Origin of the sequence: Aeromicrobium marinum DSM 15272 (assembly GCF_000160775.2) — a bacterium.
In the GTDB taxonomy this organism is placed as follows: Bacteria; Actinomycetota; Actinomycetes; order Propionibacteriales; family Nocardioidaceae; genus Aeromicrobium; species Aeromicrobium marinum.
This window is the reverse complement of the sequence record NZ_CM001024.1, coordinates 2091163-2202862: the sequence shown is the minus strand read 5'-3', so window position 1 is coordinate 2202862 and position 111700 is coordinate 2091163. Positions and strand designations below refer to the sequence as shown.

General features: G+C 71.3%; 106 protein-coding genes and 2 tRNA genes (1 of these 108 cut by a window edge). 65 read left to right on the top strand and 43 right to left on the bottom strand.

Features of this window, described 5'->3' with window-relative positions:
• Positions 1 to 1014, top strand: partial view of an NAD(P)H-dependent amine dehydrogenase family protein gene (locus HMPREF0063_RS11170; protein WP_007078783.1) — the 3' portion only. The gene continues 78 nt to the left of window position 1, outside the view; the window shows 1014 of its 1092 coding nt (coding positions 79-1092); its start codon lies off the left edge, out of view; the stop codon is at positions 1012 to 1014.
• A complete protein-coding gene (locus tag HMPREF0063_RS11165; RefSeq protein ID WP_040320245.1) occupies positions 1011 to 1499 on the top strand; it encodes a hypothetical protein in 489 nt (162 codons plus the stop codon). Before HMPREF0063_RS11170 ends, HMPREF0063_RS11165 begins: the two co-directional genes overlap by 4 nt.
• A 17-nt stretch (positions 1500 to 1516) precedes the next feature.
• On the opposite strand, the gene HMPREF0063_RS11160 is transcribed toward HMPREF0063_RS11165, so the two are convergent.
• Positions 1517 to 2107, bottom strand: a complete 591-nt coding sequence (locus HMPREF0063_RS11160) for a TetR family transcriptional regulator (protein WP_007078782.1) — start codon at positions 2105 to 2107, stop codon at positions 1517 to 1519.
• Positions 2108 to 2198: 91 nt separating this feature from the next.
• Here HMPREF0063_RS11160 and HMPREF0063_RS11155 point away from each other — a divergent pair, with 91 nt between their 5' ends.
• Complete coding sequence (locus tag HMPREF0063_RS11155; protein ID WP_007078781.1) at positions 2199 to 4373, top strand: acyl-CoA dehydrogenase family protein; 2175 nt, start codon at positions 2199 to 2201, stop codon at positions 4371 to 4373.
• Here HMPREF0063_RS11155 and HMPREF0063_RS11150 read toward each other — a convergent pair.
• Positions 4359 to 5606 carry an alpha/beta hydrolase gene (locus tag HMPREF0063_RS11150; protein ID WP_007078780.1) on the bottom strand — a complete coding sequence of 416 codons (1248 nt, stop codon included), beginning with the start codon at positions 5604 to 5606 and terminating at the stop codon, positions 4359 to 4361. The two genes, HMPREF0063_RS11155 and HMPREF0063_RS11150, sit on opposite strands and share 15 nt — an antisense overlap.
• 52 nt (positions 5607 to 5658) lie before the next feature.
• Between HMPREF0063_RS11150 and HMPREF0063_RS11145 the strand changes: the two genes are divergently transcribed.
• A complete protein-coding gene (locus HMPREF0063_RS11145; protein WP_007078779.1) occupies positions 5659 to 7062 on the top strand; it encodes a WS/DGAT/MGAT family O-acyltransferase in 1404 nt (467 codons plus the stop codon).
• A gap of 20 nt (positions 7063 to 7082) precedes the next feature.
• Here HMPREF0063_RS11145 and HMPREF0063_RS11140 read toward each other — a convergent pair whose 3' ends face one another.
• Positions 7083 to 8030 (bottom strand): alpha/beta fold hydrolase, encoded by a 948-nt coding sequence (locus tag HMPREF0063_RS11140; RefSeq protein WP_211208728.1) that lies wholly within the window; start codon positions 8028 to 8030, stop codon positions 7083 to 7085.
• Between the two features lie 62 nt (positions 8031 to 8092).
• Between HMPREF0063_RS11140 and HMPREF0063_RS11135 the strand changes: the two genes are divergently transcribed.
• Genes HMPREF0063_RS11135 through HMPREF0063_RS11125 form a run of 3 tightly spaced genes read left to right on the top strand, consistent with a single transcriptional unit; the run spans position 8093 to position 12749 of the window.
• The gene (locus HMPREF0063_RS11135; protein ID WP_007078777.1) at positions 8093 to 10294 is read left to right on the top strand and encodes an acyl-CoA dehydrogenase family protein; all 2202 of its coding nucleotides are present in this window, start codon (positions 8093 to 8095) and stop codon (positions 10292 to 10294) included.
• The gene (locus HMPREF0063_RS17215) at positions 10291 to 11586 is read left to right on the top strand and encodes an OB-fold domain-containing protein (RefSeq protein WP_007078776.1); all 1296 of its coding nucleotides are present in this window, start codon (positions 10291 to 10293) and stop codon (positions 11584 to 11586) included. The genes HMPREF0063_RS11135 and HMPREF0063_RS17215 overlap by 4 nt, the downstream gene beginning before the upstream one ends.
• Complete coding sequence (locus tag HMPREF0063_RS11125) at positions 11583 to 12749, top strand: lipid-transfer protein (RefSeq protein WP_007078775.1); 1167 nt, start codon at positions 11583 to 11585, stop codon at positions 12747 to 12749. The genes HMPREF0063_RS17215 and HMPREF0063_RS11125 overlap by 4 nt, the downstream gene beginning before the upstream one ends.
• Positions 12750 to 12865: 116 nt before the next feature.
• Here the strand turns inward: HMPREF0063_RS11125 and HMPREF0063_RS11120 are convergent, their stop codons facing one another.
• Positions 12866 to 13750, bottom strand: a complete 885-nt coding sequence (locus tag HMPREF0063_RS11120; protein WP_007078774.1) for a MaoC/PaaZ C-terminal domain-containing protein — start codon at positions 13748 to 13750, stop codon at positions 12866 to 12868.
• Positions 13750 to 15411 carry a 3-oxosteroid 1-dehydrogenase gene (gene kstD, locus HMPREF0063_RS11115; RefSeq protein ID WP_007078773.1) on the bottom strand — a complete coding sequence of 554 codons (1662 nt, stop codon included), beginning with the start codon at positions 15409 to 15411 and terminating at the stop codon, positions 13750 to 13752. The genes HMPREF0063_RS11120 and kstD overlap by 1 nt, the downstream gene beginning before the upstream one ends.
• A 57-nt stretch (positions 15412 to 15468) precedes the next feature.
• Here kstD and HMPREF0063_RS11110 point away from each other — a divergent pair, with 57 nt between their 5' ends.
• The 4 genes from HMPREF0063_RS11110 to HMPREF0063_RS11095 are packed head-to-tail and all read left to right on the top strand — an operon-like array spanning position 15469 to position 18967.
• The gene (locus tag HMPREF0063_RS11110) at positions 15469 to 16284 is read left to right on the top strand and encodes a 2-keto-4-pentenoate hydratase (protein WP_007078772.1); all 816 of its coding nucleotides are present in this window, start codon (positions 15469 to 15471) and stop codon (positions 16282 to 16284) included.
• A 7-nt stretch (positions 16285 to 16291) separates the two neighbouring features.
• Positions 16292 to 17188, top strand: coding sequence for an acetaldehyde dehydrogenase (acetylating) (locus HMPREF0063_RS11105; protein ID WP_007078771.1), 897 nt, complete (start codon positions 16292 to 16294; stop codon positions 17186 to 17188).
• Positions 17185 to 18282, top strand: a complete 1098-nt coding sequence (gene dmpG / locus HMPREF0063_RS11100) for a 4-hydroxy-2-oxovalerate aldolase (protein WP_083788909.1) — start codon at positions 17185 to 17187, stop codon at positions 18280 to 18282. The genes HMPREF0063_RS11105 and dmpG overlap by 4 nt, the downstream gene beginning before the upstream one ends.
• Before the next feature lie 7 nt (positions 18283 to 18289).
• Entirely contained in the window at positions 18290 to 18967 is a 678-nt protein-coding gene (locus HMPREF0063_RS11095) for an EthD domain-containing protein (protein ID WP_007078769.1), read from the top strand.
• Positions 18968 to 19012: 45 nt separating this feature from the next.
• Here HMPREF0063_RS11095 and HMPREF0063_RS11090 read toward each other — a convergent pair whose 3' ends face one another.
• Positions 19013 to 20179, bottom strand: coding sequence for an FAD-dependent oxidoreductase (locus tag HMPREF0063_RS11090; RefSeq protein WP_007078768.1), 1167 nt, complete (start codon positions 20177 to 20179; stop codon positions 19013 to 19015).
• A complete protein-coding gene (locus HMPREF0063_RS11085; RefSeq protein ID WP_007078767.1) occupies positions 20176 to 21078 on the bottom strand; it encodes a DUF1295 domain-containing protein in 903 nt (300 codons plus the stop codon). Before HMPREF0063_RS11085 ends, HMPREF0063_RS11090 begins: the two co-directional genes overlap by 4 nt.
• A 107-nt stretch (positions 21079 to 21185) precedes the next feature.
• Between HMPREF0063_RS11085 and hsaA the strand changes: the two genes are divergently transcribed.
• The 4 genes from hsaA to HMPREF0063_RS11065 are packed head-to-tail and all read left to right on the top strand — an operon-like array spanning position 21186 to position 24821.
• Entirely contained in the window at positions 21186 to 22352 is a 1167-nt protein-coding gene (hsaA, locus tag HMPREF0063_RS11080; RefSeq protein WP_007078766.1) for a 3-hydroxy-9,10-secoandrosta-1,3,5(10)-triene-9,17-dione monooxygenase oxygenase subunit, read from the top strand.
• Positions 22352 to 23284 carry a 4,5:9,10-diseco-3-hydroxy-5,9,17-trioxoandrosta-1(10),2-diene-4-oate hydrolase gene (hsaD, locus tag HMPREF0063_RS11075; RefSeq protein WP_007078765.1) on the top strand — a complete coding sequence of 311 codons (933 nt, stop codon included), beginning with the start codon at positions 22352 to 22354 and terminating at the stop codon, positions 23282 to 23284. The genes hsaA and hsaD overlap by 1 nt, the downstream gene beginning before the upstream one ends.
• Positions 23281 to 24177 (top strand): iron-dependent extradiol dioxygenase HsaC, encoded by an 897-nt coding sequence (gene hsaC / locus HMPREF0063_RS11070; RefSeq protein WP_007078764.1) that lies wholly within the window; start codon positions 23281 to 23283, stop codon positions 24175 to 24177. Before hsaD ends, hsaC begins: the two co-directional genes overlap by 4 nt.
• Positions 24178 to 24185: 8 nt before the next feature.
• A complete protein-coding gene (locus tag HMPREF0063_RS11065) occupies positions 24186 to 24821 on the top strand; it encodes a flavin reductase family protein (RefSeq protein WP_245527707.1) in 636 nt (211 codons plus the stop codon).
• A gap of 10 nt (positions 24822 to 24831) precedes the next feature.
• Here the strand turns inward: HMPREF0063_RS11065 and HMPREF0063_RS11060 are convergent, their stop codons facing one another.
• On the bottom strand, positions 24832 to 26001 hold the full coding sequence (locus HMPREF0063_RS11060) for an oxidoreductase (RefSeq protein ID WP_007078762.1): 1170 nt from the start codon (positions 25999 to 26001) through the stop codon (positions 24832 to 24834).
• Positions 26002 to 26054: 53 nt separating this feature from the next.
• Here HMPREF0063_RS11060 and HMPREF0063_RS11055 point away from each other — a divergent pair, with 53 nt between their 5' ends.
• Together HMPREF0063_RS11055 and HMPREF0063_RS11050 are read left to right on the top strand one after the other, a co-directional pair.
• Complete coding sequence (locus tag HMPREF0063_RS11055; RefSeq protein ID WP_007078761.1) at positions 26055 to 26909, top strand: LLM class F420-dependent oxidoreductase; 855 nt, start codon at positions 26055 to 26057, stop codon at positions 26907 to 26909.
• Positions 26906 to 27577 (top strand): PaaI family thioesterase, encoded by a 672-nt coding sequence (locus HMPREF0063_RS11050; RefSeq protein WP_007078760.1) that lies wholly within the window; start codon positions 26906 to 26908, stop codon positions 27575 to 27577. The genes HMPREF0063_RS11055 and HMPREF0063_RS11050 overlap by 4 nt, the downstream gene beginning before the upstream one ends.
• Positions 27578 to 27583: 6 nt before the next feature.
• Here HMPREF0063_RS11050 and HMPREF0063_RS11045 read toward each other — a convergent pair whose 3' ends face one another.
• The 5 genes from HMPREF0063_RS11045 to HMPREF0063_RS11025 all read right to left on the bottom strand — a co-directional run bounded on the left by HMPREF0063_RS11045 (position 27584) and on the right by HMPREF0063_RS11025 (position 33274).
• A complete protein-coding gene (locus HMPREF0063_RS11045) occupies positions 27584 to 28651 on the bottom strand; it encodes an acyl-CoA dehydrogenase family protein (protein ID WP_007078759.1) in 1068 nt (355 codons plus the stop codon).
• Positions 28652 to 28801: 150 nt separating this feature from the next.
• Positions 28802 to 29719 (bottom strand): acyl-CoA dehydrogenase family protein, encoded by a 918-nt coding sequence (locus tag HMPREF0063_RS11040; protein WP_007078757.1) that lies wholly within the window; start codon positions 29717 to 29719, stop codon positions 28802 to 28804.
• Positions 29716 to 30861 carry an acyl-CoA dehydrogenase family protein gene (locus HMPREF0063_RS11035; RefSeq protein WP_007078756.1) on the bottom strand — a complete coding sequence of 382 codons (1146 nt, stop codon included), beginning with the start codon at positions 30859 to 30861 and terminating at the stop codon, positions 29716 to 29718. Before HMPREF0063_RS11035 ends, HMPREF0063_RS11040 begins: the two co-directional genes overlap by 4 nt.
• Entirely contained in the window at positions 30858 to 31745 is an 888-nt protein-coding gene (locus HMPREF0063_RS11030) for an enoyl-CoA hydratase (RefSeq protein ID WP_007078755.1), read from the bottom strand. The genes HMPREF0063_RS11035 and HMPREF0063_RS11030 overlap by 4 nt, the downstream gene beginning before the upstream one ends.
• Positions 31742 to 33274, bottom strand: a complete 1533-nt coding sequence (locus tag HMPREF0063_RS11025) for an AMP-binding protein (RefSeq protein ID WP_156794101.1) — start codon at positions 33272 to 33274, stop codon at positions 31742 to 31744. Before HMPREF0063_RS11025 ends, HMPREF0063_RS11030 begins: the two co-directional genes overlap by 4 nt.
• 80 nt (positions 33275 to 33354) lie before the next feature.
• On the opposite strand from HMPREF0063_RS11025, the gene HMPREF0063_RS11020 reads away from it, so the two are divergent.
• The 7 genes from HMPREF0063_RS11020 to HMPREF0063_RS10985 all read left to right on the top strand — a co-directional run bounded on the left by HMPREF0063_RS11020 (position 33355) and on the right by HMPREF0063_RS10985 (position 40881).
• Positions 33355 to 34548: an acyl-CoA dehydrogenase family protein gene (locus HMPREF0063_RS11020; RefSeq protein ID WP_007078753.1), complete on the top strand. Its 1194-nt coding sequence runs from the start codon at positions 33355 to 33357 to the stop codon at positions 34546 to 34548.
• Positions 34545 to 35363, top strand: coding sequence for an SDR family oxidoreductase (locus HMPREF0063_RS11015; protein WP_007078752.1), 819 nt, complete (start codon positions 34545 to 34547; stop codon positions 35361 to 35363). Before HMPREF0063_RS11020 ends, HMPREF0063_RS11015 begins: the two co-directional genes overlap by 4 nt.
• A gap of 16 nt (positions 35364 to 35379) precedes the next feature.
• Entirely contained in the window at positions 35380 to 35964 is a 585-nt protein-coding gene (locus HMPREF0063_RS11010; RefSeq protein WP_245527706.1) for a TetR/AcrR family transcriptional regulator, read from the top strand.
• A 109-nt stretch (positions 35965 to 36073) separates the two neighbouring features.
• Positions 36074 to 37243: an acetyl-CoA C-acetyltransferase gene (locus tag HMPREF0063_RS11005; RefSeq protein WP_007078750.1), complete on the top strand. Its 1170-nt coding sequence runs from the start codon at positions 36074 to 36076 to the stop codon at positions 37241 to 37243.
• A 1-nt stretch (position 37244) separates the two neighbouring features.
• Positions 37245 to 37679, top strand: a complete 435-nt coding sequence (locus HMPREF0063_RS11000; RefSeq protein WP_007078749.1) for an SRPBCC family protein — start codon at positions 37245 to 37247, stop codon at positions 37677 to 37679.
• Between the two features lie 516 nt (positions 37680 to 38195).
• Positions 38196 to 39419 (top strand): HNH endonuclease signature motif containing protein, encoded by a 1224-nt coding sequence (locus HMPREF0063_RS10990; protein ID WP_007078746.1) that lies wholly within the window; start codon positions 38196 to 38198, stop codon positions 39417 to 39419.
• A gap of 61 nt (positions 39420 to 39480) precedes the next feature.
• Positions 39481 to 40881 carry a recombinase family protein gene (locus HMPREF0063_RS10985; protein ID WP_050760944.1) on the top strand — a complete coding sequence of 467 codons (1401 nt, stop codon included), beginning with the start codon at positions 39481 to 39483 and terminating at the stop codon, positions 40879 to 40881.
• 397 nt (positions 40882 to 41278) lie between these two features.
• Here HMPREF0063_RS10985 and HMPREF0063_RS16260 read toward each other — a convergent pair whose 3' ends face one another.
• From HMPREF0063_RS16260 to HMPREF0063_RS10955, 6 genes are all read right to left on the bottom strand, one after another.
• On the bottom strand, positions 41279 to 42031 hold the full coding sequence (locus HMPREF0063_RS16260) for a rolling circle replication-associated protein (RefSeq protein ID WP_083788908.1): 753 nt from the start codon (positions 42029 to 42031) through the stop codon (positions 41279 to 41281).
• Positions 42032 to 42434: 403 nt separating this feature from the next.
• Positions 42435 to 43028, bottom strand: coding sequence for a cadmium resistance transporter (locus tag HMPREF0063_RS10975; protein WP_040320243.1), 594 nt, complete (start codon positions 43026 to 43028; stop codon positions 42435 to 42437).
• Positions 43025 to 43384: a Cd(II)/Pb(II)-sensing metalloregulatory transcriptional regulator CmtR gene (gene cmtR, locus HMPREF0063_RS10970; RefSeq protein WP_040320242.1), complete on the bottom strand. Its 360-nt coding sequence runs from the start codon at positions 43382 to 43384 to the stop codon at positions 43025 to 43027. The genes HMPREF0063_RS10975 and cmtR overlap by 4 nt, the downstream gene beginning before the upstream one ends.
• Before the next feature lie 303 nt (positions 43385 to 43687).
• Positions 43688 to 43978, bottom strand: coding sequence for a hypothetical protein (locus HMPREF0063_RS10965; RefSeq protein WP_007078740.1), 291 nt, complete (start codon positions 43976 to 43978; stop codon positions 43688 to 43690).
• Between the two features lie 43 nt (positions 43979 to 44021).
• Positions 44022 to 44807, bottom strand: a complete 786-nt coding sequence (locus HMPREF0063_RS10960; protein WP_007078739.1) for an SDR family oxidoreductase — start codon at positions 44805 to 44807, stop codon at positions 44022 to 44024.
• Complete coding sequence (locus HMPREF0063_RS10955; protein WP_007078738.1) at positions 44804 to 46339, bottom strand: NHL repeat-containing protein; 1536 nt, start codon at positions 46337 to 46339, stop codon at positions 44804 to 44806. Before HMPREF0063_RS10955 ends, HMPREF0063_RS10960 begins: the two co-directional genes overlap by 4 nt.
• A 46-nt stretch (positions 46340 to 46385) precedes the next feature.
• Between HMPREF0063_RS10955 and HMPREF0063_RS15835 the strand changes: the two genes are divergently transcribed.
• The 4 genes from HMPREF0063_RS15835 (at position 46386) to HMPREF0063_RS10935 (ending at position 50539) form a co-directional block, all read left to right on the top strand.
• Positions 46386 to 46961 carry a TetR/AcrR family transcriptional regulator gene (locus HMPREF0063_RS15835; protein WP_007078737.1) on the top strand — a complete coding sequence of 192 codons (576 nt, stop codon included), beginning with the start codon at positions 46386 to 46388 and terminating at the stop codon, positions 46959 to 46961.
• Positions 46962 to 47040: 79 nt separating this feature from the next.
• The gene (cysD, locus tag HMPREF0063_RS10945) at positions 47041 to 47955 is read left to right on the top strand and encodes a sulfate adenylyltransferase subunit CysD (RefSeq protein WP_007078736.1); all 915 of its coding nucleotides are present in this window, start codon (positions 47041 to 47043) and stop codon (positions 47953 to 47955) included.
• The gene (cysC, locus tag HMPREF0063_RS10940; protein WP_007078735.1) at positions 47955 to 49793 is read left to right on the top strand and encodes an adenylyl-sulfate kinase; all 1839 of its coding nucleotides are present in this window, start codon (positions 47955 to 47957) and stop codon (positions 49791 to 49793) included. The genes cysD and cysC overlap by 1 nt, the downstream gene beginning before the upstream one ends.
• Entirely contained in the window at positions 49790 to 50539 is a 750-nt protein-coding gene (locus HMPREF0063_RS10935; RefSeq protein ID WP_007078734.1) for a 3'(2'),5'-bisphosphate nucleotidase CysQ, read from the top strand. The genes cysC and HMPREF0063_RS10935 overlap by 4 nt, the downstream gene beginning before the upstream one ends.
• A gap of 226 nt (positions 50540 to 50765) precedes the next feature.
• Here the strand turns inward: HMPREF0063_RS10935 and HMPREF0063_RS10930 are convergent, their stop codons facing one another.
• From HMPREF0063_RS10930 to HMPREF0063_RS10915, 4 genes are read right to left on the bottom strand one after another with little or no spacing between them, the layout of a single operon-like run.
• A complete protein-coding gene (locus tag HMPREF0063_RS10930; RefSeq protein WP_007078732.1) occupies positions 50766 to 51833 on the bottom strand; it encodes an NAD(P)H-dependent flavin oxidoreductase in 1068 nt (355 codons plus the stop codon).
• Complete coding sequence (locus tag HMPREF0063_RS10925) at positions 51830 to 52588, bottom strand: CoA-transferase subunit beta (RefSeq protein ID WP_007078731.1); 759 nt, start codon at positions 52586 to 52588, stop codon at positions 51830 to 51832. The genes HMPREF0063_RS10930 and HMPREF0063_RS10925 overlap by 4 nt, the downstream gene beginning before the upstream one ends.
• Positions 52585 to 53457: a CoA transferase subunit A gene (locus HMPREF0063_RS10920; protein WP_007078730.1), complete on the bottom strand. Its 873-nt coding sequence runs from the start codon at positions 53455 to 53457 to the stop codon at positions 52585 to 52587. The genes HMPREF0063_RS10925 and HMPREF0063_RS10920 overlap by 4 nt, the downstream gene beginning before the upstream one ends.
• The gene (locus HMPREF0063_RS10915) at positions 53454 to 54215 is read right to left on the bottom strand and encodes an enoyl-CoA hydratase family protein (protein WP_007078729.1); all 762 of its coding nucleotides are present in this window, start codon (positions 54213 to 54215) and stop codon (positions 53454 to 53456) included. The genes HMPREF0063_RS10920 and HMPREF0063_RS10915 overlap by 4 nt, the downstream gene beginning before the upstream one ends.
• A gap of 37 nt (positions 54216 to 54252) precedes the next feature.
• Between HMPREF0063_RS10915 and HMPREF0063_RS10910 the strand changes: the two genes are divergently transcribed.
• Together HMPREF0063_RS10910 and HMPREF0063_RS10905 are read left to right on the top strand one after the other, a co-directional pair.
• Positions 54253 to 55023 (top strand): SDR family oxidoreductase, encoded by a 771-nt coding sequence (locus HMPREF0063_RS10910; RefSeq protein ID WP_007078728.1) that lies wholly within the window; start codon positions 54253 to 54255, stop codon positions 55021 to 55023.
• Entirely contained in the window at positions 55020 to 55898 is an 879-nt protein-coding gene (locus tag HMPREF0063_RS10905) for an SDR family oxidoreductase (protein WP_007078727.1), read from the top strand. The genes HMPREF0063_RS10910 and HMPREF0063_RS10905 overlap by 4 nt, the downstream gene beginning before the upstream one ends.
• Positions 55899 to 55967: 69 nt before the next feature.
• Here HMPREF0063_RS10905 and HMPREF0063_RS10900 read toward each other — a convergent pair whose 3' ends face one another.
• On the bottom strand, positions 55968 to 57083 hold the full coding sequence (locus HMPREF0063_RS10900; protein WP_007078726.1) for an NAD(P)H-dependent amine dehydrogenase family protein: 1116 nt from the start codon (positions 57081 to 57083) through the stop codon (positions 55968 to 55970).
• Positions 57080 to 57865 carry an SDR family NAD(P)-dependent oxidoreductase gene (locus HMPREF0063_RS10895; RefSeq protein ID WP_007078725.1) on the bottom strand — a complete coding sequence of 262 codons (786 nt, stop codon included), beginning with the start codon at positions 57863 to 57865 and terminating at the stop codon, positions 57080 to 57082. Before HMPREF0063_RS10895 ends, HMPREF0063_RS10900 begins: the two co-directional genes overlap by 4 nt.
• 82 nt (positions 57866 to 57947) lie before the next feature.
• Here HMPREF0063_RS10895 and HMPREF0063_RS10890 point away from each other — a divergent pair, with 82 nt between their 5' ends.
• The 5 genes from HMPREF0063_RS10890 to HMPREF0063_RS10870 all read left to right on the top strand — a co-directional run bounded on the left by HMPREF0063_RS10890 (position 57948) and on the right by HMPREF0063_RS10870 (position 62808).
• The gene (locus HMPREF0063_RS10890) at positions 57948 to 59036 is read left to right on the top strand and encodes a DUF1214 domain-containing protein (protein ID WP_007078724.1); all 1089 of its coding nucleotides are present in this window, start codon (positions 57948 to 57950) and stop codon (positions 59034 to 59036) included.
• Positions 59033 to 60208 carry a sulfotransferase family protein gene (locus HMPREF0063_RS10885; protein WP_007078723.1) on the top strand — a complete coding sequence of 392 codons (1176 nt, stop codon included), beginning with the start codon at positions 59033 to 59035 and terminating at the stop codon, positions 60206 to 60208. Before HMPREF0063_RS10890 ends, HMPREF0063_RS10885 begins: the two co-directional genes overlap by 4 nt.
• Positions 60205 to 60981, top strand: coding sequence for an SDR family oxidoreductase (locus tag HMPREF0063_RS10880; RefSeq protein ID WP_007078722.1), 777 nt, complete (start codon positions 60205 to 60207; stop codon positions 60979 to 60981). Before HMPREF0063_RS10885 ends, HMPREF0063_RS10880 begins: the two co-directional genes overlap by 4 nt.
• Before the next feature lie 343 nt (positions 60982 to 61324).
• The gene (locus HMPREF0063_RS10875; protein ID WP_007078721.1) at positions 61325 to 61798 is read left to right on the top strand and encodes an SRPBCC domain-containing protein; all 474 of its coding nucleotides are present in this window, start codon (positions 61325 to 61327) and stop codon (positions 61796 to 61798) included.
• Positions 61795 to 62808, top strand: coding sequence for an alcohol dehydrogenase catalytic domain-containing protein (locus HMPREF0063_RS10870; RefSeq protein ID WP_007078720.1), 1014 nt, complete (start codon positions 61795 to 61797; stop codon positions 62806 to 62808). The genes HMPREF0063_RS10875 and HMPREF0063_RS10870 overlap by 4 nt, the downstream gene beginning before the upstream one ends.
• A 119-nt stretch (positions 62809 to 62927) precedes the next feature.
• Here the strand turns inward: HMPREF0063_RS10870 and HMPREF0063_RS10865 are convergent, their stop codons facing one another.
• Positions 62928 to 63518, bottom strand: a complete 591-nt coding sequence (locus HMPREF0063_RS10865; RefSeq protein WP_007078718.1) for a hypothetical protein — start codon at positions 63516 to 63518, stop codon at positions 62928 to 62930.
• Positions 63519 to 63974: 456 nt separating this feature from the next.
• Here HMPREF0063_RS10865 and HMPREF0063_RS10860 point away from each other — a divergent pair, with 456 nt between their 5' ends.
• The gene (locus tag HMPREF0063_RS10860) at positions 63975 to 65051 is read left to right on the top strand and encodes an HNH endonuclease signature motif containing protein (protein ID WP_156794100.1); all 1077 of its coding nucleotides are present in this window, start codon (positions 63975 to 63977) and stop codon (positions 65049 to 65051) included.
• A gap of 26 nt (positions 65052 to 65077) precedes the next feature.
• Here the strand turns inward: HMPREF0063_RS10860 and HMPREF0063_RS10855 are convergent, their stop codons facing one another.
• The 5 genes from HMPREF0063_RS10855 to HMPREF0063_RS10835 are packed head-to-tail and all read right to left on the bottom strand — an operon-like array spanning position 65078 to position 71260.
• Positions 65078 to 65437 (bottom strand): hypothetical protein, encoded by a 360-nt coding sequence (locus tag HMPREF0063_RS10855; protein ID WP_007078715.1) that lies wholly within the window; start codon positions 65435 to 65437, stop codon positions 65078 to 65080.
• A 53-nt stretch (positions 65438 to 65490) separates the two neighbouring features.
• A complete protein-coding gene (locus HMPREF0063_RS10850) occupies positions 65491 to 66894 on the bottom strand; it encodes a glycoside hydrolase family 1 protein (RefSeq protein WP_007078714.1) in 1404 nt (467 codons plus the stop codon).
• Positions 66894 to 68456 carry a succinic semialdehyde dehydrogenase gene (locus HMPREF0063_RS10845; RefSeq protein ID WP_245527705.1) on the bottom strand — a complete coding sequence of 521 codons (1563 nt, stop codon included), beginning with the start codon at positions 68454 to 68456 and terminating at the stop codon, positions 66894 to 66896. The genes HMPREF0063_RS10850 and HMPREF0063_RS10845 overlap by 1 nt, the downstream gene beginning before the upstream one ends.
• Before the next feature lie 8 nt (positions 68457 to 68464).
• Positions 68465 to 70084, bottom strand: coding sequence for a GMC family oxidoreductase (locus HMPREF0063_RS10840; protein WP_007078712.1), 1620 nt, complete (start codon positions 70082 to 70084; stop codon positions 68465 to 68467).
• Between the two features lie 12 nt (positions 70085 to 70096).
• Positions 70097 to 71260 (bottom strand): steroid 3-ketoacyl-CoA thiolase, encoded by a 1164-nt coding sequence (locus tag HMPREF0063_RS10835; protein ID WP_007078711.1) that lies wholly within the window; start codon positions 71258 to 71260, stop codon positions 70097 to 70099.
• Positions 71261 to 71363: 103 nt separating this feature from the next.
• On the opposite strand from HMPREF0063_RS10835, the gene HMPREF0063_RS10830 reads away from it, so the two are divergent.
• Entirely contained in the window at positions 71364 to 72608 is a 1245-nt protein-coding gene (locus HMPREF0063_RS10830; RefSeq protein ID WP_007078710.1) for a cytochrome P450, read from the top strand.
• A gap of 782 nt (positions 72609 to 73390) precedes the next feature.
• On the opposite strand, the gene HMPREF0063_RS10825 is transcribed toward HMPREF0063_RS10830, so the two are convergent.
• From HMPREF0063_RS10825 to HMPREF0063_RS10805, 5 genes are all read right to left on the bottom strand, one after another.
• On the bottom strand, positions 73391 to 74560 hold the full coding sequence (locus HMPREF0063_RS10825) for a thiolase domain-containing protein (RefSeq protein WP_007078708.1): 1170 nt from the start codon (positions 74558 to 74560) through the stop codon (positions 73391 to 73393).
• Entirely contained in the window at positions 74557 to 75609 is a 1053-nt protein-coding gene (locus HMPREF0063_RS10820) for a thiolase domain-containing protein (protein WP_007078707.1), read from the bottom strand. Before HMPREF0063_RS10820 ends, HMPREF0063_RS10825 begins: the two co-directional genes overlap by 4 nt.
• 8 nt (positions 75610 to 75617) lie before the next feature.
• Positions 75618 to 76577, bottom strand: coding sequence for a Zn-ribbon domain-containing OB-fold protein (locus HMPREF0063_RS10815; protein WP_007078706.1), 960 nt, complete (start codon positions 76575 to 76577; stop codon positions 75618 to 75620).
• Between the two features lie 64 nt (positions 76578 to 76641).
• The gene (locus HMPREF0063_RS10810; protein WP_007078705.1) at positions 76642 to 77097 is read right to left on the bottom strand and encodes a nuclear transport factor 2 family protein; all 456 of its coding nucleotides are present in this window, start codon (positions 77095 to 77097) and stop codon (positions 76642 to 76644) included.
• Positions 77094 to 78599, bottom strand: coding sequence for an FAD-dependent oxidoreductase (locus tag HMPREF0063_RS10805; RefSeq protein ID WP_007078704.1), 1506 nt, complete (start codon positions 78597 to 78599; stop codon positions 77094 to 77096). The genes HMPREF0063_RS10810 and HMPREF0063_RS10805 overlap by 4 nt, the downstream gene beginning before the upstream one ends.
• Before the next feature lie 132 nt (positions 78600 to 78731).
• Between HMPREF0063_RS10805 and HMPREF0063_RS10800 the strand changes: the two genes are divergently transcribed.
• The 3 genes from HMPREF0063_RS10800 (at position 78732) to HMPREF0063_RS10790 (ending at position 82226) form a co-directional block, all read left to right on the top strand.
• Positions 78732 to 79580 (top strand): SDR family oxidoreductase, encoded by an 849-nt coding sequence (locus tag HMPREF0063_RS10800; RefSeq protein WP_007078703.1) that lies wholly within the window; start codon positions 78732 to 78734, stop codon positions 79578 to 79580.
• The gene (fadD8, locus tag HMPREF0063_RS10795) at positions 79580 to 81136 is read left to right on the top strand and encodes a fatty-acid--CoA ligase FadD8 (protein WP_007078702.1); all 1557 of its coding nucleotides are present in this window, start codon (positions 79580 to 79582) and stop codon (positions 81134 to 81136) included. The genes HMPREF0063_RS10800 and fadD8 overlap by 1 nt, the downstream gene beginning before the upstream one ends.
• Positions 81137 to 81203: 67 nt before the next feature.
• Positions 81204 to 82226: a TIGR03617 family F420-dependent LLM class oxidoreductase gene (locus HMPREF0063_RS10790; protein WP_007078701.1), complete on the top strand. Its 1023-nt coding sequence runs from the start codon at positions 81204 to 81206 to the stop codon at positions 82224 to 82226.
• A 7-nt stretch (positions 82227 to 82233) separates the two neighbouring features.
• Here the strand turns inward: HMPREF0063_RS10790 and HMPREF0063_RS10785 are convergent, their stop codons facing one another.
• Complete coding sequence (locus HMPREF0063_RS10785) at positions 82234 to 83034, bottom strand: crotonase/enoyl-CoA hydratase family protein (protein ID WP_007078700.1); 801 nt, start codon at positions 83032 to 83034, stop codon at positions 82234 to 82236.
• 47 nt (positions 83035 to 83081) lie between these two features.
• On the opposite strand from HMPREF0063_RS10785, the gene HMPREF0063_RS10780 reads away from it, so the two are divergent.
• Both HMPREF0063_RS10780 and HMPREF0063_RS10775 read left to right on the top strand, forming a co-directional pair.
• A complete protein-coding gene (locus tag HMPREF0063_RS10780) occupies positions 83082 to 84722 on the top strand; it encodes an acyl-CoA synthetase (protein WP_007078699.1) in 1641 nt (546 codons plus the stop codon).
• A complete protein-coding gene (locus HMPREF0063_RS10775) occupies positions 84712 to 85827 on the top strand; it encodes an NAD(P)H-dependent flavin oxidoreductase (protein WP_007078698.1) in 1116 nt (371 codons plus the stop codon). Before HMPREF0063_RS10780 ends, HMPREF0063_RS10775 begins: the two co-directional genes overlap by 11 nt.
• Here HMPREF0063_RS10775 and HMPREF0063_RS10770 read toward each other — a convergent pair.
• Genes HMPREF0063_RS10770 through HMPREF0063_RS10755 form a run of 4 tightly spaced genes read right to left on the bottom strand, consistent with a single transcriptional unit; the run spans position 85796 to position 90746 of the window.
• Positions 85796 to 86773, bottom strand: a complete 978-nt coding sequence (locus HMPREF0063_RS10770; RefSeq protein ID WP_007078697.1) for a YihY/virulence factor BrkB family protein — start codon at positions 86771 to 86773, stop codon at positions 85796 to 85798. The genes HMPREF0063_RS10775 and HMPREF0063_RS10770 overlap by 32 nt on opposite strands.
• A 57-nt stretch (positions 86774 to 86830) precedes the next feature.
• Positions 86831 to 88438 carry an AMP-binding protein gene (locus HMPREF0063_RS10765; protein WP_007078696.1) on the bottom strand — a complete coding sequence of 536 codons (1608 nt, stop codon included), beginning with the start codon at positions 88436 to 88438 and terminating at the stop codon, positions 86831 to 86833.
• The gene (locus HMPREF0063_RS10760) at positions 88435 to 89532 is read right to left on the bottom strand and encodes an acyl-CoA dehydrogenase family protein (RefSeq protein WP_007078695.1); all 1098 of its coding nucleotides are present in this window, start codon (positions 89530 to 89532) and stop codon (positions 88435 to 88437) included. The genes HMPREF0063_RS10765 and HMPREF0063_RS10760 overlap by 4 nt, the downstream gene beginning before the upstream one ends.
• 29 nt (positions 89533 to 89561) lie before the next feature.
• Positions 89562 to 90746: an acyl-CoA dehydrogenase family protein gene (locus HMPREF0063_RS10755; protein ID WP_007078694.1), complete on the bottom strand. Its 1185-nt coding sequence runs from the start codon at positions 90744 to 90746 to the stop codon at positions 89562 to 89564.
• Between the two features lie 62 nt (positions 90747 to 90808).
• Between HMPREF0063_RS10755 and HMPREF0063_RS10750 the strand changes: the two genes are divergently transcribed.
• From HMPREF0063_RS10750 to HMPREF0063_RS10640, 23 genes are all read left to right on the top strand, one after another.
• A complete protein-coding gene (locus tag HMPREF0063_RS10750; RefSeq protein WP_007078693.1) occupies positions 90809 to 91969 on the top strand; it encodes a 3-ketosteroid-9-alpha-monooxygenase, oxygenase component in 1161 nt (386 codons plus the stop codon).
• Positions 91969 to 92268, top strand: coding sequence for a hypothetical protein (locus HMPREF0063_RS10745; RefSeq protein ID WP_007078692.1), 300 nt, complete (start codon positions 91969 to 91971; stop codon positions 92266 to 92268). The genes HMPREF0063_RS10750 and HMPREF0063_RS10745 overlap by 1 nt, the downstream gene beginning before the upstream one ends.
• Positions 92261 to 93310 carry a ferredoxin--NADP reductase gene (locus HMPREF0063_RS10740; protein WP_007078691.1) on the top strand — a complete coding sequence of 350 codons (1050 nt, stop codon included), beginning with the start codon at positions 92261 to 92263 and terminating at the stop codon, positions 93308 to 93310. The genes HMPREF0063_RS10745 and HMPREF0063_RS10740 overlap by 8 nt, the downstream gene beginning before the upstream one ends.
• On the top strand, positions 93307 to 94839 hold the full coding sequence (locus tag HMPREF0063_RS10735; RefSeq protein WP_007078690.1) for an FAD-binding protein: 1533 nt from the start codon (positions 93307 to 93309) through the stop codon (positions 94837 to 94839). The genes HMPREF0063_RS10740 and HMPREF0063_RS10735 overlap by 4 nt, the downstream gene beginning before the upstream one ends.
• Before the next feature lie 58 nt (positions 94840 to 94897).
• Positions 94898 to 95671 (top strand): MlaE family ABC transporter permease, encoded by a 774-nt coding sequence (locus HMPREF0063_RS10730; RefSeq protein WP_007078689.1) that lies wholly within the window; start codon positions 94898 to 94900, stop codon positions 95669 to 95671.
• Entirely contained in the window at positions 95671 to 96510 is an 840-nt protein-coding gene (locus tag HMPREF0063_RS10725; protein WP_007078688.1) for an MlaE family ABC transporter permease, read from the top strand. The genes HMPREF0063_RS10730 and HMPREF0063_RS10725 overlap by 1 nt, the downstream gene beginning before the upstream one ends.
• 4 nt (positions 96511 to 96514) lie before the next feature.
• Positions 96515 to 97651 (top strand): MCE family protein, encoded by a 1137-nt coding sequence (locus HMPREF0063_RS10720; RefSeq protein ID WP_007078687.1) that lies wholly within the window; start codon positions 96515 to 96517, stop codon positions 97649 to 97651.
• Positions 97648 to 98778 carry an MCE family protein gene (locus tag HMPREF0063_RS10715; protein ID WP_007078686.1) on the top strand — a complete coding sequence of 377 codons (1131 nt, stop codon included), beginning with the start codon at positions 97648 to 97650 and terminating at the stop codon, positions 98776 to 98778. Before HMPREF0063_RS10720 ends, HMPREF0063_RS10715 begins: the two co-directional genes overlap by 4 nt.
• Complete coding sequence (locus HMPREF0063_RS10710) at positions 98778 to 99764, top strand: MCE family protein (protein WP_007078685.1); 987 nt, start codon at positions 98778 to 98780, stop codon at positions 99762 to 99764. Before HMPREF0063_RS10715 ends, HMPREF0063_RS10710 begins: the two co-directional genes overlap by 1 nt.
• Positions 99761 to 100990 (top strand): MCE family protein, encoded by a 1230-nt coding sequence (locus tag HMPREF0063_RS10705; RefSeq protein ID WP_007078684.1) that lies wholly within the window; start codon positions 99761 to 99763, stop codon positions 100988 to 100990. Before HMPREF0063_RS10710 ends, HMPREF0063_RS10705 begins: the two co-directional genes overlap by 4 nt.
• A complete protein-coding gene (locus HMPREF0063_RS10700; RefSeq protein ID WP_007078683.1) occupies positions 100987 to 102327 on the top strand; it encodes an MCE family protein in 1341 nt (446 codons plus the stop codon). The genes HMPREF0063_RS10705 and HMPREF0063_RS10700 overlap by 4 nt, the downstream gene beginning before the upstream one ends.
• Positions 102324 to 103451: an MCE family protein gene (locus HMPREF0063_RS10695; protein WP_007078682.1), complete on the top strand. Its 1128-nt coding sequence runs from the start codon at positions 102324 to 102326 to the stop codon at positions 103449 to 103451. The genes HMPREF0063_RS10700 and HMPREF0063_RS10695 overlap by 4 nt, the downstream gene beginning before the upstream one ends.
• Positions 103448 to 103954, top strand: coding sequence for a hypothetical protein (locus HMPREF0063_RS10690; protein WP_007078681.1), 507 nt, complete (start codon positions 103448 to 103450; stop codon positions 103952 to 103954). The genes HMPREF0063_RS10695 and HMPREF0063_RS10690 overlap by 4 nt, the downstream gene beginning before the upstream one ends.
• Before the next feature lies 1 nt (position 103955).
• Complete coding sequence (locus HMPREF0063_RS10685; protein ID WP_007078680.1) at positions 103956 to 104762, top strand: hypothetical protein; 807 nt, start codon at positions 103956 to 103958, stop codon at positions 104760 to 104762.
• Between the two features lie 42 nt (positions 104763 to 104804).
• A complete protein-coding gene (locus HMPREF0063_RS10680; protein ID WP_007078679.1) occupies positions 104805 to 105005 on the top strand; it encodes a ferredoxin in 201 nt (66 codons plus the stop codon).
• On the top strand, positions 105002 to 105889 hold the full coding sequence (locus HMPREF0063_RS10675; RefSeq protein ID WP_007078678.1) for a 3-oxoacyl-ACP reductase: 888 nt from the start codon (positions 105002 to 105004) through the stop codon (positions 105887 to 105889). The genes HMPREF0063_RS10680 and HMPREF0063_RS10675 overlap by 4 nt, the downstream gene beginning before the upstream one ends.
• Before the next feature lie 47 nt (positions 105890 to 105936).
• Positions 105937 to 106719: a glucose 1-dehydrogenase gene (locus tag HMPREF0063_RS10670; RefSeq protein WP_007078677.1), complete on the top strand. Its 783-nt coding sequence runs from the start codon at positions 105937 to 105939 to the stop codon at positions 106717 to 106719.
• A 7-nt stretch (positions 106720 to 106726) separates the two neighbouring features.
• Positions 106727 to 108202, top strand: a complete 1476-nt coding sequence (locus HMPREF0063_RS10665) for a glycosyltransferase family 4 protein (RefSeq protein ID WP_007078676.1) — start codon at positions 106727 to 106729, stop codon at positions 108200 to 108202.
• 31 nt (positions 108203 to 108233) lie between these two features.
• Positions 108234 to 109295, top strand: coding sequence for a quinone-dependent dihydroorotate dehydrogenase (locus tag HMPREF0063_RS10660; protein ID WP_007078675.1), 1062 nt, complete (start codon positions 108234 to 108236; stop codon positions 109293 to 109295).
• Between the two features lie 33 nt (positions 109296 to 109328).
• Positions 109329 to 109401 (top strand) — tRNA-Thr (locus HMPREF0063_RS10655).
• A 53-nt stretch (positions 109402 to 109454) separates the two neighbouring features.
• Positions 109455 to 109528: transfer RNA gene (locus HMPREF0063_RS10650), tRNA-Met, on the top strand.
• Positions 109529 to 109577: 49 nt separating this feature from the next.
• Positions 109578 to 109748 carry a 50S ribosomal protein L33 gene (gene rpmG / locus HMPREF0063_RS10645; protein WP_007078674.1) on the top strand — a complete coding sequence of 57 codons (171 nt, stop codon included), beginning with the start codon at positions 109578 to 109580 and terminating at the stop codon, positions 109746 to 109748.
• A gap of 116 nt (positions 109749 to 109864) precedes the next feature.
• Positions 109865 to 110884 carry a UDP-N-acetylmuramate dehydrogenase gene (locus HMPREF0063_RS10640; RefSeq protein ID WP_007078673.1) on the top strand — a complete coding sequence of 340 codons (1020 nt, stop codon included), beginning with the start codon at positions 109865 to 109867 and terminating at the stop codon, positions 110882 to 110884.
• Positions 110885 to 110891: 7 nt separating this feature from the next.
• On the opposite strand, the gene HMPREF0063_RS10635 is transcribed toward HMPREF0063_RS10640, so the two are convergent.
• The gene (locus HMPREF0063_RS10635; protein ID WP_007078672.1) at positions 110892 to 111347 is read right to left on the bottom strand and encodes a DUF4190 domain-containing protein; all 456 of its coding nucleotides are present in this window, start codon (positions 111345 to 111347) and stop codon (positions 110892 to 110894) included.
• Between the two features lie 35 nt (positions 111348 to 111382).
• The coding region (locus tag HMPREF0063_RS10630; RefSeq protein ID WP_007078671.1) for a hypothetical protein at positions 111383 to 111700 on the bottom strand (318 nt) is incomplete at its 5' end.

The window sequence follows — 111700 nt, the reverse complement described above, 5'->3', positions numbered from 1 at the left end:
GTCGGCATCGACGCCCGGCCCGACCTCGAGCTGGTCGGTCTGTGGGTGTCCAACCCCGACAAGGTCGGTCACGACGCCGGCCGGCTCGCCGGGCTGGACCGCGACCTCGGGGTGCTCGCCACGAACGACGTCGACGAGATCATCGCGCTCGCACCCGACTGCGTCGTCAACTGCGCCATGGCCGACGACCGGCTGTTCGAGGCCATCGCCGACCTGGAGCGGCTGCTGGCGGCCGGGATCAACGTGGTCTCGAGCGGGCCGGTGTTCCTGCAGTTCCCGTCCGGCGCCGCGGCGGGCATGGCCGAAGGGGTCGAGAAGGCGGCCGCCGACGGCGGGGTGTCGCTCTTCGTCAACGGCATCGATCCCGGGTTCGCGAACGACTGGCTGCCGTTGTCGCTGACGAGCATCAGCGAGCGCATCGACCAGGTCCGCTGCTCGGAGGTGCTCAACTACAACACCTACGACCAGAAGATGATCGTGTTCGACACGATGGGCTTCGGCCTGCCGATGGACCACGTGCCGATGCTGCTCCAGCCGGGGATCCTGTCGTTGGCCTGGGGCAGCGTCGTGCACCAGATCGCTGCCGGGCTGGGCGTCGAGCTCGACGACGTCGAGGAGTTCTACGAGCGGCTCCCCGCCACCGAGTCGTTCGACATCGACTGCGGGCGGATCGAGGAGGGCACCGTGGCCGGTCTGCACTTCGAGGTGCGCGGCATGGTCGGTGGCAAGGCGGTCGTGGTGCTCGAGCACGTCACCCGGGTGCACGACGACATCGGCCCCGACTGGCCGCAGCCCGCCGGTCTCGGCTGCTACCGGGTCGAGGTCAGGGGCGAGCCGAACTACACCCTCGACCTGCAGCTGCTGGGCACCGACGGCGACCACAACACCGCCGGTCTGAAGGCCACCGCGATGCGCCTGGTGAACTCGGTGCCGGCGGTCGTCGCCGCGGAGCCCGGGCTCGTCACGGCGCTCGACCTGCCGCTCGTGACCGGCAAGGGCCTGGTCGTCCGGTGAGGCGGTCCGTCCGCCTGGGCGTCGTGGCCCTCGCCTCCGTGGCGCTGGCCGCGGCCGTGACGGTCGCCGGCCCGCGGTCCGCCCCGGCGGCCGCCGCCACCACCGGCTGCTCGGAGGCCGACGCGCGGGCGGCCTCGCAGAAGTACCTCGACGCCCTGCTCGACCGGCACGCCGCCTGGTCGGTGCCGGCCGAGCGCTTCGTGCTGCGGGTCGAGAACGGCGTCCCGACGGCGTTCACGGCCTTCGACCTCAAGCTGGGGCTGTACCTGCACCTGCAGTACTCCCTGTTCTCCTCGATCGAGAACCTGGTGTGGACCTGGCAGCCGGACGGCCGGGCCCACGTGATCCGGGCCGTGTACGACCTGCCGATCGAGGTGGCCGGCCGCGCCGTGGCGAGCTCGACCGTGGTCGAGGACTTCACGCTGACGCCCGCCTGCCTGATCAAGCGCATCGACGCGACCTTCACGGTCGACCCGCCCGGGTGACGTCCGGCGCAGGCTCCTCAGCGCAGGAGCAGGCGGACGGCCACGTCCATCGACCGCATGACCTCGGCCGCGGAGGTCCGGCCGGTGACCCAGCCCATCAGGGCCGACAGCCACACGTCACCGATGACCCGCACGATGGCGGTGTCCTCCTCGGTGGGCTCGCGGGTCTCGTCGGTGCCGTCGATCGCGTGGGTGATGATCGAGGTCATCCGCATGCCGACCTCGTGGATCTCGGCCGCGACCGAGGCGTCGGCGAACATGAAGGCCCGGGTCAGCGCCTCGGTGAGCTGTGGCTGCTTCTGCAGCGCCCGGGTGGTCACCCCGAGCACGTGCATGACCCGCTCGTGGGGGGTCTCGCCGGGCACCTGGCGCTTGCTCGACTGCTCCTGCACCCGCTCGAACTGGCGGCTCAGCGCGGTCACCAGCAGGTGGATCTTGGAGGGGAAGTAGCGGTAGAGCGTCCCCAGGGCCACGTCGGCGTCGTCGGCGACCGCGCGCATCTGCACGGCGTCGAACCCACCCTGGTCGGCCAGGGCGATGGTCGCGTCGAGGATGCGGCGGCGGCGCTCGCGCTGGGCGGTGGAGCCGGGAGTCACCGTGGTCGTCATCGCCGATCTCTCCTCTCCGGGTCCGGCGCACCTGGGGCCGGTCCCGACATCGATATGATTGAAACACGTTCTAGTCACGGAGGCGACACAGATGCCGGTCGGCGTGAAACAGGACCACCTCGAGCTGGGTTCGAGCCTACGGGCCTGGGCTGCCGGGCTCGCCGGGACCGCCGCGGTCCGCGAGGCCGAGACCGACGCGGCCGCCTCGTTCGCCACGGTGTGGAAGTCGGTCGTCGAGGCCGGCCTCACCAGCATCGCCGTCCCTGAGAACGCAGGCGGGGGAGGCGGTGACCTGCTCGACCAGCTGGTCGCGGTCGAGGCCGCTGCCCAGGCGTTGGTGCCCGGCCCGGTGCTGGCCACCACCCTCGTCGGACTGGCCGTGACCCGGGCCGCAGGCCCCGGAGCCGCCGACCCGGCCTGTGACGAGGTTCTCACGGGGATCGTCGGGGGCGACGGCGCCGCCGTGGCCGTCGCCGGTGCACTGTCGGTCGACGACTCCGGGGCCCGGGGGGAGCTCTCCCACGTCCTCGACGTGGTCGACGCGCGCTGGTTGCTGGCGCCCACCGACGCCGGTCGATGGGTCCTCGTCCGTTCCACCGGGTGGACCGCCGAGCCCGGAGCCGGCATCGACCTGTCGCGCCGCAGCGGCCGGGTCCGGGTGGCCGCGAAGGGCGACGACATCGTCCACCTGCCGGCGCTCGACGACGGGACGGTCCGACGGCTGCTGGTCGCGCTCGCCGCGGCGGAGGCAGCGGGGGTCGCCCAGTGGTGCCTGGACACCGCCGTCGCGTACGCCAAGGTCCGCGAGCAGTTCGGCGCCCCGATCGGGTCGTTCCAGGCCGTCAAGCACCTCTGCGCCCAGATGCTCGAGACGACCGAGTCGGTCGCGGCGGTGGCCTGGGACCTGGGCTGCGCCGCGGACGCCGGCCTCCCGGCCGAGGAGGCGGACTACGCCGCCGACGTCGCCGCGACGGTCGCCTTCGACGGCGCGGTCTCGGTGGCCCAGGACTGCATCCAGGTGCTGGGGGGCATCGGGTTCACCTTCGAGCACGACGCCCACCTGTACCTGCGCCGGGCGATCGCGCTGCGCGCCGTGGTCACGACGGTCACCGGGGCCTCCGGCGAGGCGGCCGTGCGTCTCGCGGGCCGCGCCTCGGGTGGTCGTCGGCGGGCCCCCGAGGTCGACCTGGACGGGGCCGACGCCGAGCACCGGCCCGCAGCCAGGGCCGCCGCCGATGCCGTCGCCGCGCTGCCGCCGGACCAGCAGCGCGCGGCCCTCGTGCGCAGTGGCCACCTGATGCCGCACTGGCCGGAGCCGTACGGGCTGGCCGCCGGCGCGGTGCAGCAGCTCGTCGTCGACGAGGAGCTCGCCCGCGCGGGCGTCACCCGACCGGACCTCAAGATCGGCGGCTGGGCCGCGCCGACGATCATCGAGCACGGCACCGACGAGCAGCGGGAGCGGTTCGTGCGACCGACGCTGCTGGGCGACCTCACCTGGTGCCAGCTGTTCAGCGAACCGGGCGCCGGCTCCGACCTCGCCTCGCTCAGCACGCGGGCCGACCGCGTCGAGGGCGGATGGACGCTCACGGGGCAGAAGGTGTGGACGTCGCTGGCCCACCGGGCGGACTGGGCGATCTGCCTGGCCCGCACGGACCGCGAGGTGGCCCGACACCGGGGCATCACCTACTTCCTGCTGGACATGACCTCGCCCGGCATCGACATCCGCCCCCTGCGCGAGATCACCGGCGACGCCATGTTCAACGAGGTCTTCCTCGACGAGGTGTTCGTGCCCGACGACTGCGTGGTGGGTGCCCCCGGCGACGGTTGGAAGCTGGCCCGGACCACCTTGGCCAACGAGCGGGTGGCGATGGCCGGCACCAAGCTCGGACTCAGCACCGAACGCGCGGTTGAGCTGCTGGCCGGGCTCGACTCGCCGCCCGCGGCCGAGCTGGTCGGTCGGCAGGTGGCGCTGGCCACCGTGTGCCAGCAGCTGGGGGTCCGGTCCGTCCTGCGGTCGATCGGCGGCCGGGGCCCAGGGCCGGAGTCGAGCGTGGCCAAGCTGCTCGGCGTGCGGAACCGGCAGGAGGCCTCCGAGCTGGTGGTCGACCTGCACGGTCCCGCCGCGCTGCTGACCACCGACGACCCGCAGCTGGGCGCGGACGTGCACGAGATGCTGCTGACGCGCTGCCTGTCCATCGCCGGCGGCACCACCCAGGTGCTGCGCAACGTCGTGGCCGAGCGGGTGCTGGGCCTACCCCGCGGCTGAGGCTGCCACGTGGGTGGCGCGGTGCCACTGCAACCAGCGCTGGACCGCACCGGTGGTGTGCTGGCTGCGGATCGACGAGAACACGTCGAAGGCGTGCTGCGTGCCGGGCAGCTCGGCATACGTGACGGAGGCGTCCGACCGCTCGCGCAGTGCCGCGACGAGGGCCCGGGCGTGCAGCACCGGCGCGAGCGTGTCGTTGGCCCCGTGCACCACGAAGAAGTCCGGCGTGTGGTCGGTGACCTGCGCCAGCGGGGAGGCGCGGACGAAGTCCTCGAGGTCGGTGCGGGGGTCCTTCTTGAAGACCCACGGTGCGAGGAACCGGTCCCGGAGGGCGACCGCCGACCGCTCGCCGGTGAGGCCGGCCAGGTCGTAGATGCCGTAGAACGGCACGCAGGCGGACACCGAGGTGTCGGCGTCCTCGAAGCCCGGTTGGTACTCCGCCAGCCCGGGCGTCAGCGCCGCGAGGGCCGACAGGTGGCCGCCGGCCGACCCGCCGGTGATCGCCAGGTAGGTCGGGTCGCCGCCGAAGTCCGCGATGTTCTCGTGCACCCACGCGATGGCGCGCTTGACGTCGATGATCTGGGTGGGGAACCGGTGCTTCGGAGCGAGGCGGTAGTTGGCGGCGACGCACACCCAGCCCTGCTGGGCCATGCGGTTCATGAGGATCAGCCCCTGCTGCTCCTTGGTGCCGATCGTCCAGCCGCCGCCGTGGATCTGCAGCAGGACGGGTGCCCCGGACAGGTCGGTGTCGCGCGGCCGGTAGATGTCGAGGTGGGCCCGTCGGCCGCCCTCGGTGTAGGGCACGTCGCGCAGGACCTCGACGTCGTGCTGCCGCAGGCGGAAGGGGCGGCTCACCGATCCGCGGGGCAGTCGCAGGTCGAGCGGGCCGGGCAGGTCGAGCGTCGTCAGGTAGTCCTCGCCGATGCTCTCCCGCAGGGCGTCGTCGAGCTCGGTGCCGACCCGCCGGGCCGACGCGACGGCCTGACCGAGAAGGACCGCCGTCGCCGCCGCTGCGGCCAGTCCGACGGCCGACGGCCTCGAGCGGCGGCGGCGGACCGTGAGCTCGGCGGCGACGTCGAGGGCGGTCGCGCCGAGCAGGTGGGGAGCCAGCTCGCTGACCGGCCACCCCAGCGCGAAGCTCGGGATACCACCACGGTCCCCGCGCCATGGACGCACCGCGTTGAGCGACAGGGCAGCCAGCGCGACGTGTCGGCGGGAGAAGCCCGATGACATGTGTACTCCTCCACTGATAGAACAGGTTCTACTCGTCAGGAGACTACCGGCCATGGATCAACTCAGCGGGCTCGACGCCAGCTTCCTCTACCTCGAGAGCGGCGCGCAGCTGATGCACGTCTGCGCGGTGATCGTCGTCGACCCGACCACCATCCCGGGCGGGTACGACTTCGAGAGCTTCAAGGCCGAGCTGTCGTCGAGGGTGTCGGACATCGCGATGTTCAACCGCAAGCTCAAGTTCGTGCCCGGTCGCATCGACTTCCCGGTCTGGGTCACCGACGACGAGTTCGACATCGACCGGCACGTGCACCGGCTGGCCGTCCCGTCACCCGGCGGCGACCGCGAGCTCACCGAGGTGGCCGGCCACCTCGCCGGCATCCCGCTCGACCGCTCCCGTCCGCTGTGGGAGATGTTCGTCATCGAGGGCCTCGCCAGCGGCAAGATCGCGGTGTTCTCCAAGATGCACCACGCGTCGGTCGACGGCGTCTCGGGGTCCAACATGATCTCGTACCTGTGCAGCCTCGAGGCCGATGCGCCGCCGCTGGACACCGGCGGCGGCAGTGCGGCGACGTACCAACGCACCCCGTCGGACCTCGAGCTGGTCGGACGCGGTCTGGCGGCGATCGGCACCAAGCCGGTGCATCTGGCCAGGCTGCTCGTGCCGACGGCTCGCACGGTCGTGGAGACGGTCGGCCGCGCCCGCAGGGGCACGGCGATGGCCGCGCCGCTCACCGCTCCGCGGACGTCGTTCAACGGCACGATCACCGGGCACCGCTCGATCGCCTACACCGACGTGCCGCTGGATGCCATCAAGGAGATCCGGCGGGCCGTGCCGGGAGCGACGGTCAACGACGTCGTGCTGGCGCTGAGCGGGGGAGCGCTGCGGCGCTACCTGCTGGACCGCGACGAGCTGCCCGAGTCATCCCTGCTGGCCAGCGTCCCGGTGTCGGTGCACGGCGAGTCCAAGCGGCTGGGCGGTCGCAACAAGGTCTCGTCGATCTTCTGCCGACTGGGCACCGACGTGGACGACCCGCGGGAGCGGATCACCCAGATGTCGGTCGGCAACGCGAACGCCAAGGACCACCACAAGGCCGTCCCGGCCGACACGCTGCAGGAGTGGGCGGAGTTCGCCGCGCCGCGCACCTTCGGACTGGCCGTGCGCATGGTCAGCGACCTGAAGCTCGCCGAACGGGGGCCGGTGATCCACAATCTGGTGATCTCCAACGTCCCCGGACCTCCGGTGCCGCTGTACTTCATGGGGTCGCGGATCGACGCGCTGTACCCCCTCGGGCCGGTCTTCCACGGCGCGGGCCTCAACATCACGGTGATGAGCAACCACGGTCAGATGCACATCGGGGCGATCGCGTGCCGCGAGCTGGTGCCCCAGCTGTGGGACCTCGTCGACCAGTTCCCGGTCGAGCTCGACGCGATGCGGTCGGCCCTGCTCGACGGCTGACCCCGGGGGCGGTCCCGCACCTACCGCCCGGCGGGGGCGGTGTCACGCATGCGCGCGACGGTGACGTGGGTGGCCTCGAGGAAGGCCGGCACGAAGGTCGCGTGCTCCAGCACGCAGCCGGCGTGGCCGCAGTCGGCCTCGTGCACCGTCGCGCCGGGGATCCCGGCCGCCAGGTCGCGCTGACGGTCCGGGGGGATCACGTGGTCCTTCGTCGTGACGACGACGGCGGTCGGCACGTCGACGTGCGACAGCCACGGGGTGGAGTGGTGCCGCCCCAGCGAGGCGACCGCCTGGCCCACGGCCCAGGGGCTGGTCGCTCGCCACTGGTGCAGTCCCCAGCGTGCGGTGTCGGAGCTGTCGTCGTCGAGCGCGTCGACCGCCGCGGCACCCGCACGCCGCAGGACCTGCGAGCGGGACAGGGCCGCGCTCAGTCCCATGCCGATCTCCATACCGGCGTGGAAGATGCGCTCGCGGCCGTTGGTGCGGAAGTGCGCGGTGCTCGCTGCGAGGATCAGGCCACCCACGGCGTCGGGGTGCTGCCGCCACACCCGCTGCGCGACGATCGACCCCATCGAGTAGCCGGCGACGATCGGCCGGTCCAGGCCGAGCGCGTCGACCACGGCGGCCACGTCGTCGGCGCAGTCGGAGATCAGGAACCTCTCCGAGGTGATGCCGTTGCCGTGCCACCGCTGGTCGAACGCGATGACCCGGTAGCGCTCGGCGAGGCGCGGGATGGTGGGGAACCACGTCAGCTGTCCGGTGCAGCCGACCGCGTGCAGCAGCACGATCACGGGGGCGTCGGGCGTCGGCCCGGGCACATCGGTGAGCCAGGTGCGGCCGCGGCGGGGCAGGTCGAGCCAGCGGCCCTCGGGAAGCTCGACCGGGGGGAGGTCGAACAGGTCCCACGTGGTGGGGTCGGGGAGCAGGTGCTGGAGGGCGCCGAGCGAGGACTTGACCGAGTGGGGCACGTGGGACTCCTTCGGGGCCGACACCGTACGACTAGAACACGTTATAGTTTCTGGGAGCAAGCATGCCACCCCCGCAGGAGGAGATCTGCATGGACTCGGTGCTCGACGACGTGCGTGAGGTCATCGGCCACGTGCTGGACCGCGATGAAGGATGGCCCGGCCTCCAACAGGCCGGGCTGCTGGCGCTCGCGGCCCCGGCGTCGTTCGGCGGCGAGGACCTCGGCATGGCAGAGGTCGCCGCGCTCCTGCACGAGGTCGGCCGACGGTCGTCGGACCTCCCGGTGTGGGAGACCGTCGCGTGCGGACTGCTGCCGCTGGTGCGGTCGGGGTCCCCGGACCTGCAGGCCGATCTGCTCCCGCGGGTGCTCGCGGGTGACCTGACCTTCGCGCCGGCCCTGGCCGAGGTCGGTGCCGCCCTGCCCACGCGTCCGCGCACGAGCCTCGCCGGCGGTGGGGTCACCGGCTCCAAGGTGGGGGTGCCGGTCCCGACGGGCCCCGCCCTGCTGCTCGTGTCGGTCACGGGACCTGACGGACCCGTCGTCGCGCTCGTCGATCCCGACGGTCCGGGCGTCAGTCGCACCGACACCGGCTCCTCGCGGGGGGCCGGTGAGGCCACCTACACGTTCACCTCCGCCCCGGTCGTCGGCGAGCTCGACGCCGAGGTCGTGCGGCGGCACGCCGTCGCCGGGCTGGTCGCGCTCGGCGCGGGCGCTGTCGAGGGTGCCCGCGACCTGACCGCCGGCTACATCCGCGACCGCCGGCAGTTCGGCCGTGCCCTCGCGGAGTTCCAGGCGGTCGCGCTGCAGATCGCCGACGTCTACGTCGCGTCGCGCACGTTCACCCTGACGGCGACCGAGGTCGCCCGTCGGTTGGACGCGGGCGATCCCGCCGCCGACGACCTCGCGGTCGCCGCCCACTGGTTCGCGGACCGCGCGGGCCCCGCCATGCAGACCTGCCACCACCTGCACGGCGGCATGGGCGTCGACATCACCTATGCGATGTCGGGCTACTTCTCCCTGGTCCGCGACATCAGCCGCCACCTGGGGGGCCCGGGTGCCCTGGCCGACGTGCCGGTCACGGAGTCGGCGGGCAAGAACGCCGAGCTCACCGAGGCCGAGCGGACGTTCAAGGCCGAGGCACGCCGGTACCTCTCGGGGCTGGTGAGCGACGCCGACCGCGAGGAGATGCGCGCCAACCGCCACGGCCCGGCCTACCACCGCATCATCAAGCAGATGGGCGCCGACGGCTGGATGGGCGTCGGCTGGCCCGAGGAGTACGGCGGGCAGGGCCGCGGTGTCATCGAGCAGCAGGTGTTCGTCAACGAGGCCGCCCGAGCCGACGTGCACCTGCCGTCGGTCACGCTGCAGACCGTCGGCCCGACGCTGCAGGCGTTCGGCACGGACGTGCAGAAGAAGATGTTCCTCTCCGACATCATCGCCGGCGACGTGCACTTCGCGATCGGCTACAGCGAGCCGGACGCCGGGACCGACCTGGCGTCGATGCGCACCTCGGCCCGCCGCGACGGCGACCACTACGTCGTCAACGGACAGAAGATGTGGACCACCGGCGGGCACGCGGCCGACTACGTGTGGCTGGCCGTGCGCACCGATCCCGAGGCACCGCCCCACCGGGGCATCTCGGTGCTCATCGTCGACACGCGCGACCCGGGGTTCTCGTGGACCCCGATCGTCACCAGCGACGGCTCCCACCACACCAACGCCACCTACTACAACGACGTGCGGGTGCCGGTCGACATGCTCGTCGGCGAGGAGAACCGCGGCTGGCAGCTGATCACGGCCCAGCTCAACCACGAACGCATCATGCTCGGTCCGGCCGGCCGGGTCGAGGGGTTGCGCGACCTGGTCCGGGACTGGGCCGACGGACGCACCGCTCCTGACGGCACTCCTGTGCTGGAGGTCCCGTGGGTCCGCGACACCCTGGCCCGTGCCACCGCGTCGCTGCGCGTCAACGAGCTGCTCAACTGGGCGGTCGCCCGCGCGTCGTCGACCGAGCGGACGACCGTGGCCGACGCGTCCACCTCCAAGGTGTTCGCCAGCGACGAGGTGCAGCGGCTCGGCCTCGCGCTGGCCGACGTGGTCACGGCGTACGGCGACCCGGCGGACCCGGCGACCGGCCGGCTCGCCGAGTACCTGGACTCCACCAGCAAGCGCAACCTGGTCCTCAGCTTCGGCGGCGGGGTCAACGAGGTGCAGCGCGAGCTGATCGCGATGTTCGGGCTCGACCTGCCCCGGGTGCCGCGATGAGCGACCCGGCTGTCGAGACCATGCTCGCGCGGGTCGAGGAGATCAAGGCGCGCGGCAGGAGCAGACCCCGTCAGGGTCCTGATCCGGTCAACGCCCCGATGATCCGGCACTGGGCCGAGGCGATCGGCGACACCAACCCCCGGTGGGCTCCCGGGCCCGACACCGAGGCACCGCCGGCGATGGCGCAGGTGTGGACCATGTACGGGCTCAACCCCGAGCGCATGCCCGGGGACCCGCTGCCCGACACGATGGCGGCGCTCGACGAGGCCGGGTTCACCGCCGTCCTCGGCACCAACTGCGACCAGACCTACGCCCGCACCCTCCGGCCCGGCGAGGTCGTCAGCATCAGCACGCGTCTGGCCGACGTGGTCGGCCCGAAGATGACCGGCGTCGGCGAGGGCTGGTTCATCACGACCGAGAGCGTGTGGACGGTCGGCGAGGAGCAGGTCGCGACGATGAGGTTCCGGGTTCTGAAGTTCAAGCCCGGCACCGGTCGTCCGACGGTCGACCGGTCCCGCACCACCCGGCCGATGGTCAACCGCGACACCGCTTTCTTCTGGGAGGGCACCGCTGCGGGTGAGCTGCGCATCCAGACCTGCACCGCGTGCGGAGCCCTGCGCCACCCGCCGGGGCCGGTGTGTCCGTCGTGCCACGCGATGGACCGCGGCCACGTGGTGGCCTCCGGCCGAGGACACGTGCACTCCTTCCTGGTCCACCACGCGCCGGTCGTCCCGGGCAAGGCGTTGCCGCTCACCCTCGCGCTGGTTGACCTCGACGAGGGCGTCCGCATGGTCGGCGAGGTGGCCGGCGAGGTGGCGATCGGCGACGCCGTCGAGGTCTGGTTCGACCGGATCGACGACGACCTCACACTCGCGAAGTGGCGGCCGGCAGGCACCGCGCCTGCAGAGCCGGAGCCCGAGCCGCCGTCCGACCTGCCGATCTGGGAGCTGCCGATCACGCCCACCCTGGTGGTGTCGACCGCGCTCGCCACCCGGGACTTCCAGGACGTGCACCACGACCGCGACCGCTCGATGGGCCACGGCAGCAAGGACATCTTCGTGAACATCCTCACCACGACCGGGCTGGTGCAGCGGTACGTCACCGACTGGGCCGGGCCGCAGACGCAGGTGCTGTCGTGCGCGCTGCGGCTGGGGGCACCGGCCCACCCGTACGACACCTTCCGGTTCACCGGTCGCATCGTGTCGGAGACGGACGGGGTGACGACGCTCGACGTCACCGCCGGTGTATCCCTCGGGGCCCACGCCACCGCACGGCTGGAGATCCGCCGGTGACCGGGTTCAGCGGCTCGGCGTCGATCGCCGGCATCGGTGCCACCGAGTTCTCCAAGGAGTCGGGGCGCTCGGAGCTGCAGCTCTCGGCCGAGGCCACCCTGGCCGCCCTCGCCGACGCCGGGCTGTCGCCGTCGGACGTCGACGGACTGACGACCTTCACGATGGACACCAGCTCGGAGATCGCCCTGGCCCGCGAGCTCGGCATGGGCGACCTGCGGTTCTTCAGCCGGATCAACTACGGCGGCGGGGCCGCGTGCGCCACGGTGCAGCAGGCCGCGATGGCCGTCGCGACGGGGATGGCCGACGTCGTGGTCGCCTACCGCGGGTTCAACGAGCGGTCGGGCCAGCGGTTCGGCCAGGTCCAGACGTGGGCGGCCGCCCAGGTCAACACCAACGGCCTGGACAACGCCTGGACCTACCCGCACGGGCTCTCGACCCCCGCCGCGACCGTGGCGATGCAGGCGCGGCGCTACATGCACGAGTACGGCGCGACCTCGGCCGACTTCGGTGCGGTCGCGGTGGCCGACCGGCGGCATGCGGCCACCAACCCGGCTGCGTTCTTCCACGGCAAGCCGATCACGATCGAGGACCACCAGGCGTCCCGGCTGATCGCCGACCCGCTGCGGCTGCTGGACTGCTGCCAGGAGAGCGACGGTGCCGTGGCGATCGTGGTCACCAGCACCGAGCGGGCGCGCGACCTGCGGGCCGGAGCCGTGCCGATCGTCGCCGCGGCGCAGGGCAGTGCGACCGACCAGTTCGTCATGTCGTCGTACTACCGCGACGACATCGGCATCCCCGAGATCGGCGTCGTGGGGCGCGACCTGTGGCGGCAGTCCGGTCTGTCGCCGGCCGACATCCAGATGGCGGTGCTGTACGACCACTTCACCCCCTACGTGCTGATGCAGCTGGAGGAGCTGGGCTTCTGCGGTCGCGGCGAGGCCAAGGACTTCATCGCCGGTGGGTCGATCGAGGTGGGTGGGCGGCTGCCGCTCAACACCCACGGCGGCCAGCTCGGCGAGGCGTACATCCACGGCATGAACGGCATCGCCGAGGCGGTACGACAGGTGCGGGGCACCGCGGTCAACCAGGTCGACGGGGTCGAGCACGTGCTCGTGACCGCCGGCACCGGCGTGCCCACCTCGGGGCTGGTCCTCGGCCGGTAGCCCAAGGTCCCGGTGGTCGAGGTGCGAGGGCGCCCCGCGCCCGAGCCTCGAGACCACGGGGTGCGGGGGTGGTTTCGAGGCTCGCAGGCTCGCACCTCAACCACCGGGGTCTGGGGTCAGGCGCGGGTGACGACGCAGTCGGAGAGCGCCGGGCGCGCGTCCTCGCCGACCGTGGCGGTGACGACGATGCCCTCCGGCTCGTCCCAAGCGCTGATGGAGAGCGTCTCGCCCGGGAACACCACGCCGGCGAACCGGGCGGCGAAGCTGCCGACCGCGGCGGCGTCGCCGTCGAGCAGCAGGTCGACGACCTCCCGCAGGACGATGCCGTAGGTGCACAGCCCGTGCAGGATCGGCGCCGGGAACCCGGCCGCCTCGGCGAAGCCCGGGTCGGCGTGCAGCGGGTTGCGGTCGCCGCACAAGCGGTACAGCAGGGCCTGCTGGGGGGTGACGGTGTAGGTGGTCGTGGCGTCGGCTGCCCGATCGGGAACGGGCACGGCACTCCCGGTGCCGCGGTCACCGCCCCAACCGCCCTCGCCCTTGACGAAGATCGAGGACCGCACGCGCCACAGCTCGGCGCCGAACGGGCCGGTGGCGACGCCCTCCTGCCAGATGACGGCCGCGCGACCCTTGTCCCAGACGTCGGTGATGCGCGTCGTCAGCGTGGCCGACCCCTCGGTCGGCAACGGGCCGCTCAGGTGGACCTCCTGGGCGCCGTGCACGACCTGGGCCAGGTCGATGTCGCAGCCCGGCAGCTCCAGCGACGGTGCCTCGGTGTCGTGGAAGGTCGGCGCCACCACCGCGAAGCTGGGCAGCACCTGGAGCCCCCCGTTGTCGGACACGGGGGAGTCGAGCGTCCAGCGCAGGGCGTCGGCAGAGGTGAAGTCGCCGGGACGGGACCCGGCGCCGACGCCGAGGTGGTACAGCAGCACGTCGCTGGCCGACCACGCGAACTCCCGGGTGCCCACCACGGCCCCGATCGCGACCGACGGGTCGATCGGCATCAGGCGTCCTGCTCCGCGCGGGCGGCGATGTGCTCGGCCGCGAGGTAGCCGAAGGTCATGGCCGGGCCGATCGTGGCGCCCGGGCCGGCATAGGTGCGACCCATGACGGCCGACGAGCAGTTGCCGGCGGCGTACAGCCCCTCGATCACCGTGCCGTCGGGCCGCAGGGCGCGGGCCTGCTCGTCGGTGACGATCCCGCCCTTGGTGCCCAGGTCGCCCGGCACGATCTGCACGGCGTAGAAGGGCCCCTGGTCGATGCGGTGCAGCGACGGGTTGGGGGTGACCTTGGGGTCGGAGTAGTACTGGTCGTAGGCGCTCTCGCCGCGGTGGAAGTCCTCGTCGACACCGGTGGCCGCGAAGCCGTTGAACCGGTCGACCGTGGCGGTGAGCGCCTCGGCCGGGACGTCGATCTCGGCGGCCAGCGCAGCCAGGGAGTCGGCCTTGCGCACCACGCCGCTCTTGAGCCAGCGACCCGGGAACGGCTGCCGGGGCGCGAGGCCCGCGAACAGGTACTTGTTGCGGTACCGCTGGTCGATGACCATCCACGCGGGCACGTGGGAGACGCCGGTGGCCTCGCCCCGGTAGATCTCGTGGGTCGCCTCGACGTAGGGCAGGGCCTCGTTCATGAACCGGCGGCCGGCGGAGTTGACGATGATCGAGCCCGGCAGGTTGCGCTCGGCCAGGCAGAACCAGGGGCCGGACGGCAGCGGGATGGTGGGGCCCCACCACGCGTCGTCCATCAGGTCGGTGGCTGCGCCGACGGCGATGCCGGCCTCGATGCCGGCGCCGGTGTTGTACGGGGACCCGGTGCTCCACCCGGCGTCGGTCGGGTGGGGGAGCAGCTTCTCGCGCAGGGCCTCGCTCTTCTCGAACCCGCCCGAGCCGAGGATCACGCCGTGGCGGGCGCGGTAGACGACCTCCTCGCCGTCGCGCACCGCGGTGACCCCCACGACCCGGCCGTCCTCGACGACGAGGTCGGTCAGCGGGGTGTCGTAGTGCACGGGGACACCGGCGTCCATCAGCCCCTTGCGCAGGCTGATCGTGAGGGCGTTGCCCATCGCGTACATCTTGCGGCCGCGCAGGGTGTTGACCATCCTTGCGCCGATGATGCGCGCCATGGTGAACCAGCCTCGCAGGCCCAGGCTGATCTTGCGGAAGTCGGCCTGCATGACGATGAGGTTGGCCGGCGCCTTGGTGTACGGCGGGTGCAGGTGCTCCAGCTCGGCACCCAGGACGCGGCCGTCCATCGGCACCGGTTCCACGCTGCGGCCGTCCGCCCGGCCACCCGGGCGCTCGGGCAGGTAGTCGGAGTACCGGGGGACCCACGCCAGCTTCAGCGGGGTGTGGTCCAGCACGAAGTCGATGACCTCGGGGCCGCGGTCGACGAAGGTGTCGCGGCGCGCCTTCGGCACGGTGTCGCCAACGATCGCGTCGAGGTACTCCTTGGACCGGTCCGCGTCGTCCTCGGCGACCTGACCGGCGGAGCGGAGTGCACGGTTGCCGGGGACCCAGACGCCGCCGCCCGACCGTGCGGTGGAACCACCGAAGTGCTCGCTCTTCTCGATGAGGACGGTGTCGAGGCCACGCTTGGCGGCGGCGAGGGCGGCGGTCATGCCCGCTCCTCCGGCGCCGACGACGACGACGTCGTAGGTGTGTTCCATCGGACCTCCGGTCGGGGCTGGGTTCCGCAAAACTGTAACAGGTTCTAGTATGGCGAGGTGTCCTCCACCCAGGCAGATCCCACGGCCGTCGCGGCCGCCACCGACCGGCTGGCGCTGGCCCTGCGGACCCGGGTGCCGTGCGCTGCGGTCCGCGACCTGATCGGCACCGACGACCTGGCCGCGGCGTACGCCGTGCAGCAGGGTCTGGTGCGGGACCGGTTGGCCGCCGGCGCGACCGTGGTGGGCCGCAAGATCGGCGCCACCTCGGTGGCCGTCCAGCAGCAGCTCGGGGTCGACCAGCCCGACTTCGGCTACCTGCTCAGCGACATGGACGTGAGCCACGGCACCGACGGCACCCCGATCTCGATGCGCACCCTGCTGCAGCCGCGGGTCGAGGCAGAGGTCGCGTTCCGACTCGGCGCCGACATCGACGTGCCCGAGGAGCAGATCACCCTCGACCTCGTCCGCGCCGCGGTCGACGTGGCGCTCCCGGCGCTGGAGATCGTCGACTCCCGCATCGCCGACTGGGACATCGAGTTCACCGACACCGTCGCCGACAACGCGTCGAGCGGCCTCTACGTCGTCGGTGACGCCGGGCTCCCGCTCGGTGAGATCGAGCCGCGGGACGTCCTGATGAGCCTGACCATCAACGACGAGGAGCGCTCGTCGGGCACCGGTGCGGCCTGCCTCGGCGATCCGCTGGAGGCCCTCCGGTGGCTCGCCGTCCAGGCCGCCCGCTTCGGGGACCCACTGCGGGCCGGCCACCTGATCCTGTCCGGGGCCCTCGGCCCCTTCGTGCCGTTCGCCGCGGGTGACCGCGTCACGGCGTCCATCAGCGGGTTCGAGCCCCTGACCGTGTCGTTCGAGGAGTGAGCACCAGATGAGCACCAAGGTCACCGCAGCCATCGTCGGGCCGGGCAACATCGGCACCGACCTGCTGTACAAGCTGCTCCGCAGCGACACGATCGAACCCCGGTGGATGATCGGCGTCGATCCCACGTCCGAGGGCCTCGAGCTGGCCCGCAAGCGCGGCGTCGAGGCGTCGCACGAGGGGGTCGACTGGTTGCTGAAGGGTGACGAGCTGCCCGACCTGATCTTCGAGGCCACCTCGGCGTACGTGCACCGCGAGTACGCGCCCCGCTACGCCGAGGCGGGCATCCGGGCGATCGACCTGACCCCCGCAGCCGTGGGTCCGGCGGTCATCCCGCCGGTCAACGGCGAGGAGCACGTCACGGCGATGAACGTCAACATGATCACCTGCGGCGGTCAGGCCACGATCCCGATGGTCAACGCGGTCTCGCGGGTCACCGCCGTGCCCTACGCCGAGATCGTCGCGTCGGTCTCCAGCGCCTCGGCCGGACCCGGCACCCGCGCCAACATCGACGAGTTCACCCGCACCACCAGTGCCGGGGTCGAGACGATCGGCGGGGCCGAGCGCGGCAAGGCGATCATCATCCTCAACCCGGCCGACCCGCCGATGATCATGCGCGACACGATCTTCTGCGGGGTGTCGGCCGACGCCGACCGCGACGCGATCAGCGAGTCGGTGTTCCGCATGGCCGCCGCAGTGCAGGAGTACGTGCCGGGCTACCGCCTGCTGCAGGACCCGCAGTTCGACGACGCGTCGGCCGCCACGCAGGGCATGACGAAGGTCAGCATCTTCGTCGAGGTGGAGGGCGCGGGCGACTACCTGCCCCCGTACGCCGGCAACCTCGACATCATGACCGCCGCCGCGGCCCGGGTCGGCGAGTCGATCGCGAAGGAGATCGCACGATGAACGCACCCGCTCCCGTCTCCGGTGTGGACCGCTCGGTCGACGTGCTGCCCCGCACCTGGTCGCAGACCGACCCCACCAGCGACCTCGACCTGCGCCTGACCGACACCTGCCTGCGAGACGGCTCGCACCACAAGCGGCACCAGTTCGTGCCCGACGAGGTGCGCAGCATCGTGGGTGCGCTCGACGCCGCGGGCATCCCGGTCATCGAGGTGACCCACGGCGACGGCCTGGGCGGTTCGTCGTTCAACTACGGCTTCTCGCGGACGCCCGAGCAGGAGCTGATCAAGCTCGCGGCCGAGACCGCGACCCGGGCCCGCATCGCGTTCCTCATGCTGCCCGGTGTCGGCACCAAGGACGACATCCGCGCCGCCCAGGACAACGGTGGCCAGATCTGTCGCATCGCGACGCACTGCACCGAGGCCGACACCTCCCGGCAGCACTTCGGGCTGGCGCGTGAGCTGGGCCTGGAGACCGTCGGCTTCCTCATGATGAGCCACACGCAGTCGCCGGAGACCCTGGCCCGGCAGGCACGCATCATGGTCGACGCCGGGTGCCAGTGCGTCTACGTCGTCGACTCCGCCGGTGCGCTGGTCATGGAGGGGGTCGCCGACCGGGTGGCCGCGGTGGTCGCCGAGATCGGTGGCGAGGCGACGGTCGGCTTCCACGGCCACGAGAACCTCGGGCTCGGCGTCGCCAACACGGTGATCGCCGCCCGTGCCGGGGCGACCCAGATCGACGGGTCCGTGCGGCGCTTCGGTGCCGGGGCCGGCAACACGCCGCTCGAGGCGTTCATCGGGGTCGCTGACAAGCTCGGCTGGAACACCGGGGTCGACTTCCTGCAGATCGTCGACGCCGCCGAGGACGTGGTGCGTCCGGCCATGCCCGAGGAGTGCACGCTCAACCGGATGACGCTGATGATGGGCTACGCGGGCGTGTACTCGTCGTTCCTCAAGCACGCGGGCAACGCCGCGGAGCGGTACGACGTGTCGGGCGCCAAGATCCTGCTCGAGGCCGGCCGGCGCCAGCTGATCGGCGGCCAGGAGGATCAGCTGATCGACATCGCCCTGATGCTCAAGGCCGGCGGCGGTCAGTGACTCAGCCGTGACCAAGTACATGTTCGCCCTGTGGGGCGACGGCGCCGGGGCGTTGCTCGGCGCCGGGCCGCGCGAGGAGCTCGCCGCTGCCGGGGTGACCCGGTTGCAGGTCAACCTCGACGACGAGCCGGTGGCCCAGGCCATGCGGATCCCGACGACAGAGCCGGCCATCTCGGCCGTCGTGAGCGTGTGGACCGCGTCCGGGCCGACCGGGCTCGGCGACGTCCTGGCCGTGCTGGGGGAGTCGTCGGACCGGGTGGCCGGATGGCAGGTCGACGAACGCCGACCGATCGACCCGCCCGAGATGGGCGAAGGCGTCCGGGCCGACGCCCTGGCCAACGTCGCCCTGCTGCGTCGCCCGGCCGAGCTGACCCACGAGGAGTGGCTGCACCGCTGGTTGGTCGACCACACCCCGGTCGCCATCGCCACGCAGGCGACCTTCGGCTACCTGCAGAACGTGGTGGTCGAGGCGGTGACCCCCGAAGCCCCGCCGGTGGCCGCGCTGGTCGAGGAGCTGTTCCCGGCCGCGGCCGTCAGCGACATGCACGCCTTCTACGGCAGCGACGGCGACGACGCCGAGCTGACCGACCGCCTCACCCGGCTGATGGACAGCGTCACGCGGATCGGCGCCGACCGCGACCTCGACCTCGTGCCCTCCAGTCGCTACCTGTTCGACCCCCTCTGACGGCCACCCTCCCGCCGGGCGGTGGATCTGAGACCGAATAGCCCCTCATTCGGTCCCGTTTCCACCTGCCGGGCCATTCGGTCGCGAATCCACCGCCCGGCGGGGAGGACGGATGCCGCGGTAGATGCCGCGGCGGACGATGAGGCCCTGCAGGATCCGGCGGATCGTCCAGGCGGGGAACCGGTAGGCCCGGCCGTCGGTCGCGAAGACCTGGAGTCCGTCGGGCTGCACGCCGACGACTGAGCCCCAGCGGCCTCGAGGTGGCCGGTAGGCCCGCAACGGACGCCCGCGCAGCTCGGCCCGGATGTTGCGGGCGAGGAGCTTGTCGGCGCGGTTGCGGGCCGAGCTGCGGAGCGGGTCGGTGGCGGCGACGTCGCCGATCGCGTAGACGCCCACGTGCCCGGGCACCCGTAGGTCCGGCCCGACCGCGACGAATCCCTGCTCGTCGAGCAGAGACCGGGGCAGCCACGCGGTGTTGGGCCGCACCCCACCGATCGTCCACAGCACGGCGTCGGCCGACACCGGCTCCTGGCCGGTGCTCCAGGCGATCGTCCCCTCGGTGATCCGGTCACCGTCGAAGCCGTCGGGCACCACCGCGCGGTGGCCGGGGTGCAGGCCGACCCCGTGCTCGACCAGGCGAGCACGCAGGGTCCGCCAGACCCGCGGGTGGTGCTGCAAGAGCGGGCGCTCACCCGGGAAGTACAGGTCGACCTGCTTCTCGGACCACCGGGTCGCGAGGTTCAGGGCGCTGCTCACCGCCGCGGCGCCGCCACCGACCACGGCGATCGACGCAGCAGCAGCCAGACGGGCGTGCGTCGCGTCGAGTCCCGAGGCGACGTCGTCGGCGGTCAGCAGATCAGGCCGTCGCCAGAAGCCGTTGGTCACGCCGGTCGCGATCACGAGGACGTCGAACGGCTCCTCCCGGGCAGCTCCATCCGCGTCGGTGACCTGCACCGACCGCCCGTCGAGGTCGAGGCCGGTCAGCGTGCCGTGGACGATCCGCACCGGGTCGAGGCGTCGGAAGCGTTCGAAGGAGATCCAGTAGTCGCGCACCCAGTCGTGCGGCCGGGCGAGCCGCACGCCCAGCTCCTGGCCACTGACCAGGCCGGGGCGCGACGAGATGCCGACGACCTCGGCGCGCCGGGCGAGGTGGATGGCCGTGAGCAGGCCGCTGTCGCCCAACCCGGCGACCACCACCCGCGGCGTGCTCACACCGAGGTGCGGTCGCGGCGCGGGGGCCGCGGGACGAACCTCGGCACCCGGTCGATCACGTCGGAGTAGCTGGGCCGCCGCTCGAGGCTGCGCTTCTCCATCAGCGGGATGCTGGCGGCCTGCAGCAGCAGGCACATCGCTGCAGCACCCACGAAGATCCACCACCACGTGTCGGGGTCGGCGGCGAGCCCGAAGATCGCCAGCGACAACCAGAAGCTGAACTCGCCGAAGTAGTTGGGATGCCGCGACCAGGCCCAGAGCCCCCGGTCCATCGCCTCGCCGGGCTGCCGGGTGCGCGCGAACCGGTACATCTGCAGGTCGGCGACGAACTGCAGCACCACGGCGCCGACTCCGACCAGCACGGCCAGCAGGTCGAGCAGGCCGAGGTCGCGACCCGTGCGGGTCACCACGACGTAGGCCGGCACCATGCCGAGGAACACCTGCAGCGTGGGGACGACGTGGATCGCCATGAGGTCGACGACCGCCTCGGCCCGGCCGGCCTGGTTGCGCAGCTGCGGGTACCGCCAGTCCTCGTGGTGCAGTCCGGGGAATGCGTAGATCCAGTTGCCGGTGAGCCGGATCGCCCAGAACATGATGACGCCGAGCACGAGCCACGAGCGCGGGTCGTCGACGGGGGCGTCGGAGCGGATCCACCAGCCGATCATCAGCAGCGGCGGCAGCACGCTCCAGTACGCGTCGTAGAAGCTGGAGTTGTGGTGCAGGCGGCTGGCGACGAACACCACGACCGTCGCGATGAGGTCGGCGATCAGTCCGTCGAGCCACAACCACGCGGTCTCGGGGCCCGCGAAGAACCAGGCGCCGCCGGCTCCGAACGCCACGACGTACGCGATCGCGACCCTGGTCAGCGACTCGGCCTTGCTCATGCGGGGGGTGTCCATGGCCCTGACGGTACCTAGAACGTGTTCCAGTTCACAGCGTTTCGCCCGGATGGACGTCTGCTAGAACGTGTTCTAGTATTGGGGTCAGGACCTCGAAGGAGCTGACGATGAGCCAAGCTGTGCTGGACGGTGTGCGCGACCTGCTGCCCGGATTCCGTGACCGTGCGGAGGAGACCGACCGCCTGAGGCAGGTGCCGGAGGCGTCGGTCAAGGAGCTCGACGAGGTCGGCTTCTTCAAGCTGCTCCAGCCGAAGCGCTTCGAGGGCCTGGAGTCCGACCCGCTCGACTTCTACTCCGCGATCAGCATGATCGCGTCGGCGTGCGGCTCCACCGGCTGGATCTGCTCGGTCGTCGGCGTCCACCCGTGGCAGATCGCGCTGTTCCACGACGACGCGCAGCAGGCGGTGTGGGGTGAGGACACCTCCACCCGCGTCAGCTCGTCCTACGCGCCCACCGGCAAGGCCACCGTCACCGACGGCGGCTACCTGCTGCAGGGCCGCTGGAGCTTCTCGTCGGGCTCCGCACACTGCTCGTGGGTGCTGCTCGGTGGCCTGGTGTTCGACGAGGCCGGCCAGATCGTCGACTTCAAGACCTTCCTGGTGCCGCGCGACAAGTACGAGATCATCGACGTCTGGAACGTCATCGGCCTCGCCGGCACCGGCTCCAACGACATCGTGGTCGCCGAGACCTTCATCCCCGAGGAGTTCACGCTCTCGATGAGCGAGACCGGCCGCTGCGTCGGCCCGGGCCAGGAGCAGAACCCCGGCGACCTGTACAAGATGCCGTTCCACTCGCTGTTCACCACCGCGATCACCGCGCCGATCGTGGGCATGGCCCGCGGCGCGTACGCCGAGCACGTCGAGATGCAGCAGAAGCGCGTCCGCGCGGCCTACGCCGGCGAGAAGGCGTCGTCGGACCCGTTCGCGGCCGTCCGCATCGCCCGTGCCTCCAGCCAGATCGACGGCGCCTGGGCGCTGTGTATGTCCAACATCCGCGAGGAGCAGGCCCACGTGGCCAAGGGCGAGAAGATCCCGCTGTCCCTGCGCCTGCGGGTCCGGCGCGACCAGGTGCTCGGCACGCAGCGGGCGATCGACGCGATCGACGAGCTGTTCGAGGCTTCCGGCGGCCGCGCGCTCGCCACCGGCACCTACCTCCAGCGGGCATGGCGCGACGCGCATGCCGGCCGGGTGCACGCGGCCAACGATCCCGAGCGTGCGCTGCAGATGTACGGCATGTTCGAGTTCGGTCACAAGGTCGACCCCGGGATGTACTGATGGCGGGCCCGGAGCAGTCGGGGGCTGGCCGGGCCGGCCTCGACCGGGAGAGCACCCGCCGTTCGGCCAAGGCCGGCGAGCTGACCCTCAACTACTACGAGGCCGGCGCACCGACCCCGCTCGGTGGCGGGCTCCCGCTCGTGATGCTGCACGGCGGCGGTCCCGGTGCCTCGGCCTGGTCGAACTTCGGTCCGGCCCTGCCGGGCTTCGCCGAGGACTTCCGCACGATCCTGGTCGACCAGCCCGGGTTCGGGCAGAGCGACAAGCCGCCGGTCGTCGGCAACTACTTCCGGTTCTCGGCCACGGTGCTCAAGGACTTCCTCGACGAGCTGGGCATCGACCGCATCCACCTGCTCGGCAACAGCCTGGGTGGCGGCACGGCGATGCGCTTCGCGCTGATGTTCCCCGAGCGGGTCGGCCGCCTGGTGCTGATGGGACCCGGCGGGCTCTCGCTCAACCTGTTCCACGCCGACCCCACCGAGGGCGTCAAGCGTCTGATGGACTTCTCCATGGCGCCGTCGGAGGACGCGCTGCGGGCCTTCATCTCCACGATGGTGGTCGACCAGTCCCTGGTCACCGCCGAGCTGGTGGCGCAACGGTTCGCCGACGCCACCGCACCGGGCGCGCAGGAGGCCCTGCAGTCGATGGGCATGTCGTTCTGGAACCCCGACAGCTACGAGGACGGTCTGCTGTGGCGCGACGCCCACCAGCTGCGCCGGCCGACGCTGCTCACGTGGGGCCGTGAGGACCGGGTCAACCCGCTCGACGGTGCCCTCGTGGCACTCAAGATGATCCCGAAGGCGACGCTGCACGTCTTCCCGAACTGCGGGCACTGGGCCCAGATCGAGGCGGCCGAGGAGTTCCGCCAGGTCTGCACGGCCTACCTGTCCCGCCACGTCGAACGACCGAGGGGCCAGGGGGATCCTGCATGATCGACATCAGATCGATGGGGTACGCGCGGGTCGGGTCCACCGACCTGGAGGCGTGGCGCCACTTCGCCGTCAAGGTGCTCGGGCTGGCCGAGGGCCGCGGTCCGACACCTGCGAACCTGTACTTCCGGATCGACGAGGTCTCCGCCCGGCTGGTCGTCGTGCCGGCCGAGGAGGACCGGCTCGACTGCGTCGGCTGGGAGCTCGCCGACCACGACGCCCTGCAGGCCGCGCGTGAGCACCTGATCAAGGCGGGCGTCGACTTCACCGAGGGCACCGCCGAGGAGCTGGCCGACCGCCGGGTCCAGGAGATGCTCCGGTTCACCGACCCCTCGGGCAACGTGTTCGAGCTGTTCCACGGCATCACCTACGAGTCGCGGCCCGTGGTCACGCCGTACGCCGCCCGGTTCGTCACCGGCGAGCAGGGCATGGGCCATGTGGTCGTGCCGGTCGACGACGACGTGGAGGCGCTGCGCTTCTACCGTGACGTGCTCGGTTTCCGGCTGCGCGACTCCATGAGCATGCCGGGCGAGTTCGTCGGCAAGGAGCCGGGCTCCAAGGTGTGGCTCCGCTTCCTGGGGGTCAACCCGCGCCACCACTCGCTGGCGTTCCTGCCGATGCCGAACCCGAGCCGATGCGTGCACCTGATGCTCGAGGTCGAGAAGCTCGACGACGTCGGACGCGCCCTGGAGCGGGTGCGCAAGCACGGTGCGCCGCTATCGGCGACCCTCGGCCGGCACATGAACGACGAGATGGTGTCGTTCTACGTCAGGTCGCCGGGCGGGTTCGACATCGAGTTCGGCTGCGAGGGCCTGACCGTCGACGACCAGCGCTGGGTGGCCCGCGAGTCGACCGCCGTCTCGTACTGGGGCCACGCGTTCGGCCAGTCGGGCTAGGGGGCCGCATGGGATCCGTGACAGGTTCAGGGGTGCCGGACGGCATGAACCCCGACGCGGCCGTGTCGTGGCCGCCCCGGGAGCTGATCGACTCCTTCATGGGCGCCGAGAACGGTGAGTTCGCGTGGCTCCCGGGCGAGGTCGTGCACTTCGACAACGAGGCCGCCCAGGCCGCCGCGCTCACGTTCCGTGACGTGCTCGGCCGCTACGCCAGCGGCGTCACCGTGGTCACGACCGTGCACGGCGGTGCGCCCGTGGGCATGACCTGCCAGTCGTTCACCAGCGTCTCGCTCGACCCGCCCCTGGTCGCGTTCCTGCCCATGAAGACCTCGCGGGCCTTCGCCGCGATCCAGCTGGCCCGCCGCTTCTGCGTCAACTTCCTGGCCGCCGACCAGGCCGCGGTGTCCAACGCGTTCGCCTCCCGGGCCGACGACAAGTTCGCCGGCATCGACTGGCATCCCACCGCCGGCGGCATGCCGCTGCTCGACGGTGTCGTCGGGTGGGTCGACTGCTCGATCCACGCCGTCCACGAGACCGGCGACCATTACCTCGTGATCGGCCGCATCGAGGACCTCGGCACCGGAGACTCCACCGCGCCGCTGCTGTACCACCGCGGCGCGTACCGCACGACGGACGACGGCTGACGGCTCCGCCTCAGGGATCGACGACCGTGCAGCGGGTGCCGGTGTAGATCGTCGGCATGCACTGGTTGCAGTGGATGCAGGCGCCCCGGGTGGTCTCGCCGGCCTGCATCCGGTTGACCAGGTCGGGTTCGCGCAGGAGCGCACGGCCCATCGCCACGAACTCGAAACCCTCCGCCATGGCGCGGTCCATCGTGGCGCGGTCGTTGATGCCGCCGAGGGCGATCAGCGGCATGTCCACGGCCGCGCGGAAGGTCAGGGCCTTGTCGCGCAGGAACCCCTCCTCGAACGGGTACTCCTTGAAGAACCGCTTGCCGACCGGGGTCCGCAGGCCGAGCCGCACGGGCAGCGGCATGTGGGCCGCGAACTCCTTCAGCGGCACGTCGCCGCGGAACAGGTACATGGGGTTCAGCAGCGAGCTGCCGGCGCTCAGCTCGAGCGCGTCCAGGTGGCCGTCGGCCTCCAGCATCCGCGCGAACTCGACGCTCTCGGGCATCGAGAAGCCGGCGGGGGAGCCCTCGGTCATGCCGATCTTCGCGGTCACGGCGACTGCGTCGCCCACCTCCTCGCGCACGGCCCGGGCGACGTCGCGGGCGAACCGGGCACGGTTCTCCAGCGACCCGCCCCACCGGTCGGTGCGGCGGTTCTGCTTCGGCGCGAGGAACGAGCTGAGCAGGTAGCCGTGCGCCATGTGGATCTCGAGGACGTCGAATCCGGTCTCGACCATGAGCCGGGCCGACCGCACGTAGTCGGCGGTGATCCGGGCGATGTCGGCCGCGGAGGGCGACCGGATCATCTGCAGGCTGAGGGGAGACGGCATGCGCGAAGCGGCGAGCGCGTGCACCCCGTTGGACCGGCCGTCGGCGACCGGTCCGGCGTGGCCGAGCTGACCGGCGATCCTCGCCCCGGTGGAGTGCACCGCGTCCGTGAGTCGGGCGAGGCCGGGGGCCGACCGCTCGTCGACGACGATCACGTCGCGGTACGTGCGACCCTCCGGCGCGACGGCCAGGTAGGCGACCGTCGTCAGGCCGACCCCGCCCCGCGACGGCGCGAGGTGGTAGTCGATCAGGTCGTCCGTGACGAGACCGCCCGGCGTCCGACCCTCGAAGGTGGCGGCCTTGACGGTGCGGTTGCGCAGGCGGACCGGCCCCAGGACCGCGGGCTCGAAGACGTCGGTGGCCATGTCGTGAGCCCTTCCTCGCACCAGAACACTAGAACACGTTCTACATTAGACCCATGCGCAACGGCATCGTGCTCTTCACCTCAGACCGCGGCATCACGCCGGCCGACCTCGCCCGGGCCGCGGAGGCCCGCGGCTTCGACACGATCTACGTGCCCGAGCACACCCACATCCCGGTGAAGCGGGAGGCACTCCACCCGACGGGCGGTGAGCAGCTGCCCGACGACCGCTACCTGCGGACGCTCGACCCGTGGACCTCGCTGGCCACGTGCGCCGCCGTGACCACCCGGATCGGCCTGTCGACCGCGGTCTGCCTGCCCGTCGAGTCCGACCCGCTCACGCTCGCCAAGACGCTGGCGACCCTCGACCACCTGTCCGGCGGTCGGGTCACGATCGGCGCCGGGTTCGGGTGGAACACCGACGAGCTGGCCGACCACGGCGTGCCGGCCGGCAAGCGCCGGACCGTCCTGAAGGAGTACCTCGAGGCGATGCGCGCCCTGTGGACCCAGGAGGAGGCGTCGTACTCCGGCGAGTTCGTCTCCTTCGGCCCCAGCTGGGCGTACCCGAAGCCGCCGCAGGGGCAGATCCCCGTGATCATCGGCGCCGGCGGCGGGCCCAAGACCATGAAGTGGATCGCCCAGCACGCCGACGGCTGGATGACGACCCCCATCGAGACCGACATCGCCGCCAAGGCCGAGCTGCTGCGCACCGAGTGGGCGGCGGCCGGTCGTGACGGTGAACCCGACGTGCGGATCCTGGTGGCCAAGAAGCCGACCGCCGAGGACTTCGCCGACTGGGGGGCGGCCCGCGCCACCGAGCTGATCTGGGGCGTGCCCGACCTCGGGGAGGACGAGGTGATGGCCTACCTCGACAAGCTCGCCTCCCGACTCGGCCTGAGCGCGCCCGCGTGAGGCTCTCGGCCGAGTCGTTCTCGCAGCTCGACCTCACCACCGCGGAGGTCGAGGCCGCCGAGCGCCTCTACGGGGCGCTGACCGGCGACATCCGCCGGCTCGTCGACGTCGCGATCCGCACCGGGGTGGACGCCGGCCGGGTCGAGCAGGCCCGTGAGCTCGTCCGTCGGGCCACGACGATCCTCGCCGAGGACGCCCCGCCGGACCCGGCCGGCATCCACTTCAACGCCGAGGGTCGATCGTGGAACTGGGGCAACGCGGTCGTGGGGGTGCGCAACGCGATCGCACCGCCGGTGGTCCTGACGTGGGACGACGACGGGTCGGTGTTCTCCGAGGTCGAGCTGGGCGTGGCCTACGAGGGTCCGCCGGGCTGCGTGCACGGCGGTGTGTCGGCCCTGGTGCTGGACCACCTGATGGGGGAGACGGCCAGCGCGGAGCACACCCGGCTGATCGTCACCGGCACCCTCACCCTGCGCTACCTCCGGCCGCTGCCCCTCGGCACGGTGCACATGCGCGCGCGGATCACCCGTGAGGACGAGCGCAAGGTCACCGTCACCGCCCACCTCAGCGACGCCGCCGGCGACGACCGACCCGCCGTGGAGGCGACCGGACTGTTCATCCGGCCGAGCTGGGTCCGACCCGACTCGGTCGCCGGGTCGTTGGACTGAGGCCGGTCAGACCAGGGCGGCGCGGTGGTGGTGGGGCAGGCCGAACAGCTGGTTCAGCGCCTGGGCCCGCTTGAACACCAGGTGGGCGTCGTGCTCCCAGGTGATGGCGATTCCGCCGTGCAGCTGGACGGTCTCGGCGGCCACCGCCGTCACGGCGTCCTTGGCGTACGACGCGGCCGACGCGACCAGGCGGTCGGCGTCCGGGGTGTCGTGCACGACGGCCTGGACCGCGGCCCACGCGCCGGCCTGCGTCACCTGCACCAGGACCAGCAGGTCGGCCATCCGGTGCTTGAGGGCCTGGAACGACGCCAGCGGGCGGCCGAACTGCTCGCGCTGCTGCGTGTACCCCACGGTCATGTCGAGGCCGCGGCGGGCGCACCCGCTCGCGAGCGCCGTGGTCGCCAGGGTGCCGGCGCGGTGGGCCGCCGCCAGCGCGGCCGTGGCGTCGGCGGCGACCAGACGCGCGGGAGCGCCTTCGAGGTCCAGGGTGGCGAAGCCCGAGGTGGGGTCCATCCCTGACACCCGCTCCAGGTGCACACCCGGTGCGGCCGGGTCGACCTCGAACAGGCCCACGCCGTCGTCGTGGTGGGCGGCAACCAGCAGGATCTCGGCCGCGTCGCCGTTCAGCACCGGCGCCACCGAGCCGCTGAGCCGTCCATCGGCGTGCCGCACGCCCACGGTCGCTGCCACGGTGTCGGTGGTCCCGGACCAGGCCAAGGTGGCAACTGCGCCGGCGGCGATGCGCTCCAGCAGGTCGTCGGCCCCGCCCGCCGCGACCAGGACGGCGCTCGTGACGACCGAGGCCAGGAGGGGCGACGGGGTGAGCGCCCGGCCGAGCTCCTCGAGGACGACGTGGGTCTCCGCGGCGGTGAAGCCGGCGCCCCCACATTCCTCCGGCACGGCCAGGGCGGCCACGCCGAGCTGGTCGCACAACGTCGACCACAGGGCGGTGTCGAACCCGACGGGCCCGGCCATCGCGCTCCGCACGGCCCGACTGTCGGAGCGGCGCTCCAGCAGCTGCCGGACCGACCGGGCCAGCTCGAGGTGCTCGGGGGTGGGGACCGGGTCAGTCATGAGCGACCCGGTTCTGTTCGCCAAGGAGCGCAGCGACTGTGAGGACGAAGTCCGAGGCGAACCCCCGAGCGGGCAGGCCCGGGTGGGTCCCCTCGCTTCGCTCACAGTCCTCGCAGAGCTCGTCCTTGGGGACCGCGATCGTGCCCGGGCTCACCGGGCAGCCCGCTCGGCGAGGAGGTCGGCGAGGAGGCGTTCGCGGTGCCAGGCGGGGGTGCCCCACGCCGACTGCAGCGCGCGGATGCGTAGCAGCCACCGGCTGAGGTCGTACTCCTGGGTGTACCCGATGGCCCCGTGCACCTGCAGGCCCACCCGGGCGGCGAGCCGGGCGGCGTCGGCGCACTGGATCGCGGCCGCCGACACCGAGCGGGGGGTCAGCTCGACCCCCGCCCCGTCCAGCAGCGGCCGGGCGAAGTCGAGCGCCACGCGCACGTCGGCCAGCTGGTGCTTGATCGCCTGGTAGGAGCCGATCGTGCGCCCGAACTGGGTGCGCTGCGAGACGTAGGCGACGGAGTCGGCCAGCACCCGCTCGCCGGCGCCGAGCAGCTGGGCGGCCGTGGCGAACGCCGCCAGGTCGAACGCCCGGTCGAGGTCGCCGTGGTCGACCGGGTCACCGGCGACGACCTCGACGAGCCGCCGCGACGGGTCCACCGACGTGACCGGCGCCCCGGCCGTGGCCGTGGACAGCGCTCCGCCTGTCACCACGTACACGGTGTCGGCGACGTCGGCGTCGAGGGCGTACGGGACGTGCGGCAGCACGGCCACGGTCGCGATCGTGTCGGTCAGGTCGACGTCGGGGAGCGCCACCGGCAGGTAGGCGGCCGACTCGACCCACGGCCCCGGCACGGCGTGCCGACCGAGGGCCTCGAAGGCGATGCGCACCTCGACGGGCGTGGCCTCGGTGGCCAGGGAGGTGACGCCCAGATCGGCCAGCCGCTTCCACAGGCCGAGCCCGGGCCCGTGCTCGCCCCGCGCCCACGCCCGGTTGGCGGCGACGGTGTCGGACCGGGTCAGGAGGTCGTCGAGCGACCGGGCGAACCCCGTCTGCTCGGTCGTGGGGGTGAACCTCATCGCCCGTCCTCCCTGCGCGGCTCCCGCGGCAGACCCAGGATCCGCTCGGCGACGATGTTGCGCTGGATCTCGTTGGTGCCGGCGTAGATCGGACCGGACAGCGAGAACAGGTAGCCGTCGGTCCACGGCGACTCCGCCTCGGCCTCGGGGCCCAGCAGGTCCAAGGCGGTCTCGTGCAGCGCGGTGTCCAGCTCGCTCCACCAGATCTTGTTGACCGACCCGGCCGCACCGATGTCGCCGCCTCCGGCGAGCTGCGTGACCGTGCCCCACGTGTACAGCCGGTAGGCCTCGGCGCGCACCCAGGCGTCGACGACCGAGGCCGCGGCCGCGGGATCCGGCCGCTCGGCGTGCAGGTCCAGCAGCCGGTCCGCTGCCGCGCAGAAGCGTCCGGGGGAGCGCAGCGACAGCCCGCGCTCGTTGCCGGCGGTGCTCATCGCCACCTGCCACCCGGCACCGGGCGCCCCCAGCACGTCGGCGTCGGGCACGAACACCTCGTCGAGGAAGATCTCGGCGAAGCCGGCCTCGCCGTCGAGCTGGGCGATGGGTCGCACCGTCACGCCGGGGGCGTCCAGGTCGAAGCACACGTAGGTCAGGCCGCGGTGCCGCTGGGCCTCCGGGTCGGACCGGAACAGGCCGAATCCCCGATGGGCGTAGGACGCCCGCGACGACCACGTCTTCTGCCCGTCCAGGACCCACCCGCCGTCGACCTTGCGGGCGGTGGAACGCAGCGACGCGAGGTCCGACCCGGCCTCGGGCTCGGACCACGCCTGCGCCCAGATGGTCTCGCCGGTCGCCATCGACGGCAGCCACCGCTGCTGCTGGTCGACCGTGCCGTGGTCGAAGATGATCGGGGCCAGCAGGAAGATCCCGTTCTGCGAGACCCGTCCGGGTGCGCCGGCGCGGTAGTACTCCTCCTCGAAGATCACCCACTCCACGAGCGAGGCGCCCCGACCCCCGAACTCCTCGGGCCACGACACCACCGACCAGCGGGCGTCGGCGAGCCGGCGCTCCCACTGCTGGTGGGCGGCGAACCCCTCGGCGGTGTCCATCGAGGGCAGTCGCTCGGCGGGGACGTTGGCGGTCAGCCAGGCCCGCGCCTCGTCGCGGAAGGCGAGCTCGTCGGGCGAGAGGTCGAGGTTCACCCGTTGTCCTTCGCGGCGGGGTCCTGGGCCTTGTTGCCCGCGGCCATGCCCTTGGCGTCCAGGCCGCCGAGCGAGTCGCCGCCGACCTCGGCGTTGTGGGCGTGCGCGAAGTGGTGCAGGCCGAACACCGAGTCCATGCCGGCCCGGAGGCCCTGCAGGTCCTCGGCCTGGTTGACGGCCTTCTTGGTCAGGGCCAGGCCGAAGCGCGGCATCTGCGCGATCCGTCCGGCCAGGCCCAGTACGGTGCTCTCCAGCTCGTCGCGCGGCACGACCTGGTTGACCATGCCGAGGGCGAGCGCCCGATCGGCGCTGAACCGGTCGCCGGAGAACAGGAACTCCTTCGCGGCCCGCGGGTTCATGACCCACGGGTGGGCGAAGTACTCGACGCCGGGGATGCCCATGCGCACGACCGGGTCGGAGAAGAACGCGTCGTCGGAGGCGATGATGAAGTCGCACGACCACGCCAGCATGAGGCCGCCGGCGATGCAGGCGCCGTGCACCATCGCGATCATCGGCTTGGGCACCTCGCGCCACCGGCGGCACATGCCGAGGTAGACCTCGGACTCGCGCGCGAACCGCTGGTCGCCACCGGCCTTGTCGGTGTGGTCCCACCAGATGACGGCCTGGCGGTCGAAGGTCTGGTCGACGTCGCGGCCGGGGGTGCCGATGTCGTGCCCGGCGCAGAAGTGCTTGCCGTTGCCGGCCAGCACGATCACCTTGACGTCGTCGTCGTCGGTGGCCCGCTGCAGGGCGGCGTCGATCGCGTACGTCATCTTCGAGTTCTGGGCGTTGCGGTACTCGGGACGGTTCAGGGTGATGCGGGCGACGTGGTCCGTGACCTCGTAGGTGACGACGTCCTCCGTGGGCGGTGTGGCCTCGGTCATCTGTTCTTCCCTTCGTCACGCAGCTCGTTCTTCAGGACCTTGCCGGAGAGGTTCCGCGGGAGCGCGTCGACGAAGACGACCTCGCGCGGGACCTTGAAGTTCGCCAGTCGCTCGCGGGCCGCCTCGACGACGGCCGCCTCGTCCGGGCCGGAGTCGTCGCGGCGGACCACGAACGCCCGGCCGACCTCGCCCAGGCGCGGGTCGGGCATCCCGACGACGGCCACGTCGACGACACCGTCGATGCGGGTGAGCGCCTGCTCGACCTCGGCCGGGTACACGTTGAACCCGCCGCAGATGTACATGTCCTTGAGCCGGTCGGTGATGCGCAGGTGTCCGCGCTCGTCGAGGACCCCCACGTCGCCGGTGTGCAGCCAGCCGTCGGCGTCGACGGCCTCGGCGGTCGCGGCCGGGTCGTCGAGGTAGCCCAGCATCACCTGCTGGCCACGCAGCAGCAGCTCGCCCTCGTGGCCGGCCGGGAGGTGCTCGCCGGTCTCGGGGTGGGCGATCGCCACCTCCATGCCGTCGATGGCACGGCCGCACGTCGTGGCCACGGTCTCGTCGCTGTCGCCGCGGCGGCACATCGTGGCGACGACGCACTCGGTCATGCCGAACGCGGTGATGACCAGGTCGAAGCCCAGCTCGGTCTGCAGACGTTCGACCAGCGACACCGGCACGTTGGCGGCGCCGGTGTTGGCGAACCGCAGTGACGACGTGTCGGTCGAGGCGAAGGCGGGGGACTCCAGCAGGCCGAGGAAGATCGCGGGGGCGCCCGGCACCATCGTGATGCGTTCGGACTCGATCAGCGCGAGGGCCGCCTCGGGGTCGAAGGTGGCCATCGGGTGCAGCGAGCACCCGCGCAGCAGCCCGACGCAGATGCCGACCTTGTACCCGTAGGAGTGGAAGAACGGGCTGATGACCAGGTAGCGGTCGTCGGCGGTGACCTCGCCGATCGCGCTCCAGCTCGCTGCTGCGGCGACGGTCTGGCGGTGGGCGGTCAGCACGCCCTTGGGTCGGCCCGTGGTGCCGGAGGAGAAGAGGATGTCGGCCACGTCGTCGGGGGTCACGGCGTCGGCGGTGACGTCGGCGGCGGCGAGCTCGGCGGCCGAGCTGGCGGCCGCGAGATCGGCCAGGTCGGCGAGGTCGACCACGGTGGTCCCGCCCACCAGCGGTCGCAGGTCGTCGATCTGGGTGCGCCCCAGGAAGCCGTCGGCGACCACGACCAGCTGGGCCTCGGTGCGGCCGACGATGTCGGCGACCTCGTGCGCGGTGTAGCGCGAGTTGGTGGGCACCAGGGTGCCGCCGGCGTAGGTGGCGGCGAGTCCGGCGACGGCCCACTCGATGCTGTTGGGCGCCCAGAGCACCAGCCGGCCGCCGGGCCGCAGCCCGAGCCGGCCGAACGCGGCAGCGGTGCGGCGGACCTGGTCGTGCAGCTCGGTGAAGGTCAGGGTGCGGCCGTCCATGACGTACGCCGGCGCGCTGCCGTGGACCTCGGCGGCCCGGCGTACGAGACCCGGAACGGTGTCGATCACGTCCACATCCTCCGCATAACCAAACAAGTGCTTGGTAGGCTACCTTAGCCGGGGAGTCGTCGAGTCGGAAGGAGCCGGGCATGACCGCAGCAGCTCACGTCGGCCCTGCCGACACCACCGCCGACGCCGCGTTCCGCACCGAGATCCGTGACTGGCTCGCCGAGCACCTCACCGGCGAGTGGGCGGCGCTCAAGGGCCTCGGCGGGCCGGGCCGCGAGCACGAGGCCGTCGACGCCCGTCGCGCGTGGAACCGGCTGCTCGCCGAGCACGGCTGGACCTGCCTCGGATGGCCGGTCGAGCACGGCGGCCGCGGCCTCGGACCGGCCCAGCAGGTCATCTTCCACGAGGAGTACGCGCGGGCCGACGCCCCGCAGACGGTCAACCACCTCGGTGAGCAGCTGCTCGGGCCCACGCTGATCGAGTTCGGCACCCCCGAGCAGCAGCAGCGGTTCCTGCCCGGCATCAGGGCGGTCGACGAGCTGTGGTGCCAGGGCTACTCCGAGCCCGGCGCCGGCTCCGACCTCGCGGCGGTCAGCACCCGGGCGGTGCTCGACGAGGGCGACGGCGAGTGGGTGCTGGACGGCCAGAAGGTGTGGACGTCGCTGGCGCACGAGTCGGACTGGATGTTCGTGCTCGCTCGCAGCGAGCCGGGCTCGTCACGCCACCACGGTCTGTCCTTCCTGCTGCTCCCGCTCGACCAGGACGGCGTCGAGATCCGCCCGATCGAGCAGATCACCGGCGGCTCGGAGTTCAACGAGGTCTTCCTCACCGGCGCGCGCACCGCGGCGTCGATGATCGTCGGCGCCCCCGGCGACGGGTGGCGCGTCGCGATGGCGCTGCTGGGGTTCGAGCGCGGCGTGTCCGTGCTGGGTCAGCAGGTCGGCTTCGAGCGGGAGCTGCAGGACCTGCTGGCCCTGGCGCGCGACAACGGCGCCCTCGACGACCCGGTGCTGCGCGACCGGCTCGCCCGGCACAGCGCCGAGTTCGAGATGATGCGGGTCAACGCCGTCCGCTCCCTGACCGCCGCGACGCCCGGCGCCGACAACGTGGCCAAGCTCGTGTGGGCCGGCTGGCACCGGCGACTGGGCGAGCTGGCGATGGAGGTGCTCGGAGCGGGCTCCCTCACCACCTCCGGCGCCACCTACGATCTTGACCGCTGGCAGCGACTCTTCCTGTTCTCCCGTGCCGACACGCTCTACGGCGGCAGCGACGAGATCCAGCGCACCATCCTCGCCGAGCGCGTGCTCGGTCTTCCCAAGGAGGCCCGCGGATGACCGGTCCGGACCCCACGCTGCGTCGACCCGAGCAGCCCACCCCCGACTACGTGCCGGGGCACGACCTGCTGGCCGGGAGAGTCGTGGTGGTGACCGCCGCCGCGGGCGCCGGCATCGGCGCGGCCGTGGCCCGCCGGGCGCTCGAGGAGGGTGCGCGTCTGCTGGTCATCAGCGACACCCACGAGCGTCGCCTCGCCGAGGCCCACGAGACGCTGGCCGCGGAGTTCGGCGCCGAGCGGGTCCGGTCGCTCGTGGTCGACGTGACCGACGAGGCCCAGGTGCAGGCGCTGCTGGACGTCGCGGACGAAGGCGGCGGGGTCGACGTCATGATCAACAACGCCGGTCTCGGCGGCACGGCCGACGTGCTGGAGATGACCGACGACGAGTGGTCGCGGGTCCTCGACATCACCCTCACCGGCACCTTCCGCTGCGTGCGGGCCGCCGGCAACCGCATGCGGGAGGCCGGTACCCGCGGCGTGATCGTCAACAACGCCTCGGTCATCGGCTGGCGCGCGCAGGAGGGCCAGGCGCACTACGCGGCGGCCAAGGCCGGCGTGATGGCGCTGACCCGGTGCGCCGCGCTCGACGTGGCCCCGCACGGCATCCGGGTCAACGCCGTGGCACCGTCGTTGGCGATGCACCCGTTCCTGGCCAAGGTCACCAGCGACGAGCTGCTCGACGAGCTCAAGCAGCGCGAGGCCTTCGGGCGCGCGGCCGAGCCGTGGGAGGTGGCCAACGTGATGGTGTTCCTGGCATCCGGCTACTCCTCGTACCTCACCGGCGAGGTCGTCTCGGTGTCGAGTCAGCGGGCCTGAGATGACCCAGTCGAGCGTGCGTCCCCCCAGCTCCAGCCGCCGTGACGAGCTGCTGCAGATCGCGGCCGAGCTGTTCGCGACCCAGGGGTTCAAGAACACCACGGTGCGCGACATCGCCGACGCGGCCGGCATCCTGAGCGGTTCGCTGTACCACCACTTCGACTCCAAGGAGTCGATGGTCGACGAGATCCTCTCGACCTTCCAGGAGGAGCTGTTCGGCCGGTACGCCGAGATCCTCGCCGGCGACGCCGACCCGCGCGCCAAGCTGGAGGCCGCCGTGCGGGTGTCGTTCGAGGCGATCCACCAGCACCGCAACGAGGTCGCGATCTTCCAGAACGAGGCGGACCACCTCGGCACCTTCGAGCGGTTCTCCTACCTCGCCGAGCGCAACCAGCAGTCCCGTGAGGTGTGGTTGACGCTGCTGGGCGAGGGAATCGCCTCCGGGGCGCTGCGGCCCGACCTCGACGTGGAACTGGTGCACCGCTTCATCCGCGACACCGTGTGGGTCGCGGTGCGTTGGTACCGCCCCGGCGGCAAGCGCAGCCACCACGACGTGGCCGACCAGTACGTGTCCATCCTCCTCGACGGGATCACCACATGACCGCCTTCGGTCCCCAGGGAGGCCGCCCGCGGCCGACCGTGAGCGGAGCGAGGGGACACCACGCACCCACGAAGTCTTACCGTCTCCCACCCCTCCCGAGGACACAGCCATGACCGCATCCACTGCCTACATCGTCGACGCCGTCCGCACCCCGGTCGGTCGCCGCGGCGGCTCGCTCGCCTCGATGCACTCCGCCGATCTCGGCGGTCACGTGCTGAGCGCCCTGATGGACCGCACGGGCGTCGACCCGGGCGCCGTCGACGACGTCATCATGGGGTGCTGCGACACCATCGGCTCCCAGGCCGGCGACGTCGCCCGCACCGCCTGGCTGGTGGCGGGGCTGCCCGACCACGTGCCCGGCGTGACGATCGACCGCCAGTGCGGTTCGTCCCAGCAGGCGGTGCACTTCGCAGCGCAGGGCGTCATGTCCGGCACCCAGGACCTGGTCGTGGCCGGTGGCCTGCAGAACATGAGCGCCATCCCGATCTCGGCCGCGATGCTCGTGGCCGACCAGTACGGGTTCACGACCCCGTTCGCGGAGTCGCCCGGCTGGCAGGCGCGGTACGGCGCCCAGGAGGTCAGCCAGTTCCGGTCGGCCGAGATGATCGCCGAGAAGTGGGCCATCTCGCGCGAGCGGATGGAGGAGTTCGCCCTGGCCTCCCACGAGCGCGCCCGCACGGCGATCGCCGAGGGGCGGTTCGACGCCGAGATCGCCCCGGTCGCCCTCGCCGACGGGCAGGCCTTCACGACCGACGAGTGCCCGCGCGAGACCTCGCTGGAGAAGATGGCCGGCCTGCAGCCGCTGGCGCCGGACGGCCGCATCACCGCGGCGGTCGCCTCGCAGATCAGTGACGCGGCCAGCGCCGTGCTCGTCGCGTCCGAGCAGGCGGTGCGCGACCACGGACTCACCCCGCGGGCCCGGGTGCACCACCTCTCGGTGCGGGCCGACGACCCGATCTGGATGTTGACCGGACCGATCAACGCCACCCGGCACGCCCTCGACAAGGCCGGGATGACGGTGGCCGACATCGACCTGTTCGAGTGCAACGAGGCGTTCGCGTCGGTCGTGCTGGCGTGGATGGCCGAGCTCGACGTGCCCCACGACAAGGTCAACGTCAACGGTGGTGGCATCGCCCTGGGGCATCCGATCGGCGCCACCGGCACCCGGATCATGACGACGCTCCTGAACGAGCTGGAGCGCACCGGCGGCCGCTACGGTCTGCAGACCATGTGCGAGGGCGGCGGCCAGGCCAACGTCACCATCATCGAAAGGCTCTGACATGGCGGTCTCCGGCAGCACCGAGTTCGACGTCGCGGCGACCCCCGAGCAGGTGATGGACGCGGTCGCGGCGATCGAGGACCTGCCCCAGCGGTCCGGCTCCCACAAGTCGGCCGTGGTCGAGTCGCGTCACGACGACGGCCGGCCGCACCGGGTCGTCGCCGAGGTCGCGGCGGCCGGGCTCACCGACACCGAGGTCACCGAGTACACGTGGGACGGGCTCGACTCCGTCTCGTGGACGCTGGTCAAGAGCGCGGTGCAGTCGGAGCAGAACGCCACCTACACGCTGACGCCGACCGCCACCGGCACGCACGTGCGGTTCGACCTCGAGATCGGCGTCAAGGTGCCGCTGCCGGGGTTCGTGGTGAAGAAGATCCTCAAGGGCGCCCTGACCACCGGCAGCAAGGACTTCGCGAAGTACGTCGAGTCCCGCTGACCAGGTGGCGTTCGCCAGCCCGAGGAACGAGGGCGTGAGCGCAGCGAGGCGAACCGTGCGTGAGCGTCGCCTCGGGCTCCGCCCTCACGGTCGCTGCGCTCCCTGGCGAACGCGGGGTGGGTGTTCGCCAGCGACGAACTCTGCGAGGAGCGTGAGCGCAGCGAGGCGAACAGACGCGAGTTTGTGGTCCCTAGCGACGAGCTCTGCGAGGAGCGTGAGCGAAGCGAGGCGAACAGACGCGAGTTTGTGGTCCCTAGCGACGAGCTCTGCGAGGAGCGTGAGCGAAGCGAAGGGACCCCCAGGTGAGGGGTGGGTTCGCCTCGGGCTTCGCCCTCACGGTCGCTGCGCTCCCTGGCGACCAAGGGGGTGTTCGCCAGCGACGAGCTCTGCGAGGAGCGTGAGCGCAGCGAGGCGAACAGACGCGAGTCGTGAAGCGAAGGGACCCCCACGAGCAGGGGTTCCTCCCTGCCATTTGAGGGAAAAGGCAGTGTCAGTGGTGGCGGCTAGGTTGGGATCATGTTCGAGGACGTTGATGCCACGGGGGTGTTGGCGGCGGTGCGCGCCCACGACCATGCGTCGGCGCCGTTGCATGAGGGTGGTGCGTCTCGGGTGGATGCGATCGGGGCGTTGGACCGGCTGATCCGTGCGGCGCAGGCTGAGCAGGTGCGGCAGATCCTGGGCCTGTATGAGGCGCGGAGCCTGGCGATGGGGATCGGTCGTGGTGACGCGTCGGTGTCCGCGGTGGGTGAGGTGTCGTTGGTCCGGGCGATCAGTCCGGGAGCGGCGGGCAACCAGTTCACGTTCGCGCTGGGCCTGGAGTCGCTGCCGGGGGTGTTCGACCTGTTCGGTCGCGGGGTGATCCCGGAGTCGGTGGCGCGGGCGGTGGTGCAGGAGACCAAGAGGTTGGGGCCCGATGACCGGGTGCTGATCGATGCGGAGCTGGTGAAGGTGTTGCCGGGGTTGACCCCGGGCAGGGCTCGCAAGGCCACCCGCCGGTTGGTGATCCGGATCGATGCCGAGGCCGCGAAACAGCGGGCCGAGCGGGCGCGGGCGGATCAGCGGGTGTCGTTGTTCCCCGATGCTGACGGGGTCGCGGTGCTGGTGGTGCGGGGTCCGGCCGAGCAGCTGGTCGCGGTCCACGAGGCCCTCGACTCCTGGGCCACCGGCCTGCGCGCCACCGGCGACACCCGCACCCGTGGTCAGATCATGTGCGCAACATTGGTCGAGCGGGTCACCGGTGTCAGGCATGCCGACACGATGGATGTGGAGATCGGGTTGGTGCTGGACGCCAAGACCCTGCTGGGTGACGGCACGACCGCCGAGCTCGCCGGGTACGGGCCGATCTCACCGGATGTCGCGGACGAGATCATCGCCCGCGCCCACAAGCGGTCCGTCCGCCGCCTGTTGACCGACCCGGTCGACGGCACCCTGGTCGGCCGCGACCCCCGCCGGCGGCACTTCGACGGCCCCCTCGCCGGGCACATCAAGGCCCGCGACCGGCACTGCCGGCAGCCTGGGTGTGAGTGCAAGATCCGCGACCTGGACCACGTGATCGACTACCAGGCCGGTGGCCCGACCACCGAAGCCAACGCCCAAGGACTCTGCAAGCGGTCCCACACCATCAAGCACCAACCCGGCTGGTCCGTCCGCTCCGACGGCAGAGCCACGATCTGGCGCACCCCCACCGGCCACGAATACCGATCAGACCCACCACCCCTCCTCGGCCACCTCCGCCAATAGGGGCGGTCGACCCAGCAGGTACACACAGGCGGGCTTACCGAGAAATTGTTAATGTACCTACATGATTCGGACCGCGGTGTACCTCCGCATCTCCCAAGACCGTGCGGGCGACGGCACAAGTATCGATCGCCAGCGGCAGGACTGTCTGGCTCTCGCGAGTTCGCGAGGCTGGACCGTGGCGGGTGAGTTTGTCGATCGCGATGTGTCGGCGTACTCCGCGAAGCCCCGCCCTCAGTTCGAGGCGATGGTGTCGGCTATTGAAGCCGGAGAGTTCGACGCGCTCTTGGCGTACCACCCGGATCGGCTCATGCGGCGTCCTATCGATCTTGAACGCCTTGTCCACGCGTGCACGGTGGCCGATACGCGACGGATTGCGACCGTCGTCGGTGACACCAACCTGGGTGACGGCGATGGATTGGCGATGCTTCGAATGTTGGCGCTGTTCTCCGCGCACCAGTCAGATACTGCGGCACGCCGGATCAGGCGCAAGAACGATGAGCGTGCGGCAGCCGGCCTGCCCCACGTTTCGGGTGAGCGCGCCTACGGGTACGAGTTGGACCGGATGACGGTTGTTGAGTCCGAGGCAGCGGTCATTCGTGAAGCGGCCCGGAGGTTCCTGGCAGGTGAGTCGTTGGTGTCGATCGCCGGGTGGCTTCAAGCCGACGGGGTGAGGACCGCTACCGGGATGAACGAGTGGCGCACTCCGACTTTGCGGAACCTGTTGAAGTCTCCCCGGATCGCCGGGCTGCGCGAGCATCGGGGCGAGGTCGTGGGTGATGCGGCGTGGCCGGCGATCATCACCAGGGCGGAGCACGAGCAGATCGCCGCACGGTTGGCGGAGTCCGCGGCGACCAACCGCAGATCGCCGCGGCGCTACCTTCTCTCCGGGCGGGTGTTCTGCGGTCTGTGCGGGACCAAGATGTACTCCTCGCCGGACGGCGGTCGGCGCAGGTATGGGTGCAGGAAGGGTCCGGATTTCGGCGGTTGCGCGAAGATCTTCATCAATGCCGAACCGTTGGAAGCGTTCATTGTCCGGGCGGTCCTGACACGCCTCGACGCCCCGGAGACCAGGGCCGCGATCCAGCAGACGTTGGTGCCCGACAGTGAGCACGCGACTCTGGCTGATGAGTTGGCGACGTTGCAGGCCCAGCAGGACGAGCTCGTGGAGATGTGGACCACCCGGAAACTCACGAGCCGCGAGTGGACGAAGGCGCGCGACGGGCTTGAACCCCGAGTCGAGTCAGTTCGGCGCCGGTTGGCACGGTTCAGCACGGGAACGGGACTCGCTGACTTCACTGGAAGGCCGGGGAGTCTGCAAGACGCGTGGGAGGCACCCGACATGACCTTGCAGCGCCAGGCGGCCGTGATCGGCGCGATCCTCAGCCGGGTCGTGATCCACCCCGCGAAGGCACGAGGTCGTCAGGTCGACCTGTCTCGTATCGAACCGCATTGGATCGTCTGACCGGGTGACCGCCACCGCTGGGAGCGGCGGCGGTCCGAGGTCGTGTCCGGGTCGGGCGGCGCTCCCGCTCCGCTGGGGTGCGGCGCCCGGCCCGGCCCCGCCCGGCGGCCCGTCACCACTACCCAGTCGATCGTGGCCCGACAGGATCGTGCCGTTGTGTGGGTGAGTCTGGCGGCGGTGGCGGTGGTCGCCCCTCCACCCGCCGCAAACCCCGCGGCGCGCGGAGCCTCTGCGACCCCGAGATCCCACCACCCCCGCCACCAGCCTCACCCGGCACGCTTCAGCAACACGGCAAGCCGCTTCAAGGCTTCGGGATCGGTGACAGCCACCGGGACGCCCTGGGACTCGCACGAGGCACGGAGCCACGTATCGAACTCCTCATCAGGATCACGGCGGTTCAGGTCCATTGGACCCACCTGGCAGGAGGTCCCTGCCAGTCCTCCGTCTCGGCCGACGACCAGAACCGTGCCGGAAGCGCACCGCCCATGAGGTCGATAGATCGCTCGAGTGCCTCGTCATCGCTGGTGGCGGTGAATCGAACCGCACGAGGTTGGAACCCCTGGGCGACCTCGTACCGGTGCCGGCCGCCCAGGTCTTCTGAGTCGAAGGTCTTCGCGACGTACTTCGACAGGTACCGAGCTGCGATCCGTGCGCCTTCGACCTTTGGTGCGCCGTGTCGTTGACCGGTGATCCGCTTGATCGACACGAACCCGCGGCCCCACACGTCCTCGATCAGCCGGTGACGCACGAACGTATTCACGGCGAAGTGCAGGTGCAGTCCATGGCCGGACTCGTGCCACTCTGGAACCCACACGTAGGGCAGCGGCTTGTCCTCGAGCGCGCCCCTCAGCCCCCGGAAGAACTCAGCCACATCAGCACGCGCCTGAGCCGGATCATGACAACCCGCTCCCCGATAGGTGAGCGTGCCGAACCGATCGAGCCGATTCGCAGCCGCGTAACGGCGGATCTTAGAACGAGCGCGGCGAGCGGCCTCAGCATGTGAGCGCGCAGGATCTCTGGCGAAGCCGGGCGGCACGTACCGACGTGGGGCACGCAATGACGACTGGAAGGACCAGCCAGCCTCGCCGGCTTCGGGGTAGAGGGTGAGACGCCAACCGGCGTCGGGGGTCGACAGAAAGGAAGAACTCACGGGGAACCTGCTTGGGCGCGTCGGGATAGGACCCGATCTGCAAGGGCTCAGTCCAGGCCCTCACTTCGCCAATGGCGGCGCGCCGCCCCGCGATCAATATGTGTCCGGATGGTCCTCTGCCCCGCTCATTGGGACTTGCGCTAGGTCTGAGGAGACGACCTTCTTTAGGTGTGCGCGGCTGGATCGACAACCGCTTCCGGCTTCCACCAACGAAAATACATCTATGTCATTCAAAACGGAAGAGCAGAATTCGGAACGAGTTATGTTGCAGTATCAAGTCAAGGGCGGCCCTACGGGCCGCCTGTTCGACCCGCGGTCTGGACTACGCGCCTTGTAGCGCACAGAAGCGTCCGCCGGTCTAGCGATACACCCTGCCGTGTTTGACCTCTGGTCAGGCGAAGCGTCAGAGTCCGAAGGCTCCGCCGCTGTAGAGGATGACCAGGCCTAGGCCGATAAGTACGGCTGGGAACAGGATGTGCTCCCAGCGTTCGAGGACTTCTCCGATCCCGGGTCGGGTGGCGACGAACCTGGCCGCGAGCACCAAGACGGAGACGAGGACGAGAAAGACGACGCAGTAGGCGGCCGTCGCGGCGGGCCCCACGTTCAAGAAGACGGGGACGTAGACGCCGATGTTGTCGCCGCCGTTGGCGAAGGTGACGGCGGCGACGGTCCACACGGCGACGGACTTATTGGCGACCTTCGCGTCGTCGTCGTCATCATCGCGCAATGCCTGCCATGCAGCCCAGAGGCCGAGGATGAGCGGGATGAGGCCGAAGTAGGGGATTGCAGTCTCGGGCAAGAAGGCCCCAGCACCGAGCGACACAAGCACTGCCGCGGCGAGGATGCCAGCGAACCCCACGTACTGTCCGGCCAGGATGCGCAACGTGGTTCCAGGCCGTCCCGCTCCTCTGGCGAAGAAGAGCGACAGCACGATGATGTCGTCGATGTTGGTGGCAATGAACAGGCCGATGGCCTGCGCGGAGGAGGTGAGCATCAGGCACTAGCTCCCTGGGAGCCACATCCGGGCAGGACGCACTCTTTGTCGATGCAGGGCGCGCTGTCGTCAACCGCGAGGGTGACGTCGATGAGCGCAATGAGAGACCCGGCGAGGTGCGGGTCGGCGACGGCGTAGCGCGTGTGTCGGCCTTCGGGTTCGGCTACGACGATCCCGCAGTCACGCAGACACGCGAGGTGGTTCGACACGTTGGGCCGGGTCAGGTCCAGGTCGCGGGCGAGGTCACCGGGGTAGGCGGGGCCCTCCAGCAAGGCCATGAGTAGGCGCGAGCGCGTGGGGTCGGCCATCGCTCGGCCCAATCTATTCATCACGTCAAGACGTTCCGCAATGGTCAGCACCGGCTGAACAATACACCATCCACTGAACATTATCTACCGCGGCGGGTGGCAGCGTGGGGTCGCCGAAACTTCCGGGGAATCCACGTGCCCAAGGGGTGAGAGTGGGGTCAGATGCCCGTTGGCTTGATCGACCGTCGCTGGTGTACCCCCTTGCGCCCTAGCCATGAGTGACACCAGGAACCCCGCGTTCTGCCGTGCGTCAGGCCCACCGGAACACGCCGCGGACCGGACGGCGAAGAACGGAAGATGGACGGCTTGGCCGAGAAAAGTACAGGTACATTGAGAGTTTGTGGCTTTGCTCGCCTAGGTCCCCAGAAGCCGATCCAGTTCGCGCGGCCAGTGGCCGTGCTCGAGCCCGGTCCCCATCAGTCCGTCGCGCCAGTCGATGCGCAGCAAGGCGATGCTTTGCCTGAAGTCGTCGTAGTCCCCGGCTGCCGGCAGCACCGCGCACGCCTGCAGCCGCTCGGTGTTCTGGCTCTCGCCGAGCGGGAGCGACTCCGGGATGTCGGCGAGATCGTCCAGCACCCGTTCGGCGTCGGACGGTGAGAAGTCCGCACGGATCCGTGCGCTCAGTCTGGTCGACACCGGTGCCATCAGCCGATGATCGCACCCAGCCCCCTGTCGGCGCCGGGGCTCCCTACACGTCCCAGCCCTCGGGTGACTGCGGATGGAACATCGCGTCGGTGCCGCCGTCGGCGTAGACGACCGAGCCCACCATCAGGCTGTTCGCGTCCGACAGCATGAACGCGATCAGCTGCGCGACCTCGTCGGCGCGGCCCAGACGGCCGAGCGCCGTGGGGTAGGCCTCCACGAGCGGCCCGATCTCGGGATCGGCGAGGAGGCGGTCGGTCATCGGCGAGGCGATCATGCCCGGGGCCACGGCGTTGAGCCGGATCCCGCACCCGATCCACTGCTCCGTGATGCCCTCGCGTCGGGCCCACCACGCGAGCGCGGCCTTCGTCGCCGGGTAGACCATGACCGACTCGACCTGTGCCGCGTCGGCCCGGGCAGCGGCCTCGTCGCCGGTCAGGCACAGGTCGGCCACCGAGGCGCGCCACCCCGGCATGCCGGTGATCGAGTTCGAGGCGAGCAGGACGACCGCGGACGACCCGGCCGCTGCCAGCTGCGGCTGCAACCCGCGCACCAGCTCGACCGCGCCGAAGAAGTTGACCGACACGACGAGCGCCGCGTCGACCCCGGTCGAGCCGGCGATCCCGGCGCACGGCACCACGCCGTGCACGACGTCGGTGAGCTGCTGCACGCCCGCCACCGCGACCGCCCGGCCCTCGGCGGTCGACAGGTCGGCCACCACGTCGGCGTCGCGCAGGTCGACCGTGATCACCCGTCCGCCCTGCTCGCGCAGCAGGGCTGCGGTCGCGGCGCCGATCCCGCTCGCGGCCCCGCTGACGACGTACGTCCTCACGAGTCCTGGATCCGGATCAGACCGGCCAGGGTCGCGATGTACGCCGTGCCGTCGGGGCCCAGGTAGATCGCCGCGTAGTGGTTGTTCCACTGGATTCCGGTGCCCATCAGCCGGCTCCAGACGGTCTTGCCGGTGCGGATGTCGATCGCCGTGAAGTACCAGGCGTCCACGGCGTTGCCGAGCATCGAGGGCAGCTTCGGCTTGGTGTACGCGTAGAGGAGTCCGTTGCCCAGCGAGGCCTTCGGCACCGAGCTCGGCGCGATCGAGCTGTTGGTCCAGGCGACCCGGCACCCGTCGTCCTCGACCATCACGCGGGCCAGACCGGGCGTCGACGTCTTGCCGAGGATCGTCGTCGTCGGACCGCCGTAGCCGTAGTTGTTCTCGATGATGAACGAGTTGCCCGCCGCCACGAGGCTGTTCTCGGTCGTGCTGGCGCCGCTGGTGAGCACCGGCTGGGTGCAGTGCAGGCGGTCGCTCACCCCGGCCCGGCGGTCGTACACCAGGATGTTGGTCTGCGGGTCGGCGTTGTCGTTGATGGCGACCCACCGGTCACCGAGCAGGGTCGGGGTCGTGCCCGAGCCCTGCGACAGGTTGCCCGGCTTCTGGATCGATCCGCGGTCGTAGACCTCGCGCCAGGTGACCTCCGGCAGGCCCTCGGCCGTCGCGTCCAGCCGGTACAGCGCGTGCGTCGAGACGACGTACATGCCGCCGGTCTCGTCGGTGGACACCGAGTTGGTGACCTCCTCGCCCTCGGGCAGCTGCATCACCTGCACCGTGCCCGTGGCGCGGTCGAGGGTGCCGACGCGGCCGGCCTGGGAGAAGAACCACAGGCGGCCGTCCCAGTCGGGCATGGTCGCGATCAGGCAGTCGTCGGCCGCCAGGTGCTCGGCCAGCGACCACTCCTGCTCCTTGACCAGGCTTCCGTCGGCCTGCACCCGGATCTTCTGGACCGTCTTCTCGCCCGTGGTCGGGTAGGCCACGTCGTCGGCGTCGAGGAAGAAGTACGTCCCGCCGCAGATGTCGGTGAAGGGGTTGGCGCTCGTCGCCAGGTTGCGCGCCGAGGTGCGCAGCTCCGAGACCGGTCGCAGTGTCACCGGGTCGATCACCATCATGGCGAAGCCCTCGAGGCCGCCGCAGAGACCGACGATGCGTCCGCGGGAGTCGAACGCGATGGTGGCGCACTCGCGGATGCCGTACGACGCCGACGTCACGCGCAGGTTCCGGCCCAGCGGCCCGCTCACCCGGTAGGCGTCGGACGCGTACGCGTCGTTGTGCATCGTGTTGGTGCCGTCGGGCGACAGCCAGGGGCTCTGGGGGATCGGCGGGTGCTCGATCGGCTGTGCCGTCGCCGCTGACCCCACGAACCGCGGCGCGAACAGGTCGGTCGGCAGCGACGGGATCGGCAGCCCCGAGATCGCGGGGATCGGTGGCAGCGTCACCGACCCGGACGTGGTGGCGGAGCTCTGTGACCCCGCGAAGGTCATCGCGGTCAGCAGGACGGTTCCGGCGAGCAGGCTCGTGACACGGCGCATCGACCGACTGTAACCGGATGGTTACGTTGCTGGCTAGACTGTGCGCATGACGAGTTCATCGGCGGGCCGGCCCCGGGGGCGTGACCAGGTGCGGTCCGCGGTGCTCACCGCCGCGAGCGAGCTGGTGGCCGAGCGCGGGCCCGACCGCTTCTCCGTGCGCGACATCGCCGAGCGGGCCGGCGTCAACCACGCGTTGGTGCACCGGCACTTCGGCACCAAGGCCGACGTGATGGAGCAGATGCTCGCGGCCGACGCGCGGGTCGTGGTCGACGCGATCCTTGGGTCGGGCCTGCCGACCGACGGTGAGGCCACCCCGTCGGTCGTGGCCGACCTGCTCGACCTGCTCGCCGCGCGGCCGTCCTACTGGCGTACCCTGGTGCAGGCGGTGCTCGACAGCCCCGAGGCGGCACTGCCGGGCACGGCCTCCACGACGGCACTCTTCTCCGACCTGTGGGCCGGCGGCGACGCCGACCGCGCCACGTCCACCTCGGTGGCGGGCATCACCGCCCTCGGGTGGTTGATCTTCGGTCCCTTCATGGCCGAGTCGACCGGTGCCGACCCGGCCGACGTGCGCCGCGCGGTCGCGGAGCAGATGGCGGCCCTGCTCACCCCTCCGTCGTAAGGGGTCCGCCCCGACCGGGTCCTTGCGGATCCGGGCTGAGACTGTAAAACTAGAACATGTTCTATTCCTGGGAGCTCCCGTGGTGACGCGGACCCACGAGCTCACCGACCTCGACATGCTCGAGGCCGAGGCCGTGCACATCTTCCGCGAGGTCGCGGCCACCATCGAACGTCCGGCGCTGCTGTTCTCCGGCGGCAAGGACTCCGTCGTGATGCTGCACGTGGCGACCAAGGCCTTCTGGCCGGCGCCCGTGCCGTTCCCGGTCATGCACGTCGACACCGGCCAGAACTTCGACGCCGTCCTGGAGTTCCGGGACCGCACCGTCGAGCAGCACGGTCTGCGGCTGGTCGTCATGAGCGTGCAGGACGACATCGACGCCGGCCGGGTCACCGAGATCGGCGGACCGCTCGGGCCGCGCAACACCCTGCAGACCGCCGCCCTCCTGCGCGGCATCACCGAGCACCAGTTCGGCGCGGTGTTCGGCGGTGCCCGCCGCGACGAGGAGAAGGCCCGCGCCAAGGAGCGGGTGTTCAGCTTCCGCGACGAGTTCGGTCAGTGGGACCCCAAGAACCAGCGTCCCGAGCTGTGGAGCCTGTACAACGGCCGGCACCGCAAGGGCGAGCACATGCGGGTGTTCCCGCTGTCGAACTGGACCGAGCTGGACATCTGGAACTACATCGTCCGCGAGGAGATCGAGCTGCCCGACCTCTACTACGCCCACCGGCGCACCGTCGTGGAGCGCGACGGCATGCTGCTGGCGGTCAACCGGTTCATCGAGCCCGGTCCGGGCGAGACCCCGTTCGAGGCCCAGGTCCGGTTCCGCACCATCGGCGACGCCACCTGCACCGGATGCGTGGAGTCGGCGGCCGACACCCCGCGCGCCGTCGCCGAGGAGGTCGCCGCCTCCCGGGTGACCGAGCGCGGCGCCACCCGCGCCGACGACCGCATCTCCGAGGCCGGCATGGAAGACCGCAAGAAGGCGGGGTACTTCTGATGTCGCAGCTCGTCCGCATCGCCACCACCGGCAGCGTCGACGACGGCAAGTCCACCCTCATCGGGCGGCTGCTGTTCGACGGCAAGGCCATCTTCGAGGACCAGCTCGGTGCCGTCGAGGCCGCCAGTGCGGCCCGGGGGCACGAGGGCCCCGACCTCGCCCTGCTGACCGACGGCCTGCGCGCCGAGCGGGAGCAGGGCATCACGATCGACGTGGCCTACCGCTACTTCGCGACCCCCAGGCGCAAGTTCATCATCGCCGACACCCCCGGGCACCTGCAGTACACGCGCAACATGGTCACCGGTGCGTCCACCGCCGACGTCGCGCTGATCCTCATCGACGCGCGCCGCGGCGTGCTCGAGCAGTCGCGCCGCCACGCGTTCCTCGCATCGCTGCTGGGCATCCCTCACCTGGTCGTCTGCGTCAACAAGATGGACCTGGTCGACTACGCGCAAGACCGCTTCGACGACATCCGCACCGAGTTCGCGAGCTTCGCGTCGAAGCTGGAGATCCCCGACCTGACCTTCATCCCCGTGTCAGCGCTCACCGGCGACAACGTGGTCACCAAGAGTGCCGCGATGCCCTGGTACGAGGGGCCGGCGCTGCTCGGCCACCTCGAGGACCTGCACGTGGCCTCCGACCGCAACCTCATCGACGCGCGGCTGCCGGTGCAGTACGTCATCCGTCCCCAAGGGGCCGACTTCCACGACTTCCGTGGCTACGCGGGCACCGTGGCCGGCGGGTCCTTCCGGCCCGGCGACGAGGTGGTCGCCCTGCCGTCGGGCTTCACCAGCACCGTCACCCACGTGTGGGGTCCCGGCGGCACCAAGCTGGAGGAGGCGTCCACCGGGCAGGCCGTGACGGTCGAGCTGGCCGACCAGCTCGACGTCAGCCGCGGCGACATGCTGTGCCGTCCCAACAACCGGCCGACCAGCACCCAGGACGTCGAGGCGATGGTCTGCTGGATGGACGGCGACCTGAGTCTGTCGCCGGACTCGACCTACACGATCCTGCACACCACCCGCGAGACGCGGGCGTCGGTGAAGGACCTGGAGTACCGGCTCGACATCAACACCCTGCACCGCGACCAGGAGGCCACCGCACTCGGCCTGAACGAGATCGGTCGGGTCCGCCTGCGCACCCAGAAGCCGCTGCACCTCGACGCCTACCGGCGCAACCGCGACACCGGCAGCTTCATCCTGATCGACGAGGCCACCCACCGCACCGTCGCCGCGGGCATGATCCTCGGCGCCAGTCAGAACACGGCCAACATCGTGTGGCACAGCGGCTCGGTCACCCGCGAGCAGCGGGCCACGCGCGGCATGACCCTGTGGTTCACCGGTCTTTCGGGCTCGGGCAAGTCGACCGTCGCGGTCGAGGTGGAGCGTCGCCTCGTCGCGTCCGGGCAGCCGGCCTACGTGCTCGACGGAGACAACCTGCGCCACGGCCTGAACTCGGGCCTGGGGTTCAGCCCGGCCGACCGGGCCGAGAACGTGCGCCGGGTGGCGGAGGTCGCACGGCTCATGGCCGACGCCGGGGTGGTCGCCATCGTCTCGCTGGTCAGCCCCTACCGCGCCGACCGGGACGCGGCCCGCGCCCTGCACGACGCCGACGGGCTGTCCTTCCTCGAGGTGTTCATGGACACGCCGTTGGAGATCGCCGAGGCCAGGGATCCCAAGGGTCTCTACGCCAAGGCGCGTACCGGGGAGATTCCCGAGTTCACCGGCATCAGCGCCCCGTACGAGGCACCGCTGCGGCCCGAGCTGCTGCTGCGCCCGACGGACGGTGACGCCGGAGCCCTCGCCGAGATCGTCATCGACCACCTCGAACGCCGGTGACCCGCGACGACGCGGCCTTCGCCGCCGACCTCGCCCAGCAGGCGGGGCAGCTGCTGCTGGAGCTGCAGCGCACCTCGGGGCTCGCCGGCAAGGAGCTCGGGGTGGCGGGCGACGCGCGCTCCGACGAGCTGCTGCTGCGGCTGCTGGCCGAGGGGCGTCCGGGCGACGCGGTGCTGTCGGAGGAGTCGGCTGACACCGACGCCCGACTCTCGGCCGACCGGGTCTGGATCATCGACCCCCTCGACGGCACCCGGGAGTACGGCATGCCGGGCCGCAGCGACTGGGCCGTGCACGTCGCGCTGTGGGAGCGGGGCGTGACCGACCCGGCCATCACGGCCGCCGCCGTGGCACAGCCGGCGTTGGGCACGGTGTACACGACCGACGACCCGGCCGCCGCCGCTGTGCACCGATCGCGACCGATCCTCCTGGTCAGCGCCAGCCGGCCGCCGGAGTTCGCCGCGCCCGTGGCGGAGGCCGTGGGCGGCGACCTGCAGACGATGGGGTCGGCCGGCGCCAAGGCGATGGCGGTGGTGCGGGGCGACGCCGACGCGTACCTGCACGCCGGCGGGCAGTGGGAGTGGGACTCGGCCGCTCCGGTCGGGGTGGCGCTGGCCGCGGGCCTGCACGCCTCGCGGGTCGACGGGTCGCCGCTGACCTACAACGCGGCCCACCCCTACCTGCCCGACCTGCTGATCTGCCGCGCCGACCTGGCCCCCGACCTCCTCGCCGCCATCGCCGCCGCCTGACCGCAGGTCCGTCCTGTGGGGTTCGCCTCGCTGCGCTCACGTCCGCTCGTTCCTCGCGGACTGGCGAACGGGTTCCGCGTTCGCCAGGGAGCGGAGCGACCGTGAGGGCGAAGCCCGAGGCGTTCACTCGCGTGGGGTTCGCCTCGCTGCGGGTTCCGTGGTCGCCAGGGAGCGGAGCGACCGTGAGGGCGAAGCCCGAGGCGACTCACTCACGCCAACGTCTGGGCTACCGCAGGTAGGAGCTCGTGCGGCTGAGCGCTGCCGCCGCCTCGGTCACGATCCGGTCGACCAGCTCCTCGCAGGTGGGGAGGTCGTCGATGACGCCCACCACCTGACCCGACGCGAGCACGCCCGCCGAGGCGTCGCCGTCGACCAGCCCGGCCTTCAGCATCATCGGGGTGTTGGCGGCCAGCGCCAGCTGCCCCAGGGTCCGGCCCTGCTCCTTGCGCATGGCCCGGCCGTCGACGGCCAGCTGCTTCCACGTCATCTGTGCCATCCGCTTGAACTCCAGCGTGCGGCGGGCCGTCGGCAGGAGCGTCCGCAGTCCGGTTCCGCCCTCGACCTGCTCGACCAGGTCGGTGCGCAGCATGCGGTGCGGCATGCCGTCGACCTTCTTGGTCACGACCGTGTCGTCGAGCCCCGCCGCGAGGTAGCGCTGCTTCACGGCGTCGGGCACGCGGCTCTCGGCGGTGAGCAGGAACCGGGTCCCCATGCCGACCCCGGCGGCCCCGTACGACAGTGCGGCGGCGAGCCCGCGGCCGTCGAAGAACCCGCCGGCGGCGATTACCGGGATGTCGACGGCGTCGAGCACCGTCGGCAGCAGCAGCGTCGTGGGCACCGAGCCGGTATGCCCGCCGCCCTCGCCACCCTGGATCATCACGGCGTCGGCGCCCCACGAGGCGACCTTGACCGCGTGCTTGGGCAGGCCAACGCTGGGGATCACGACGATGTCGTGCTCCTTGAGCCGGGCGATCAGCTCGGGCTTGGGCGCCAGGGCGAACGAGGCGACCTTGACCCCGTGCTCGATCAGCAGGTCGCAGCGGGCGGGGGCGTCCGCGGCGTCGGCCCGCAGGTTGACCCCGAACGGGGCGTCCGTGCGGCTCTTGACCTCCACGACCGACTGCTCCAGCTCGGCCAGGGTCATGGTGGCGGACGCGAGGATGCCGAGACCGCCGGCGTTGGCGGTGCCGCTCACGAGGCTGGGTCCGGCGACCCATCCCATGCCGGTCTGCACGACCGGGTGGCGGACCCCGACCAGCTCGGTGAGCGGGGTGGTCAGCAGCGACTCGATCACGACGGCACCTCCCGCTCGCGGATCCCCTTCGGGTCGAGCACCTCGCGGATCAGCACCAGCTCCTCGGCGGTGGGTTCGCGGGTGTCGGGCACGTCGCCGTCCGAGTGGATCTCGCAGCCGCTGGCCTCGCGGACGTCGTCGACGCTCACCCCGGGGTGCACCGACACGAACCGCAGCGTGTGGCCGGGTCCGCCGAGGTCGAAGACACCGAGGTTGGTCACGACCCGGTCGACCCGGTGGAAGCGCGTCGCCGCGGGGCCGGCCGCCTCGGCCCGGGCGTAGCCCACGCCGGAGACGATGTCGACCTGCTCCACGACCACCCGGGGGGAGTGCTTCGGCACCCAGTAGGAGGTGCGGTTGTTGACCGTGTTGCCGGGCGCGCCGCGCACACCGAGCAGCTGCCGGGTGGGCCGGTCCCACGGTCCGATGGCCGAGATGTTCTGGTTGCCGTGCCGGTCGATCTGGGTGGCGCCCATCATCACGTGGCGCTTGCCGTAGGGCACCACGGCCTCCAGCACCAGGCGGAACGGCATCCAGCCCTCCACCAGCTCCGCGGTCTGGCCCAGCGGCGGGGTGCCGCGCAGGATGCGTGCCTCGCCGTCGGTGAGCAGCAGCTGCGGGTTGCTGGTGTTCTTGGCCAGCCGCGCGCCGAGCGTGGGCAGCAGGCCCATGGGGCTGCCCATGATCTCGCCGTCGTCGGCGAAGCAGTCGGCGATCGCGATCGCGCAGTACTCCGAGCGGGTCACGTCGGTCATGCCTGGGCCTCCTCGTGGAACGCGGTGACCGCGGCCTGGTAGGCGGCCTCGTCGCCGGCGAGGAACCGGTCGTGGAACGCGGCCCAGTCCTCCGGGGTCTTCGCGGCGGTGGCGTAGGCCTTCTGGAACCTCTCGTCACGGCTGTACGTCGGCGTGCAGTCGGTGAAGTGCGCGCCGTTCGGCGTCTCGACCACCCCGGTCACCATCGTGCGGTTGAGCAGCAGGCTCTGCAGGGGCGCGTCGACCGTCAGGCCGGCGGTGTCGATGATCTGCTCGGTCGACACGTACGCCTCTCGGGCGGCCATGCAGAACAGGTCGTCGAAGTACGGGTCCGGCCCGAGGTACTGGCCGTTGCCGTGGGCGTCGGCGCGGTTCATGTGCACCAGCGCGACGTCGAGCGTGAGCGCGGGCACGGCCACCAGCTCCTCCTCGGCGTCGTAGGGGGAGCGGACCGTGCGGAGGTCCGGGTCGTGCTCGAGCACCGCCGAACCGAGACCGGCCCGCATCGGCAGGAACGACACCCGTTGGGCCGCGGCGCGCAGGCCGGTCTGGAACATGCCCTCGTCCCACTCACGGAACTGCGCGGTGGCGTCCTGGCGGGCCCGTCCGAACCACGGTTCGAGGGGGATCGAGTCGAGGGTGGCGAACGCGTAGGTGACCCGCGACGCCGTGCCCGCGGCGAGCAGCAGGCCGACGTCGGGTCCGGCGTAGGACACCACGTGCAGGTCACGCAGGCCGCTGCGGGCGATCGCGCGGACCAGGGCCATCGGCTTGCGCCGAGACCCCCACCCGCCGATGCCGACGGTCATGCCGGGCTCGATCCGCGAGACGACCTCGTCGATCGTCAGCTCCTTGCTGGGTGCCTTCACGCCGCGCCCCCTGCCTTGTCGGTCCCCGCGAACGTGTCGCGCAGCTCGTCGCTGACGCCCATCAGGTTGAGCTCCATCGTGAACCCCTGCTCGAAGCGGTAGCTGTGGTTGACGTCGACGGGGTCGATGCCGTTGAGCGCCTCCTTGGCCGCGCGGATGACGCGGCCGTCCTTCGCGGCGATCTCGGCGGCCAGACCCAGGGCCAGGTCGTCCAGCTCGGCCCGGGGCGCGACCGCGTAGACCGACCCGTGCTGGACCAGCTCGGCGGCCGGGATGGTCCGGGCGGTGAAGTACAGGGTGCGCATCAGGTGCTGGGGGACGAGCCGGGCCATGTGCGTCGCGGCGCCGAGCGCACCCTGGTTGACCTCGGGCACCCCGAAGTAGGCGTCGTCGCTGGCCACCACGATGTCGGCGTTGCCGACCAGGCCCACCCCGCCGCCGAGGCAGTAGCCGTTGACGGCCGCGATGACCGGCACGGCGCACTCGTAGACGGCCTTGAAGGCGGCGAAGCAGCCGCGGTTCGCACCGATCAACGCGTCGAACCCGGTGGTGTTCTGCATCTCTTTGATGTCGACGCCGGCGTTGAAGCCCTTGCCCTCGGCCCGCAGCACCACGACCTTCACGGCCGGGTCGGTCGCGGCGACGTCGAGGGCGGCCGCGACGTCGAACCAGCCCTGCACCGGCAGGGCGTTGACCGGTGGATGCTGCATCGTGACGACGAGGATTCCGTCGTCGCGGAGGGTCGACGTGACAGTCATGGCTACCTACCTAACGTTTGCTTGGTAGCCTAGCAGCATGACTCTGGCCGTGGACCTGGCAGGACGCGTCGCGCTGGTGACCGGCGGCGCCCGTGGCATCGGCCGCGGCATCACCGAGGTGCTCGTCGACGCGGGCGCCACGGTCGTCACCTGTGGACGCTCCGACGTCGACGACCCGGTCCCCGGGAGCGAGCACCGCACGTGCGACGTCCGTGACCCCGAGGCGGTGGCCGCCCTCGTGGCTGGTATCGTGGAACGCCACGGCCGGCTCGACGTGCTGGTCAACAACGCCGGCGGGGCGCCCTACGCGCTGGCCGCCGACTCCAGTCCCCGCCTCGACGACAAGATCCTGGGACTCAACCTCTCGTCGGTCCTCACCGTGTCGAAGGCGGCCAACGCGGTGATGCAACGCCAGCCCGAGGGCGGCGCCATCGTCAGCATCTCGTCGGTCTCCGCCCTGCGACCCTCGCCCGGCACGGCCTCCTACGGCGCGGCCAAGGCCGGCGCCGACTCCCTCACCCGGTCGCTCGCGGTCGAGTGGGGCCCGCGGGTCCGCATCAACAGCATCGACGTGGGCCTCGTGCGCACCGAGCAGACCGCCGACCACTACGGCGACGACGAGACCGTCGCCGCCGTCGAGGCCACCATCCCGCTGGGCCGGATGGCGCGTCCGGCCGAGGTCGGTCGTGTCGTCGCCTTCCTCGCGTCCGACCTCGCCTCCTACGTCTCCGGCGCCACCGTGGCCTGCCACGGCGGCGGCGAGCCACCCGTCTTCCTGCACGTCGTCACCAAGGAGCAACGCCAATGACACTTCTCGAGGGCCGCATCGCCATCGTCACCGGGGCGGGGCGCGGCATCGGCCGGGCGCACGCGCTCGAGCTCGCCCGGCAGGGCGCGAAGGTCGTCGTCAACGACTTCGGCGTCTCGCTGGGCGGTGAGCGGGAGGACTCGCCGGCCGACGCGGTCGTCGCCGAGATCCGCGCGCTGGGTGGTGAGGCGGTGGCCAACGGCGCCGACGTCGCCGACTTCGAACAGGCCGCGGCCATGGTCGACCAGGCGATCGACACGTTCGGTGGCCTCGACGTGCTGGTCAACAACGCCGGGTTCGTCCGCGACCGGATGCTGGTCAACACCTCCGAGGAGGAGTGGGACGCCGTCATCCGCGTGCACCTGAAGGGGCACTTCGCGCCGCTGCGACATGCGGGTGCCTACTGGCGCGCCGAGGCCAAGGAGGGCCGTCAGCGGGCGGCTCGCGTCGTCAACACCTCGTCGGGCGCCGGGCTGCAGGGCTCGGTCGGGCAGGCCACCTACTCCGCCGCCAAGGCCGGCATCGCCGGGCTGACCCTCGTGGCCGCCCAGGAGATGGGCCGGTACGGCGTCACCGTCAACGCCGTCGCGCCGGTGGCCCGCACCCGGATGACCGAGGGTGCGTTCGACACCTCGCAGATGGCCGAGCCCGAGGACAACGCCCCGATCGTGGCGTGGCTGGCGTCGGAGGATGCCGGCGACGTGACGGGCCGGGTCATCGAGATCGACGGCGGGCAGATCTGCGTCGAGCTGGGCTGGGCGCACGGCCCGAAGCGCGACATCGGCCGGCGCTGGCGCACCGACGAGGTGGGCCCGGCCCTGCGGGACCTGATCGCCGAGGGCCCCGACCCCGAACCCGTCTACGGCGCCCGCTGACCTGGGTGCAGTTTCCCAGGAGATCCCAGAAAACTGTCACTGTTGACAGGTTGCAACAGGGGTCAGGTGTCAGTTTTCGGGGATTTCCTGGGAAACCGACGGGGGGACGAGGCCTCGGCCGGTGACCAGCGGCAGGTCGAGCGCCGTGACCAGACCGGGCTCCGCCGCGACGACGGCCGGGACGGCGTTCACGAGCCGCTGGGCGGTGATGATCATGCCGCTGACGTTGTGGTCGCCGTGCTCGCCGTGGTGGCTGAGCTCGAGCGTCATCACCGGCTCCCCGGTGATCTCGATGCGGTAGCAGCCCTCGCCCTCGGCCGGGCGTGGCCACTCCGGCACCTGGTCGGGGTGGGTCCGCGTGACGTGCTCGACGACGACCCGGGGCACCCCGTCGACCGAGCCGATCACCTCGAACCGGACCGCCCCCATCGTGCCCTCCGCGATCTCAGTGCACACCGTGGTGACGGCCTCGGGCGCGGGACGACGGTCGACCACCTCCTGCAGCGGTTCGTCGAGCACGAGGTCGAGGCCGGCCGCGATCTGGCGCACCACCGGCCCCCACGCCATCGACAGCACCCCCGGCTGCCAGAGCAGCGCGCCGGCATCGACCGGCCGGCCGAAGCCGAACAGGTCGCCCATCGCCACGGCCTGGTCGTACGTGGCGTAGTCGGCGATCTCCATCACCCGCACCTGGTCGATGCGCCGGCTCAACGAGGTCAGTTGCAGCGGCAGGACGTCGTTGGCCCAGCCGGGGTCGATGCCGTTGATGTGCAGGCTCGCACCGCCGCGCCGTCCGGCGTCCTCGATCCGCTGCCAGAAGACCTCGGGCAGCGCGGGCCCCGGGTGCAGCAGCACCACCGGCCCGCTGCTGACGACGTCGACGCCCGCCTCGAGGAACCCGATCAGGTCGTCGATCGCCTCCAGCACCCGGTCGTCGGTCATCGCGCAGTGCACGACGCAGTCCGGCTCCGTGGCCAGCACGGCGTCGCGGTCGGTGCTGGCGAGGACCCCGAGGTCGCGGCCCAGGCCGGCGAGGTCACCGGCGTCACGCCCGTCCTTGGCCGGGTCGCTGACCCACACCCCGACCAGCTCGAGGGCGGGATGGGCGTCGATGCCGGCGATCGCGTGCCGGCCGAGGGTGCCGGTGGCCCAGACGACCACCCGCAGGGGCGCCGTGTGCGTCATACGCCGTACCCGCCGTCGACGTCGAGCTTCTGGCCGGTGACGAACCCGGCCCGTGGGGAGGCGAGGAAGCACACCGCCTCGGCCACGTCGTTCGCGTCGCCGAAGCGGCGCAGGGGGATGTTCGCGCGGGTGATCGCGAGCGCCGCCTCGTCGAGCTCACCGGACCCGATCAGCCGGGCGGCCATGCCGTCGGTGAGCATGCCGGGGCCGACCGCGTTGACGCGGACCCCGAACCGGCCCTCCTCCGCGGCCAGCGCCCGCACGGTCGACTCCACGGCACCCTTCGGGCCAGACGAGAGACCGTCGCGCACCGGGTAGCGGGTGGTCGCGGCGGTGGTGACCACGACGATCGACCCCTGGGCCGCGCGCAGCAGGGCGAGGGCCGGTTGGGCGATGTTGAAGAACCCGGCCGCGTCCTGCGTGAGCTGGTCGGCGAACACCGTGGGCGACACGGTCGACAGGTGCACCATCGGCACGTGCGGGCCGCTGGCGTGGACGAGGGTGTGCAGCCCGCCGTGGGTCTCGACCACCGCGGCCAGCACGGCCGCGCAGGCCGCGGCGTCGGTGACGTCGAGCCGGTGGACCGAGGACCGCCGACCCGCCGCCAGCACGTCCGCCTCGACCTCGCGGGCGGCGGCCTCGTTGCCGCGGTAGGTCACGGCGACGTCGCTGCCGCGTGCCGCCAACAGGCGAGCGACGGATGCGCCCAGCCCGCCGCTGCCGCCGACCACGAGGGCCGCGCCGGCGGCGTGGCTGAAGTCCGTCGACAGGTCCTGGCTCATGGAGTGCTGCACCCTTCGTGTGGTTGTCCGATCGTAGCCCCTCTGGTAGAACGTGTTCTAGATTTGTGAGGAGATACCCAACGTGGGCGACAGCGGCGACATCGCGGCGGACGTGACCTCCGGGCAGGCGTGGAGCGAGTTCTGCCGCGCCCTCGAGGCGGCAGGTGAGGTGGTGCTGCGCGACACCGCCCCGGACACCCCGCTGGACCGGGCGGAGGGCTACCGGTACCTGGCACGGCTGACCCGGGAGATGCTCTACTCCACGATCGACAACGCCGACCCCGACCGGCCACGGCTGCACGAGCTCGACCTGGTCAAGCTGGGCGCCGACAACCCCGACAACGTGTACCTGTCGGCGAACATCCGCGGCGACCGCAGCTACCGCATCACCGGCACGCGCGGGACGATCGCGTACTTCAGCATCGGGTCCAAGGCCAACCGCTACGCCAAGGACGGCACGATGGCGTCGACCGGTGAGCTCACCGATCGCGACCTGGTGGTGGGCGACGACGGGTCCGTCGAGATCATCGCGAGTGCCACGCCGCACGACGGCAACTGGCTGCCGCTGGCGCCGGACTCCACCGGCCTCGTGGTCCGTCAGACCTACCTCGACCGCACCACCGAGCAGCCCGGCAGCTGGTCGGTCGAGCTGATCGGCGATGCGCCCCTGCCCGCGGAGCTCGACCCGGCGGCTCTCGGCAAGGCGATGCAGCGGGCCGCGCTCGCCGTGCACGGCACCGCCGCCACCTTCGCGAACTGGACCGAGCTGTTCATGACGCGGCCCAACGAGATGCCCGACTTCGGTCAGGACATGTTCCAGCGGGCCGGCGGCGACCCCGAGATCTTCTACCTGCACGGCTACTGGACGCTGCGTCCCGGACAGGCGTGGGTCATCGAGACCGAGGTGCCGGACTGCCCCTACTGGAACTTCCAGCTGGACAACTGGTGGATGGAGTCGCTCGACCACCACCGGCGCATCACCGTCAACCAGCACACCGCGACGCTCGGGGACGACGGCCGCTTGACCATCGTGGTGTCCGACCGCGACCCCGGCTGGGGCAACTGGATCGACACCTGCGGCCACGAGACCGGCACGGCGCTGCTGCGCTGGCTCGGCGCCGACCACCACCCCCTGCCCGAGTGCCGCGTGATCGACCTGGAGGCCCCATGACCACCGCCGCAACCGTCCGGGCCGCGCTCGACGTCGACGACCTGCTCGCCGCGGCGCGGGCCAAGACGGGCCTCGACGACTTCGGCGACGACTGGTTCCTCGAACCCCTGCGCGTGCTGACCTCGGCCATCGCCGACGAGGCACGGCTGTCCGACCTCGGCCTCACCCTGACCCAGGGACGGTTCACCGCGCTGCTCGCCGACCGTCTGCGGCTGCGGGCGCTGCAGGCCGAGCACCCCGAGATCCTCGACGAGGAGGTCGTGGTCGCCACCGAGATCTGCGGGCTGCCGCGCACCGGGTCGACCCTCGTGCACCGCCTGCTGGCGGCCTCCCCGCACGTGACCTCGACGCTGTCGTGGGAGACGTCGTACCTGCTGCCCTTCCCCGGCGAGGGGCCGGGCGCGGAGGTGCGCAAGCGCAAGGCCCGGGAGCGGTACGAGATGTTCCTGGAGATGAGTCCCGACTTCGGCGACATCCACACCATCGAGTGGGACGGGCCCGAGGAGGACGTGATCATCCTCGACCGCACGTTCGTGTCGATGAGCTACGACTCCTTCTACCAGATCCCCACCTACGGCCTGTGGCTCCGCGTGTTCGACCAGGCCCCCGCCTACCGCGAGCTGAGGGAGTGGCTGCAGGTGCTGCAGTGGCAGGACCCGGACCGGGCCGGCAAGCCGTGGGTGCTCAAGTCGCCGCACCACCTCACCGCGGTCGACACCGTGCTCGACGCGTTCCCCGGCTGCAAGATCGTCATGACGCACCGGTCGCCGACCAAGGCGGTGCCGTCGTACGCATCGATGGTGTCGGCGATCTCGGGGCAGTACAGCGACGACATCGACCAGGTCGCGATCGGTCGCTACTGGCGCGACCGGTTCGTGGCCACCCTGGGTCAGCTCGACGAGGTGCGGGCCCGCAGGCCCGACCGCATCGTCGACGTCCAGTTCGCCGACGTCGTCTCGGACCCGGTGGGCGTCGCGCTGCGCGTGTCGGAGGCGCTGGGCGTGCCGGCCGACCGCGAGGCGCTGGAGGAGTACATGGAGCGCAACCGTTCGCAGCGGCACGGCTCCGGCGGCCACAGCTACACCGCGGAGGACTTCGGGCTGTCCGAGGCCGAGCTGCAGCAGGACTTCGCCTTCTACGAACCGCACCTGACCGGAAAGGTCGCACCATGATCCTCCACGACGAGGTCGTCGTCATCTCCGGGGTCGGCGCCGGACTCGGTGCCAAGCTGGCCGCCCGCGCGGCCGCCGAGGGCGCCAAGGTGGTGCTGGCCGCCCGGTCCGGCATGGTCACCGACCAGGCGGTCGCCGAGATCACGGCGGCCGGGGGCGAGGCCGTCGCCGTGGCCTGTGACGTCCGTAAGCCCGAGGACGTGGAGCGGGTCGCAGCCACCGCCGTCGAGCGCTACGGCAAGATCACGGGGCTGGTGAACAGCGCCTACTCCCACCCGGGCTTCACCGACCTGCTCGAGACACCCGACAAGCAGCTGCGCCGCGCGATGGACGTCATCCTGTTCGGGTCGCTGGAGATGACCCGCGCGGTCGTGCCGCACATGACCGGCGGCGGGTCGATCGTCAACGTCGGCACGATGTCGACGCGGGTGCCGATGCGCGGCGAGGGCGGTTACGCCGTCGCCAAGGCCGCGATGGGCACCGCGACGCAGTACATGGCGCTGGAGCTGGGCGAGAAGGGCATCCGGGTCAACCAGGCGATCCTGGGCTGGCTCGACGGACCGGGGGTCCGCTTCTACCTGACCATGACGGCCGAGGCCAAGGGCATCACCGAGCAGGACGTGTACGACGACATCGCGTCGCGCAACCCCCTCGGCCGGATCCCCCCGGACGAGGCCTGCGCCGGGGCGATCCTGTACCTGCTGTCGCGGTACGCCTCGGAGGTCACCGGCGCCACGCTCGACGTCAACGGCGGCGAGTACATGCCGGCATGAGCGTCGACCGTTCGCCAGCCCGAGCGTGCGAGGGCGTGAGCGCAGCGAGGCGAACCCCCGCGGTGTCCGCCTCGGGCTTCGCCCTCACGGTCGCTGCGCTCCCTGGCGACCACAGGTCTGCGTTCGCCGGCATGAGCGTCGACCGTTCGCCGGCCCGAGCGTGCGAGGGCGTGAGCGCAGCGAGGCGAACCCCCGCGGTGTCCGCCTCGGGCTTCGCCCTCACGGTCGCTGCGCTCCCTGGCGACCACAGGTCTGCGTTTGCCGGCATGAGGGTCGACTGTTCGCCGGCCCGAGCGTGCGAGGGCGTGAGCGCAGCGAGGCGAACCCCCGCGAGGCGCACCGCATGACCGACACGGCCCACGTCGTCCGCTCGGTGACGGTCGAGATCGACGCTCCCGCCGCGGTCGTGTGGGACGTCCTGGTCGACTTCGCCGCCTACCCGCAGTGGAACCCGTTCACGGTGGTCGCGGCCTCGACACTCGAGATCGGCTCGCCGATCGACCTGACCCTCCCGGCCTACGACGGGTCGGGCGGCCTGTTCGACACCCGCGAGTTCATCCGCATCGTCGACCCGCCCCGTCATCTGCGCTACGACAACGACGGTCAGATCCCGGGCGTGCTCGGGTCCCGCGACCAGTGGGTCACCGACCTGGGCCCGGGCCGCTCGTCGTACGTCACCACCGACACGATCAGCGGCGAGCTGGCCGACACCGCCATGGAGCTCACCGGCGAGTGGATGCAGTCCGGCTTCGACGCGGTCGCCCACGCGCTGAAGGCCCGTGCCGAGCGGGTCTGGGCAGGACGGTCCGGCGCATGAGGGCGCGACTGGAGGCGCTCGGGTGGGACACGGATCTGGTCGTCGAGGCCGGGGGAGCGCCGCCCGAGCCGGCCGGCGACGAGGTCGTCGTCGAGGTCGAGGCGTGCGGGGTCTGCGGCCGCGACTGCATCGACCGCGCCGGTCGGTTCGGATTCGTGCAGGTTCCGGTCACCCCGGGGCACGAGGCGGTCGGTCGGGTCGTGGCCGTCGGACCGGAGGTCACCGACTGGAGCGTCGGCCAGCGGGTGGCCACGATGCACCGAGACGGGTGCGGCGCGTGCGAGGCCTGCCTGGCCGGCGAGGCGTCGCTCTGCGGCTCCGGTGCCGCGGTGCTGGGGCTGCTGCACGACGGCGGCTACGCCAACTGGCTCGCCGCTCCGCAGGGCTGCTTCTACGCCGTCCCCGAGGGCCTCGACCCGGCGCTGGCGGCGGTGCTCAACTGCACGCTCGGCACCGCCTGGCGAGGGCTCACGCGAGCCGGTACCCGGGCGGGGTCGCGGGTGCTCGTGACGGGATCCAACGGCGGGGTCGGCCTGGCGGCGGTGTCGATCGCCCGGAGCCTGGGCGCCACGACGCTCGCGGTGGTCCGCAGCACGGAGCACGTCGACGCGGTGCAGCGGGTCGGCGCCGACGAGGTGCTGGTCGACGACGGCAGCGAGTTCCACAAGCGTCTGCCCGGCGGGCCGGTGGACGTGGCGATCGACTGCGTCGGTGCGCCCACACTGAACGCTGCCCTGCGGTCCCTGGTGGTGGGAGGTCGGCTGGTCGCGGTCGGCAACATCACGGGGGAGCGGATCCAGCTCAACATCGGCTACGTCATCACGTTCGGTCTGCAGATCATCGGTTCGTCCGGGGCCACCCGCGCCGACATGGCGGCACTGCTCGCGCACCACGCCGAGAACCCGGTGGATGTCCCGATCCATGACCGGATGCCGCTGGCGGAGGCCGACCGGGCCCAGCGGCTGGTCGCAGCAGGGGGTCTCGAAGGCCGCATCGTCCTGATCCCCTGACGAGCGGTGTTCGCCTCTGGCTCCGCCCTCACGGTCGCTGCGCTCCCTGGCGAACGCGGGTGGGTGTTCGCCAGCGACGAGCTCTGCGAGGAGCGTGAGCGCAGCGAGGCGAACCGTGGCTACCGATAGCGAGGTTGATCGTCTCCGGGTCGAGCGGTGACGGCGTCAAGCCCGGTGCCACCGCCGATCAGGGCCTGGATCGCCTCCGTCGACCCACCGACACCCGCCCAGTGGGGATCGACATCGCAGGCGATGCACCACGCCTGGTCTGCAGGCCAGATGAAGGCGGCGCGTGGAGGTGATCCGGCGACAGACAGCGACGTCCAGTCCTCGACCAGATCAACCAGCGACCCCTGCACAGTGAAGTACTCCCGGTGGGGCAGACGCAGCCTCGACGTCTGCGGGACAGCGGCACCTGCAGGCTCACCCCACCCGTCCCAGACGCACGCGTACCCCTCGCGGGGAGATGCGGTGAACTCGAGCAGCACCTGCACCACTCGCTGCATCTGAGCCGCCTCGCTGAGCAGCGGCGGTTCATCCAGCGCGTCGGCTTCCAGCTGACCCTCGAAGAGAGGATCGGGAATGAACCGAACGCGTGCGTAGGCGGCAAAGACCTGGGGGCCGAATGCCACGACTCGCTGCCAGGGCTGTGACGGATCGACCAGCCACTGCACCTCGTCGGCACTCGCGTCGGCCCAACGAAAACTCACAAGTCGAGGCTAGTGGTCATGCGGGGCCACCAGCGGGTCCACCGGAATCGACTGCTTCCGCATGGCCGTGGTGGCCGCCACGCAGTCCGCCGTCGTACGGGGTGTGTCGCCTCGGGCTTCGCCTTCACGGTCGCTGCGCTCCCTGGCGACCATGGGGGGTGTTCGCCAGCGCAGCGAGCCGCACTGGTGGTCCCTGGCGACGAGCTCTGCGAGGAGCGTGAGCGGAGCGAGGGACCCCCCACGAGCAAGGACTTCACACCGCCATTCGAGGGAAAAGGCAGTGTCAGTGGTGGCGGCTAGGTTGGGAGCATGTTCGAGGACGTCGATGCCACCGGGGTGTTGGCGGCGGTGCGTGCTCACGCCCATGCGTCGGCGCCGTTGCATGAGGGTGGTGCGTCTCGGGTGGATGCGATCGGGGCGTTGGATCGGTTGATTCGTGCGGCGCAGGCTGAGCAGGTGCGTCAGATCCTGGGCCTGTATGAGGCGCGGAGCCTGGCGATGGGGATCGGTCGTGGTGACGCGTCGGTGTCGACGGTGGGTGAGGTGTCGTTGGTCCGGGCGATCAGTCCCGGGGCGGCGGGCAACCAGTTCGCGTTCGCGTTGGGTCTGGAGTCTTTGCCGGGGGTGTTCGACCTGTTCGGTCGTGGGGTGATCCCGGAGTCGGTGGCGCGGGCGGTGGTGCAGGAGACCGAGAGGTTGGGTCCGGACGACCGGGTGCTGATCGATGCGGAGCTGGTGGAGGTGTTGCCGGGGTTGACGCCGGGCAGGGCTCGCAAGGCCACCCGCCGGTTGGTGATCCGGATCGATGCCGAGGCCGCGAAACAGCGGGCCGAGCGGGCGCGGGCGGATCAGCGGGTGTCGTTGTTCCCCGATGCTGACGGGGTCGCGGTGCTGGTGGTGCGGGGTCCGGCCGAGCAGCTGGTCGCGGTCCACGAGGCCCTCGACTCCTGGGCCACCGGCCTGCGCGCCACCGGCGACACCCGCACCCGTGGTCAGATCATGTGCGCAACATTGGTCGAGCGGGTCACCGGTGTCAGGCATGCCGACACGATGGATGTGGAGATCGGGTTGGTGCTGGACGCCAAGACCCTGTTGGGTGACGGCACGACTGCCGAGCTCGCCGGGTACGGGCCGATCTCACCGGATGTCGCGGACGAGATCATCGCCCGCGCCCACAAGCGGTCCGTCCGCCGCCTGTTGACCGACCCGGTCGACGGCACCCTGGTCGGCCGGGACCCCCGCCGGCGGCACTTCGACGGACCCCTCGCCGGGCACATCCGGGCCCGCGACCGGCACTGCCGGCAGCCTGGGTGTGAGTGCAAGATCCGCGACCTGGACCACGTGATCGACTACCAGGCCGGTGGCCCGACCGCCGAGGCCAACGCCCAAGGACTCTGCAAGCGGTCCCACACCATCAAGCACCAACCCGGCTGGTCCGTCCGCTCCGAAGGCCGCGCCACGATCTGGCGCACCCCCACCGGCCACGAATACCGGTCCGACCCACCACCCCTCCTCGGCCACCTCCGCCAATAGGGACAGTCCGCACGGCTCTTCCTCGCTCAGACGTCCTGGGGGCGTGGTGAGCTCTCCGGCTGACTGTTCCAAGCGGCAACAGCCAACAGGAACCAGCTCAGCACGATGACAGCCATGTCCCCGATGCCGTTGTGGTCGTCGGGCAGTCGCGCGAGGTAGATCGCTCCTCCGAGGGTGACTGCGCCGCTCACCAGCGCGAGCCCACGGATGAATCGTGTCCCCCACCTGAAGGCCTGCGCCACCACGGCAACGACGAGCACGGTGAGGGCGACATGGAACAACGGGCGGAGGCCAGTCCGCTCGTCGACGAGGTTCTGGGCCACGACCGTCAGGACCACGATCACGACCCACGTGAGAGGCCGGACGAACCATGGACGCTTCGACATCTCGTGAGCCTAGGCCCTGAAATGCTTGGTTGTCGCGTGCCTGACCGGACGGGCTACCGCGACTTCTTGAACAGCCCTCCGAGCAGTCCTCCGCCGGACGCTCCGCCGGCCAGCGTCTGCAGTCCCAGCACGTCGGTGCTCGCCGTACCGCCGCCCAGCAGCCCGCTGAGCAGAGGCTGCGCGCAGCTGCCGAGCAGGTTGTCGATGTTGCACAACCCGGGCGGCGCCACCGGCACGTAGTCGGCGGGGACCCCACCACGGGCGATGACGTCGGTGTAGGTCGCCACCCCGTCGGTCGGCCGGCGGGTCAGGGTCGGATCGGTGACCACGTCGACCGTCCACAACCCGAACCGTGGACGGTAGCTGCCCCACTCGTAGTTGTCGGTGATCGACCAGTAGTTGTAGCCGATCACGGGCACGCCCTCGGCCATCGCCCGCTGCATCCAGTACAGGTGGTCCTGCAGGTGCTGCGACCGGGTGTAGCCGTCGGCGCGGGGCTTGCCGTTGTCGGTCGCCATGCCGTTCTCGATGATCCAGATCGGCTTGCCCGGGAACCGCGCGTGGTAGCTCTTCAGCGCGTTGTAGAACCCCTCCGGCGCGGGCTTGACCTCCCAGAACTTGCCGGTCAGGGCGGCGCTCGCGGTGTAGTTGTCGAGCGCGACCCCGTAGTAGTAGTCGAGGCCGATGAAGTCGAGCTTCATCTGGTGGAGGAACAGCACGTCGAGCGCCGGCTGCACGCCCGGGATGTAGGCCGCGTTGCTCGACACCAGGGCATCCGGATCCGTGCGGTGGATCAGGTCGTACGTACGGTTGTGGGCGTTGATCACCTGCGGTGCCAGCGCGAGCGCGGGGAGCGGGTTGTCGCTGTCGAGCAGCTCGTGCTGCAGGTAGATGACCGGCTCGTTGAAGGTGATCCAGGTCGTGCCGTCACCGGCGTAGCGGGGCACGATCAGCTCGGCGTACGCCAAGAACCGGTCGACCGCACCGGGGTTGGCCCACGCGCCCTGGTCGGCGAACCAGGCCGGATGCACCCAGTGCGAGAGGGTGATCATCGGGGTCATGCCGTGGCTGCGGATCTCCGCCACCACGTCGTCGTAGAAGGCCAGCGCCGCGGGGTCGATGACGCCCGGCTCCGGCTCCACCCGAGCCCACTCGACGCCGAACCGGAACGTGTCGACGCCCAGGCTCGCCGCGTTGGCGATGTCCTCGCGGTAGCGGTTGAGGAAGTCGACGGAGTTCAGGTACGGCTCCATGCCGTCGTCGTACCGCGACCAGTTGCTCGCCGGGGCACTGCCCTCGGACTGGTAGCCGCTGGTGGCGACCCCCCAGCGGAAGTCGTCCGGGACCGCCGGCACGGTGGCGGCCGCGTGGGCTCCCGCTGGCAGCAGCGCCATCACCACGCCCAGCGCCAGACCCCCGAACAGCGCGGTCATGAGGGTCCGGCCCGGGCGGCGCATCAGCGGATCCCGGTCCAGCGCATCAGCTTGAGCGTGATGCGGGTCTGCCGGGCGTAGGCCTCGTAGGTCTGGTCGCCCTGCGGCTCCATCACCTGCTTCTTGAGCACTGCGATGTTCTGCGCGTCGGTGTACTTCAGCAGACCCTGGTCACCGTGCCGTGCGCCGACGCCGGACTGCTTCAGCCCGCCCGACGGGGTGCCCTTGGACGCGAACGCCGTGGCCAGGATGTCGTTGATGTTGACGTTGCCCGAGTCGATCCGCCGAGCCACGTCCATGGCCCGCTCCAGGTCGGTGCTCCAGACGCTGGCGTTCAGGCCGTAGTCGGTGTCGTTGGCCAGCCGGATCGCCTCCTCCTCGGTGCGGAACCGGTACAGCCCGACGACCGGGCCGAAGGTCTCGGTCGAGCCGGCGAGCATGTCGGGGGTGACGCCCTCGAGGATCGTCGGCTCGTAGAACGCCGGACCGAGGTCGGGTCGGGCCCGGCCGCCGGTCAGCACGGTCGCTCCCTTCGCGCGCGCGTCGTCGACGTGGGAGGCCACGCGGTCGCGGTGGTCGACCGAGACGAGCGACCCGAGGTCGGGTCCGAAGTCGTAGGTCGCGCCCACGGTCATGGCGGCCGTGGCGGCCACGAACTTGTCGCGGAACTCCTCGTACAACGAGTCGTGCACGTAGAGCCGCTCGATGTGCATGCAGATCTGACCGGAGTTGCCGAAGCCGCCGAACAGCGCCGCGTGCACCGCCTCGTCGACGTTGGCGTCGGCCAGCACGAGCATGGGGTTCTTGCCGCCCAGCTCCAGGCAGCAGCCGATCAGGTGCCGGCCGGCCGTCTCGCCGATGACACGACCGGTGGCGGTGGACCCGGTGAACATGACGTAGTCGACGCCCGCCATCAGGGTCGGTCCGACGTCGGGGCCCTCACCGCACACGACCTGCACCAGGCCGCGCGGCATGCCCGCCTCCTCCAGCAGGCGGACGCCGAACAGCGGGGAGAGTGCCGTTTTGTTGTCAGGCTTCAGCACCACGCCGTTGCCGGCGATCAGCGCGGGGATGGTGTCGGAGATGCCGGTGGCGAAGGGGAAGTTCCACGGCGCGATGATGCCGACGACGCCCTTGGGCCGCCGCACCTCCGTCGAGCTCGACAGCACCGGGACGGGGCCGGCGTGCTTGCGGTCCTTCAGCAGCTTCGGGGCCCGCTTGATGTAGTGGCTCGTGCCCATCGGCACGTCGCAGGTCTCCTCGAACGCCATCCGCCGGTTCTTGCCGCTCTCGGCCTGGATGAGGTCGGTGATGAGCAGCTGGTTGCGGACCACCAGCGCGTGGAACTTCTTCATGACCTTCAGCCGCTTGCGCAGCGGCCACGATCCCCACTCGCGCTGGGCGGCGCGGGCGGTGGCGACGGCCCGCTCGATGTCGGACTCCGAGGACTGCGGCAGCTCGGTGAGGACGTCGCCGGTGTAGACCTCGGTCAGCTTCCAGGTGTTGCCGGTGCTGCCGGGGACCCGGGTGACCAGGCCGTCGAGGAACGCCGGGGTCAGCTTCGCGGGCCGCACGCGCTCCGTCATACCGGCGCTCATGCCAGCACCAGCTCGGCGGCCTTGTCGCCGATCATGATCGACGGGGCGTTGGTGTTGCCGCCGATGATCGACGGCATGATCGACGCGTCCGCGACGCGCAGGCCCTCGACGCCCCGCACCTTCAGGTCGGGCCCGACCACCGCCCGTTCGTCCACGCCCATGCGGCAGGTTCCCACACCGTGGTAGACGGTGGTGGCCCGGTTGAGGACCTCGGCGCGCATGTTGGCGGCGTCGTACTCGGGGCCGGGGTGCAGCTCGGCGGTCACGTTGCCGCCGAACGCCGCCGACCGCATGATCTCGCGGATCATCTCGATGCCCTCGGCCAGCACCTGCTGGTCGCCGGGCTCGGCGAGGTAGTTCATGTCGATCAGCGGTGCCGCCGACGGGTCGGACGACGCGAGCCGCAGGGTGCCGCGGCTGCGGGGGTAGATGAGCGTCGACATCACGGTGAGCGCGCGCCGCCGGTCGACCTCGTGACGCACGGGGGCGTCCTGGTTGGGCGACGGGTACGCCCACGGCAGCACGAGGATCTGCAGGTCGGGCACGTCGGTGGCCTGCGAGGTCCGGACGAAGGCGGTGGTCTCGAAGACCGAGTTCTCGAGGAACGAGCCACCCACGGTCAGCTCGCGGGCCAGGCCGCGGGCGAAGTACGACGGCGTGCCCCGGTGCACCGCGTTGGGCATCAGGTAGGTGGCCGGCACGAACAGGTGGTCGTGCAGGTTGTCGCCGACCGGAAGGTCGGCCACCACGTCGATGCCGTGCTCGGCCAGGTGCTCGGCCGGTCCGACGCCGGAGAGCATCAGCAGCTGCGCCGACCCGAACACGCCGGCCGACAGGATGACCTCCTTGCCGGCCCGGACGACCCGACGGTTGCCCTTCTTGTCGATGATCTCGACGCCCGTGGCCCGACCGTTCTCGATCACGACGCGTTGCGCGTGCACCTGGGTCTGCACCTGCAGGGTCGGCCGGTCGGCCAGGGTGATGTAGCCGCGCGACGACGAGAACCGCTTGCCGCCGGAGGCGCTCTGCTGGAACCGGCTGACGCCCTCCTGCTCGGCAGCGTTGTAGTCCTTGAGGATCTTGACGCCGAGGGTGTCGGCGGTGGCCTGCTCGAACTGCTGCGAGGCCTCGGTCGGCTGCGTGTGCCGGGTGACCTTGATGGGTCCGCCGGCGCCGCGGTAGGCGTCGGCCCCGTCCTCGAAGTCCTCGACCCGCTGGTACACCTCGTTGACGGAGTCGGCGTCCCAGCCGGTGTTGCCCTCGGCGGCCCACGCGTCGTAGTTGGCGCGGTTGCCGCGCACCCACAACAGGCCGTTGACCGAGCTGGATCCGCCGAGCACCTTGCCGCGGGTCTGCGGGACGACGCGGTTGTTCATGTGCTTCTGCGGGGTCGTGTAGTACCCCCAGTCGACCAGCTTCTTGATCTTGGGCTCGGCGTGCATCGGGCCGATCATGCCGGGCTTGGTGACGAGCAGGGAGGTGTCCTTCTTGCCCGCCTCGAGCAGGATCACCGTGGCCCCGGAGGCCGCGAGGCGCGAGGCTGCGGCAGCGCCCGCGCTGCCGGCGCCGACGACGACGTAGTCGGCCTCGTCGCGGGAGGTCTTGTTGTCGGTCATGGTGATCCTTTGTCAGATGCGTTCGATGATCGTGCCGGAGGCCTGCGCGCCCCCGGCGCACATGGAGACCAGGGCGGTGGTGGCGTCCCGACGTTCCAGCTCGTGCAGGGCGGTCGTCAGCAGGCGGGTGCCGGTCGAGCCGACCGGGTGGCCGAGGGCGATGGCTCCGCCGTTGACGTTGATCTTGTCCGCGGGGACGTCGTGGACCTTCGCCCACGACATCACGACGCCGGCGAAGGCCTCGTTGACCTCGCAGACGTCGATGTCGCCGATCGACATCCCGGTGTCGGCGAGCAGCCGCTCGGTCGCCTGCACCGGGCCGTCGAGGTGGTAGTAGGGGTCGGCGCCGACGAGGCACGACGACACGATCCGGGCGCGTGGGCGCAGCCCGAGCTCGGCCGCCAGGTCGGAGTCCATCAGCAGCAGGGCCGAGGCCCCGTCGGAGATCTGCGAGGAGGTTCCGGCCGTGTGGGTGCCGCCCGGCAGCACCGGGTCGAGACCGGCGAGCCGTTCCAGCGAGGTGTCGCGGATGCCCTGGTCCGCGTCGACCGTCACGAACTCACCGGTGGGCGTGCCCTCGGCGTCGAGCACGGGTGCCTTGACGGGCACGATCTCGCGGGCGAAGTGGCCGGCGTCGCGGGCCGCCCGGCCCTTCTGCTGCGACCAGAGGCCGAACGCGTCCACCTCCGCGCGGGAGAACCCGCGGTCGGCGACGATGCGGTCGGCACCCTCGAACTGGTTGGGCAGGTCGATCGACCAGTCGTCGGGACGGGGGCTGCCGGTGCCGGGCGGCACGTTGGCGCCCAGGGGGACACGGGACATCGACTCGACACCGCAGGCGATACCGGCGCGGATGAGCCCGGCCCCGATCATCGCGTGGATCAGGTGGGTCGCCTGCTGGGCCGAGGAGCACTGGGCGTCGATCTGCGTGGAGGCCGTGGCGTTCGGCAGGCCCGCGTGCATCCAGGCGCGGCGCACCATGTTGTTGGACTGCTCACCGGCCGACGTGACGTTGCCGCCGATCACCTGGTCGACGACCTCGGCCGGCATGCCGGACCGGGCGATCACCTCGGCCTGGACGAGCCCCAGCAGGACGGCGGGGTGCACGCCGGCGAGCGCACCCTTGCGCCTGCCCTGGGGCGTGCGGACGGCATCGACGATCACGGGAGAGCCCATGGAGCAAAACTAGAACACGTTCTCGTCTCGCACAACCCTTCCGAAACCACCGGTCTCATGGCACCATAAACTAGAACGTGTTTCAGAAACTAGAGGAGCCGCTGTGACGACGACCCCCACCGCCCCCGCCATTCCCACCGGATTCGACCCCACCGACCCCGAGGTCAACGAGCAGGGGATCCCTCACCGGGAGTTCCTCGAGCTGCGTCGCACCGCCCCGGTGTTCTGGGTCGAGCAGACCCCCGAGGCGCGGGCGGGCATGGAGGGCGGCACCGGCTACTGGGCGGTGAGTCGCCACGCGGACGTGGCGGCGGTGTCCAAGAACAGCAAGGAGTTCGTCACCAGCGAGAACACCGCGATCATCCGGTTCGGCGCCGACATGACGCGCGAGCAGGTCGAGATGCAGCGGATCATGCTGATCAACCTCGACCCGCCGGACCACACCGCCATGCGCTCGATCATCAGCCGCGGTTTCACGCCGCGGGCCATCGGTGCGCTCCACGAGGGACTGGTCGAGCGGGCCGAGTCGATCGTGCGCAGCGCCATGGAGCGCGGCGAGGGCGACTTCGTCGAGGAGCTCGCCTCCGAGCTGCCGCTGCAGGCCATCGCGGACCTGCTCGGCGTGCCTCAGGAGGACCGCAAGAAGCTCTTCGAGTGGTCCAACCAGATGCTCGCCTACGACGACCCGGACTACGACGTCGATCCCGAGGCCGCCAGCATCGAGATCCTCACCTACTTCATGGCCCTCGCCGAGGAGCGCAAGGCCAACCCGCAGGACGACATCGTCACCAAGCTCGTCACGGCAGGTGAGGACGGCGAGGGCCTCGAGAGCGACGTCTTCGGCTACTTCACGATTATGCTCGCCGTGGCCGGCAACGAGACCACGCGCAACGCCATCACCCACGGCATGAACGCGTTCTTCGACAACCCCGACCAGTGGGAGCTCTACAAGAAGGAGCGCCCGAAGTCGGCCGTCGACGAGATCATCCGCTGGGCGACGCCGGTGACGGTGTTCCAGCGCACCGCCACCGTCGACACCGAGGTCGGCGGGGTCCCCGTCGCCAAGGGCCAGCGCGTCGGACTGTTCTACGCCAGCGCCAACCACGACACCGACGTCTTCGAGAACCCCGACGTCTTCGACATCATGCGCACGCCGAACCCGCACCTGGCCTTCGGCGGACACGGCGCCCACTACTGCATCGGCGCCAACCTGGCCCGGCTCGAGATCGAGATCATCTTCAACATGATCGCCGACCTCATGCCCGACATCACCAAGCTCGCCGAGCCCCGCCGGCTCCGCAGCGGCTGGATCAACGGCATCAAGGAGCTGCGGGTCAAGTACGCCTGAGGCGCGCGGCTCCGCCGCACCAGCGGTTCGTTCCTCACCGCTGCCGTGCTCCGCACGGGCGCCCAGCCTCGCTGCGCTCGGCCTGGGGTCACCACGACGGCCCGCTTCCCGAAAGGGAGGCGGGCCGTCGTGTTCGCCAGCCCGAGGGACGCTCGCCCTCACGGTCGCGACCATGCGTTCGCCAGCCCGAGGGACGAGGGCGTGAGCGCAGCGAGGCGAACCTGGCGTGGGTGTCGCCTCGGGCTTCGCCCTCACGGTCGCGACCATGCGTTCGCCAGCCCGAGGGACGAGGGCGTGAGCGCAGCGAGGCGAACCTGGCGTGGGTGTCGCCTCGGGCTTCGCCCTCACGGTCGCTGCGCTCCCTGGCGACCACGGCCGCTCGGTGTTCGCCAGCCCGAGGGACGAGGGCGTGAGCGGAGCGAGGCGAACCTGGCGTGGGGGACGCCTCGGGCTCCGCCCTCACGGTCGCTGCGCTCCCTGGCGACCGCGGCCGCTCGGTGTTCGCCAGCCCGAGGGACGAGGGTGTGAGCGCAGCGAGGCGAACCTTGCGTGGGGGTCGCCTCGGGCTCCGCCGCAGCGAGGCGAACCTCACGCGGATGTCGCCTCGGGCTTCGCCCTCACGGTCGCTGCGCTCCCTGGCGACCACGGCCGCTCGGTGTTCGCCAGCCCGAGCTTGCGAGGGCGTGAGCGCAGCGAGGCGAACCTTGCGCGGGTGTCGCCTCGGGCTTCGCCCTCACGGTCGCTGCGCTCCCTGGCGACCGCGGAGCGGAGCGAGGCGAACCTCAGTGGGTGGGCTTGTCCGCGCCGACGACCCACATCGCGAAGAACTGCGAGCCGCCGCCGTAGGCGTGGCCGAGCGCCTTGCGCGCGCCGTCCACCTGGTGCTCGCCGGCCTCGCCCATCACCTGCAGGGCCGCCTCACCGAAGCGCAGCATCCCGCTGGCGCCGATCGGGTTCGACGACAGCACGCCGCCGCTCATGTTGACCGGGATGCGCCCCTCGATGCGGGTCTCCCCGGCCTCGGTGAGCTTCCACCCGTCGCCGGGCTCGGCGAAGCCGAGGTTCTCCAGCCACATGGGCTCGAACCACGAGAACGGCACGTAGATCTCGGCGCAGTCGATCTCGTCGACGGGCGACGTGATCCCGGCCTGCTTCCACAGCGCGGCCGAGGCCTCCCGACCCGCGTGCGGGTTCACCTGGTCGCGCTCGGCCGCCGTGGTGGGCTCGCTGCGCATCTGGGTGCCGTGGATCCACGCCGGGTTGCTGATGCCGGACTTCTCGACGGCCGACTCCGAGGCGATCACCATGGCGCAGGCACCGTCGGACGACGGGCAGGTCTCGTCGTAGCGGATCGGGTCCCACAGCATCTGCGAGGCCAGGACCGTGTCGACCGTGGTGTCGGGGTTCTTCAGGTGCGCGTAGGGGTTCTTGAGCGCGTTCTGCCGGTCCTTCGCCGCCACGATCGCGCCGATGTGCGTCGGCGCGCCGGACCGCCGGATGTACGAGCGCACGTGCGGGGCGAAGTAGCCACCCGCGCCGGCGTGCACCGGCATGATGAACGGCACCGCGAGCGACAGCGCCCACATCGCGTTGGACTCCGACTGCTTCTCGAACGCCACGGTGAGGACGCGCTCGTGCACGCCGGCCTCGACGAGCGAGGCCGCGACGATCGCGGTGGAGCCGCCCACCGACCCGGCGGTGTGCACCCGCAGCAGCGGTTTGCCGGCGGCGCCGAGCGCCTCGGCCAGGTACAGCTCGGGCATCATGACGCCCTCGAACAGGTCGGGGGCCTTGCCCACCACGACCGCGTCGATGTCGGCGAAGGTCAGCTCGGCATCGGCCAGCGCCCGGTCGACCGCCTCCCGCAGGAGCCCGGCGATGCTGACGTCCTCCCGCTTGGCGCGGTGGTGGGTCTGGCCGACGCCGACCACGGCGGCGAGCACGGGGCTCATTGGGTCGCCTCCATCGTGCACACGAGGTTCTGTTGCAGTGCCGGCCCCGAGGTCGCGTGCCCGAGAGCCCGGCCGGAGTCGCCCGCCCAGATCCGCTTCGCCGCCTCGCCGATCCGCACGAGCCCGGAGGAGAACATCGGGTTGGCCGTCAGGGCACCGCCCGACGGGTTGACGACGACGTCGTCGCCGAGCCCCAGCTCGCGACGCAGCACCAGCTCCTGGTGCGAGAACGGCGCGTGCAGCTCTGCGGTGTCGACGGTGGCCGAGCCCGCCGCCGCACCGGCGGACCGGGCGCTCAGGCAGTCGGTCAGGTCGCGGGCATTGAGGGCGATGGGGTCGACCCGGTGCTCGAAGCCGGAGATCCACGCCGCCCCGGAGTCGGCCGTCTCGGCCTTGCCGGTCGCGGCGATGACCATGGCGGCGGCGCCGTCGCTGACGGGCGCGCAGTCCCATCGGCGCAACGGGTCGGCGAACAGGGGTTGCTCCAGCACGTCCTCCACGGTGGTCCTGCCCTTCCGGATCGCCCAGGGGTTCTCGTCGGCGTCGTTCATCGAGCGGGCCACCACGTCGGCCATCGCGCGGTCGTCCCACAGGCCGCGGTCCAGTCCGAGGCGCGCCTGCAGGCCCGCCATCGACACGGCGTCGGGCCACAGCGGGGTCAACGTGTACGGGTCGAGCTGCAGCGTCATGGTCCGGCGCAGGGTGCCCGCCGAGGCCTTGCCGAAGCCGTACACGAGGGCGCTGTCGACCTCGCCGGTCTGGATCTTGACCCAGGCCTCGTACAGCGCCCAGGCAGCGTCCATCTCGACGTGCGACTCCATCACGGGCGGCAGGGCGCCGATCGCGTCGACGGCTGACACGAACGAGAACGACCGTCCGGCCAGGTAGTCGCTGGAGCCCGAGCACCAGAAGCCGATGTCGTCCTTCGTCCAGCCGGTCTGCTCGAACAGCTCGGCGAAGATCGGCACCAACAGCTCCACGCAGGTGGGGGAGCCGTCGAACTCCTTCATCTGCCGCTGGGCGAAGCCCACGACCGCAACGTCTCTCATGCCGTCTCCTAGAGGTGCTGCTGGTAGGTCTCGAAGCCGGCGTCGGGTTCCCCGGTCGGCTCGAAGTGGCTGATGTTCTCGATCGTGGTGCCCCACTCGTCGCGGGGCTTCCAGACCGCCTTGACCCGCAGGCCCATCCGCACGTCGGCGGCGTCGACGCCCAGGATCAGGTGGAGGAAGGCGATGTCGGCGCCGTCGAGCAGCACGTACGCCGAGACGTACGGCGGCTCGATCTTCTGCCCGAGGAAGGGCACGTTGACGATGCAGAACGTGGTGACCGTCCCGTGGTCGGGCAGCTCGACCTCGTCGGTCGTGGGCACCCCGTCGACGGGGCACGCGCCGCGCGGCGGCACGTAGACCTTGTGGCACGTGGGGCACCGCTGACCCAGGATCCGGCCCTCGGCGAGACCACGGAAGAACGCGGACTCCTCGGGCGATGCTGCGTAGTCGTAGGCCAGACGCACCGGCGAGACGATGCCAGTCACGGGCTCGGCGGTGCCGGCGTCGGTCGCCGGAGCGGGCTCGGTGCCCAGCGGCTCGAACCACCGGATGTCGGTGATCGCCCCGGCCGTCTCCTCGGCCCAGCGGGCGCGGACGCGCAGTCCGGTGGAGATCTGGTCGGGCGAGCCGGCGTCGACGGCGTGCAGCAGCGGCTGGTCGGCCCCGTCCAGGACGATCAGGGCGAACGCGAACGGGCGGTCGAGGGGCTGGTCACGGACGGGCTCGGAGACCCACACCCAGCTCTGCACGACGCCCTCGTCGGCGACGCGGCGCATCTCGGTCACCGGTTCCAGGGTGTGCGGGTCGTACTCCGGCGGCGGGACGACGACGGACCCGTCCGACAGCACGCCGCCGAGCACCTGGCGGTTGCGGAGTCCGGACATGAAGTCCGACAGCGTCGGTCCGAGGGACCGGGTGTAGTCGAACTCGACGTTCAAGGGGGCGTGCAGGGTGCCTGGCTGGTTCACGGACAAAGTGAAACACGTTCTAGTTTTGGCGGCAAGGGGATTCCGCGATCCGGGCAGGAGGTGCTCACCCGGCGGGGGTGAACGTGGCCATCGCGCGCTCCGGCTCCCAGAAGGCGCGCATCGACGCCACCCGGCCGTCGTCGCCGACGGTGTAGACCATCACCAGATCGGTCGTGCTGAACGAGCCGTCGGCGAAGGTCGTGCGGATGCGACCCACGTTGGCGCAGGTGTTGCTGCCGGGGTTCGCGAACGAGTCGGTGATGGTGAACTCGAACGCGTCGATCGGGGCGATCGCCTGCTCCCAGAAGGCACGGATCGCGTCGTGCCCGTGATGGCCGCGACCCTCGGCGTCGAACATCGACGGTCCGACCGGGTCCTCGATCACCGCGTCCTCGGCGTAGACCGTCAGCCACTCGTCCAGGTCGCCGCGGGCGACGGCGGAGTACGAGCGCTGCGAGGCGGCGCGGGCCGGGTGCGGGTCGTTCGGGGCGTTCCAGACGACGGCGTCGGACGTGATCATGGCTTCTCCTGGGTGAGGTGGTCGACGGCCCGGGCGGCGAAGACGAACGCCTTGCCGAGCGGTGCGCCCGGACCGGGGTACACGGGCCCGAAGATCGAGGCCGCGCTGTTGCTGGTGGCGTACAGGCCGCGGATCGGCCGGCCGCCCTCGTGCAGGACCCGGGCGTGCTCGTCGGTCACGAGCCCGCCCTTGGTGCCGAGGTCGGACAGGACGAACCGGGCGGCGAGGTACGGCGGGGTGTCCAGCGGCACGAGGGCCGGATTGGGTCCGTCGCCGCCGGCGAAGAACCGGTCGTACTCGTCGGCCCCGCGGCCGAAGTCCTCGTCGGTGCCCGTCGCCGCGAAGCCGTTGAACCGCTGGACGGTGCCGACCAGGTCCGGCATCCCGAGCTGCTCGGCGAGCTCGTCGAGGGTGTCGGCGCGCAGCCAGGTGCCCGCCGCGAGGTGCTCGGCCGGCTCGCCCTCGGGCATCGCGATGGCGGGCAGCCGGCCGCCCTCGCGGGAGTCGAAGACCAGGTACGACGGGACCCGGTCGGGCGAGGCGGCCATGGCGTCGCCGAAGCGGTCGTACGGCAGGCACTCGTTCGCGTACCGGCGACCGCGGCCGTCCACCATGACGCCGCTGCGGAAGCCCAGCGTGAAGGAGCCGTGACCGTCGGGCTGCTCGAGGCCGGGGCAGAGCCAGCCGTGCTGCAGGTGGTCGACCCGGGCGCCCAGGGCTATGCCGGCCTCGAGCAGCTCCCCGGCGTTCGTGCCGGCCGGCGCCATGGTCCAGGCGGCGTCCCCGGGTACGCCGTGGGCCGCACGCAGCCGCGGGTTGCCCTCGAACCCTCCGGCCGCGGCGATCACGCCCCGACGCGAGTGCACCCGGGTGGGCCCGTCGGGGCCGGTCGCCTCGACACCCACGACGACCTCGTCCTCGACGACGTAGCCGGTCACGTGGTGTCCGGTGAGGACCGTTCCCCCGTCCCGCAGGAAGGCGTGCAGGGCGCGGGCCACGAGGGCCTGGCCGCCCGTGAGGGTGCGGCGCCCGGCGGTCCCGGCCCGGTCGCGTTCGACCGGCGGGCGCACCAGGTCGGCCACCTCCGGCGGCAGCTCGTCGCGCCGGACGGCCACGGGCTGGATCGAACGTCCCATCGTCACGCGGCCGGGCGCGTCGAAGTACTCGGGGAACGGCAGCCACTCGAACGCGAATGCGTCGTCGGCCTCGAGCCGCTCCACGACACGGGGCGCCTCCGCGAGGAAGACCTCGACCAGCGGCGACAGCGGGCGGGGGAGCAGGGCCTCCAGGTACTCCCGCGCCGACGCGGTGGAGTCGTCGATGCCGGCCCGGCGCTGCACGGCCGACCCGGGCAGCCAGCACGCACCGCCGGAGTAGGCCGACGTGCCGCCGACCATCGCGGTCCGCTCCAGCACGACCGTGGACAGGCCTGCCTTCTGCGCGAGGTGGGCGGCGACGAGCGCGCCCCCGCCGGAACCCACCACGACCACGTCGAACGTCATGCGGACACCATAGGGAAGAAATGGAACACGTTCTACCTTCTCCGCTGCCCTTCCGCGGGCTGTGGCACCATGCCAAACTAGAACGTGTTCCACTCGTGGGACCGACACCACCGGACGACAGAAGGACACCGCATGACGGTCTTCGGCACCAACATCCTCGAGGGCAAGGTCGCCTACGTGGCCGGCGGGACGCGCGGATTCAACCTCGCGATCGCCAAGCGCTACGCCGAGCAGGGCGCCAGGGTCGTCGTGATGAGTCGCGACGAGGACCGCTGCGCCTCGGCCGCGCAGGAGATCCGCGACTCCGGCGGCGAGGCGCTGGGCCTGCCCGCCGACGTGCGTGACTACGACCGGGTGGCCGAGACGATGCAGGAGACCGCCGACGCCTTCGGCGGGATCGACATCGTCGTCGCCGGCCAGGCCGGCAACTTCTACGCCCCCGCGCTCGGGATGTCGGCCAACGCGTTCAAGTCGGTCGTCGACATCGACCTGCTGGGCACCTTCAACCTCTACCGCGCCAGCTTCGAGCACCTGACCAGGCCGGGAGCGTCGCTCATCGCGATCACCGCTCCCGAGGCCGTCAAGCCCCTGCCGTTCCAGAGCCACGTGTGCTCGGCGAAGTCGGCGGTCAACATGCTCACCAAGGTGCTGGCGATCGAGTGGGGTCCGGCCGGCGTGCGGGTCAACGGCATCAGCCCCGGCCCCATCGAGAACTCGTGGGGCATGGACAACGTCATCGCGACCAACCCGGGCATCAAGGAGCGCATCACCCAGGGGGTGCCGCTGCGGCGCTGGGGGACCCACGACGACATCGCCGACGCCGCCCTGTTCCTCGCCTCCGACGCCGCGTCCTACATCAACGGCACGATCCTCGACGTCGACGGCGGGGTGACGATCAAGTCCACCGGCCCGGAGGACGGCGACGCGGTCGACTTCGACGAGCACCCGCGGGTCAAGGGCCCGGGACGGGGGGCTCGCTGATGACCGGCGGACGGGCCACCGACGCCGAGCTCCGGCACGGGCCACACTCGGGCCAGATGCTGATGCACTCGTTGCGGCGGCACCGCGACGCCCAGGTGCTGACGCTGGGCGACCGCAGCATCACCGGCCAGGAGATGGCCGACCAGATGAGCCGCTACGTCCGGGCGCTGGAGGACCTGGGCGCCGGCTCGGGGGCGGGGGTGGGCCTGCTGGCCGCCAACCGTCCCGAGGTGCTGTTCCTCATCGGTGCCGGTCAGACCCAGGGGTACCGGCGCACGGCGCTGCACCCGCTCGGCTCGCTGGACGACCATGCCTACGTGCTGACCGACGCCGGGGCCACCGCGCTCATCGTCGACAACGTGCCGATGTTCCTCGAGCGGGCGGAGGCGCTCAAGGAGAAGGTGCCGACGCTCACCACCGTGGTCACCATCGACGACCTCGCGGCGCAGGCCGCGACGTACGACGCCTCACCGCTCGTGGCGAAGGACCTCGACCCCGACCACGTCGTCGGCATCACCTACACCGGCGGCACCACGGGTCTGCCCAAGGGCGTCATCGGCACGGCGTCGAGCATCGCGGCCATGACCCAGGTGCAGCTGGCCGAGTGGGAGTGGCCGGAGGCGCCGACCTTCCTCATCTGCACGCCCCTGTCGCACGCCGGCGCCGCGTTCTTCGCGCCGACCGTGGCCAAGGGCGGTCGCCTCGTGGTGCTGCCGCGCTTCGACCCCGCCGAGGTGCTGCGGACGATCGAGGCCGAGCGGATCACCGCGACGATGCTCGTGCCGAGCATGCTGTACGCGCTGATGGACCACCCCGACTCCCGCACCCGGGACCTGTCGAGCCTGGAGACCGTGTACTACGGCGCCGCGGCGATCAACCCCACGCGTCTGGCGGAGGCGATCGACCGGTTCGGTCCGATCTTCGCGCAGTACTTCGGACAGTCCGAGTGCCCCATGGTCATCACGTACCTCGCCAAGGCCGACCACACCCCGGAGCGGCTCGCCAGCTGCGGCCGGCCGAGCGCGTTCCTGCGCACGGCGTTGCTCGGCGAGGACGGGCAGCCGGTCGAGCAGGGGCAGCCGGGCGAGATCTGCGTGGCCGGACCGGTGCTGGCCGGTGGCTACTGGAACAAGCCGGAGGAGACCGCCGAGGCGTTCCGCGGCGGCTGGCTGCACACCGGTGACGTGGCCCGCGAGGACGAGGACGGGTTCTGGTACATCGTCGACCGGATCAAGGACATGATCGTGACCGGCGGCTTCAACGTGTTCCCCCGGGAGGTCGAGGACGTCATCGGCGAGCACCCGGCGGTCGCGCAGGTGGGCGTCATCGGCGTGTCCGACGACAAGTTCGGTGAGGCGGTCACGGCCGTCGTGGTGCTGCGGCCGGACGAGCCGCGGGACGACGAGTCGATCGCGCGGGTGACCCAGGAGATCCAGGCGCTGGTCAAGGAGCGCAAGGGTTCGGTGCAGTCGCCCAAGCAGGTCGTCGTCGTGGACTCCCTTCCCCTGACGGCCCTGGGCAAGCCCGACAAGAAGGCCCTTCGCGCCCAGTTCTGACGTCGCGGCCCGCGGGGTCGGGGGATGGCCGGTCGACACGCCCGATGACGATGATGAGGAGACCGGCATGACCGACGAGACACCGTTGGCGATCGACATGGCCTTCCACGGCAGCCCCGCCCTCGGTGGCGTGACGGCCAGGGAGGCCGAGGACCGGGGCGTCGTCGGCGGGCTGTTCGTGCCCGAAGGTCATCACGACCCGTTCATCACCCTGGCCATGGCGGCCGCGAACACCCGGACGCTGGAGATCGGCTCGGGCATCGCGCTCGCGTTCGCCCGGACGCCGATGTCGATGGCCTACTCGGCGTACGACCTGCACCAGCTTGCGGGCGGCCGCTCGATCCTGGGCCTGGGATCTCAGATCAAGGCCCACATCACGCGCCGCTACGACATGCCGTGGTCCGAGCCGGCGAAGCGGATGGCGGAGTACGTCGAGGCACTGCGCGCCATCTGGAACTGTTGGCAGACCGGCGAGGCGTTGGACTTCCGCGGTGACTTCTACTCGCACACCCTGATGCCGCCGCTGTTCAACCCGGGCCCGCTGGGCTTCGACTCGCCCCGGGTCTGGATCGCCGCCGTGGGGCCGCTGATGGTCAGGACGGCCGGGACCGTGGGCGACGGGATCATCTGCCATCCCCTGATCTCGCGCCGCTACCTGGCCGAGGTCATGGTCCCGCAGCTGACCGAAGCCCGTTCGGGCCGGCCGGACCACTCCTTCGCCACGACCACGATGGCCATGGTCGCCACCGGCCACACCGAGGAGGCCTTGGCGGCAGCGATCGCCGGGACGCGGAAGCAGATCGGCTTCTACGCCTCGACACCTGCCTACCGGCCCGTCCTGGACCACCACGGGTGGGGCGACCTGCACGAGGAGGCCAACACCTTCTCCAAGACCGGCCGGTGGGCCGAGCTGGCCGACCTCATCGACGACGAGGTGCTGAACACCTTCGCCGTGGTCGGAGAGGTGTCCGCCGCGGGCGCCGCGCTGCGTGAGCGGTTCGCCGGCCTGGTGGACCGGGTGACGCTGTCGATGCCCTACCAGCCTGCCGACGGTCTCGCGTTGGACCTTGCGGCGGCGGCGTCGAGCTGACGCCTGCCTAGCGGCCCTGGAAGTCGGGCTTGCGCTTCTCGGCGAAGGCGCGCGGTCCCTCCTTGGCGTCCTCGGACGCGAACACCGCGGCGCCGACCGCGGCGTCGGCCGCCCAGCAGTCGTCCTCGTGCTTGCCCTCGGAGTCACGGATGGTCTTCAGCACGGCCTGGACGGCCAGCGGGCCGTTCGCCGCGATGACGTCGGCGATCTCGTGGGCCTTGGCCAGGGCCTCGCCGTCGGGCACCACGTGACCGATCAGGCCGATCTCCTTGGCCTCGGGTGCCTTCACGTGCCGGCCGGTCAGCAGCAGGTCGGCCGCCACCGTGTAGGGCAGCTGGCGCGGCAGGCGCACGGCCGATCCGCCGAGCGGGTACAGGCCCCACTTGGGCTCGGAGACACCGAAACGGGCCGACTCGCCCGCGATCCGGATGTCGGTGGCCTGCAGGATCTCGGTGCCGCCGGCGATCGCGGGACCCTCGACCGCGGCGATGAGCGGCTTGGTGAGGCGGAACCCCTTGAGCAGCGACTTGATGCGGGCGGGGTCGAACTCGCCGGACTCGAACTTGTCGCTCGGCGCGGACGACGACATGGCCTTCAGGTCTGCGCCGGCGCAGAAGTAGCCCCCGGCGCCGGTGAGGATCACGACGAGGACCTCGGGGTCGGAGTTCGCCCGGTCCCAGGCGTCGCTCATGATCTCCAACATCTCGCCTGAGAGCGCGTTGCGCGCCTCCGGACGGTTCATGGTGACCACGAGGGTCCGTCCGTGCAGCTCGACCAGGCAGTGGGGTGCGTTCTTCGTTTCCGACATGGGGGAGAGCGTAGTCAAAAACGAGAACGTGTTCTAGTCTTGGGCGCATGGCACTGAATATCGCTGACCTGTTCGAGCACGCCGTCGACGTCGTTCCGGACCGTCCCGTCCTGCAGGTCGGGAGCCGCAAGGCCTCCTACGCCGAGCTGGAGAGCCAGGCCAACCAGGTGGCGCACTTCCTCGCGTCGCGTGGCGTCGGCCACGGCGACCACGTGGGGATCTACGCCAAGAACAGCATCGAGCACGTCGTCGCCCTGCTCGCGATCTTCAAGATCCGCGCCGTCGCGATCAACGTCAACTACCGCTACGTCGAGGGCGAGCTGAACTACCTCATCGACAACTCCGACATGGTGGCCCTGCTGCACGAGCGCACCTACGCCGACCTGGTCGCGAAGGTCGCCCCCCAGCACGCCGGGCTCACCACGGTCGTCGCCATGCCGGACCCGACCGACCCCGACAACGCGGCCGACATCGCCGGCTACGGCGGGATCTCCTGGGACGACGCCCTCGCCGGCCAGAGCGCCGACCGCGACTTCGGCGAGCGCAGCGGCGACGACCTCTACATCGTCTACACCGGCGGCACCACCGGCTTCCCCAAGGGCGTCATGTGGCGCCACGAGGACTTCTGGCGGGTGCTCGGCGGCGGCATCGACTTCATGTCCGGTGAGCGCATCGAGGAGTACACCCAGTCCGAGTCGGCGCGCACCAGCGACCCGATGGTCACCTTCCCGCTCAGCCCGCTGATGCACGGCGGGGCCCAGGCGGCGATGCTGATGCACCTGTTCGCGGGCCACCTGACGATCCTGGAGCCGCAGTTCGACCCGGTGCGCACCTGGGAGATCGTCGACCGCGAGAAGGTCCAGCTGATCTTCATGACCGGTGACGCCATGGCGCGTCCGCTGATCGAGGCCTACCAGGCGGGCAGCTTCGACGGCAGCTCGCTGATCGCCATCGCCAGCAGCGCCGCGATCTTCAGCCGCCCGGTCAAGGAGACCTGGATGGCGGCCTTCCCCAACGCGTTCTTCACCGACTCCGTGGGCTCGTCCGAGACCGGGTTCTCCGGCACCGGACTGCAGGACAGCGAGAACATCCAGGGCCAGGGCCCGGTCGTGGCCCTCGGCGCCGAGACGGTCGTCCTCGACGACGACAACCGACCGATCGACGGCACCGCGGTCGGTCAGGTCGGTCGTCTCGCCCGGTCGGGCAGCGTGCCGCTGGGCTACTACCGCGACCCCGAGAAGTCCGCCAAGACCTTCGTCGACGTCGACGGGGTGCGCTACGCGATCCCCGGCGACTTCGCCCGGATCGAGGCCGACGGCAAGGTGACGTTGCTCGGCCGCGGCTCGAACTGCATCAACACCGGCGGCGAGAAGGTGTACCCCGAGGAGGTCGAGATGGCCCTGAAGGGACACCCCGGCGTGTACGACGCGCTGGTGGTCGGCCTCAGCGACGACCGGTGGGGCCAGCAGGTCTCGGCGGTCGTGCAGCCCCGGTCGGACGCGCACCCCACGCTGGAGGACCTCCGGGCGTTCCTGCGGCCCCTGCTGTCGGGCTACAAGCTGCCGCGGTCGGTGGCGATCATCGACAAGATCCCGCGCAGCGCCACCGGCAAGGCCAACTACCCCGCCGCCAAGGAGCACGCCGAGGCCGCCCGCCTCTCGAGCCAGGAGAACGTCGATGCGCACTGAGCTCTGTGACCGGTTCGGGATCGAGTACCCGATCTTCGCCTTCACCCCGTCCGAGCACGTCGCCGCTGCGGTGTCCCGCGCCGGTGGTCTGGGGGTGCTCGGTGCGGTCCGCTTCAACGACCCCGCCGAGCTCGACCGGACCCTCACCTGGCTCGACGACAACACCGACGGCAAGCCCTACGGCGTCGACGTCGTCATGCCGATGACGGTGCCCACCGAGGGCAAGGCCGTCGACCTGCAGGCGATGATCCCCGAGGCGCACATGAGCTTCGTGGAGCGCACCCTGCAGCAGCTGGGCGTTCCGCCGCTGCCCGAGGGTGAGGGGCGGGACGGGGTGCTCGGCTGGCTGCACTCCGTCGCCCGGTCGCACGTCGACGTGGCCCTGAGTCACCGGCCCGTGCTGATCGCGAACGCGCTCGGCTCGCCGCCGAAGGACGTCATCGAGCAGGCCCATGCGGCCGGCGTGCAGGTGGCGGCACTCGCCGGTGCCGCCAAGCACGCGATGACCCACGTCGCCAACGGCGTCGACATCATCATCGCCCAGGGCTACGAGGCCGGCGGTCACACCGGCGAGATCGCCAGCATGGTGCTGACCCCCGAGATCGTCGACGCGGTCGGACCGGACGTCGCCGTCCTCGGCGCCGGCGGCATCGGGCGGGGTCGCCAGATCGCCGCGTCGATGGCCCTCGGTGCCCAGGGGGTGTGGAACGGCTCGGTCTGGTTGACCACGAAGGAGTACGAGAACCTCAACTCCAACAAGGGCATGACCGAGGCGTTCCTGCGCGCGTCCAGCGCCGACACGGTGCGCACGCGGGTCTACACCGGCAAGCCGGCCCGGCTGCTCAAGACCAGGTGGACGCAGGCATGGGAGGCCGAGGACGCGCCGAAGCCGCTGCCGATGCCGCTGCAGAACCTGCTGGTGTCAGACGCGCACAGCCGGATGAACTCCGCCGGCGACCCCGACGTGATCTCGATGCCGGTGGGTCAGATCGTCGGCACCATGAACGAGGTCCGTTCGGTGGCCGACGTCATGGCCGACCTGGTCGCCGAGTACGAGGAGACCGTCGACCGGCTCACCGCCCTGCGGGGCGCACCGGTGCAGTAGGCGGCTCGCCCGGACCGAGGTCCGGCCGCAGGCCGGTCGTGGGCCACATCCTCTCGATCTCGGCGTTGAGCTCGGCGCCCAGCAGCACGGCGACGGAGGAGACGTAGAGCCACAGCACGATCGCGATCGGCACGGCCAGCTGGCTGAACACCGCGTCGGAGCCGATGGTCGCGGCCAGGTACGCGCGCAGGCCGGCGGCGGCCAGCAGCCACACGATCATCGCCAGCGCCGCCCCGGGGAGGTCGCGGCGCCACGGCGTCCGCCAGGGGACCCCGAGGTGGTAGAGGCTCGCGAGGGCCGTGATCGCCAGCAGGCCCAGCACGGGCCAGTACAACGCCCCGAGCACCGTCAGCGTCGCGGAGGCGACGGCTTCGGGTGCGAGCCACTCGACCACCCGGGGGCCGAGCACCAGCAGCGGAAGGATCGCGATCGCGGCGAGCAGGCCGGCCACGGTCAGACCGAGTGCCAGCAGACGGCGACGCCACCCCGGCCGGGGCCGGTCGATGTCGTAGGCGATGGTGATCGTCTCGAGCGCCCGGTTCGTGGCCCGGGACCCGGTCCACAGGCTCAGCAGCGCACCGATGGAGATGACATCGGCGCGGCCGTCGGCCAGCACCCGGGTGGCGAGATTCTCGTACGACGCGTAGACCCGGTCCGAGAAGAACCCCCGGGGCAGCTCGAAGACGATCCGGTTCAGCTCCTGGGCGCCCGCAGGTCCGAGGGCATCGGCGACGAAGCCGAGCGAACCGAGGACGACCAGGATCAGCGCCGGCAGGGAGATCATCGTGAACAGGGCGATCTCCGCGGCCAGGCCGGGCACCCGGTCGTCGACCGCCTCACGTCCGGTGCGGCCGATCAGCGTCCACGCGCGTTGCCACGGGCGGGGGAGCCGGTCGTGCACCCTGCGCGCCACGTCCTCGGCGCGGTCCTTGAAGGTGTCGGTCATCGCCTCCACGGTACGAGGCCCGGCCACCGCCCGGGCCCCCACCGGGAACAGGCCGGCTCAGACGTACCGGGTGCCGCGTTCCTCCCTGACCCAGGTCGCGTCGGCCGTGCCGGCCGCGGTCAGCTCCCGGTGCAGGATCTTGTGCGTCGCGGTGCGGGGCAGCTCGGTGACGACCCGGACGAACCGCGGCCGTGCCTTGGGTGAGAGGTCCGGCTGCTGGTCGAGGAACGTCTCGAGGTCGCCGGGGCCCAGCGGACCGCGCAGCACCATCGCCGCCGCCACCTGGTCCCCGGCCCGCTCGTCGGGCACCGCGTACACGGCCACCTGGTCGATCGACGGATGACGCAGCAGCAGCCGCTCGATCGGGGCGCACGCGAGGTTCTCGCCGTCGACACGAAGCCACGCGGCGCTGCGGCCGGCGAACCAGACCCAGCCGTCGGCGTCGCGGTAGGCCAGGTCGCCCGACCAGTAGAACCCGCCGCGCAGCCGCTCGGCCGTCGCCTCGGGGTCGTTGTGGTAGCCCGCGAACTGGCCGGCGCCCGCGGTGTTGACCAGCTCGCCGACGCAGGCGTCGAGGTTGGTGACCCGGCCGGCGTCGTCGAACGTGGCGCGAGGGCATTCCAGCCCGGTCTCCGGGTCGTGCACGGCGACGGTGGGTCCCGGCCAGCCCAGCGCACCGGGTGGGGTTCCCTCGATGCGGCTCACGACGACGGCGTTCTCGGTGGACCCGAACCCGTCGATCACCCGGCAGCCGAACCGGGCGCCGAACGCCGCGATGTCGCGGTCGGTGGCCTCGTTGCCGAACACCAGGCGCAGCGGGTTGTCGGCGTCATCGGGGCGCTCCGGTGTCGCCAGCACGTAGGTCAGCGGCTTGCCGACGTACGAGGCGTAGGTGGCGCCGAAGTGCCGCACGTCGGTGAGGAACTGCGAGGCCGAGAACTTCTCCCGCAGGGCCACGGCGGCGCCGTTGCGCAGGGCCGGTGCCCACCCCGCCATGACGGCGTTGGAGTGGAACATCGGCATGGAGACGTAGTGCACGTCGTCGGCGGTGAGACCGAGCCGCTCGGTCAGGTAGGCGCCGGGGCCGGTGACCTTGGCGTGCGTGATGCGCACCGCCTTGGGCCGGCCGCTCGTGCCCGAGGTGAAGATGAGCATGAACAGCGAGTCCCCCGTCACCTCACCTCCCCGCTGGGAGTGACGTTTCGGCCCCGAATCCGGCCGATCAGGGGCAGAAACGTCACTGCCAGCGGGGGCGGGAGGGGAGTCGAGGAGGGTGGTCCACTCGGGGGTCCCCGTGTCGATCACCCGGATCCCGGGCAGGTCGAGCCCGTCGAGGAGCGCGCGCTGGGTCGCGTCGGTGAGCAGCACCTGCACCTCGGCGCGGAGCAGGTCGTCGACCAGCGCCTGACCGCGACGGGTGCTGTTCACGCCGACTGCGACGTGGCCACCGAGCCCGGCGGCCGCGAGGCCCAGCAGCATCTCCGGCGTGTTGTCCATCAGCAGGCCGACGTGCGGCGGTCGCCCGGCGTCGAGCACCGAGGCGATCGCGGCGGACCGTTGCTCGGCCGCGACCACCAGCTCACGCCAGGTCCACGACCCGTCGTGGGTCAGCAGGGCCGGGGCATCGGTCTCGGCGCGCGCGAGCAGGAGGTCCCGGACGGTCACGCCGGAGCGTCCGCCAGGAGCCGCCCGAGATGCAGGGCCTGCTCGGTGCCCCCGCCCCGCACGGCACCGAACCGCATGGCGGCCGTGTAGTAGCGGTGGGCCACGCCGTCGACGTCGATGCCCACGCCGCCGTGCACGTGCACCGTGGTGTGCGCGACGCGGTGCCCGGCCTCGGAGGCCCACAGCGTCGCGGTCGCGACGGCCTCGGCGGCGGGCAGCTGCTCGGCGAGCCGCCAGGCCGCCTGCCACAGCGTCAGGGCCTGGCACCGGGTGTCGATGTAGCCGTCGGCCAGCCGCTGGGCGACGGCCTGGAAGGTCCCGATGGGCCGGTCGAACTGCTCGCGGGTCCTGGCGTACTCGGCCGTGAGCGCCAACGCGCCCTCGGTGATCCCCAGCTGCAGGGCGCAGGTCGCGACGGCGAGCAGGTCCAGCAGACGGTCGGCGGCCCCGGCGCCTCCGACGAGGCGGTCGGCCGGCAGCCGGACCGCGTCCAGCTCGAGGAGCCCCGCCTCGTCGCCGTCACTCGTCCGCTGCTCGGCCACGGAGACACCCGTGTCACCGGTGTGCACGAGGAGGACGGCCGGACCGTCGGGCGTGGTGGCACTGACCAGGAACGAGGTGGCCACGGTGCCGGCCGGGACGAGGTACTTGGTGCCCGTCAGCACCCAACCGTCGTCGGCGGGGGCAGCCGTGGTGGTGGGACGACGCGGGGCGTGCTCGTGCTCCTCGGCGACCGCACAGGTCGTCACCGCGGCGGGGTCGGCGTGCAGCGTCCGCAGCTGGTCGGGGGTCCCGTGCTCGACCACCAGCAGGCGGGCCACGGCGTTGGTCGCCAGCGGCACGGGCGCGACGGTGCGTCCGACCTCCACCAGCACCCGGCACAGCTCGACGAACCCGAGACCGGCACCGCCGTCGTCCTCCGGGGTGGTGAGGGTCAGCAGGCCCGCGTCGGCCAGCGCCTTCCACAGGACGGGGTCGAAGCGTCGGCCGGTGGCCTCGGCGGCGGCGAGGCGGTCGGACGTGGTGTGGTCGCCGAGGATCGTCGCGGCCAGGGCGGCGGCGTCGTCGGCCTCGGGGGAGAAGGTGAAGTCCATGGCAGCGCTCCTGTGGTGGTGGTCGGGGGTCAGCGCTTGGCCGCGGGCAGTCCGAGACCGACGTACCCGATGATGTCCCGCTGGATCTCGTTGGTGCCGCCCCCGAAGGTCATGACGAGCGACGACCGGAAGTACCGCTCCAGCCGGCCCCCGAGCACCGCGCCGCTGGAGTCGGCCGCGATGCCGGCGGCGGGACCGACGACCTCCATGAGGGCGCGGTACACCTCGGTCGCCAGCTCGGACCCGTAGACCTTGATGGCCGACGCGTCGGCGGGGGAGAGGGTGTCGATCTCCGTCGCCAGCTTCCAGCCCATGAGGGTCAGGGCCTCGGTGCGCGCCTGGGCGCGGCCGAGGAGGATCTGGACCCACTCGTGGTCGATCACCCGGACACCGCTGGCGTCCTTGGTCTCGCGGGCCCAGTCGGTCACCAGCTCGATGGAGTGCACCAGGGGGGCCGACGACGTCAGCGCCACCCGTTCCCGGTTGAGCTGGTTGGTGATCAGCGCCCACCCGCCGCCCCGGCCGCCGATGAGGTTCTCGGCCGGCACCCGCACGTCGTCGTAGTAGGTGGCACTGGTGCCGACGCCGGCGATCGTCTGGACCGGCGTGTAGGAGAAGCCCTCGGCGTCCGCGGGGACGAGGATCATCGACAGGCCCTTGTGGCGCGGCAGGTCGGGGTCGGTCCGGCAGGCCATCCAGATCCAGTCGGCGTACTGGATCAGCGAGGTCCACATCTTCTGGCCGTTGATGACCCACTGGCCGGCACTCTCGTCGAGCTCGGCGCGGGTGCGCAGGGAGGCCAGGTCGGTGCCGGAGCCCGGTTCGGAGTAGCCGACCGAGAAGTGCAGCTCGCCGCGGACGATGCGGGGGAGGAAGTAGTCCTTCTGCTCCTCGGTGCCGTACCGCATGATCGTCGGACCGATGGTGTTGAGCGTCAGGTACGGGATCGGGACCCCCGCCACGGCCGCCACGTTGGTGAAGATCAGCTCGTCGACCATCGAGCGCTCCTGGCCGCCGTACTCCTTCGGCCAGCCCATGCCGAGCCAGCCGTCGGTGCCCAGCTGGCGGATGACCTCCTTGTACACGCCCACGTCGCCGAACTCCCCGGAGGAGGCGGCGAGAGCGGCGCGCCGCTCGGGGGTGACGAGCTCTGCGAAGTAGCCCCGCAGTTCGTCACGAAGTCGGAGTTGGGCGGCTGTCAGGGCGACGTGCATGTGGTAAAACTATAACGTGTTCTCGTTTCGGTCCACCGGGACCGACATGATGGGAGGCAATCGTGACGGAGACTCGCACGCTGGACGCCGGTACGGTGCCCGAGCGGTTCGCCCGGGGCTGGCACTGCCTGGGGCTCGAGCGTGACTTCATCGACGGTGCTCCTCACGGCGTGGAGGCCTTCGGCGGCAAGCTCGTCGTGTGGGCCGACGCCAGTGGCGAGCTGCACGTGCTGGACGGCTACTGCCGGCACATGGGCGGCGACCTGACGCAGGGCACGGTCAAGGGCGACGAGATCGCCTGCCCGTTCCACGACTGGCGCTGGGGCGGCGACGGCAAGTGCAAGGCCATCCCGTACGCCAAGCGGGTGCCGCTGCGCGCGCGCACGCAGCGCTACGAGAGCGTCGTCCGCAACGGCCAGCTGCTCATCTGGCACGACCCCGAGGGCGGTCCGGCCGACCACGACGCCCTGCCCCCGGTGCTGGAGGGCATCGGCACCGACCGCTACACCGACTGGACCTGGAACGTCCTGGAGGTCGACAACGCCCACTGTCGCGAGATCATCGACAATGTCGTCGACATGGCGCACTTCTTCTACATCCACTTCGCCTTCCCCACGAACTTCCGCAACGTGTTCGAGGGCGACCGGGCCACGCAGTTCATGGAGTCGACGGGTCGCCCGGACATGAAGGCCGAGGGCTACGGCGACGAGGACCTGGTCCTGAAGTCCGAGGCCACCTACTTCGGTCCGTCGTACATGATCAACTGGCTCGACACCGACTACCAGGGCTTCCTGACCAAGGTCATCCTGATCAACTGCCACATCCCGACCGGACCGAACTCGTTCAAGCTGCAGTTCGGCCTGTGCGTCGAGAAGCCCGACGGCGTCGACGACGCCACGGCGGCGTACATCGGCGACAAGTACGTCGAGAGCTTCACCGTCGGCTTCATGCAGGACGTCGCGATCTGGCAGAACAAGGCGCCGGTGCAGAACCCGCTGCTGTGCGAGGAGGACGGGCCGGTCTACCAGCTGCGTCGCTGGTACGAGCAGTTCTACGTCGACCGCGCCGAGGTCACCGCCGAGATGACCGAGCGCTTCGAGTTCGAGGTCGACACCACCAAGGCCAACGAGAACTGGCGGGCCGAGGTGGCCGAGAACCTGGCGCGCAAGGCGGCCGAGGACCGGGCCACGGAGGACAAGGCCCCCGAGTCGGTCGACGCCTGATGGCGTACATCGTCCCGCTGCACGCCGAGACGCTCGAGGACCGCGCCCTCTACACCCGGGCCCGGCTCGCCGAGGTGGCCTGCCTCGACTGCACCGCCCGCGTCCTGGTCCGCAAGAACAGCGAGCACCACACGTCGATCCAGTGGAGCAGGGAGGCCGTCGCCGCCTGTGCCACCTTCGACCGGCTCGCGGCGCAGGCCGGGGGGCGGCCGGTCCACGCCGAGTGCCCCCGTCTCGCCGCCTCGATCGAGGCGGCTGCACGCGACGGTGCGCTGCCCGTGGGGTCGCCCGATGAGTGAGGGGTCCTTCGAGCTCGACGTCCTCGACGTCGTCGAGGAGGCCGCCGGCGCGCGCTCGGTCGTCCTCGATCCCGGCGAGCACGCCGCGTCGTTCGGCTACACCCCGGGGCAGTTCCTGACCGTCGCCGTGCCCAGCGACCGCACCGGACTCGTCGCCCGCAGCTACTCGCTGTCGTCGTCACCGGTCGACCAGGGCCCCCTGACGATCACCGTCAAGCCGACCGACGGTGGCTACGCCTCGAACTGGATCTGTGACCACGTCAGGGCCGGGGACCGCCTGCGGGTGCTGCCGCCGAGCGGCATCTTCACGCCGGCCGACCTGGACGCCGACCTGCTGCTGTTCGCCGGCGGCAGCGGCATCACGCCGGTCCTGTCCATCGTGCGCACCGCGCTGGCCCGTGGCTCCGGCCGGATCGTGCTGTTCTACGCCAACCGCGACGAGCGGTCGGTCATCTTCGGTCCGGTGCTCGCGGCCCTCGCGGCCGAGCACCCCGAGCGTCTGCAGGTGGTGCACTGGCTGGAGTCGGTGCAGGGCCTGCCGACCCAGGCCCAGCTGAAGGCCTTCGCCGGGTCCCACGCGGAGTGGGACGCCTTCGTGTGCGGTCCGGCCCCGTTCATGGCTGCCGCGGTCGCCGCGCTGAAGGAGCTGGGCTTCCCCCGCTCGCGCCGGCACCAGGAGAAGTTCGTCTCGCTCGGGGGCAACCCGTTCGACATCGGTGCGCCGCCCGCCGTGGCGCCGGTCGCCGACGACGCGCCGGCTGCCGCGGCGACGCACCTGCAGGTCGAGCTCGACGGCGAGCAGCACGAGTTCACCGACTGGAGGGCCGGCACCACCCTGCTGGAGCACCTGGAGCGCAACGGCGTCAAGGCGCCCTTCTCGTGCCGTGAGGGTGAGTGCTCGGCGTGTGCGGTACGGCTGCTGGAGGGAGACGTGACGATGCGGAACAACGACGTCCTCGACGAAGAGGACCTGGCCGACGGCATCCGACTGGCGTGCCAGAGCGACGCCGCGTCCGAGAAGGTCCGGGTGACCTACTCGTGACGACGCCGAAGTCCCTCGAGATCCCCGAGGTCGTGTCCGCACGGGACGTCCCGGCCTGGTCCGACGAGGTCGACGTGCTCGTGGTCGGTGCGGGCATGGCCGGTACCGCTGCCGCGATCGAGGCCGCCCGGGCGGGCGCCCGTGTCCTGGTCATCGACCGGGGCGGCCGGCTGTCCTGCACCTCCGCCATGGCCGGCGGACACTTCTACCTCGGCGGCGGCACCCCGGTGCAGCAGGCGGCCGGGTTCGAGGACACCCCGGAGCAGATGGCGGCCTACCTCGCCGCGGTCGCTCCCGACTGCGATCCCGAGAAGATCCGCGTCTACAGCGAGGACAGCGTCGAGCACTTCGGCTGGCTGGAGGGCCTGGGGTTCGAGTTCGAGCGGTCCTACTACCCCGAGAAGGCCGCGATCCAGCCGGGCACGCAGGGCGTGATGTTCAGCGGCAACGAGAAGCTCTGGCCCTTCTGCGAGATCGCCGTGCCGGCCCCCCGAGGTCACAAGCCACCGGTCGAGGGCGACATGGGTGGTGCCTCCCTGGTGCTCGAGCTCGCCCTCACGGCCCTGGACGACCTCGGGGTCGAGGTGCGCTACGAGACCGGAGCGACGGCACTGGTCGTCGAGGCCGACACGGTCGTGGGCGCCACCTGGAAGCGTTTCGGCGAGTCCGGGGCGATCCGCGCCGGGGCGGTGGTCATCGCCGCCGGTGGCTTCGTCATGAATCCCGACATGGTGCACGCCTTCGCGCCTCCGCTGGAGGCCCTGCTCGAACGCGGCATGGCACTGGGCAACACCTACGACGACGGCCTCGGCATCCGGCTGGGCCAGTCGGTCGGGGGCGCCGCCGACCACATGGAGGAGGCGTTCCTCACCGCGCCGTTCTACCCGCCCGGCGACCTGGTCAAGGGCATCTGCGTCAACAACCGCGGTGAACGCTTCGTGGCCGAGGACTCCTACCACTCGCGCACCTCGGCGTTCGTCTTCGACCAGCCCGACCAGCAGGCCTGGCTCGTCCTGGACTCCGCCCACATCGCCGAGCCCTCCTACGGCCTGCAGCCGCTGGTCGACGGCTGGGACACGGTGGCCGAGATGGAGGCAGGACTCGGTGTGCCCGAGGGCTCCCTGGCGCAGACGCTCGACGCCTACAACGCGGCGGCCCGCGACGGCGCCGATCCGGCCTTCCGCAAGGCCGCAGAGCACGTGGTGCCGCTGGACCAGCCGCCCTACGGGGCCTACGACCTGACGCCCGGCCGGTGCTTCTACTCCGGCTTCACGTGCGGCGGACTGCGGGTCGACCACGACGGACGGGTCCTGCGCGACGACCGCAGCGTCGTGGCCGGGGTCTACGCCGCGGGCGCCTGTGCGTCGAACATCGCGGTCGACGGACGCGGCTACGCCTCGGGCACCCAGCTGGGCGAGGCCTCGTTCTTCGGGCGACGGGCCGGGCGCCACGCCGCCACCCGCGCGGGGCAGGATGTAACTCAGGTCACATCGAATCGTTACACCGCTGAAGGCGTGCTGAACGCGTGACCGTCCGTGCCCGCCCCGGGTGTCGGCGCCCCGGGACCCAGGAGTCGGAGGTGGAGACATGGCGTTGAGCCTCTCCTCGGTGCTCCGTGGACCCGGTCAGATCGCCGGCATGGCGATCGACGTGCTCCGGCTGACCTTCACGACCCGCTTCCAGACCCGCGAGTTCGTGGAGCAGGCGTGGTTCATCACCAGCGTCACTCTCGTGCCGACGATCCTCGTGTCGATCCCGTTCGGCGCGATCATCGCCCTGCAGGTCGGTAGCCTCACGGGCCAGCTGGGTGCGCAGTCGTTCGCCGGTGCCACCGCGGTGCTCGCGACGGTGCGTGAGGCCGCACCGATCGCCGCGGCCCTGGTCATCGCGGGCGCGGCCGGGTCGGCCATCTGCTCGGACCTCGGCGCGCGCAAGATCCGCGAGGAGATCGACGCCATGGAGGTGCTCGGCATCGACCCCCTGGCACGGCTGGTCGTCCCCCGGGCGCTGGCCACGGTCGCGGTGGCGCTGCTGATCAACGGCATCGTCATCACCGCGGGCATCGCGGGCGGGTACTTCTTCACCGTCGTCGTCCAGGGCGGGTCCGCCGGCGCGTTCCTGTCGTCCTTCGCGGCCCTCGCGACCCTGCCCGACGTCTACGTGGCGATGGTCAAGGCTGCGGTCTTCGGGTTCCTCACCGCGATCGTGGCGGCCAACAAGGGACTCACGGCCGGTGGTGGTCCCAGTGGTGTGGGCCGCGCCGTCAACGAGGCGGTCATCCTCGCGTTCATGCTGCTGTTCCTGCTCAACGCGATCATCACGGCCCTGTACTTCCAGATCGTCCCCCAGGCAGGTGTCTGATGAGCGCGGCCACCGAGATGGGACGGGCGTTCGTCACCGAGCGACGCCGCCGGGTCGAGACGCTGGGCGACCAGCTCATCTTCTACGTCAAGGCGCTGGCCTGGACGCCCCGCACCGTGCGGCTGTACCGCAAGGAGATCTCCAAGACCCTCGCCGAGGTCGTCTTCGGTGTCGGTGGCATCTCGGTCATCGCCGGCACCGTGGGCGTCATCGCGTTCCTGGCGTTCTTCGCGGGTACCGGCGTCGGCCTCAACGGCTACGCCGCGCTGAGCGAGATCGGGGTCGCGAAGTTCACGGCCTTCATCTCGGCATACTTCAACACCCGCGAGGTGGCCCCGCTGGTGGCCGCCATCGCGTTGGCCGCCACGGTGGGCTGTGGCTACACCGCGCGGCTCGGCGCCATGCGGATCTCCGAGGAGATCGACGCCCTCGAGGTCATGGGCGTGCCGTCCCTGCCGTTCCTCGTGACCACCCGGATGATCGCCGCGTTCATCGCGGTGATCCCGCTGTACAGCGTCGCCCTGGTGGCGTCGTACCTGGCGCCCCGGCTCATCACGACCCTGATCTACGGCGAGTCGGCCGGCACCTACGACCACTACTTCATCCAGTTCCTGCCGCCCGGCGACATCCTGTGGTCGTTCTTCAAGCTGGCGGTCCTGGCCGTCGGGATCATCCTGATCCACTGCTACTACGGGTACACCGCCTCCGACGGACCGGCCGGGGTCGGTCGGGCCGTGGGCCGGGCGATCCGCACCTCGATCGTGTTCGTCGTGGTGACGGACTTCTTCCTCACGTTCGCGATCTGGGGATCGACGACCACGGTCCGGATCACGGGGTAGCGCGATGCTCGTCAACCTCTACCACGACAACCAGGCCGAGCACCGCCGGCTCCTGGTGGCCGGCCTCGTCTCCATCGTCTCCATCGCGCTGCTCATCGGACTGTCGATCGCGATCTACGACAAGCGGTTCACCACCAGCACCACGGTCACCGTCATGGCCGACAAGGCCGGTCTCCAGCTGGCGCGGTTCGGCGACGTCCGGGTGTACGGCGCCCTGGTGGGTCAGGTCCGGTCGATCGAGAGCGACGGTGAGCAGGCCGTCATCACCCTGGCGCTCGAGCCCGACGCGGCCCGCAACCTGCCGTCCGACCTCGACGTCCGCATCCTGCCGACCACACTGTTCGGCCAGCACTACGTCGAGCTGGTGCCCACGGCCGGCAGTGCCGCGCCACCGCTGCGCGACGGCGCCGTGGTCACCTCGGACCGGGTGTCCACCAACGTCGAGCTGCAGGCGATCCTGGCCGACCTGTTCCCGGTGCTGCGCTCGGTGCAGCCGGCCCAGCTCAACGCCACGTTGTTCAGCCTCTCGCGGGCGCTGCAGGGCAACGGGGCGCAGATCGGCGACACGCTCGTCGACCTCAACGCCTACCTGAAGCGCATCACGCCGGAGCTGCCGACCCTGCAGACCGACCTCCGGCTGCTCACCGACGTGGCCGAGACCTACCGGCTCAGCGCTCCGGACCTGATCGGCGTGCTGCGCAACGCCACGGTCACGGCCCGCACCGTCACCGACCTCGAGGGCGACCTCAACCGGGCGCTGACGTCGATCACGGGCCTGGCCACCATCAGCCGCACGACCCTGGCCGACAACGAGGAGCTGCTGATCGCCCAGACCCGGTCGGGCCGCCCGCTGCTGTCGCTGCTGGACACCTACTCGCCGATGCTCAACTGCCTGCTCACCGGCCTCGACCGCCAGATCCCCGACACCGAGAACGTCTTCCAGAACGACATCATCCACCAGACGCTCGAGCTCGGGGCTCCCCAACGCGCGGCCTACACCGCGGCCGACGCCCCCTCGTACGGCGAGGTCGGCCGCGGGCCGTGGTGCCTGGGTCTGCCCGACGACTACGACAACCCGGCCGGATTCCTGCCGCTCAACGACGGCACCGACAAGGACAACCCGGACGGAGGCCTCGGATGAGGAAGCGCGACGCGGCCTTCTTCCTGGACCTCGCCCGGTTCGGGATCTTCGCCCTGGTGTCGGTCATCGTCACCTCGGCGCTCGTGGGCATCATCGGAGGTGTCGGGGACGGCACCTTCACCGAGTACCGCGCGGTCTACACCAACGCCTCGGAGCTGGCCCCGGGCGACGACGTCCGGGTCGCCGGTGTCGCGGTCGGCCGCATCAAGGACGTCGACTTCGAGGGTCGCGACCGCGCCGTCGTCACCTTCGAGGTGCTCGAGGACGTCGCGCTGACCGATCGCACCGAGGCGAGCGTGCGCTACCTCAACCTGATCGGTGACCGCTACATGGCCCTCACCGAGGGTCCGCCCGGGCTGGGGCCGATCGGTCAGGACACGGCGCTGGAGCAGGTCGACGCCGTGGCCCCCGTGTCGGCCGGTTCGCCGCTCGAGCCCGGTGCGACGCTCCCGGTGGACCGCACGACGCCGGCATTGAACCTGACGGAGCTGTTCAACGGGTTCCAGCCGCTGTTCGCCGCCCTGCGGCCCGAGGACGTCAACGAGCTGTCGCTCAACCTGGTGCGGGTGCTCCAGGGCGAGGGCGGCACGGTGCAGCAGCTGCTCGCCAACACCGCCTCGCTCACGACCAACCTGGCCGACCGCGACCTGCTCATCGGCGAGGTGGTCACCAACCTGACGACGTTGATGACGACGGTCGACGACCGCAACGCCGAGCTCAACGCGCTGATCGTGAGCCTGAGAACCTGGTTCGGGGACCTCGCCACCGACCGCGAGGTCATCGGGGCCTCCCTGCCCAACGTCGCGGACCTGACCGAGCGGGTCGCCGAGCTGCTGTCGGACTCCCGCCCCGCCCTCCAGGCCGACATCGCCGAGCTGGGACGCCTCTTCACGGTCCTGGCCCAGCCGGAGAACAAGGACCGGCTCGACCGCACCCTCGACCTGCTGCCCGACATGTTGTCCAAGCAGACCCGGATCGGCGTCTACGGATCCTGGTACAACTACTACCTCTGCGAGTTCCAGGGCGGCATCGTCCTGCCGAGTGAGGTCATGAATCTCCTGACCCCCGAGATCCAGAAGAACCTCTCGGAGTTCACGTTGGTCAGCCGCGCGGACAGGTGCCAGTGATGGCGGCGCGCAGCGACCGGCAGGTCAAGCGACTGGGGATCGTCGCGCTCGTGGTGCTCCTGCTCCTCCTGGCCGGCTCGTTCAACCTGCAGAAGCTCCCCGGCTTCCGTGGAGCGACCTACTACGCCGAGCTCACCGACGCCAGCGGGCTCCGGGTCGGCAGCACGGTGCAGGTGGCGGGCATCCACGTGGGCCGGGTCAACGACATCACGATCGGTCCGGAGATGGTCATCGCCGAGTTCGACGTCAAGGGCATCACCCTGGGCGAGGACACCCGCGCGGCCGTCGAGGTCAAGAGCCTGCTGGGCGACAAGTTCCTCAGCCTCACCTCGCGTGGCGGTGGCACCATGCCCGAGGGGGACACCATCCCGCTGGCCCGCACCGACGTCACCTTCGACATCGTCCAGACCCTCGGGCAGCTCACCACCCAGACCGAGCAGACCAACCGCGAGAACCTCACGGCCGCCCTCGACTCGTTGGCCGAGACCCTCGACGCCGCCACCCCGGAGATCCGCTCGAGCCTCGGCGGACTCTCCGCGCTGTCGGAGACGATCGCGTCGCGTGACGCCGAGCTCGAGGAGCTGCTGGCGCGATCGCGCAACGTGACGGGTCTGCTCGACGAGCGCAAGGGTGACCTCGTGCAGCTGATGGAGAACGCCAACCTGGTCTTCGCCGAGCTGCGGCAGCGCAAGGAGGCCATCAACGCGCTGCTGGTCAACGCCGACCAGCTGGCGGTCCAGCTGCGGGGCGTGGTCGACGACAACCGCGAGCAGCTCGCGCCGACCCTGGCCCAGCTGGACGACGTCCTCAGCTTCCTCCAGGAGCGCGAGGACCAGGTCGAGGAGCTGCTGCGCAACTACGGCCCCTACGTCAACATCCTGGGCAACGTCGTCGGTTCGGGGCCGTGGTTCGGCGCCTACGTGCCGAACATCATCGGCGTCTTCTCCGGCGAGTTCGTGCCCGGCCCGGCGGGAGGGACCCGATGAACGGCTTCTCGCGCTGGCTGCGCGCCACCCGGACCGCGATCGTGGTGCCCGTCGTGCTGGCCCTGCTCGTCGCGGCCTTCCTCGTGGTCGGCGGCGACACCCGGACCCTCACGGCCAGCTTCGACCGGGCCACCGCGGTGTACCCGGGGACCGAGGTCCGGGTCATGGGCGTGCGGATCGGTGAGGTCACGGCCCTCGTCCCCGACGGCAACAGCGTGCGGGTCGAGATGGAGTACGACGCCGAGTACCAGCTGCCGGCGGGCGCACGAGCCGCCGTCGTCACGCCCACCCTGGTCGCCGACAGGTACGTCCAGGTGTTCCCGGCCTACGCCGGTGGACCGGAGATGCCCGACGGCGGCGACATCCCGCTCGACCGGACGCAGACCCCGATCGAGCTCGACCGAATGTTCAGCTCGCTGGACGACCTGGCCACCACCCTCGGACCGAAGGAGGGCGAGACCAGCGGAGCGCTCGACGGTCTGCTGTCGGCCGGAGCCGCGGCGCTCGACGGCAACGGAGCCCTGGGGTCCGAGACGATCCGCAACCTGTCCGCCGCCGCCGAGACCTTCGCCGCCAACCGTGGGCCGCTGTTCGAGACCGTTCGCGACCTCGCCCAGATCACGGACACGCTGGCCGCCAACGACTCCACCGTCGAGGCGTTCGTGCAGGAGCTGGCCGCGGTGTCCGAGCAGTTCGCCGGTGAGCGCGAGGAGCTGGAGCAGGTGCTGGCCTCGCTGGCCGACGTCCTGGGCTCGGTCGAGGGCTTCGTCGGCGAGAACCGTGAGGCGCTCAGCACCGACGTGGAGCTGCTCACCAGCCTCATCGAACGGGTCGACCGCCAGAAGGAGGCGGTCGGGCTGGTCGTGCAGAAGGGTCCGCTCGCCCTGGGCAACCTGGCGGTCGCCTTCGAGCCCACCACCGGCACGTTCGGGTCCCGCCTGCAGATCGCCCCCGGCATCCAGTTCCGGCCCGACCAGTTCCTGTGCCAGACCCTCCTCAACGCCGGGTTCCCGGCGTTCCTGTGCGACGTCGTCACCGGTCTGCTGGAACCGCTCATCCCCGCAGCAGCCCCCGGGACGGACCTGGTCGACCAGGTGCCCCCGGGCGGCACGACCGCCCCGGCCCCCGGGGCGTCTCCCGATCCGCTGACCCCGCCCCCGGCGGCACTGCCGGGACTGGACGGTCCGCTGTCGCTGCTCGAGCTGCTCGGAGGGGGTCCGCGATGAAGCGACTGCTGCGTCACGTGGCCACCGGCATCGCCGCGGTGCTGCTGCTCGGCGGGTGCACCGTCGACCTCTACGAGCTCCCGCTGCCCGGCGGCGCCGTCAGCGGCGAGGAGACGATCGAGTTCAGTGCCGACTTCGCCGACGCCCTCAACGTCGTCCCGCGGACCTCGGTGATGGTGGCCGACGTCCCGGTCGGCCAGGTCGAGTCGGTCACCCGGGTGGGCTGGAACGCCCGACTGACGATGCGGATCCGCGACGACGTCGTGCTGCCCGCCAACGCCCGGGCGGAGATCCGTCAGACCAGCCTGCTGGGCGAGAAGTTCGTCGAGCTGTCCGCTCCCGAGCCCGACCCGCTGACCGGGTCCACCCCGGCCGATGTCGGCCGGCTCGGCGACGGCGACCTGATCCCCCTCGAGCGCAGCGGCCGCAACCCCGAGGTCGAGGAGGTGCTGGGCGCCCTCTCCTACGTGCTCAGCGGCGGCGGGGTGGGTCAGCTGCAGACCATCACCTCGGAGCTGAACCAGATGATGAGCGGACGCACCGACGAGGTGCAGGACACGTTGCGGTCGCTCAACACCTTCGTGGGCACCCTCGACCAGCAGCGCGACGACATCATCGCGGCGCTGGAGTCGGTGAACGGACTCAGCGCGACCCTCGTGGCCGACAAGGACACCATCTCCGACGCCATCGCCGCGGCCGCCCCGGCGGTCGCCGTGCTGCAGGACCAGCACGATGAGTTGGTGCAGGTGCTCGTCGAGCTCGACCAGCTGGGCGTCGTCGGCACCCGGGTGATCGACGAGGTCAAGGACGACCTGGTGGCCGGTCTGGAGAGCCTGGAGCCGGTCCTGCGGGCGCTGGCCGACACCGGTGACTCGCTCGTCCCCGGCCTCACCGCGGCCGCCAGCTACCCGTTCCCCATCGACGCGGCCGACACGATCCGCGGCGACTTCGCCAACGTGGTCTTCCGGCTGCAGTTCAAGCTCACCCCGGTCAGCGAGGGCGGGCTGATCCCCGAGACGCTGCAGGACGTCGTGCAGCTCTGCCGCACGACTCCGGCCGCGCCGCTGTGCTCGCCGCTCGGTGGCGCCGTCGAGCAGCTCTGCGCGGTGCTCGGCAGCCTGCCGCTGTGCGAGGAGGCGACCGTCGAGGAGGTGGCCGGCGTGCTGGCGAACATCGAGCAGGGCGGCCCGGTCCCCGAACCGCTCGCCGGCCCGGCGCCGACCGCGGAGCCGCCCAGGACGCTCCTGCCCGGACTGACGCCCGCCCCGGGTGCGACCGGCTCGGGCAACATGATCATGGACCTGCTGTCCGGCCTGTTCGGCGGAGGTGCGCGATGAGGCGGGGCATCAAGGTCAGGCTGGTCGCCTTCGTGCTGCTCAGCGCCGTGTCGCTGCTGTACGTCGGCGGGTCCTACCTCGGCGTGGTCGACCGGCTGCTCGGCCGCGGGTACACGGTGCAGGTCACGCTGCCGGGCTCCGGCGGACTGTTCGAGGGCAGTGAGGTCACGTACCGCGGCGTCACGATCGGTCGGGTCACGTCGATGACGGTCCGGGACGACGGCCTGCTGGTGACCGCACGCATCGACGAGGGCGTGGAGGTGCCGGCCGACACGGCGGTCTTCGTCTACAACCTCAGCGCGGTGGGCGAGCAGTACCTGTCCTTCGAACCGGGTTCGACCGAGGGTCCGATGCTGGGCCAGGGCGACGTGGTCCGGGGGTCGGCCGACAGCCTGCCGCTCGGCGAGGACGAGCTGCTCACCAACCTCTCACGCTTCGTGTCCAGCCTGGACGGCGACGACCTGAACACCGTGGTCACCGAGCTCGGCGCGATGTTCGCCGGCAACGCCACGCCGCTGCGCTCGCTGGTCGACAACGCCCAGCTGTTCATCGCGTCCGCGCGGGAGAACGAGGACGCGACGATCAGCCTGTTGCGCAACGCCCGCACGGTCCTGGAGACCCAGCAGGACGTGTCACCCGACATCCGTGCGTTGGCACGGGACCTGAACGGGGTCACCGAGACACTGGCGGGTGCTGACCCCGACCTCCGGACGGTCCTCGCCGACGCCGCGCCCGCAGCGGTCGAGCTGACCGCCCTGGTGGGCGACCTGCAGCGGCTGCTGCCCCCTCTGCTGCAGCCCCTCGTCAACGTCACCGAGGTGCTGGCCCGACGCCTGCCGGCCCTCGAGCAGCTCCTGGTCACCTTCCCCCGCCTGGTCGCGGCCGGCCCGTCGGCGCTCCTGGAGGCGCCCAGCGGCCAGAAGTTCGGCCGGGTCAACCTCAACCTGAACCAGATGCCGCCGCCGTGCACCGAGGGCTACCTGCCTCCGGGGCAGTGGCGACCGACCTCCGAGGAGAGCTTCGTGCCGTTCTTCCCGGCCCAGTGCCAGTCCGGCCCACCGATCAACATGCGCGGCATGAACTTCGCGCCGCCGCCCACCGAGCTCCCCGGCGGCGAACGGTGAGCAGACGCAGGACCGTCGACGTCGTGCTGGGGGTGCTGCTGGTCGGACTCTGCGGGTGGATGGTGCTCTTCGCCGTCCAGGGCGGAGGCGCCGTGCCCGGCACCACGGCGGCCGAGGAGCAGGCCGAGCAGTACGCCGACATCAGGCTGGCCGCGCGGGAGACCACCCTGGCGTTCCTCGAGGTCGACCACACCCGCATGGACGAGCTCACCGCTCGCGTGCTCGACGGCGCGACCGGGTCCTTCCGCCAGCAGTACGCGGACTCGTTGGAGTCGTTGAAGGAGGCAGCCGTCAGTCAGGAGTCGGTGTCCCGCGGCCGGGTCGACGAGGTGGGCCTCAGCGAGGTCGGACCCGACCTGGCCACCGCGTTCGTCGCTGCCGGCAGCGAGGTGCAGAACGCGGGCACCGGCGGAGAGGTCGAGGACCGCTTCTGGCGCATCAAGCTCACCCTGGTCAACGAGGACGGCCGCTGGCTGGTCTCGCAGCTGGAGTTCGTGGGCTGACGTGGCGAAGCTGAAGCGCGACGAACGCGCCTGTCCGTACTGCGCCGAGCCGATCAAGGCCGCGGCGATCCGGTGCCGTCACTGCCGGTCCGACGTGGAGCCGGTGGCGGTCGACCCGCCCGAGGCCGCCGACACCGGTGCGCGCACGCCGCGATGGCGTGCGCGGCCGCGCGGCGCCGCCGACCCGGTCGACCCGCCCGAAGCGCCCGATCCGGTCGAAGTGCCCGATCCGGTCGACGACCACGACGACCACGAGGCGGCTCCCGCGAGGACGCGCGGACGCGACCTGTCGGCGCTGCTGCGTGCCCGGCTCACCACGGTCCTCGCGGTCCTGGTCCTGCTGGCCGGAGCGGGGGTCGGGGCCCTGTGGTGGAGCGCCGAGAACGGTGCGGTGGCCGCGGGTCAGGGCGACGCCCTCGTGGGGGAGCAGGCCAGGACCGAGGTCCTGGTGGCCGCGGCCGACCTGGCCCAGCGCACCCTGTCGTACGACTACCGCACCTTCGACAACGACATCGAGGTCGCCCGCGCACGGATGACCCCGGAGTTCCGCGAGGAGTACGAGAACACCATGCAGCAGGTGCGGGCCAACACCGAGGCCAACCAGATCGTGCTCCAGGCGGCAGCCGTGGCGTCGGCGATCATCGACGCGACCCCGGACCGGGCCAGGACCTTGGTGTTCGTCAACCAGACCACCACCGCCGGTGAGGGCGAGACCGCCAACCAGCAGCTGACCCGCAGCACCCTGGTGATCACCCTGGAGATGGACGACGGCGAATGGGTCGTGTCCGAACTCGAGTCCTTGGGCTAGACTAGAACACGTTCTAGTCTTCGACCGAGGAGCAGGTTCCAGATGGCCAAGGTGGAGGTCGACTTCGACCTGTGCGAGTCCAATGCACTGTGCGAGGCGATGGCGCCGGACGTCTTCGTCATCGACGACGACGACTTCCTGCAGGTGCAGGACCCGACGGTGACCGACGAGAACCGTCCGCGGGTCGAGCGGGCCGTCGCCGCCTGTCCGCGGGCCGCGCTCTCGATCGTGGAGGCTCCGTGAGCTCTCTCGACGGCCGCGTGGCCGTCGTGACGGGCGCCGGTGCCGGCCTCGGCCGGGCCGAGGCGCTGGCCCTGGCGGGCGCCGGGGCGAGGCTGGTCCTCAACGACCTGCCGGGGGTCGCCGACGACACCGCGGACGAGGCGCGCTCCCTGGGCGCCGAGGTGGCGCTCGCCCCGGGCGACGTCGGCGACCGCGCGACCGCGGACCTCGTCATGAGCACGGCGCTGCAGTCCTTCGGCTCGCTCGACGTGGTCGTCAACAACGCCGGGGTCACCCGGGACCGGATGCTGTTCAACATGTCCGACGAGGAGTTCGACCTCGTCCTGCGGATCCACCTGCGGGGCCACTTCCTGCTGTCCCGCAACGCCGCCGCCCACTGGCGCGGCGTGGCCAAGGAGACCGGCGGCCCGGTCGACGCGAGCGTCGTCAACACCGCCTCGGAGGCCTTCCTCACCGGCTCCCCGGGGCAGGCCAACTACGCCGCGGCCAAGGCCGGCATCGCCGCCCTGACCCTCTCGACGGCCCGCGGCCTCGCCCGCATCGGGGTCCGGGCCAACGCGATCTGCCCGCGCGCCCGCACCGACATGACGGCGGCGGTGTTCGGTCCCGACGAGTCGGGCAGCGCGATCGACCCCTACAGCCCCGACCACGTGGCGCCGCTCGTCACCTACCTCGCCTCGCCGGCCGCCGAGCGCATCACCGGCCAGGTGTTCATCGTCTACGGCGGGATGGTGGCGCTGATGGCGGCCCCGGTCGTCGAGCAACGGTTCGACACCACGGGCGAGATCTGGACCACCGAGGAGCTCGACCGCAGCCTCGGCGGCCACTTCGCCGACCGTGATCCCGACCGGTCGTTCGCGGCCGACGCCGTCCTGTCCCTCTGACCCGGCACCCCCGACCACCCCACCCCCCCCAAACCACCAGGAGAACCATGTCCCGCTTGAAGGACAAGTACGCCATCGTCACCGGAGCAGCCCAGGGCCAGGGCGCAGCCATCGCCCGGGCCTTCGTGGCCGAGGGGGCGCGTGTCGCCCTCGCCGACATCGCCGACGAGGCCGGGGAGGCCCTGGCGGCCGACCTCGGCGACGCGGCGCACTTCTCGCACCACGACGTGTCGGACGCGCAGTCGTGGCAACGGGTCGTCGCCGAGGCCGAGGAGCGGTTCGGCACGCCGGCCAACGTCCTGGTCAACAACGCGGGCATCCTGCGCTTCGGCGAGGTCGACACCATGCCGATGGACGAGTTCGACCTTCTCGTCGCGGTCAACATGCGGGGTTGCTTCCTCGGCATGCAGGCCGTCGCGCCCGGCATGAAGGCCGGCCGGCAGGGGTCGATCATCAACTGCTCGTCGGTCGAGGGTCTGGCGGGCATGTCGTCGCTGGCCGCCTACACCGGCACCAAGTTCGCCATCCGCGGCATGACCAAGGCCGCCGCCGTGGAGCTCGGTGCCTTCAACATCCGGGTCAACTCCGTGCACCCCGGCATGGTGGACACGCCGATGACCCGGGTGCACGGTGGTGACGCGGCCATGGAGTGGGCCGCGACCCGCATCCCGCTGGAGCGGGTCGGCACGCCGGAGGACATCGCTCCGCTCTACGTCCACCTGGCCGGTGACGAGAGCAGCTACACCACCGGTGGCGAGTTCGCGATCGACGGCGGCGCCACCGCCACGCACTCGTTCTACCCGGGCAACAGCGGTCGCGGCGGGCGCTGAGCCGGTCGTGCGCATCGCCCTGTTGTCCTACCGCAGCAAGCCGCACTGCGGTGGCCAGGGCGTGTACGTCCGCAACCTGAGCCGGGAGCTGGTGGCGCTGGGGCACAGCGTGGAGGTGTTCTCGGGCCAGCCGTATCCCGAGCTGGACGACGGCGTCGTGCTGACCCGCGTGCCGTCGCTCGACCTGTACCGCGACCCCGACCCGTTCCGGCTGCCCCACCTGCGGGAGTACCGCGACCTCGTCGACGTCGAGGAGGTGCTCACCATGTGCACCGCGGGCTTTCCCGAGCCCAAGACGTTCAGCCGGCGCGTGGCCCGGCTGCTGAGGGACCGGCGCGGCGACTTCGACGTGGTCCACGACAACCAGACGCTGGGCCGCGGCTTGGTCCAGATCATGGCGGCCGGGTTCCCGCTGGTCACCACGATCCACCACCCCATCACCTTCGACCGGCGCATCGACCTGGAGAACGCGACCGGCCTGCGTCGCCGGGCCGGCGTGCGCCGCTGGTACGGCTTCCTGCGCATGCAGCGGCAGGTCGCCCGGCGCCTGCCGAAGGTGCTCACCGTCTCGGAGTCCAGCCGGCACGACATCGTGCGGGACTTCGGGGTCGACCCGCAGCGGCTCGAGGTGATCCCGCTCGGGGTCAGCGAGGACTTCAGGCCACCGGACCGTCCCCGCGTGCCGGGGCGCATCGTGGCGATGGCCAGTGCCGACGCCCCGATGAAGGGCATCGCCACCCTGCTCGAGGCGTTCGCCAAGCTCCGCACCGAACGTGACGTGGAGCTGGTGCTGGTCGCCACGTTGAAGCCCGGCGGACGGACCGAACGGCTCATCGACGACCTCGGCATCGCCGGCGCGGTCACCTTCGTCAGCGGTCTCAGCGACGCCGAGCTCGTCGACGTCATGGGCTCGGCGGAGATCGCGTGCGTGCCGTCGCTGTACGAGGGGTTCTCCCTGCCCACGGCCGAGCTGATGGCCTGCGCCACGCCGCTGGTCGTCAGCCGGGCCGGCGCGATCCCCGAGGTCGTCGGCGACGACGGGGCCTGCGCGGTGCTCGTGACGCCCGGCGACGTCGGCGAGCTTGAGCTGGCCCTGGCGGACCTGCTCGACGACCCGGAGCGCCGCGAGGCGATGGGGCGTGCGGCGCGCCGACGGGTCCTGGAGCGGTTCAGCTGGCGGGCGGTCGCCGAGGCCACCGCCGCGGCCTACGCCGAGGTCGTGGACGGGGCGTGTGGATCTCCGGCGACGGGGTACCGCGCGGTCATGAACCAGATGTCGAACGACAAGACCGAGGCCGTCCAGAACGTCGTCAACCATGTCGCGGGGTACCAGGACGGTGCGCCCGAGGGCACCGTGGAGTCCGAGCTGCGGCGGGGCCTGGAGGAGGCCCGGGTGCAGCTCGACGACGCCGAGATCGTGGAGCTGGCCGAGGCGATCAACGAGACCGACGGATCGGTCACGGTCGCCGACGTCCTGGCGTAGCCCGTCGGGCCGCAGGGCCTAGGCTGCTGGCGTGGCCTACCGAGCGTTCTTCGACACCGTCTTTCGTCGGATGGACCCGGAGGTCGCCCACGAGCGTGCCTTCGCCGCGATCCGTGCCGGCCGGCCGGTCGCCGCCGCCGTGGTCCGGCCCGTGCGGGACCCGCGCACCGTGATGGGACTGACGTTCCCGAATGCCGTGGGCCTGGCGGCCGGATTCGACAAGAACGCACGGGCCGTGCCCGGCCTCCTGGCCCTCGGCTTCGGGCACGTCGAGGTGGGCACGGTCACGGCGCAGGCCCAGCCCGGCAACCCGCGGCCCCGTCTGGTCCGTCTCGTCGACGATCGCGCGGTCGTCAACCGGATGGGCTTCAACAACGACGGAGCAGCGGTCGTCGCGGCCCGTCTGCACCGTCTGCGCGGGACGCGTGCCGGCCGGGACGCCGTCATCGGGGTCAACATCGGCAAGTCCAAGGTGGTCCCCGTCGAGCGTGCCGTGACCGACTACGTCGAGAGCGCCCGGTTGCTGGCGCCGTTCGCGAGCTACCTGGTCGTCAACGTGTCCAGCCCCAACACCCCCGGCCTGCGCGACCTGCAGGCGGTGGAGTCCCTCGAGCCGATCCTCACGGCGGTCCGCCAGGTGACCGAGACCGTGCCCGCGGGGCGGGTGCCGCTGGTCGTCAAGATCGCGCCCGACCTCGCCGACGACGACGTCGACCAGGTGGCGGACCTCGCCCGACGGCTGGGGCTGGACGGCATCATCGCCACGAACACCACCGTCGCCCGCCCCGCCGGTCTGCGCAGCGCGCCCGCGGAGGTCGAGGCCGCCGGCGCGGGGGGTCTGTCCGGTCCCGTCCTGGCGGAGCGGTCGACCGAGGTGCTGGTCCGGCTCCGGGAGCGGGTGGGCCCCGACCTCGCCCTCATCGGCGTCGGTGGGGTGACCACCGCGGCGGACGTGCGGGCGCGGCTGGCCGCCGGTGCCGACCTGGTGCAGGCCTACACCGGGTTCGTGTACGAGGGGCCGCTGTGGCCGTCGCGACTGGCCGGTGCCACGTCGGGAGCGGCTCGCGGACGCTCGGCGGACCCCGATTTCTGATCTGCCCGGCCACCGGGTATCGTTGCTCCGGTTGCCCCTTTAGCTCAGTCGGCAGAGCGTTTCCATGGTAAGGAAAAGGTCTACGGTTCGATTCCGTAAAGGGGCTCTGGGACACAGTTCGCCTGACGCCCTCGGGGCCAGGGTGGCCCGTGGCCCCGAGGCGGGGTAGCTCAGGTGGTCAGAGCGCACGACTCATAATCGTGAGGTCGCGGGTTCGAACCCCGCCCCCGCTACCGCAGAACGTCATCCGCATCACCGTTTCCCAGCAGAAGAGGCACCCCCGTGGCCAGCAAGAGCTCCGACGTCCGCCCCAAGATCACCCTGGCCTGCACCGAGTGCAAGGAGCGGAACTACATCACCAAGAAGAACCGTCGCAACGACCCCGATCGTCTCGACATCAAGAAGTTCTGCCCCCGCTGCAAGACGCACCAGGTGCACCGCGAGACGCGCTGAGCGCGATCGCCCCGGCTCCACCGACCGACCCCGTCCTGCCTCGGCAGGGCGGGGTCGGTCGCGTCGTGGGCGGCACGGCGGAGCCGCCGGCGCCGGCTGTTGCTAGCGTCGCGTCCATGGATCTCGCCGAGCTGACGACCCTGCGGGTCGGGGGACCGGCCGCCGAGGTCGTCGACGCCACCGACGCCGGCGAGCTGGTCGCCGCCGTCCGGGAGGCCGACGAGGCGGGACGCCCGCTGCTGCTCGTGGCGGGGGGCAGCAACCTGGTGGTGGCCGACGACGGGTTCGACGGTCGCGTGGTGCTGGTCCGCAGCCGCGGCATCACGGTCTCCGCCGACGCGTGCAGCGGCGCGAGCGTCACCGTGGCGGCGGGGGAGCCGTGGGACGCGTTCGTCCGGACCGCGGTCGAGCGTGGGTGGGTCGGTGTCGAGGCCCTGGCGGGCATCCCCGGGTCGGTCGGTGCGACCCCGATCCAGAACGTCGGCGCCTACGGCCAGGAGGTGGCCGACACCATCGCCTCGGTGCGCACGTGGGACCGGCGGGAGTCCCGCATCCGCACCCTCGCGGCCGCGGACTGCGGCTTCGCCTACCGGCACAGCCGGTTCAAGGCCGACCCCCGGCGGTTCGTGGTGCTCGACGTGACCTTCCAGCTGCCGCTGGGCGACCTCGGTGCGCCGGTGGGGTACGCCGAGCTCGCCCGGTCGTTGCACGTGCAGGTGGGCGACCGGGCACCGGCGGCCGACGTGCGCGAGGCCGTGCTGCGGCTGCGGGCCGGCAAGGGCATGGTGCTCGACGAGTCCGACCACGACACCTGGAGCGCAGGGTCGTTCTTCACCAACCCGTTGCTGGGCCCGGAGGTCGCCGCGTCGCTGCCCGCCGACGCGCCGCGGTTCGACCAGCCCGACGGGACCGTCAAGACCAGCGCCGCCTGGCTCATCGACCGGGCCGGCTTCGGCCGGGGTCACGGCGAGGGTGCCGCCCGGCTCTCCACCAAGCACACCCTGGCCCTCACCAACCGTGGAGGAGCGACTGCGGCGGACCTGCTCGCCCTGGCCCGGGAGGTCAGGGACGGCGTGCGGCAGCAGTTCGGCGTCGACCTGCAGCCCGAGCCGGTGCTCGTGGGCTGCAGGCTCTGACCGACCGTCAGGAGAAGTCGAACTCCGAGGACGTCCCGGCGATCGCGAACAGCGTCACGAACGCCACGACGAGCAGGAGGCCCAGCACCAGCAGGACGGTCGCGACGATGCCGGTGATGCGGCCGGCCGTCGCCTCCCCGCGTCCGGCCAGCGGCGTGGGACTCGCGTCGATCTCCCGCACCGCCCGCCCACCCATGACCCACGCGACGGGGCCCATCAGCAGCGGCAGGGCACACATGAACCCGCCCACCAGGGCGACGATGCCCAGCACCATGGCCGTCGTGGCGTTGGGGTGCCGGGGCGCGGCCGGCGGCACCTGGGCGTAGGGGAACCCGGGAGGCGCCTGGCCGTAGGGGGCCTGGCCGTACGGCCCCGGCGGCGGCACCTGTCCGTACGGCGCCTGCGGCTGGTAGGGCGCCTGCGGACGGTAGGGGTCCGAGGGCGGCTGGGTCGGATCGCTCATGGCAGGAGCCTGCCACACCGCCAGGTCCCGATCGGTCAACCGGCGTACGGCGACGACTGGCCCGCCAGCACCCCGACGACCAGGGCGGCCCCGGCCGCGGCCAGCACCGCGAGCCCGAGCAGGACGGTGCCCACGATGCCCAGGATCCGCCCGGCCCGGGCCTGGCCCGCCGGGCCCCACCGCTCCGGTTGACGCTCGGCGTCCCGGATCGCGCACGCGGCGAGGTACCAGGCGATCGGTGCCGCCAGCAGCGGGACGACCAGCACGGCGCCTCCCGCCAGCGCGACCAGTCCGAGGACCAGCGAGGCGCTCGAGCGCGGCGGCTCCGGGAGCCGCGGGGCGATGGGGACCGG

Excerpts from the sequence above, each read along its gene's own strand:
- HMPREF0063_RS11160 (WP_007078782.1), bottom strand. The coding sequence starts at position 2,107 with ATGACGACCACGGTGACTCCCGGCTCCACCGCCCAGCGCGAGCGCCGC.
- HMPREF0063_RS11155 (WP_007078781.1), top strand. The coding sequence starts at position 2,199 with ATGCCGGTCGGCGTGAAACAGGACCACCTCGAGCTGGGTTCGAGCCTA.
- HMPREF0063_RS11150 (WP_007078780.1), bottom strand. The coding sequence starts at position 5,606 with ATGTCATCGGGCTTCTCCCGCCGACACGTCGCGCTGGCTGCCCTGTCG.
- HMPREF0063_RS11145 (WP_007078779.1), top strand. The coding sequence starts at position 5,659 with ATGGATCAACTCAGCGGGCTCGACGCCAGCTTCCTCTACCTCGAGAGC.
- HMPREF0063_RS11135 (WP_007078777.1), top strand. The coding sequence starts at position 8,093 with ATGCCACCCCCGCAGGAGGAGATCTGCATGGACTCGGTGCTCGACGAC.
- HMPREF0063_RS17215 (WP_007078776.1), top strand. The coding sequence starts at position 10,291 with ATGAGCGACCCGGCTGTCGAGACCATGCTCGCGCGGGTCGAGGAGATC.
- HMPREF0063_RS11120 (WP_007078774.1), bottom strand. The coding sequence starts at position 13,750 with ATGCCGATCGACCCGTCGGTCGCGATCGGGGCCGTGGTGGGCACCCGG.
- kstD (WP_007078773.1), bottom strand. The coding sequence starts at position 15,411 with ATGGAACACACCTACGACGTCGTCGTCGTCGGCGCCGGAGGAGCGGGC.
- HMPREF0063_RS11105 (WP_007078771.1), top strand. The coding sequence starts at position 16,292 with ATGAGCACCAAGGTCACCGCAGCCATCGTCGGGCCGGGCAACATCGGC.
- dmpG (WP_083788909.1), top strand. The coding sequence starts at position 17,185 with ATGAACGCACCCGCTCCCGTCTCCGGTGTGGACCGCTCGGTCGACGTG.
- HMPREF0063_RS11085 (WP_007078767.1), bottom strand. The coding sequence starts at position 21,078 with ATGGACACCCCCCGCATGAGCAAGGCCGAGTCGCTGACCAGGGTCGCG.
- hsaA (WP_007078766.1), top strand. The coding sequence starts at position 21,186 with ATGAGCCAAGCTGTGCTGGACGGTGTGCGCGACCTGCTGCCCGGATTC.
- hsaD (WP_007078765.1), top strand. The coding sequence starts at position 22,352 with ATGGCGGGCCCGGAGCAGTCGGGGGCTGGCCGGGCCGGCCTCGACCGG.
- hsaC (WP_007078764.1), top strand. The coding sequence starts at position 23,281 with ATGATCGACATCAGATCGATGGGGTACGCGCGGGTCGGGTCCACCGAC.
- HMPREF0063_RS11065 (WP_245527707.1), top strand. The coding sequence starts at position 24,186 with ATGGGATCCGTGACAGGTTCAGGGGTGCCGGACGGCATGAACCCCGAC.
- HMPREF0063_RS11060 (WP_007078762.1), bottom strand. The coding sequence starts at position 26,001 with ATGGCCACCGACGTCTTCGAGCCCGCGGTCCTGGGGCCGGTCCGCCTG.
- HMPREF0063_RS11055 (WP_007078761.1), top strand. The coding sequence starts at position 26,055 with ATGCGCAACGGCATCGTGCTCTTCACCTCAGACCGCGGCATCACGCCG.
- HMPREF0063_RS11045 (WP_007078759.1), bottom strand. The coding sequence starts at position 28,651 with ATGACTGACCCGGTCCCCACCCCCGAGCACCTCGAGCTGGCCCGGTCG.
- HMPREF0063_RS11040 (WP_007078757.1), bottom strand. The coding sequence starts at position 29,719 with ATGAGGTTCACCCCCACGACCGAGCAGACGGGGTTCGCCCGGTCGCTC.
- HMPREF0063_RS11030 (WP_007078755.1), bottom strand. The coding sequence starts at position 31,745 with ATGACCGAGGCCACACCGCCCACGGAGGACGTCGTCACCTACGAGGTC.
- HMPREF0063_RS11020 (WP_007078753.1), top strand. The coding sequence starts at position 33,355 with ATGACCGCAGCAGCTCACGTCGGCCCTGCCGACACCACCGCCGACGCC.
- HMPREF0063_RS11015 (WP_007078752.1), top strand. The coding sequence starts at position 34,545 with ATGACCGGTCCGGACCCCACGCTGCGTCGACCCGAGCAGCCCACCCCC.
- HMPREF0063_RS11005 (WP_007078750.1), top strand. The coding sequence starts at position 36,074 with ATGACCGCATCCACTGCCTACATCGTCGACGCCGTCCGCACCCCGGTC.
- HMPREF0063_RS11000 (WP_007078749.1), top strand. The coding sequence starts at position 37,245 with ATGGCGGTCTCCGGCAGCACCGAGTTCGACGTCGCGGCGACCCCCGAG.
- HMPREF0063_RS10990 (WP_007078746.1), top strand. The coding sequence starts at position 38,196 with ATGTTCGAGGACGTTGATGCCACGGGGGTGTTGGCGGCGGTGCGCGCC.
- HMPREF0063_RS10985 (WP_050760944.1), top strand. The coding sequence starts at position 39,481 with ATGATTCGGACCGCGGTGTACCTCCGCATCTCCCAAGACCGTGCGGGC.
- HMPREF0063_RS10965 (WP_007078740.1), bottom strand. The coding sequence starts at position 43,978 with ATGGCACCGGTGTCGACCAGACTGAGCGCACGGATCCGTGCGGACTTC.
- HMPREF0063_RS10955 (WP_007078738.1), bottom strand. The coding sequence starts at position 46,339 with ATGCGCCGTGTCACGAGCCTGCTCGCCGGAACCGTCCTGCTGACCGCG.
- HMPREF0063_RS15835 (WP_007078737.1), top strand. The coding sequence starts at position 46,386 with ATGACGAGTTCATCGGCGGGCCGGCCCCGGGGGCGTGACCAGGTGCGG.
- cysC (WP_007078735.1), top strand. The coding sequence starts at position 47,955 with ATGTCGCAGCTCGTCCGCATCGCCACCACCGGCAGCGTCGACGACGGC.
- HMPREF0063_RS10925 (WP_007078731.1), bottom strand. The coding sequence starts at position 52,588 with ATGACCGACGTGACCCGCTCGGAGTACTGCGCGATCGCGATCGCCGAC.
- HMPREF0063_RS10915 (WP_007078729.1), bottom strand. The coding sequence starts at position 54,215 with ATGACTGTCACGTCGACCCTCCGCGACGACGGAATCCTCGTCGTCACG.
- HMPREF0063_RS10910 (WP_007078728.1), top strand. The coding sequence starts at position 54,253 with ATGACTCTGGCCGTGGACCTGGCAGGACGCGTCGCGCTGGTGACCGGC.
- HMPREF0063_RS10905 (WP_007078727.1), top strand. The coding sequence starts at position 55,020 with ATGACACTTCTCGAGGGCCGCATCGCCATCGTCACCGGGGCGGGGCGC.
- HMPREF0063_RS10900 (WP_007078726.1), bottom strand. The coding sequence starts at position 57,083 with ATGACGCACACGGCGCCCCTGCGGGTGGTCGTCTGGGCCACCGGCACC.
- HMPREF0063_RS10895 (WP_007078725.1), bottom strand. The coding sequence starts at position 57,865 with ATGAGCCAGGACCTGTCGACGGACTTCAGCCACGCCGCCGGCGCGGCC.
- HMPREF0063_RS10885 (WP_007078723.1), top strand. The coding sequence starts at position 59,033 with ATGACCACCGCCGCAACCGTCCGGGCCGCGCTCGACGTCGACGACCTG.
- HMPREF0063_RS10880 (WP_007078722.1), top strand. The coding sequence starts at position 60,205 with ATGATCCTCCACGACGAGGTCGTCGTCATCTCCGGGGTCGGCGCCGGA.
- HMPREF0063_RS10875 (WP_007078721.1), top strand. The coding sequence starts at position 61,325 with ATGACCGACACGGCCCACGTCGTCCGCTCGGTGACGGTCGAGATCGAC.
- HMPREF0063_RS10870 (WP_007078720.1), top strand. The coding sequence starts at position 61,795 with ATGAGGGCGCGACTGGAGGCGCTCGGGTGGGACACGGATCTGGTCGTC.
- HMPREF0063_RS10855 (WP_007078715.1), bottom strand. The coding sequence starts at position 65,437 with ATGTCGAAGCGTCCATGGTTCGTCCGGCCTCTCACGTGGGTCGTGATC.
- HMPREF0063_RS10850 (WP_007078714.1), bottom strand. The coding sequence starts at position 66,894 with ATGCGCCGCCCGGGCCGGACCCTCATGACCGCGCTGTTCGGGGGTCTG.
- HMPREF0063_RS10845 (WP_245527705.1), bottom strand. The coding sequence starts at position 68,456 with ATGACGGAGCGCGTGCGGCCCGCGAAGCTGACCCCGGCGTTCCTCGAC.
- HMPREF0063_RS10840 (WP_007078712.1), bottom strand. The coding sequence starts at position 70,084 with ATGACCGACAACAAGACCTCCCGCGACGAGGCCGACTACGTCGTCGTC.
- HMPREF0063_RS10835 (WP_007078711.1), bottom strand. The coding sequence starts at position 71,260 with ATGGGCTCTCCCGTGATCGTCGATGCCGTCCGCACGCCCCAGGGCAGG.
- HMPREF0063_RS10825 (WP_007078708.1), bottom strand. The coding sequence starts at position 74,560 with ATGAGCCCCGTGCTCGCCGCCGTGGTCGGCGTCGGCCAGACCCACCAC.
- HMPREF0063_RS10820 (WP_007078707.1), bottom strand. The coding sequence starts at position 75,609 with ATGAGAGACGTTGCGGTCGTGGGCTTCGCCCAGCGGCAGATGAAGGAG.
- HMPREF0063_RS10810 (WP_007078705.1), bottom strand. The coding sequence starts at position 77,097 with ATGATCACGTCCGACGCCGTCGTCTGGAACGCCCCGAACGACCCGCAC.
- HMPREF0063_RS10805 (WP_007078704.1), bottom strand. The coding sequence starts at position 78,599 with ATGACGTTCGACGTGGTCGTGGTGGGTTCCGGCGGGGGCGCGCTCGTC.
- HMPREF0063_RS10800 (WP_007078703.1), top strand. The coding sequence starts at position 78,732 with ATGACGGTCTTCGGCACCAACATCCTCGAGGGCAAGGTCGCCTACGTG.
- fadD8 (WP_007078702.1), top strand. The coding sequence starts at position 79,580 with ATGACCGGCGGACGGGCCACCGACGCCGAGCTCCGGCACGGGCCACAC.
- HMPREF0063_RS10790 (WP_007078701.1), top strand. The coding sequence starts at position 81,204 with ATGACCGACGAGACACCGTTGGCGATCGACATGGCCTTCCACGGCAGC.
- HMPREF0063_RS10785 (WP_007078700.1), bottom strand. The coding sequence starts at position 83,034 with ATGTCGGAAACGAAGAACGCACCCCACTGCCTGGTCGAGCTGCACGGA.
- HMPREF0063_RS10780 (WP_007078699.1), top strand. The coding sequence starts at position 83,082 with ATGGCACTGAATATCGCTGACCTGTTCGAGCACGCCGTCGACGTCGTT.
- HMPREF0063_RS10775 (WP_007078698.1), top strand. The coding sequence starts at position 84,712 with ATGCGCACTGAGCTCTGTGACCGGTTCGGGATCGAGTACCCGATCTTC.
- HMPREF0063_RS10770 (WP_007078697.1), bottom strand. The coding sequence starts at position 86,773 with ATGACCGACACCTTCAAGGACCGCGCCGAGGACGTGGCGCGCAGGGTG.
- HMPREF0063_RS10760 (WP_007078695.1), bottom strand. The coding sequence starts at position 89,532 with ATGGACTTCACCTTCTCCCCCGAGGCCGACGACGCCGCCGCCCTGGCC.
- HMPREF0063_RS10755 (WP_007078694.1), bottom strand. The coding sequence starts at position 90,746 with ATGCACGTCGCCCTGACAGCCGCCCAACTCCGACTTCGTGACGAACTG.
- HMPREF0063_RS10745 (WP_007078692.1), top strand. The coding sequence starts at position 91,969 with ATGGCGTACATCGTCCCGCTGCACGCCGAGACGCTCGAGGACCGCGCC.
- HMPREF0063_RS10740 (WP_007078691.1), top strand. The coding sequence starts at position 92,261 with ATGAGTGAGGGGTCCTTCGAGCTCGACGTCCTCGACGTCGTCGAGGAG.
- HMPREF0063_RS10730 (WP_007078689.1), top strand. The coding sequence starts at position 94,898 with ATGGCGTTGAGCCTCTCCTCGGTGCTCCGTGGACCCGGTCAGATCGCC.
- HMPREF0063_RS10725 (WP_007078688.1), top strand. The coding sequence starts at position 95,671 with ATGAGCGCGGCCACCGAGATGGGACGGGCGTTCGTCACCGAGCGACGC.
- HMPREF0063_RS10720 (WP_007078687.1), top strand. The coding sequence starts at position 96,515 with ATGCTCGTCAACCTCTACCACGACAACCAGGCCGAGCACCGCCGGCTC.
- HMPREF0063_RS10715 (WP_007078686.1), top strand. The coding sequence starts at position 97,648 with ATGAGGAAGCGCGACGCGGCCTTCTTCCTGGACCTCGCCCGGTTCGGG.
- HMPREF0063_RS10710 (WP_007078685.1), top strand. The coding sequence starts at position 98,778 with ATGGCGGCGCGCAGCGACCGGCAGGTCAAGCGACTGGGGATCGTCGCG.
- HMPREF0063_RS10705 (WP_007078684.1), top strand. The coding sequence starts at position 99,761 with ATGAACGGCTTCTCGCGCTGGCTGCGCGCCACCCGGACCGCGATCGTG.
- HMPREF0063_RS10700 (WP_007078683.1), top strand. The coding sequence starts at position 100,987 with ATGAAGCGACTGCTGCGTCACGTGGCCACCGGCATCGCCGCGGTGCTG.
- HMPREF0063_RS10695 (WP_007078682.1), top strand. The coding sequence starts at position 102,324 with ATGAGGCGGGGCATCAAGGTCAGGCTGGTCGCCTTCGTGCTGCTCAGC.
- HMPREF0063_RS10680 (WP_007078679.1), top strand. The coding sequence starts at position 104,805 with ATGGCCAAGGTGGAGGTCGACTTCGACCTGTGCGAGTCCAATGCACTG.
- HMPREF0063_RS10670 (WP_007078677.1), top strand. The coding sequence starts at position 105,937 with ATGTCCCGCTTGAAGGACAAGTACGCCATCGTCACCGGAGCAGCCCAG.
- HMPREF0063_RS10640 (WP_007078673.1), top strand. The coding sequence starts at position 109,865 with ATGGATCTCGCCGAGCTGACGACCCTGCGGGTCGGGGGACCGGCCGCC.
- HMPREF0063_RS10635 (WP_007078672.1), bottom strand. The coding sequence starts at position 111,347 with ATGAGCGATCCGACCCAGCCGCCCTCGGACCCCTACCGTCCGCAGGCG.